The 91,467-nt window shown below is 58.3% G+C and carries 63 protein-coding genes and 1 tRNA gene; 19 read left to right on the forward strand and 45 right to left on the reverse strand.

Going from position 1 to position 91,467, the window contains the following annotated elements; all coding sequences use genetic code 11:
* The 25 genes from PLH32_14640 to PLH32_14760 all read right to left on the reverse strand — a co-directional run.
* Positions 1–940: hypothetical protein (locus tag PLH32_14640; protein HQJ65848.1), on the reverse strand; the 940-nt coding region annotated here is incomplete at its 3' end.
* Positions 937–1,734: a phosphoribosylaminoimidazolesuccinocarboxamide synthase gene (locus tag PLH32_14645; GenBank protein ID HQJ65849.1), complete on the reverse strand. Its 798-nt coding sequence runs from the start codon at positions 1,732–1,734 to the stop codon at positions 937–939. The genes PLH32_14645 and PLH32_14640, both read right to left, overlap by 4 nt.
* A 103-nt stretch (positions 1,735–1,837) precedes the next feature.
* Complete coding sequence (locus tag PLH32_14650) at positions 1,838–3,868, reverse strand: family 20 glycosylhydrolase (protein ID HQJ65850.1); 2,031 nt, start codon at positions 3,866–3,868, stop codon at positions 1,838–1,840.
* A gap of 15 nt (positions 3,869–3,883) precedes the next feature.
* Positions 3,884–5,215 carry an MFS transporter gene (locus tag PLH32_14655; GenBank protein HQJ65851.1) on the reverse strand — a complete coding sequence of 444 codons (1,332 nt, stop codon included), beginning with the start codon at positions 5,213–5,215 and terminating at the stop codon, positions 3,884–3,886.
* Complete coding sequence (locus PLH32_14660) at positions 5,212–6,618, reverse strand: GDSL-type esterase/lipase family protein (protein HQJ65852.1); 1,407 nt, start codon at positions 6,616–6,618, stop codon at positions 5,212–5,214. Before PLH32_14660 ends, PLH32_14655 begins: the two co-directional genes overlap by 4 nt.
* Positions 6,619–6,645: 27 nt before the next feature.
* Positions 6,646–9,918 (reverse strand): glycoside hydrolase family 38 C-terminal domain-containing protein, encoded by a 3,273-nt coding sequence (locus PLH32_14665; protein ID HQJ65853.1) that lies wholly within the window; start codon positions 9,916–9,918, stop codon positions 6,646–6,648.
* A 186-nt stretch (positions 9,919–10,104) separates the two neighbouring features.
* Positions 10,105–10,584 (reverse strand): ferritin family protein, encoded by a 480-nt coding sequence (locus PLH32_14670; GenBank protein ID HQJ65854.1) that lies wholly within the window; start codon positions 10,582–10,584, stop codon positions 10,105–10,107.
* A gap of 35 nt (positions 10,585–10,619) precedes the next feature.
* On the reverse strand, positions 10,620–10,961 hold the full coding sequence (locus PLH32_14675) for a DRTGG domain-containing protein (GenBank protein ID HQJ65855.1): 342 nt from the start codon (positions 10,959–10,961) through the stop codon (positions 10,620–10,622).
* A 39-nt stretch (positions 10,962–11,000) separates the two neighbouring features.
* A complete protein-coding gene (locus PLH32_14680) occupies positions 11,001–12,488 on the reverse strand; it encodes a response regulator (protein HQJ65856.1) in 1,488 nt (495 codons plus the stop codon).
* Complete coding sequence (locus tag PLH32_14685; protein ID HQJ65857.1) at positions 12,472–12,888, reverse strand: response regulator; 417 nt, start codon at positions 12,886–12,888, stop codon at positions 12,472–12,474. Before PLH32_14685 ends, PLH32_14680 begins: the two co-directional genes overlap by 17 nt.
* Positions 12,889–12,902: 14 nt before the next feature.
* Entirely contained in the window at positions 12,903–13,352 is a 450-nt protein-coding gene (locus tag PLH32_14690) for a response regulator (protein HQJ65858.1), read from the reverse strand.
* A 22-nt stretch (positions 13,353–13,374) separates the two neighbouring features.
* Positions 13,375–15,423 carry a [Fe-Fe] hydrogenase large subunit C-terminal domain-containing protein gene (locus PLH32_14695; protein ID HQJ65859.1) on the reverse strand — a complete coding sequence of 683 codons (2,049 nt, stop codon included), beginning with the start codon at positions 15,421–15,423 and terminating at the stop codon, positions 13,375–13,377.
* Between the two features lie 128 nt (positions 15,424–15,551).
* Positions 15,552–16,052 (reverse strand): NADH-quinone oxidoreductase subunit B family protein, encoded by a 501-nt coding sequence (locus PLH32_14700; GenBank protein ID HQJ65860.1) that lies wholly within the window; start codon positions 16,050–16,052, stop codon positions 15,552–15,554.
* Between the two features lie 88 nt (positions 16,053–16,140).
* Complete coding sequence (locus tag PLH32_14705) at positions 16,141–17,646, reverse strand: proton-conducting transporter membrane subunit (GenBank protein HQJ65861.1); 1,506 nt, start codon at positions 17,644–17,646, stop codon at positions 16,141–16,143.
* A gap of 10 nt (positions 17,647–17,656) precedes the next feature.
* Positions 17,657–18,325, reverse strand: a complete 669-nt coding sequence (locus PLH32_14710) for an NADH-quinone oxidoreductase subunit K (protein HQJ65862.1) — start codon at positions 18,323–18,325, stop codon at positions 17,657–17,659.
* Positions 18,322–18,813, reverse strand: coding sequence for a 4Fe-4S binding protein (locus tag PLH32_14715; GenBank protein HQJ65863.1), 492 nt, complete (start codon positions 18,811–18,813; stop codon positions 18,322–18,324). Before PLH32_14715 ends, PLH32_14710 begins: the two co-directional genes overlap by 4 nt.
* A gap of 27 nt (positions 18,814–18,840) precedes the next feature.
* A complete protein-coding gene (locus tag PLH32_14720; GenBank protein HQJ65864.1) occupies positions 18,841–19,743 on the reverse strand; it encodes an NADH-quinone oxidoreductase subunit H in 903 nt (300 codons plus the stop codon).
* A complete protein-coding gene (locus tag PLH32_14725; protein HQJ65865.1) occupies positions 19,740–20,573 on the reverse strand; it encodes a hypothetical protein in 834 nt (277 codons plus the stop codon). Before PLH32_14725 ends, PLH32_14720 begins: the two co-directional genes overlap by 4 nt.
* Positions 20,574–20,723: 150 nt before the next feature.
* Entirely contained in the window at positions 20,724–21,434 is a 711-nt protein-coding gene (locus PLH32_14730; protein ID HQJ65866.1) for an NADH-quinone oxidoreductase subunit C, read from the reverse strand.
* Between the two features lie 22 nt (positions 21,435–21,456).
* Positions 21,457–23,517 carry a proton-conducting transporter membrane subunit gene (locus tag PLH32_14735; GenBank protein ID HQJ65867.1) on the reverse strand — a complete coding sequence of 687 codons (2,061 nt, stop codon included), beginning with the start codon at positions 23,515–23,517 and terminating at the stop codon, positions 21,457–21,459.
* Positions 23,518–23,555: 38 nt separating this feature from the next.
* Positions 23,556–25,010, reverse strand: a complete 1,455-nt coding sequence (locus tag PLH32_14740; protein HQJ65868.1) for a hydrogenase 4 subunit D — start codon at positions 25,008–25,010, stop codon at positions 23,556–23,558.
* Complete coding sequence (locus PLH32_14745; GenBank protein ID HQJ65869.1) at positions 25,010–25,597, reverse strand: hydrogenase maturation protease; 588 nt, start codon at positions 25,595–25,597, stop codon at positions 25,010–25,012. Before PLH32_14745 ends, PLH32_14740 begins: the two co-directional genes overlap by 1 nt.
* Positions 25,594–26,418: an FAD/NAD(P)-binding protein gene (locus tag PLH32_14750; GenBank protein HQJ65870.1), complete on the reverse strand. Its 825-nt coding sequence runs from the start codon at positions 26,416–26,418 to the stop codon at positions 25,594–25,596. Before PLH32_14750 ends, PLH32_14745 begins: the two co-directional genes overlap by 4 nt.
* A gap of 4 nt (positions 26,419–26,422) precedes the next feature.
* Positions 26,423–27,475 carry a 4Fe-4S dicluster domain-containing protein gene (locus PLH32_14755; protein ID HQJ65871.1) on the reverse strand — a complete coding sequence of 351 codons (1,053 nt, stop codon included), beginning with the start codon at positions 27,473–27,475 and terminating at the stop codon, positions 26,423–26,425.
* The gene (locus tag PLH32_14760) at positions 27,475–29,547 is read right to left on the reverse strand and encodes a molybdopterin-dependent oxidoreductase (GenBank protein HQJ65872.1); all 2,073 of its coding nucleotides are present in this window, start codon (positions 29,545–29,547) and stop codon (positions 27,475–27,477) included. Before PLH32_14760 ends, PLH32_14755 begins: the two co-directional genes overlap by 1 nt.
* Before the next feature lie 8 nt (positions 29,548–29,555).
* Between PLH32_14760 and PLH32_14765 the strand changes: the two genes are divergently transcribed.
* Positions 29,556–29,807, forward strand: a complete 252-nt coding sequence (locus PLH32_14765; GenBank protein HQJ65873.1) for a hypothetical protein — start codon at positions 29,556–29,558, stop codon at positions 29,805–29,807.
* Between the two features lie 51 nt (positions 29,808–29,858).
* Complete coding sequence (locus tag PLH32_14770; GenBank protein HQJ65874.1) at positions 29,859–30,014, forward strand: hypothetical protein; 156 nt, start codon at positions 29,859–29,861, stop codon at positions 30,012–30,014.
* A 10-nt stretch (positions 30,015–30,024) separates the two neighbouring features.
* Here the strand turns inward: PLH32_14770 and PLH32_14775 are convergent, their stop codons facing one another.
* The 5 genes from PLH32_14775 to PLH32_14795 all read right to left on the reverse strand — a co-directional run bounded on the left by PLH32_14775 (position 30,025) and on the right by PLH32_14795 (position 35,542).
* Positions 30,025–30,804 carry a hypothetical protein gene (locus PLH32_14775; protein ID HQJ65875.1) on the reverse strand — a complete coding sequence of 260 codons (780 nt, stop codon included), beginning with the start codon at positions 30,802–30,804 and terminating at the stop codon, positions 30,025–30,027.
* Between the two features lie 187 nt (positions 30,805–30,991).
* Positions 30,992–32,980, reverse strand: a complete 1,989-nt coding sequence (locus tag PLH32_14780) for a heterodisulfide reductase-related iron-sulfur binding cluster (GenBank protein ID HQJ65876.1) — start codon at positions 32,978–32,980, stop codon at positions 30,992–30,994.
* 66 nt (positions 32,981–33,046) lie between these two features.
* Entirely contained in the window at positions 33,047–34,024 is a 978-nt protein-coding gene (locus PLH32_14785) for an electron transfer flavoprotein subunit alpha/FixB family protein (GenBank protein ID HQJ65877.1), read from the reverse strand.
* Between the two features lie 14 nt (positions 34,025–34,038).
* Positions 34,039–34,791 carry an electron transfer flavoprotein subunit beta/FixA family protein gene (locus PLH32_14790; GenBank protein ID HQJ65878.1) on the reverse strand — a complete coding sequence of 251 codons (753 nt, stop codon included), beginning with the start codon at positions 34,789–34,791 and terminating at the stop codon, positions 34,039–34,041.
* A gap of 169 nt (positions 34,792–34,960) precedes the next feature.
* The gene (locus PLH32_14795) at positions 34,961–35,542 is read right to left on the reverse strand and encodes a TetR/AcrR family transcriptional regulator (protein ID HQJ65879.1); all 582 of its coding nucleotides are present in this window, start codon (positions 35,540–35,542) and stop codon (positions 34,961–34,963) included.
* Between the two features lie 245 nt (positions 35,543–35,787).
* Between PLH32_14795 and PLH32_14800 the strand changes: the two genes are divergently transcribed.
* The 4 genes from PLH32_14800 to PLH32_14815 all read left to right on the forward strand — a co-directional run bounded on the left by PLH32_14800 (position 35,788) and on the right by PLH32_14815 (position 42,087).
* On the forward strand, positions 35,788–37,230 hold the full coding sequence (locus tag PLH32_14800) for an outer membrane protein transport protein (GenBank protein HQJ65880.1): 1,443 nt from the start codon (positions 35,788–35,790) through the stop codon (positions 37,228–37,230).
* Between the two features lie 163 nt (positions 37,231–37,393).
* Positions 37,394–38,233 (forward strand): hypothetical protein, encoded by an 840-nt coding sequence (locus PLH32_14805; GenBank protein ID HQJ65881.1) that lies wholly within the window; start codon positions 37,394–37,396, stop codon positions 38,231–38,233.
* Positions 38,234–38,244: 11 nt separating this feature from the next.
* Positions 38,245–40,401, forward strand: coding sequence for a TonB-dependent receptor (locus tag PLH32_14810; protein ID HQJ65882.1), 2,157 nt, complete (start codon positions 38,245–38,247; stop codon positions 40,399–40,401).
* A gap of 15 nt (positions 40,402–40,416) precedes the next feature.
* Positions 40,417–42,087, forward strand: coding sequence for a peptidase (locus tag PLH32_14815; protein ID HQJ65883.1), 1,671 nt, complete (start codon positions 40,417–40,419; stop codon positions 42,085–42,087).
* Positions 42,088–42,305: 218 nt separating this feature from the next.
* Here the strand turns inward: PLH32_14815 and PLH32_14820 are convergent, their stop codons facing one another.
* The 5 genes from PLH32_14820 to PLH32_14840 form a co-directional block, all read right to left on the reverse strand.
* Entirely contained in the window at positions 42,306–42,818 is a 513-nt protein-coding gene (locus PLH32_14820; protein HQJ65884.1) for an isoprenylcysteine carboxylmethyltransferase family protein, read from the reverse strand.
* A gap of 189 nt (positions 42,819–43,007) precedes the next feature.
* The gene (locus PLH32_14825; GenBank protein HQJ65885.1) at positions 43,008–44,390 is read right to left on the reverse strand and encodes an amino acid permease; all 1,383 of its coding nucleotides are present in this window, start codon (positions 44,388–44,390) and stop codon (positions 43,008–43,010) included.
* Positions 44,391–44,459: 69 nt separating this feature from the next.
* Complete coding sequence (locus tag PLH32_14830) at positions 44,460–47,792, reverse strand: UvrD-helicase domain-containing protein (protein ID HQJ65886.1); 3,333 nt, start codon at positions 47,790–47,792, stop codon at positions 44,460–44,462.
* A gap of 10 nt (positions 47,793–47,802) precedes the next feature.
* The gene (locus tag PLH32_14835) at positions 47,803–49,203 is read right to left on the reverse strand and encodes an amidophosphoribosyltransferase (GenBank protein HQJ65887.1); all 1,401 of its coding nucleotides are present in this window, start codon (positions 49,201–49,203) and stop codon (positions 47,803–47,805) included.
* Positions 49,204–49,260: 57 nt separating this feature from the next.
* A complete protein-coding gene (locus tag PLH32_14840) occupies positions 49,261–52,104 on the reverse strand; it encodes a PD-(D/E)XK nuclease family protein (GenBank protein ID HQJ65888.1) in 2,844 nt (947 codons plus the stop codon).
* A 134-nt stretch (positions 52,105–52,238) separates the two neighbouring features.
* Between PLH32_14840 and PLH32_14845 the strand changes: the two genes are divergently transcribed.
* The 5 genes from PLH32_14845 (at position 52,239) to PLH32_14865 (ending at position 60,810) form a co-directional block, all read left to right on the forward strand.
* Positions 52,239–53,378: a hypothetical protein gene (locus tag PLH32_14845; protein HQJ65889.1), complete on the forward strand. Its 1,140-nt coding sequence runs from the start codon at positions 52,239–52,241 to the stop codon at positions 53,376–53,378.
* A 39-nt stretch (positions 53,379–53,417) separates the two neighbouring features.
* Positions 53,418–55,967 carry a RyR domain-containing protein gene (locus PLH32_14850; protein HQJ65890.1) on the forward strand — a complete coding sequence of 850 codons (2,550 nt, stop codon included), beginning with the start codon at positions 53,418–53,420 and terminating at the stop codon, positions 55,965–55,967.
* Positions 55,968–55,979: 12 nt separating this feature from the next.
* Entirely contained in the window at positions 55,980–57,272 is a 1,293-nt protein-coding gene (locus PLH32_14855; protein HQJ65891.1) for an NAD-binding protein, read from the forward strand.
* Positions 57,269–57,955 carry a hypothetical protein gene (locus PLH32_14860; protein HQJ65892.1) on the forward strand — a complete coding sequence of 229 codons (687 nt, stop codon included), beginning with the start codon at positions 57,269–57,271 and terminating at the stop codon, positions 57,953–57,955. Before PLH32_14855 ends, PLH32_14860 begins: the two co-directional genes overlap by 4 nt.
* Positions 57,956–58,176: 221 nt before the next feature.
* Positions 58,177–60,810, forward strand: coding sequence for a DUF5916 domain-containing protein (locus PLH32_14865; GenBank protein ID HQJ65893.1), 2,634 nt, complete (start codon positions 58,177–58,179; stop codon positions 60,808–60,810).
* A gap of 78 nt (positions 60,811–60,888) precedes the next feature.
* On the opposite strand, the gene PLH32_14870 is transcribed toward PLH32_14865, so the two are convergent.
* The 9 genes from PLH32_14870 to PLH32_14910 all read right to left on the reverse strand — a co-directional run bounded on the left by PLH32_14870 (position 60,889) and on the right by PLH32_14910 (position 75,334).
* On the reverse strand, positions 60,889–61,539 hold the full coding sequence (locus tag PLH32_14870) for a hypothetical protein (GenBank protein ID HQJ65894.1): 651 nt from the start codon (positions 61,537–61,539) through the stop codon (positions 60,889–60,891).
* Positions 61,540–61,610: 71 nt separating this feature from the next.
* Positions 61,611–63,113: a hypothetical protein gene (locus tag PLH32_14875; GenBank protein ID HQJ65895.1), complete on the reverse strand. Its 1,503-nt coding sequence runs from the start codon at positions 63,111–63,113 to the stop codon at positions 61,611–61,613.
* A 97-nt stretch (positions 63,114–63,210) separates the two neighbouring features.
* Complete coding sequence (locus PLH32_14880) at positions 63,211–66,780, reverse strand: hypothetical protein (GenBank protein ID HQJ65896.1); 3,570 nt, start codon at positions 66,778–66,780, stop codon at positions 63,211–63,213.
* A 26-nt stretch (positions 66,781–66,806) separates the two neighbouring features.
* Positions 66,807–67,865, reverse strand: coding sequence for a PorV/PorQ family protein (locus PLH32_14885; protein ID HQJ65897.1), 1,059 nt, complete (start codon positions 67,863–67,865; stop codon positions 66,807–66,809).
* Positions 67,866–67,885: 20 nt separating this feature from the next.
* Positions 67,886–70,639 (reverse strand): TonB-dependent receptor, encoded by a 2,754-nt coding sequence (locus tag PLH32_14890; GenBank protein ID HQJ65898.1) that lies wholly within the window; start codon positions 70,637–70,639, stop codon positions 67,886–67,888.
* Positions 70,640–71,073: 434 nt separating this feature from the next.
* Positions 71,074–72,252: an alpha/beta hydrolase-fold protein gene (locus tag PLH32_14895; protein ID HQJ65899.1), complete on the reverse strand. Its 1,179-nt coding sequence runs from the start codon at positions 72,250–72,252 to the stop codon at positions 71,074–71,076.
* Between the two features lie 106 nt (positions 72,253–72,358).
* Positions 72,359–72,432, reverse strand: a tRNA-Arg gene (locus PLH32_14900).
* Positions 72,433–72,576: 144 nt separating this feature from the next.
* Positions 72,577–74,268, reverse strand: a complete 1,692-nt coding sequence (locus PLH32_14905) for a CotH kinase family protein (protein HQJ65900.1) — start codon at positions 74,266–74,268, stop codon at positions 72,577–72,579.
* A 40-nt stretch (positions 74,269–74,308) separates the two neighbouring features.
* A complete protein-coding gene (locus tag PLH32_14910; protein ID HQJ65901.1) occupies positions 74,309–75,334 on the reverse strand; it encodes a LacI family DNA-binding transcriptional regulator in 1,026 nt (341 codons plus the stop codon).
* Between the two features lie 282 nt (positions 75,335–75,616).
* On the opposite strand from PLH32_14910, the gene PLH32_14915 reads away from it, so the two are divergent.
* The 3 genes from PLH32_14915 (at position 75,617) to PLH32_14925 (ending at position 81,004) form a co-directional block, all read left to right on the forward strand.
* Entirely contained in the window at positions 75,617–76,849 is a 1,233-nt protein-coding gene (locus tag PLH32_14915) for a glycosyl hydrolase family 8 (GenBank protein HQJ65902.1), read from the forward strand.
* Between the two features lie 126 nt (positions 76,850–76,975).
* Complete coding sequence (locus PLH32_14920) at positions 76,976–79,951, forward strand: glycosyl hydrolase 115 family protein (GenBank protein HQJ65903.1); 2,976 nt, start codon at positions 76,976–76,978, stop codon at positions 79,949–79,951.
* Positions 79,952–79,981: 30 nt separating this feature from the next.
* Positions 79,982–81,004 (forward strand): uroporphyrinogen decarboxylase family protein, encoded by a 1,023-nt coding sequence (locus tag PLH32_14925; GenBank protein ID HQJ65904.1) that lies wholly within the window; start codon positions 79,982–79,984, stop codon positions 81,002–81,004.
* Between the two features lie 4 nt (positions 81,005–81,008).
* Here PLH32_14925 and PLH32_14930 read toward each other — a convergent pair whose 3' ends face one another.
* Complete coding sequence (locus PLH32_14930) at positions 81,009–81,458, reverse strand: hypothetical protein (GenBank protein HQJ65905.1); 450 nt, start codon at positions 81,456–81,458, stop codon at positions 81,009–81,011.
* Between the two features lie 61 nt (positions 81,459–81,519).
* On the opposite strand from PLH32_14930, the gene PLH32_14935 reads away from it, so the two are divergent.
* The 5 genes from PLH32_14935 to PLH32_14955 all read left to right on the forward strand — a co-directional run.
* Positions 81,520–83,856, forward strand: a complete 2,337-nt coding sequence (locus PLH32_14935) for a glycoside hydrolase family 3 N-terminal domain-containing protein (GenBank protein ID HQJ65906.1) — start codon at positions 81,520–81,522, stop codon at positions 83,854–83,856.
* Positions 83,857–83,916: 60 nt separating this feature from the next.
* Entirely contained in the window at positions 83,917–85,416 is a 1,500-nt protein-coding gene (locus PLH32_14940) for an MFS transporter (protein ID HQJ65907.1), read from the forward strand.
* Positions 85,417–85,810: 394 nt separating this feature from the next.
* Complete coding sequence (locus PLH32_14945) at positions 85,811–88,858, forward strand: carboxypeptidase-like regulatory domain-containing protein (GenBank protein ID HQJ65908.1); 3,048 nt, start codon at positions 85,811–85,813, stop codon at positions 88,856–88,858.
* 159 nt (positions 88,859–89,017) lie between these two features.
* Positions 89,018–90,907, forward strand: a complete 1,890-nt coding sequence (locus PLH32_14950; protein ID HQJ65909.1) for a T9SS type A sorting domain-containing protein — start codon at positions 89,018–89,020, stop codon at positions 90,905–90,907.
* A gap of 187 nt (positions 90,908–91,094) precedes the next feature.
* Positions 91,095–91,467: hypothetical protein (locus tag PLH32_14955; protein ID HQJ65910.1), on the forward strand; the 373-nt coding region annotated here is incomplete at its 3' end.

Here is a 91,467-nt window from a genome sequence, read left to right on the forward strand (position 1 = left end):
CTAAGTAGAGATGGCCATCCCGACCCGCGCCAATGTGATCCATGTGGGCGCCGAGGACGATATACTCCTCGCGCAGGACCGGGTCGGCGCCAGGCAGCAGAGCGACGACATTCTCGCCGCGTCCCGGCTCGATCCGCCTCATCCGCAATCGTAGCTGCAAGGTGCGCGGCAGGAGGAATGAATTGGCCCTTTGCGGTAGATCCCGGATGACGGCATCGAGGTCATGAAAGCTGCCGGCAAAGAGGTCGCGGGCGACCTTTTTAGAAATATTGAAGGCCGGCAGGTTGGCGAAATAGCCCTCCTCGTGGATGGTGCCGCCGCGGATGGGCCAGTCGCCGTGGTCGAGCATCAGCACTCCTGCTGCGCCGTGGGATGCGGCCACGCGCATCTTGTAGTCGCGCTCGTTGGTGAATTCCCAATCCTGGTCGCCGGCCGGCAAACCACGGTAAATCAGGAGAATCTTGCCGCGGGCGTCTATGCCGGCATAGTCATCGCGGCCCAGTGCGGGCTCGCTGATACCGAAGCCTATGAACAGAACCGGCGCAGTCACCTGCCCCGAGCCGGAATTCATATAAACCGTAAAATCATTCCCCTCCTGGTACACCACCGCACCATATTCACCATCCCGCAAAATCAGTTGAGCCCTTTCCAGCTGCTTCGTGACGATCATGGGATAGAATTGCAGCCAGTCGCGGTCATCGCCGGCCGGCGTCAAGCCCCAGGCGGCGAAACGACTGCCGATCCATTCGGCCGCTCGAGTCGCCGCGACGGTACCGGTGTAACGGCCGGCATAACCGGGCTGGCAAAGCTCCTGAATATAGCTCAGGGCCCTGGCACCGTCGAAGTGCGCCGTACTATCCTGGGAGGAAGCGGCGGACGCTGTGCTCCCAGCGCCCAAGGAGGATAGCACGATACTGATCACAAACGAGATCCGGCTCAAAACGGTAACTCCTTAAAACGCGATGTGATGGCGGCAATTTGCTGGAATTTGGCTAGGACGGTGTCGGTTGCGCCGCCCATACGATAAGTGTCCTTGTCGAGGCGTCCTGCCGGATCGAGTTCGCTCAGAACATTGGCCTTGTTGAGATCGGGGTGCTCCTTGGCATACGGCCACAACCGGAAAGAGCCTCCGGTGATCTCATCGATCAGATAGACGACGCCCCCGATCAAACCATATTCGAGTTTGAAGTCAATCAACTGGATTTTAAAATGGGCAAAGGCCTTTTCGAGATGGAGAAAAACCTGGGCATTGATCTCTTGCATTTGCCGGTATTCCGACGCCCCCTTGTCGTTGATCAGGTAATCGACATAGCCGGGATCGAGCATGGGGTCGTGAAGAGGATCATCCTTATAGTGGAATTGGGTGACGACCGGGTCAAAGCGGGTGCCCTGTGCAATCTTGCCCCATTGGACGATCGAGCCGGCGGCAACGCGGCGGCTGACCACCTCGAGATTGATCTTGAAATCGAGTTTTTTGACCAGTGCGACCTTTTCGCCGGGCGTAGCGAGATAATGGGTGCGGACTCCGCAACGATTGAGATACTCAAAAATATCGCGGTTGGTCTGCCAGTCGACCATCGCCTTGCCCGTGATGACATCATGCTTGACGCCGTCGCCGGCCGTGATGTCATCCTTGAAGAGCATGAAGACAGTGGCCGGGTCATCCGGATTGGCATAGATGATCTTGGTCTTGCCTTCATTGAGTTTTTGCAGTTTGGCAAAATCAGGGGACATGGTTTCTCCTTTCCGCTGGTCTCGTATTTTTCCGGGCATCTTCCACCCGGAGGAACCGGCTCTGCGGGCCCGGGCAGGAGCGAGTGCCCGGGCCGACTCCGATCTATTCTGCCGCCTGGATCAGCCGGGCGATGGGCGCGACGACCATCAACTCAACCTGGCCGCGTGACTTTTTGGCCCGGTCAACTACGATCTGCTTTGAAAAAGCCCAATCAGAACCGAGTTTCCGGCCCTCCTGGATCGCCTCGGCGGCCTGCAGGCCCAAAGCCGCCAGATCGGCGAGATCCTGGGAGAGACTCTCGATCTCGCGGATCGCCGGCGCCCTTTCCATGATCTGTAGCAGCCGCGCATGGTTTTCCTGCCAGACGGCGAGCTGATTCATCACAGTGTCCCCCTCCGGGCTTGAAGGCGTGGCGAGAAACGCGGCAACATGGCTCGCGAAGGCCCGGGCGGTCATCGATTCCGGCCGGGCTGCATCGACAACCCGGGTATAAGGGGAGTGCTGCAAATAGGTCACGCCCTGGCTGTGGCGCGCATAGAGCTTGAGCGGCTCGACCACATCCGTGAAGGTCCGCAATGCACTGGTCTCCTGCTGGTTAGTCAAGCGGCGCAGCATCATCTCATAATTTTTGATATGGGTCAGTCCCAGCTCCTCCATCCGGGGGGAGAGGATCTCCATCCGGCGGTACATGTCATCGACATCGCGCACCGAAGCGGGCGACCAGAGACGTTCGGCGATGACAGCGGTACGCGGCCAGATGCGCGAATCGACCGTTTCCGGGGTGACCAGCTCAGCCCAGCTGGTGGCTTCGCCGCCAAGAATGCGTGCCGCCTCGTCCGGAGTTAGAGCGGAATCAGCCGGCACCGGATCGTTGAGATAATGAAAAGAGGCCGGCTGGATGAGGTCGATGTAATAGCCATTCGAGAGAATGCCCTGATAGCCCTGACGGGCGGACTTGACTAGGAACTGCGGTCCACGCCAGGACTGGATGACGATCGTCTTGGGCATCTGCGGATGAAGGATTTCGTCCCAGCCGACCATCTTCTTGCCATGTCGGCTGAGAATCTTAAGCAAACGGCTGTTGAAATAGGCCTGCAGCGAATGGTTGTCCTTGATGCCGTTCCGCTTCATCCAGGCCTGAATGGCCGGACTGGCGTTCCACTGTTTGCCATTGTTCTCGTCGCCGCCGATATGCAGATAGGGGTCGGGGAAAAGCGACGCCATTTCGCCGAGGAAACGTTCGAGCAGCTTGTAGGTGCTCTCTTTGGTTGGATCCATGGTGGGATCGAAGACACCCCAGCGCCGTTCGATGGTGTAGGGGCCGGGAGCGCTGGCCAACTCGGGATGGCTGACAAACCAGGCGGTGGTGTGGCCGGGCATGTCGAATTCTGGAATCACACGGATGCCGCGTTCATCGGCATAATCAATGATCTCCTTCATCTGCGTCTGTGTGAAAAAAAAGCCATCCGAGCCCAGCCGTGTGAGTTCCGGGTAGAGTTTGCTCTCGATCCGGAATCCCTGATCTTCCGACAGATGGAGATGGAGCACATTCATTTTGACCGCTGCCATGCCGTCGAGATTGCGTTTGATCACCTCCAGGGGCAGCCAGTGACGGCAGACATCGATCATCAGACCGCGCCAGGGGAAGCGCGGCTTGTCCTGGATGGTGAGGGCCGGAAAGTAGAATCCCTGCGCATCAGCCTGCAACAGCTGCAGGAGAGTCTCGAGACCGCGCAGGCCGCCGAGATCGGTGACGCAATGCAGTTCGATCTTTTGCGGGGAGATGGTCAGGGAGTAGGATTCGTCTTCGCCGAGAGCGACCTTGCCGGGCCGCTGGCAGGTGATCGTCAGTGAGGGCTGCTCCACTCGCGTGCTGGCGGTGATGACATCCTGGGTCATGAAAAGACCGGTCCGTCCGGAAAGGCGGCGTAGCATGCGGGTCGCAGCGCTGTAGAGCCGCGGTTCAGCCGGCCCGGTTACCACGGTGGTGAAGGCGGCATCGAGGCGGAACTGGCCTTCGGCCAGGGTCACCCTTTCGGGCAGCGGCATGAGGTCCAGGGTTGCAGCAGCCGGAAGGATGGCGGGCAAGGAGAGGAAAAGGCCCACAATCCCGATCAGTACATGCTTTTTCATACATCTCCTCTTGTGCTATTTCTTTAACATAATGCGATCATACAACCATAGACCGGCCATGCAGACGATCCCCATCAAGGCCACAACGGTCCACATCAGCGGAGCGCGGGTGGCCAGCCCCTGGTCGGCGGGATTCCTGATCAGAGATTCAAACAGATAGCCGCCCAGCGGGGCGCCAACGATAGTCCCCAGAGCCATAGGAAGGTTGGCGTATCCTAGGTAGAGTCCCTCCTGCCCTCTCGGGGCAATGGCACCGATATACTGGTAGATACGCGGCGAGGCGAACATTTCGCCGACGGCCATCGAAGCAATGGAGATGAGAATGAAGAGGCCAGCCAGTGGCATTGCAAACGAGCCGATCGCTATGGGCTGCAGGGCACCGCCGCTCGTCAGGCTCGGAATGATATTGAGCAGCATGCCGACGACGGTGACACCGACACCCGCCATGATCGACTTGAGTGGGCTCCAGGCTTTGGAGAATCGCGTCAACAACAGCTGAAAGCAGACGATCATCACCGGATTCATCAGGGTGTAGAGCTCGACCGGAGCCTCCTTGTCGATAAAGCGCAGATAAAGCGGGATCAGATTATAGATCTGGACATAAATGAACCAGAAAAAGCTGATGACGACGAGAAAAAATACAAAACGCAGTTTGCCCAGGACGATGACCATCTCCTTGAGGGCTTCGCCGGCGCTTTTGGGTTTTTGAACCGCGGAAGCCGCCTGGGGCTGCTGATACAACGGCTCGCGGTAAATAAAGAGGACGATCAGCAGGCCGATGAGCGCAAAGGTGGTGGCCACTGAGGAAAAGATAGCCGGTATGCCATAATGGGTGCGCACGAAGTAGGAAACCGTGCGGCCGAGCATTGAGCCGATGTTGATCACCATGTAAAAAATGGCAAAGCCAAAGGTGGTATTGCTGCCAGAGGTTTTTTGCACCGTACCGGAGATGCAGGGTTTGACGATGCTGCCGCCGATGCCGATCAGGAGGATGCCAGCCACAGCCGGCAGGGTATAATCGATCCGGCTCGGGTCGCCGCCAATCAACGCCGGCCAAGTTCTTTGTAGAGAGCCCATGGTCAGGTAGCCCAAGGATATCAGCAGGAAAGCAAGCACCAGGGATTTTTTAAAGCCGAAGCGGTCAGCGAGCGTGCCGCTGAGAATCGGCAGAAAATAGATCAATCCCCAGAGCAGGGTACCGTTGAGAAAGGTCGATTTGGTCGGGGCCATGCCCAGGGTTTCGTTGAGATAGATGACAACGAACGAGGCCACGGCGTAGTAGGCGCCGCGTTCAAAGAGTTCGACGGTATTGGCGGTCCAGAATGTCGCCGGGAATTTGCTTTTCATAGTTCTCCAGGTTTAGGGGTGATTTGCCAGCTCTTGAGCGTGGTCGCCACCAGGGGCTTCCACAGGGTGTAACCCGCGGCATTACAGTGCATGCCGTCGTCGCTCAGTTCCCGGCGCAGCTTGCCGGTGCTGTCCGCCACGGTGGTGTAGAAATCAAGATACTGGTACCCCTCCCTTTCGCAGAGCATTTGAATCCAGCGGTTGAGCGCCTGGATTTGCCCGATGGGGTGGGTGGCCAAGGCGGCTTCCTTGCCGGAGAGGTAATCATTGACCGGCATGATCGCGCCGACCGCGACCTGAATGTTCTGGGAGGCCGCCATGCGGCAAAGGCGGGCGATATTGGCGCGGCTCTCGTCCAGGTTCATCCGCTTGTCCGGCCAGAGGTCGTTGAGGCTGCCACAAAAGAGGATCATGGCAGCCGGTTTGAGCTGGGCCACATCCTGGCGGTATCGCAGCCAGAATTGATGGGTGCTCTCGCCGCCGATGCCGCGGTTGAGGATAGGCACACCCGGGAAATCCTGGGCCAGATTCCAGTTATCGACCGAGGAGGAACCGTAAAACACCACCCGCTTTTCCGCCGGCCGCGGCAGTCCGGCCTCGGCATTGGTCTCCGCATAGCGAGCGAGGGATTGTTTGAGGGCTTCTTGTTCGGACCTCACGGCCGGTTCGATCAGCCCCTTGCCCTGATCGAGGCGGATGGCGGACACGCCGAAAGCCAGCAGGGCGGTTCGGGCCATGAGCCCATCCCCGGCGGGGAGCATATGGACGCCATCATAGGTCAGGATGCCGCGGTCACTCATTCCCGGTTTCTGCAGGGGCTGGAGTACCCTGCGGAATGCGGCATCCTGATCGACGAGCAGGCACTTTTCTTTTTTGGCGATCTCCCGCAAAGCCTGATTGTAAGGGACAAGTGCGCGGTTTTCTGGCGAATCGAGGTTTTCCTTGATCACCGTGGTGGTGAAGAGGGCGACCTTGATGTTTTGCGCCTGGGCGCGCCGCACCATCTCCACCACCTTCTCCTTGTACACCGCCAGTGGAACAGCGGAAAGCTGGGTCCAACCCCGCTCCCTGGCCAGAAAGCCATGCCAGACATCGTTGACGCCGACGCTGATGGTCACCCAGGCGGGTTTGAAATCGAGGACATCGCGCTGAAAGCGCTCCGCCATATCCGTCGATTTATGGCCGCTGATGCCGGCGTTGACCAGGTAGATCCGGCGCTCGGGATAGAGCACGGCCAGGCTCTTGCGCATCAGATTCACATACCCGGCGGGATTCTCGCCCAGTTCGGTGATGCTGTTGCCCAGGGTCACGACGACCTCCTGGTCCTGCAGGAGCAGATCCTGACCGAAGAGGAGGGTGGCACCCAGCAGCAGGGTTGCGATGATTCTTTTGCAGAAGTGCATGTGGTATTCTTTCACAAGATGAATCGTTTATTCAAACTCCACGCGCAGCGTGGCGATACGGTTCGGCGCGAGATGGATGCGCACCCTGTCACCGGTGGCGGTCAAGGCCGGGCCTTGCTCCTCCATAAAATTGGATAGGCAGGCGGTTTTAACTGTCCGGGGCAGGCGGATGACCGCGTCTGTGGGTTTGCCGGCGAATTCAAACAGGCGCAGAATCCAGATCTTGTCCGCCGCCGAATCGGGGCCGTCGATCGGCTCATGGCACTTGATGGTATGCAACATTACATTCGGGGCGTCGACGCTGGCGAAGGAGAGGGCAGCGGGAAGCTCGCCGGTGCCGCCGGAGACCACGCGCGCCAGCAGGGGATAATTGTACTCGTAGCCCTGGCGCATGCTGCCGCCCTCCCGCCAGCCGCCCCGGTGCGGCAGCAGAGCGTATTCGATGCGGTGCTTGCCGCGATCGGCGAGGGGATCCGGCCAGATCGGCGCGCGCAGCAGGGTCAGGCGCATGATATTGTCCCTGACATCACCACCGTATTTGGCGCGGTTAAGCAAGGTCACACCGTAGTCATTTGCCGGATCGGAGAGGTCAAACCATTTCTGCATATTGACCTCATGCCGCGCTTTTTCCCAGTCGGTGCGGCGCGTCGCCGGCCGGCGGATGGTACCGAAGGGAATCTCGAAGGTAGCGGCGGTATCGTCGGCATTGACGGCAAAAGCCACCTTGAGGGCGACGTGCTCCTCCCACCAGTCGGCTTGGGTGACGAAATCGATACGGTAGAGGCTGTCGTAAAGGATGATATCCTGGGTGAAATAGCTGTCAGGATTATCCGGCGTGGGCATCTCCTTGACCACCCCGGGCTTGAGAAAATCATGCTCGGCGCGCAAAACCATGCGCACCGGCCCGCTCTCGATAACCTTCATGCTACGGAACGCCGGGGCATAGCGCTCGCCCAAGGCGATCTCCCAGGCATCCCATTGCGCAGGGGTATCCTTGAAAAGCTGGAGCTCATTGCCAGCTCCGCGCAACACCTCGCGGCTCAGGGACTTGTCGTAGATTCGCTTGATAAAGCCGGTATGATCATCCATTTCGAGGAGATAACGGTTGCTCTCGAGGATGTGCTCCGCGGCCTTGAGCGAGGTGGCATAAGCGGCGGTGGCACGTGGCCGCAGGGTGAAGAGGGCGTAGCCGACGGCCGGGACATTCCGGGCGATGAAGATCAGGCGGCGCAGATAGCGTCCGGAGCCGGCCTGCTGGCCGGGGATCTCCTCCCCGGCGGGGATGAACTGCGAAGGGAGCTCGCTGCCGCGGGCATCAAAGACCGCTGGATTCTCCGGTGCCGAGGGCGGGAGATCCAGGGTCACTAGGTCGCTGCGCTCCCAGGCGAGGGGATTATAGACCAGGATGGTGTTCCGGGCGTCCGGCGCGGCTGCCTTGGCCGCGAAGAAATCGAGCGACTGTTCCAGGGTGTGCCGGCCGATCTCCTTGCAGGCGGCATAGAGTTCCGCCGCATCGCGGTAGACGCCGTGTATGCTCGAGCCCGGCAGGATATCGTGAAACTGGTTGAAGAGGAGTCCGCGCCAGCCCTCGCGCAGGTCGCGGCGCGGATAGCTTTGCCCCTGAAGGGCGGCGACCGCAGCGAGCTGTTCGGCCTCGCCGAAGAGGATCTCGCTCTCGCGGTTGTTCTTTTTGGTTGCCGCCTGTGTGGTGGCGGTGCCGCGGTGGTACTCCAGGTAGAGCTCGTCCTTCCAGACTGGCAATTGGCTGAGATCATGGCTGTACAACCAGTCGACGTAGGTTTGAGCGGTGCCATAAACCACCGTGGGGAAAATATCGAGCTTTTTAAAATACTCGGCCTGGTCCAGCATCTCGGGGGTGGGTCCCCCGCCGTGATCGCCGACACCGTAGAGGACGAGCATCCTTTTCAGGCCGGTGTTGGCGTCAAACTGGCGCAGCCAGTCGGCGAGCTGGTAGGCATCGGTCAGGGCGTTGGTGTAATCGTAGGGGAAATAGGTGAGCAGGCGGCTGCCATCCGGTCCTTCCCACCAGAAGAGCCGGTATGGAAACATATTGGTATCGTTCCAGCCGATTTTCTGGGTGATAAAAGCTTGGATCCCCGCCTCACGGTAGAACTGGGGCATATTCCAGTTATAGCCGAAGGAGTCGGGATTCCAGCCTGTGGTGACATCGACACCGAATTTCTTGCGGAAATAAGCTTTACCGTACAGGAGCTGGCGCGCCCAGGATTCGCCGGAGATCAGGTTGCAGTCGGGCTCGACCCACATCCCGCCGATGATCTCCCAGCGTTTCTCCTGCACCCGGGACTGAATGCGGGCGAAGAGGTCGGGATAGAGATTTTCCATCCACCAGAAGAGGTGGGCCTGGCTTTGGGTATAGGTGAAATCGGGGCGGGCGACCATCATGTCGAGGACGGAGGTAAAGGTATTGCGCGTCACCTGGATGGTCTCGGGATAGCGCCAGAGCCAGGCGCAGTCGATATGAGCGTTGGCGTCGAGGACGAGGGTAAACTCCTTGGCGAATTTCGCCACCGGCTGCAGGGCTTTGCGGGACTTTTGTAACGAGGCATTAAAATCAACGAAACGGCCGGCTTCGAGCGCGGCGGTATCGACCAGGCTTGCGGCCTGATCCAGCTGCTGTCGTAAAGTGGCGCGCCGTGCGGCCGGTGTAATGCTGTGGTCAATCCCCTCATCGCGGCGGGTGCGGCCGACCTGGAGGTAAGTGTCGCCGCTGACGAGCTTTTGGCCGATGCGCAGGCTGAGGATATAGTTCTCGATCGTCTGAGTGTATGGCGCCATCTCCTGGTAGTAGAGTCGGGCCGAGAGCAGCCGCATCGGGCCGCCGGTATTGATCGCCTTGATCGCCAGGCTGAAGCGCTGTCCGGAGGCTATATTCTCGCCAAGGGTGAATCGGCCGTTCCAGGTAAAACGTCCCTTGTTCTGGCCATCGACAAAGAAAACGCCCGCGTCATCGACCTCCAAGGCGATTTCAAGCTTGCCCCGGGGCGGCTGGCCCATGATCTGCGGGGGGACGGTATAAGTGGCGCGCATCCAGGCCGAATCGGCCGTCAAACGCTGGTTGAAGATGATGGCGGGCCAAGCGCTGTCGTCGCAGCCGGGCTGCATACCATCGGCGGTCACTTTTGGAATAAATTTCCAGTCTGCTACAGAAAACAGAGCGTGCTGCTCGAGCCGGGCGCAGAGCTGGTCAACCGGGGATTGGGCCGAACCGGCGAGAGTGCACAGCATCATGCCGAGCACAAGGCTGCGGAATGGTTTCATCAAGGCCTCCAGGGGGGGAAAGGTATGCAGACTGTCAGAGTGAAAGATAGGAAAAATTTGGCAAGGGGGCAAATCTTTTTCGCGGCCGCGGGAGGAATCCTGCAGGATCAATCTATTGGGCCGGATTCGAAAAGCCCGAGGCGGACTGGAGAGGTGTTCGCATCCAGGCCGCGTACAGCGCTGGCTTCAGGTCCGCAGCTGGTGGAGCACGAGACGGAGCTGGTCAATATGGCCTTCTTCCTCGGTGATGGTCTCCTGCACCACCTGTTGCTCCTTCGGATCGACGTGCTGGATGAGCTGGCGTAGCAAGGCCAGGGTGGCTTCTTCGGTCTGCATGGCGAACTCGACCGCAGTCAGATCATCAAAGTTAGCCGCGGTATCGATCGCGTCCTGCTCGTCGCTGAACATCTTGTGCTGCCAGAGCTGTTCGATATAGGCTTCATATTCTCCGGCGTAGCTTTCGGCCGCCGCCGGCGGTTCGAGGGTTTCGGCGAGGCGGGCAAAGCGCTCTTCGTGTACTTTTTCCTGCTGAGCGATGGCCGCGGCGGTGTTGCGCAGGGCCGGGCTTTCGGCACTCTGGGCAAGCGCGGCATAGAAGGCGGCGCCGTTGTGCTCCTCAGTTATATTCATGGTGATGATTTCATGGGCAAGGAAAAGATTGGCCATTCTCTTTTCTCCTTCAGGTTGCGGCTGCTTGTACCCTATTTGCCGCGCAAGCCGAGGGCATACAGTTTGCCTGCGGTATCAAAAGCGGTGGCGGAGGTGGAGAGCACAAGGATCTCCTTTTCTCGCGCCTTGGCAAGGACGGTGTCGTCGGGGATGAGATCGTCCGGCAAGATGACGCCTGCCAGGGTTTTAAAAAAGCAGATAGCGATGACATTCATATGCGTCTGGCTGGTGATCCAGAGCGAGCCCTTGACCGCCTTGGCCATCACATCGCTGAGCATATCTGAGATGCAGGCAGTGCTCACCTCAAGCGGCTGCCCGGGATCGCCGCTGAGTATTCTGCAATCCAGTTCCTGGATGATCTGGCTGAGCTGCATGGTTCTCTTCCTTCTGCAAAGGATCAGTCCGGCAAAAGCCTACTGACCGGATCGCGCCGGCAGGATGACGCTAAACGTGGAGCCTCTGTCGAGTTCACTCTCGACGGTGATCTGTCCGTGATGGTCATCGATAATCCGCCGGCAGATGGCCAATCCAAGGCCGGTGCCGGAGATCTTGCGCGCCAGAGCGTTTCGGCCGCGGAAAAACTCGCCAAAGATCTTTTGCAAATCCTCTTTGGACATGCCGATGCCGGTATCGGTGACCGCGATCTCGATATGGCCGTCTCGGTGGCGCCCGGACACCTTGACCTGTCCCTGCGGCGGTGTATACTTGATGGCGTTGCTGATGAGATTGGCGAAAAGCCGCGCCAGGTCATCCCGATTACCGACCACCTCCGGCAGCCCCTCCACGCCCTCAAGAGTGACCGTTAGTGATTTCGCTGTGGCCTCATTCTGATAGAACTGCAGGGTCTCCTCCAGAATGGGGCCAAGCTGAACCGGTTCCATGACCTTGGCGGCGGCGTGGCGCTCGGCCCGCGACATCTCCAAAAGGTCATTGATCAGCAGCAGCAGGCTCTCGGCTTTGTCGCGTGAGCGCGTAATAATCTCTTTCTCCTTCTCCGGATGGCCGGCGGTGAGGCCGTCGAGGATGAGATTGAGGTAACCAGCGATGGCCGCCACCGGGGACTTGAGCTCGTGGCTGACCAGGTTGACGAAATCGCTCTTGAGCTGCTCCAGTTTTTTATCTTCGGTAATGTCGACCAGCACGGTCACCGTGCCCCAGAGTTCGCCCTTGTCATCGTGCAGGGGGGCGGTATTGGCTTGCAGGAAACGTCCTTCGGCGGCAGCGAATTCGGCGCGGGTCATGGAGGCGGTGCGGGTCACCCTTTCCAGTTCGCCGGCTATGAGCTTTTCCAGTTCCGGATTCCCCAGCAAGCCCTCCACGGTCAGGCCCACGGAATTTTCCATGTTAAGGTTGAGAAGCTGCTGCGCGGCGGGATTCATCAAAACGATCTTTCCGGCACGATTGGTGGCAATCAGTCCTTCACTCATGCAGTTGATTAGGGTCATGGTGCGGGACTTTTCATTGGAGAGTTCGAGCAGGTTGCGGTCACGTTCCTGCCTCAAGGCCTCCGCTTCGAGCAGGAGCCAGCGTTTCTCCAGGCCACGCCGGATTTTGGTACGCAGCTCATCCGGCGAGAAAGGCTTGGGGAGGTAATCGTAGGCCCCTTTGCGCATGGCGTCGACAGCAGTCTCGATGGTGGCAAAACCGGTGATGATGATGGTGATGATCTGATCGTCATATCCCTGGACCTTTTCCAGCACCTCTAGACCGCCCATCTCGGGCATCATCAGATCGACCAAAATCATGTCGTAGGGGCTCTTCTGGATCATCTCCCAACCGATGCGGCCATTCTCCGCCAGATCGACCTTGAAATTGGGGCTTTGCAGGATGCGCTGGCAGCCGATGCGGATGATCTCCTCATCATCCACGACCAGAATACGGGCGTCACGGCTCTGGATCATGCGCGACGCCTTTCGTGATCAGTCTGCCGATACGCGCCACCAGATCGGCGGGTTTGAGCGGTTTGGAGGCGAAATCATCCACCTTCATCCACTCCTTATCCTCGCTGAACTGGAAACTGAAGCCGGTCTTCTCCTGGGCCGAGGTCAGCATCAGGATCGGTAGATGGCGCAGCCGTTCATCGTTGCGAACGGCATAGGTGAGGGTGAATCCCGAATCGCGCTCTTCCATCATCAGATCAATGACGAGGACGTCATAGTCCGCCTCATTGAGCATTTGCAATGCGCGAGCGACAGAATCGGCCGCATCGACCTCATACTCTGCCGCCTCGAGGATCATCCGGTTGATCTCGACAAAGTCGGGATCGTCATCGACCAGGAGTATGCGCTTTTTTTCTTTCATGCAGAGGGTCCCGGTTAGGATTCCTTTTTCAAGCCGATGCCCTTGTCATCAGCCGGCCGGGGGAGCTGGGGACGGGCTGCAGCGAGCAAGGCCTTGACCCGGGCGAGCAAAACCTCGCGCTTGATCGGCTTTTCGACGAATTCGTCCACCGGCAGATATTCGCCATCCTCGGTGGAGAACCGGAAGTCACTGTGCTGATGGATGGCGGTGATCATGATGATGGGGATGTGCGCGGTGGCCGGGTCGCGCCGCACCCGGTAGGCGAAATGGAAGCCCTCGGTGCCGGTGGGCATCATGACATCGAGGCAGATCAGATCCGGTTGCCAGCTTTTAATCTTCTCCCAGGCGCTCTCCGGATCCCGCGCCTCCTCGACCGTATAGCCATCGCTTTCGAGAATGGTTCGGTTGATCATATTAAAATCGGGATCATCGTCGACCAGTAATATTTTTCCCTGTTCCGCCATGACAGCTCTCTCCTTACCAGTTTCACGATTGCGTTATACCGGCCAGTTCCGCATCCGCCAGCACCATCTCCTCCCCCTCCGGCAGGACCAGCGTGAACTCACTGCCCTCCCCCGGAGCGCTCTGTACCAGAATATCCCCCTTGTGGCGTTGCATGATGCCGTAGGCGATCGAGAGCCCCAGCCCCGTCCCGACGCCGCGCGGCTTGGTGGTGAAAAAGGGCTCGAAGATTTTTTCGCGGACTTGGGGCGTCATTCCCGAGCCGGTATCGCGAATGCGCAGCAGAACCTGCTTCCTCTCCGCATCATGCAGGGTTTTGATGGTCAGGGTGCCACGATCCTGCATTGCCTCAACGGCGTTGAGGATGATATTGAGCAGCACCTGCTGGATCTGGCCGACGTCGACAAACACCTTGGGCAGAGAGGGATCAAGTTCCTTCTCAACCTTGATATTGTGAAAGATCGCTTGCTGGGTCACCAGTGCGAGGGTGCTGCCGAGGATCTGGTTGAGGTCGACGATAGCGGCCTCGATGCGCGTCTGCCGCGAAAAGTCGAGCAGGCCGCGGACGATCTTCTTGCAGCGCTCGGTCTCGGCGCGAATCAGTTCAAGGTCCTGGGTCTCCTGGGCATCCCGGGCGCTCTTCTCGAGCAGTAGGCTCGTATAGATGAGGATACCGCCGAGAGGATTGTTGAGCTCATGCGCCACACCCGCGGCAAGCTGGCCGACCGAGGCCATCTTTTCCGACTGAAGCAGCTGGGCCTGGGTCTTACGCAGGGTCTCGAGTGAATGTTTGAGCTCCACATTGGAGGCGGTCAGCTCGCTCTCGGTCTTTTGCAGCTGGTCGATCAGATAGGGGAGGCACATCCCCGCCTCGGCGATGCCTTGATAGACGGCGATGGCCTTTTCCCGGCAGCTTGGATAGCCGCAGGCGCCGCAGTTCAGTTCATCCTCCGGTGTAAGTTTGCCGGTGATCGCCAAAATTTCGGCCAGTTCCTCCTCCGAGGGCAGGGGCAGCGAGATCTCCTCCCAGGTGAAATCGCGGCTCAGATCGACGGGCTTGATCTTTTTGCTCCAGTGCTCGCGTTTTTCGAAGGGTTCATTCTCCTCCGAGTGATGGAGGAAGTGAACCACCCGGTCCTTGCGGATGAAGACCGAAAGCTCGTTGTCCATTTGCGGTCCGTTGATGCAGCCCTCGCAGAAGAGCAAGTCGAGAAACTGCGCTTCGATGTTCCCATCAGCGACCTTGCGGATCGCTTCGAGCACGCGATCGCGGCCTTCGGTGACGATGACCTTGTTCTGCAGGGTGCCACCGGGGATTCCGGCTGTATCCAGCAGGCCGCCGGAGATGGCAAAGGCCCGGCCAATACCCGCCTCCGGGCCATCCAGGGGGCTATCCGGCAGCTTGTTAAGCACGATTTGCCCGTCACGGAACAGCGCCGCCAGTTCCTGAAAGGTGAGGACCTCCTGGATGACGCCGCCGGTTTTGGGGTCCTCCATCTCGCGCTTTTTCGCGATGCAGGGGCCAATGAAGACGATGTGGGCATCAGGATGCCACTGGGTGCGGATGAGCCGCGCCAGGGCGATCATCGGCGAAACCACAGGCGCCAGGATCAGCAGCAGCTCGGGATAGTACTTTTCGATAAAATTAACGACTGCGGGGCAGGGCGAGGTGATGATGATGGGCATGATGCCGGTTTCCCTGAGGCGGGCATACTCGGCGCCCACCAGATCCGCCCCTAGCGCCACCTCATAAACCCGTGAAAAGCCGATCTGGCGCAAACCCGCCACCACCTGCAAAGGACGCCCATCGGTGAAGGCGGCGGGAAAGGAAGGCGCCAGCAGGGCGATGGTCTCGCGGCCGCTCGCCAAGAGTTCCCGTGTGTGCACTGTCCCATCGCGGATGCGCTTGGCCCCCTGCGGACAAACCCGCGCACAGTAGCCACAGGTGATGCAGCGTTCCGCCATCACCTTGGCCTGGCCATTTTCGACGCGGATGGCCTTGGCCGGACAGCGGCGAACGCACAAATAGCAGCGCTTGCAGCGGTTCTCTATGGTGGTTACGATGGGATCCATCGGGTACCCATGGTTGCGGTGCCGTAAACTCGTCCTGCCCTCTACGTCCACCGGATCGGGTATACTGGGTGTCCGCCAATCGCGAGTCTCTGCCGCTAAATTAACGAAAAAGAACAAGGAACGCAAACTTATTTGCGCAGGTCGAGCATCGGCGGGTTGAAATCCGCGGAATCGGGCAGATCGCTGCTCACCTTTTTCGCCACCTTTTTGGGTGCCAGTCCCAAGGCCACAGCGACGCCATAGAGTATCGCTTCAGGTCGTGGTGGGCAGCCCGAGACATAAAACTGGACCGGGATAACCTTGTCCACACCACCGTACATGTTGTAGCTGTCGTAAAAGACATCCCCCCCGCAGGCGCACGAACCTATGGCGAAGACCAGCTTGGGATCCGGCGTGGCTTCATACAGCCGCGTCAGCGCGGGAGCGACCTGCCGGGATACCCCGCCGGTCACCAACAGGACATCGGCGTGGCGTGGCGAGCCCACCAGCTTGATGCCGAAGCGTTCGGCGTCATAGTAGGGCGTGAGGACATTGATGATCTCGATATCACAGCCATTGCAGGCTGCACAGTTGGTGTGGTAGACCCACAACGCCCGGGGAAAAGCCTTGGCAGCCAGTTTTTTCAGCATGATACAACTCCCGTTTCAATTCATCCAGCCGGCCGGTACTGTTCTGGTGGCGCTGTCAAGCAACTCTGCCTATCTTGCGCTCACCCGGTCAATTTATCCAGACGGCCAGCACGGCTCTGGTGGCGCTGTCCAGAAGCGGGTAGAGCACGTTCGGAAAGAGGCCGATCAGCAGCGACAGTCCTGCTAGCACCGCCATGCTCACATACATCAGAAAGGGCACCTCATGCGCCGTAAGGCCCCCGGCCTCTTCCGGCAGAGCCGCCGGCGCCCAAAAGACCATATAAGCGGCGCGCACCAGGCACGCCAGGGTGAGCAAACCTGTCAGAATCGCGATGACCAGAGCCCACCAAAGTCGGGCCTCACCCAGGGCGATGAACAGCGTGAACTTGCTTAAAAAGGCGTTCAGCGGCGGCAAACCGCCCAGTGCCAGGGCGCCAAGGAAGAAGCAGAAGGAGGTCACCGGCATGGTCTTTGCCAGCCCGCCCAGCTGCGAGATACGCCGGACGCCGCCGGTTGCATACATCACCGCCCCGGTGCTCAGGAAGAGCAGAGCCTTGATCAAGGTGTGATTGACCAGATGAAAAAGCCCGCCGTAGATGCCCAGATAACTTCCCAACCCCAGTCCCATGAAGACATAACTGATCTGGCTGACGCTTGAAAAAGCGAGCATGCGTTTGAGATCGTCCTGCACCAGGGCCATGATGATGCCGATGAGCATACTGGCGGAAGCCAGAATGGCGATGAAAAGGGGAATCCCGTGCCATGCGGGTGCAAAGATCGTTACGGTGCGGGCGAGCGCATAAGCGCCCAGTTTGATGATCAGCCCGGAGAGCAGGGCACTGACCGGAGAGGGCGCTTCGGAATGGGCGTCCGGCAACCAGGCGTGGAAGGGTACCAGGCCTGCCTTGGTGGCGAAACCCACGGTCATGAAGGCCACTCCGAGCAGCGCTGCCTTCCGGGGAATAAGCCGCGCCACTTCGCCCATATGGTTCAGGAGCAAGGCTTTGCTCCCGAGCAGGGGCTGCGCCGCAGCAAAGAGGATCACCATGCCGAGCAGAGAAAAGGTCATTCCGACCATCACCAGCAGCACATATTTGTAGCCAGCCTCTAGGGAAGCCTTCTTGCGGTAAAAGGCGACCAGCAGAGCGGTCGCCAGGGTAGAAGCCTCCATGGCCACATAGAGCAGAATGAGATGGCTGGTGGTAACCGTCCAGTTCATCGCGCCTGCGAAAATGAGGATCAGGGCATAGTAGAGGCGCAATCGCCGCGGACTGGTGAAACCGTGCTCCTCCTCCTTTTGCATATAGCGCACCGACTGGATAAGGACCAGAAGGGTGATGCCGTTGATGAGCAGTCCCATCAAGGCGCTGAGCGCATCGACCCGCAGTCCGCTGCCCGCCGTTATGAGAAGGAGTCCACTGAATACAGACCAGCTTTGGGCGATGGCGGCTGCCAGCTGCACACCCATCACCGCGATGGCGATGCCCTCCCGGGTCAGCTGGCGTCTTTCCTGGCCGAACAACTGGATGAGGATCGCGCCGAATAACGGCCAGAGAATCAGAAACAGGGGAAGCAGGGATTCAGACTGGGCCATGATCACCTCATTATCGCTTGAGCTCGGAGAGCCGTGCAGAGTCGGTGGAGCCAAAAAGCCGGTAGATATCGGCGCTGAGGTAGAGCAGGATGAATATCGCCGCCACCACGTTGGTCAGGATCCCGATCATCGTGGTCTCCTTGAGCTGCGGCGCCAGAGCGAGCAGGATGAGATGGACGGCATTTTCCATCAACCCCAGGCCGATGACGGTCTTGATCACATCGCGGCGCGAGAGCAGGGTCCAGAGGCCAAGGCAAAAAACGACGCAGGCGCCGGCCAGCAGACTGCGCACTTGCGTTTCCAGGAGGGCCGGGACAGGCGCCATGATAAAGATGGTGCGGTAGAAAATCCGGTAAAGGGCGACCATCATCAGACCGAGCAGGATGACGGAAAGTGCGAAACCCAGCAAGGGTTTATGTTCGATCTGCGGCACCCGCTTGATATATCGCAGCAGCAGCCAGGGGATAATGATCCCCTTGGTCAACAGACAGGTCGCCGCCCAGAGATAGAGGCTCCCGTTCGCAGTCAGCCAGGCATAAGTGATCAGGAGCAGGCAGATCAGCAGGGACTGGGTCAGATAGGCCCATGCCGCGATTCGCAGCTTGCGGATTTCCACTGCCGCTACCGAGGCCATAAGAATGGCCATGGTCAAGGTGACCAGAGTCTGACCGGCGATCATGGGGCCTCCTTCCGCCCCGGGGCGCCATGCGGCATCGAGGTGCCAACATAATTACGCCCCTGGCGCATCCGCCGCGTCGGAATGCGGTCGATGGCATTCTCGGTTTCGAAACAGCGACCGCAGCGTTTGCAGGTGAGCATGAAGAGCTGCTGCTCGATGTAAAGATCGGTCTTGTCATCAGTGGCCGATTCAAAGAGCGGCGTCATGGTGATAGCTCCTTCGGGACAGACCTCCGCGCAACGGCCACAGTAGGTGCAACGGTCGAGGATAAACTCCATCCGCGTCTGATCGCCCTCATCATGACAACGGATCAGGCGCGAAGGGCAGACGTTGGCGCAGCCCCCGCAGCCGATACATCGGGAGGCGTCGACGTCGATCTTGCCGCGAAATCCCTCCCCGGTCTCGGCCCCTGGTCCGAACGGATAGGGCAGTGTTACGCGCAGATTGCCGAAGCAGATCTGGGCTTCCTTGATTTTGGATTTGAACATAGATGCTCTTCAATCCTTGATTTGATCCTAGGAGCCAGCCACCGCCAGAGCCAGACCCGCCAGTTCAATGACGATGAGGATGAGAAAGAAACGCACCGCCTGGTCGATACGCAGACGGGGATTGACGACATGAACCACCGCCACGATGATCAGCAGGACAACCATCTTGAGTAGCGTCAGGAGCAGATTCAGCGGCGCCGATGAAAATACCGGCCAGGGGAGAAACAGCGAAATCAGGACGGCAGCGAAGATGAACTGCTTGGCATAAAACATCCATTTGAAGAGGGCCAGCTTGGGGCCGCTTTGTTCAATGAAGGGGCCCTCCATGATCTCCTGATCCGCTTCGACGATATCAAACGGCAAACGCGCCAGCTGAGCAATGATGGCGATGAAGAGGGTGAGGCCGGCGAGCAGGGTTGAGAGCGCCGGTGGATGCGAAGCCTGCCAGGCCATGATATCGCTGAACTGGGTTGACTGCGCCTTGACCGCCATGCTGATCAAGGCAATCAGGATGACCGGCTCCACCGTGAGCAGCATCATTACCTCGCGCGATGCACCAATGGAGGCGTAGGGGCTGTCCGATGCCAGGCCGCTCACCACGACCATCACAGCTGCCAAGGTGATAAGGTATATGAAAACGACGAGATCGCCTGCATTTTGCAGGGGCGGCGGCATACCGACGGGGATGAGCACCGCCGCTGTCAGGATGGCCGCCAGTCCCAGCACAGCACTATAGCGATAGAGGGCATGCGGCGAGGTGACCAGTTCCTCCTTGCCCAGCAGTTTGAGAAGATCCAGATAGGGTTGATGCAGCGGCGGTCCGATGCGTGAATGGACCACCGCCACCAGTTTGCGCATTACCCCTTCGAACAAGGGAGCGAGCAGCAATACCAGCAGAACTTGAATCAAAGCCATCAGATAGAGATTCATAGCGGCTCCTTGACGCCATGCCGCAGACGGTACAGCGTCCGCAGTTCCTCCCTGCTCCAGGTCCGAACTTCGCCGCTGCGGATATCGACCGTTTCAAGCCGCTCCGTGCAGGAGAAGCAGGGATCCATGCTGCCGAGGCCGATGGGCACATCGGCGATGAATTCTCCCGTCACCATTACGGGTATTCCCTGAAGGTTCTGGAAGGTGGGCGCACGCGCCTTCCAGCGGTAGGGGCGCTGGTCCTCTCCGGTGATAACGAAATGGTGGGTCTCGCCGCGCGGGGCCTCTACTGAAGAAAGACCGATGCGGCCCGGGGGGATCGGCTCACGCATATCGGCGATAATCGGTCCTTCCGGCATCATGCGCAGGGCATCGCGGACGATGCGGATCGCTTCGAGCGTTTCCCGCAACCGCACAAGCACCCGCGACCAGATATCGCACCCCTCCTCGATCATCACCTCGCAGCCCAGCTCCGGATAGGCGGCGTAGGGATGGTCAACGCGGATGTCGATGCCGACGCCCGAGGCGCGTGCCGTCGGGCCTAGCAGGGAAAAGGCGATGACATCCCTGGCCTTTATGACGCCGACTCGCTCGCAGCGTGCTTTGAGTGTCGTATCGTCGGCAATCGCCTGCAGTACCCGAACGCTCTCCTTTTCCACGCGGGCGAGGATTTCGAGCAGTTCGGCATGGAGCGCATGCGGGATATCCCGGCGGACCCCGCCAATCAGATTCATCCCCAGCAGCTTGCGGTTGCCGGTGATCTTTTCACAGAGCCACATCACCGGCTCGCGGATCCGCCAGGCTTGCATCAGCACGGTGTCGAAACCGATGATGTGGCCGGCGATGCCGAGCCAGAGAAGATGGCTCTGGATGCGCTCCAGCTCGAGGAGGATGGTGCGGATGAAACGCCCGCGGGCCGGTACTTCAATTTCTGCTGCTTTTTCTACTGCTTGACAGTACGCCGTACTGTGAACCGACCCTCATATACCGCAGATCCGTTCCGCGAGGAACGGCACCTGGTTATAATTGAGCTGGCTGTCAGCGATCTTTTCCACACCGCGGTGGTTGTAAAAGCCGCGGTAATCGCCGCCCACTACCCGCTCCCCCTCAACGAAGAGACGGAATTGGGCCGGTTCTTCAAGCACAGGGAAAAAGGGGCCGATGGGCACCACGGTTGCCCCTGCCGGAGGCGTCGCGTAGGAAGGCGTTTGACCTTCCGCCTTGTCCGGGTAGGTCTGCAGCGGCATATCCCGGCGCAAAGGGTGCAGATCGGCCGGCCAGTCATCGGCCAGGACCAGACGGCGGGGATCAGGATGATTGCGCAGCGGAATACCCAGCAGGTCCTGCACCTCGCGCTCCGCCCAGTTGGCGGCCGGGATGTCCGCCTCCCCGGTGATCGCCTCAAGCCATAGATCCTTTTCCGGCAAGCTCAGCCGGAGGGTCACGAAAAGGTGGTGCGGTGCCAGCGAATAGACATAGTCTACCAGATATCCGCCGGTCCCTTCGCGATAATCGGTTCCCACAGCGACGACGAACCGCCCGGAGAGTTCGTGGAAAAGAAAGCGGTTGATCTCGACACTGTCGGTACGATCCACATGGAGCAGCACCATATCGGGGACGGGGGTTTCAGCGCGGCGAATCCTGCTGCCAAACTGTGTCTTGAGATGGCGGGTCATTTCGCTTGCGGTCATGGACAAAAGGGCCTCCTTATCGCTACATACCGGGTGAAAGCTTGAAAAGAATCAGCACCGCCAAGGCTACGCCCACGAGCAGCCAGAGCAGATAGACGTGGGGGATACCGCTGTGGCTCGCGCTGAAACGGAAAAACAGATCATTGATGCGCCGGGTCAACGGCCGGTACAACCAGCGGTCGAGGTCGGCCAAGCGGTTGAGCCCTGCACCCTTATCCAGCAGATTGCGGGGCCAGGTGAAGGTCGGATAGACGCCGGGCCTTTCATATTTACCGATACGGATGCGGAATACCTGTTTGAAAGGCAGATAGAAACTGTGGGCGCGGTAGCGGCTCTCCTCCTCCTCCATCTTCTCGCCGCAGTACCAGGTCTCGGTCTTGCGCTGCCTGGCTCCGCCGGCGCGGAAGAGCCCCCATGAGAGTAACGCGCAGAAACCAAAGACTATCACCATCAGCAGTGCATTCCATCCCGCGGCGCTGCCGGCGGCGTGTAAGGTCAATCCGCTGAAAAGGTCACTGCCGTAAAGCTGCGCGGCGGTCGGCACCGATCCGAGTGGAAAGAGAAAGGCAAGGCAGCGATAGACCCAACCCACCGGAAGCTGCGGCAGCACACCGAAAAGGATGCAGAGTACGGCGAGAAAGAGCTGGGGCAGGCGCATGGCCCAAGGCACATCCCCGGCCGCAGCCTTGCTGCCGTTATCGGCGTATTTGCCGAAAAAGATCCCGCCGAAGAACTTGACGAACGATGCCAAGGTAACCGCCGAGATGAAGAGGGCGACCAGGCCCAGGAGAATGAAGATGGGCGTGGTGAAGCCGCCGCGAAGAGTCGCCTGGTAAATTAGCCATTTGCTGGCAAAGCCGCTGAACGGCGGAATCCCGGCGATGGATAAAGAGGCGATGATCGTGGCCGCCGCCGTTAATGGCAGAATGCGCGCCAGGCCGCCGATGCAGTTGATGTCCCGGGTGCCCGTTTTGTAAAAAACCGCTCCGGCGTTGAAAAAGAGGCAAGCCTTGTAACTGACATGATTGATGAGATGAAAAATGCCGGCTCCCAGACCGATCATGCCGATGACCGGCTGGCTCTGGATGAAAAAGAGGCCGGTGCCAATGGCGAGGAACATATAGCCCATTTGACCGATGACATGGAAGGAGAGCAGCCGTTTGCTATCCTCCTGCACCAGGGCGGTCATGGTTCCGACAAAAATGGAAAGGGCGCCAAAGCAGGCGATGATGAGCCCCCAGATCCGGGTATGGCCGGAGAGGGGCAGCAAACCGCAAAAAATCCGTACCAGGCCGTAGATCCCCAGCTTGGTCATCGATCCGGCGAAGGCGGCGCTGGCGGGAGCGGGTGCAGCCGGATAGGCATCCGGAAGCCAGTCACCCATCGGCAAGATGCCGGCCTTGGTGGCGAAACCCAGGAAAAAACAGGCCAGAACAAAATGAAGCAGACCGGGATGGTTGAGCTGCATCTCCCCAAGGGCGATCCTGAGGAACGAAAAGGAGAAAGAGCCAGAGTAACGGTACAGCACTATGCCGCCGATAAAAAGGAAGGCCGTCGCCACGTGGGTAATGAGAAAATACTTGTAGCCTGCGCGCAGTCGGGTGCGGTCCTCGTTTCTGTAAATGACCAGCAGATAGGAGGTCAGCGTCATGATCTCCCAGAAGACGAAGAAGAAAAAGAGATCGGCCACCGCGACAACGCTCAGCACCGCCGCAAAGAACAACAGCAAAACGGCATAAAAGGTCCTGAGGGAATGGGCACTATAGCAGGCCAGCTGCATAAAGCGTTGGGCATAGAGTGTGACCAGGAGGCTGACGATGGAAATGATGGCGAGAAAAAGTGCACCGAGATAATCGATCTGGAAAATGAGGGCTGCGCCCAAACCCGGCACCTGCAGCAGCGGCAGGCTGCTAGAGAGCGGTCCGTCGCGAAAGACGGCGACGACCGTCTCGAGGATCAGCACAGTGGCCGCGGCAGCGGCACCGAAGGCCAACCACCCAGCGAGCTTGCGGTTTCCGCCCAGCAACAGGACTGCTACAGCCCCCAGCAAATAGATTCCTTGAGCGGAGAAGAAAACATTCATGAGACGGGTCCTCGCATTCGAGTACGGGACGGACGGGCTCAGAGCCCCATGGCTCCCATCAGCTGCATGGCCACCCAGGGAGCGATCAGGGTGAGAAGCATCAGAACGATCAGGGCAGCGGCCATGGGCCAGGGAAGACCACTCGCCGCCGTCGCCCGGCTGGAAGCCGGCCCGAAGAATACCTTATGACCGACGTGTAGGAACCAGGCAAAAGCAACGATGATTTCGAGCAGAAAAGGCACCAGCAGCAGCCAGCCCACAGCGCTCCCCAGCTTGATGGCTGCCACCAAAAGATAGAACTTGCTCCAGAATCCGGAAAAGGGCGGGATCCCGAGGATCGCCAGCATGCCGGCCATGAAGGCCAGCGCCACCAGCGGCTGCTGCCTGGCGATGCCGCTCAATTCGGAAATTTTACGGCTGCCTGTGGTGTAGCTGAGCACGCCAACGCAGAGAAACAAAAGCCCCTTGCCGACACTGTGGTTCATGATGTGCATGGCGCCTGCGTAACCACCCAGCCGGCTGCCCATGATGGCCAGCCCCACCCCGAGCAATACATAAGAGAGATGGGCGATGGTCGAATAGGCGAGCAGCTTTTTGAGATCATCCTGGAAGAAAAAGAGCCACAGCGCCAGGAGCATGGTCACCACCGCCATCACCGCGACGATCAGGCCGGCCAGCCCGGGCAGATCGGGATTGGCCAGGGCAAGACGGACGAGGAGAAAAACGCCCGCCTTGACCATCGCCGCGGCATGCAGAAACATGCTCACCGTGGTCGGGGCCGCCATGGCATCGGGAAGCCAGGTGAAAAAGGGAAATTGGGCCGATTTAGCCCAGGCGGCTACGGCGAAACAGAGAAAGACCCAGAGCCGCATACCGGGCGCGAGATCCGAGAGCGCATCGAAATCAAAGCTGCCGGTATGGACATAGAGCAGAATCAATCCCAGGGCGAAAAAGAGCCCGCCGGAGAAGGTCATCAGCAGCGCCTTGAAGCCCGCTCGCAGCGATTCGGGATTACGGTAGTGCGAAATCAAAGCCCAGGAACAAAGGGTCGTCATCTCCCAGAAAAAATAGAGCTGAAGCAGATTCGGAGAGAGCGCGACCCCGATCATGGCGGCAATGAAGAGCAGCAGCCAGGCATGATGCCGCATCTTGCCCTCTACCCCGGCATGCTCCCGGTTACCGGGGCTGATATAGGCGGTGCCGTACAGGACGACCAGAAAGCCGAGCACCACGACGATCAGCAGAAGCAGCAAGGCGAGGGGATCCAGCAGGAAACCGAATACACCGCTGTTCAGCCAGGGTTCGAGCCATCGCCAGTGAAGGGGCATGACATTCCAGACTCCCGCCGGACGGACGAGCAGTAACCCGATCAGGCTGAGCAGCATGCCGCTGACCGCAACCACTGCAATCCTGTCTGCATGTTTCTTGGGCAGGAGCGCGCAAAATATGGCGCCGAGAAGCGGCATCAGAAACAAGAGGATCACACAGGGCATTAGGCTTTTTCCTTCTCTGATGGAGCGGCCAGGGGGTTTCCGTCCAGAGCGGCCGCCGCGCCAGCGGCCTGGGATTCCGCAGAGTTCGCGAGGCGTGCGGCCGTTGCGAGCAAGGCGGCCAGATGGCTGAGACTTTCATGCACTTCCGGGCTGATCGGTGCATGCAGAGCCCGATTCTTAGGCTGGATGCCGATCAGGGCCGTTTTTGCGCCCGTCTCAGATTCAAGATAACGCATCAACAGGCCGAGATCCGGCTTGTGCGTATTGAAACGGTCGCTACGTAACTCCTGCCGGCGCAAATAGATCAAATCTCCGGGAGGTGCGAAAAAATCGACCGCATCGACCAGAAGGATTCTCCCGGGATAGCACGCCTTGACCTCGAGGGTGTAATTCTCCGGCATTTCATTGCAAATCAGGGCATACGGCGCACCCAGCACTTGCAGCAGCCTGGCAGTCTCGCAGCCAAGGGCGTCGTCGCCATAGTGCGGATTGCCGATGCCTAGGACTACCATCGGCCCGTCTCCGGCTTCAAAGATCAGGTTCCGAAGTGCCCGCAAGGCGTCGCGGTTGTGCCGCAGCGGCTTCATCGTTCGGGCAACCGTTTGATCTGACGCCATGAAAAGACAGGGCCATCCACGCAAATGTACTTGTGACCAATAGCACAATGTCCGCACTTGCCCACGCCGCATTTCATATAGCGCTCGAGGGTCGAGATGATGCGGTCTTCGGCAAATCCCTTGGCTAAAAGCTCCTGAATGACGAAGCGGATCATCACCGGCGGCCCGCAGGTGAAGGCGACCGTCCGGTTGACATCCAGATGGATTTTCTCAAAAAGAGTTGTGACTACACCGACCGGGCCGTTCCATCCCGGATCGGGTGTATCGACCGTCTGCAGGAAGGTGATATCCTGCCTTTCGCTCCACGCCTGCAGCAAGGGCTTGTAGACCCGATCCGCGGGGGTGCGCGCGCCGTAAAGAATGAAGAACTGGCCGAACTCTTTACGACAGTCGAGCATCGGCTCGATCAGCGACTTGAGCGGCGGCAAGCCGATGCCGCCAGCAACGAAGAGAATGTCCTGTCCCTTTACCTCTTCGAGGGGGAAGCAGTTCCCGAGCGGGCCGCGGATGCCCAGATAGGCGCCTGGCGTGAGCTGATGCATGGCCCGGGTTACGGCGCCAATAGCGCGCACGGTGATGTCGAACTGCTGCGGCCGATTGGGATTTGAGGCAAAGCCGAAGGGGGCTTCCCCCGCCCCAAAGATGGAAGCCTCGACAAATTGGCCCGGTTTGAAGCTGAAAGAATGTTTCAGCGTCCGGGAGGCGAAGGAAAGGGTAAAGGTCTTGATGTCGCTGGTCTCATCGGTGATTTTGTCGACAACAGCGAGATCTGGCAGATAGATATTTTCCATAGTCTTACTGTCCATCCCTTCGCAGCCGTTTCACCACCGCACTGATATCGAGGAGGCCGAAAGCCTCGCAGACGGTGATACAGCGGCCGCAGCCGACACAACCAGGGTGACCATCCTGTTGAATGTAAGGGTAGCTCAGTTTGTGGTAAAAACGGCGTTTGACCCGTTCCTTGGCCCGGAGACGGGGATTATGCCCCGATGCCTCCCGGGTGAAACCGGCATATTGGCACGAATCCCAGCAGCGGATGCGCGTGCCCTGTCGGGCATTCTGTGGGCAATCCACGACATCGAAGCAGGTGCAGCATGGACAGACGTGGGTACATCCGCCGCAGCTGAAACACTCAGCGCCCATCTCTTCCCACAGCTCCTCGCGAACGCGGTTGTTGGTGATCTGGATGCAGGCCTTGGCGAGATAGGCTGTGGGCAGCATCTGCCGGTCGCAGGCCTCCATCAGCTCCCGTCGCCGGTCCTCATGCCGTCTTTGCGCTTTGCTGGCAGGCATCGCCCACTCCTGGAGGAAGCTGCGGCCAGCCGGAGAGCCGATATCGATGAAAAACTCGCTGCCCAGATCGGTCAGCTGCAGGTCAAACCCGCTCTCCAACCAGGGGCCGCCGTTGCAGCAAATGCAGAAACAGCTCTCGTTCGGCTGGTTGCAGGCCAGGCTGATGATCAGAGTGTTCTGGCGCCGTGCACTGTAAAGGGTATCGTCAAAAGCCCCGCGGAAGAAGCCGTCCATGTGGGCCAGCCCCTGCACGTCGCAGGAGCGGATGCCGAATAGAATGCGCGGCTTGACGGCCGGTGGCGGCATCAGGCGCGGTTTGTCATCGGTGAGGTCGTAAGCGAAGAGTTCCTCACGCTGGGGCATGAAGAATCGTTTGAGGGGATCCAGGTCATTGACGTAGTCGAAGGTCAACTTCCTGAGTGAGCGCAACGGTTCGAACGTCACGCTGCCATCGGCTAATTTGGTCGGGCCGATGACGGTCTTTTTTTTCATGCATTGCGAAAGGATTTCGAGAAAGGCTTGTTTGCTGACGACTACCCGGGTTCCATCCTGCATCAAACCATCTCCAATTTTGCGGCGCATAACTTCATCTGCGGAATACCGGATTCCGGTTCCAGCGTGGAAGGCATCAGGGATTGGGTCAGACCATCCTTGTGGTGAATCGGCAAAAAGAGCGTGTGGCGCGGCACGTCGCGGGTGACGACGACACTGCGGCGCACCTCACCGCGGCGGGTTTTAATTCGCACAGTCCAGCCGCTGCGCAATTTAAAGTCCTTGGCATCATCCGTGTTCACTTCCACCGTCGCTACTGGATCCTCCTTGTCCAGGGTGAAGCTGCGGGTGACGAGAGTGCCGCTGCGGCGGTGGAAGAGTGGGCGCCCGGTGAAGAGAGTGAAGGGAAAGTCGTCATCGGGTTCTTCCCCGAAGGGTGCGCCGGCGGTTACTTCGGTGAAGGCGCCCTGCCGTTCGCCCAGCAATTTGCGATAGAGCCGGCAGTTTTCATCGTCCTTGTGCGCCGGCCAGATGAGACCCCCGGGTTGGCCAAGTGCGTTCCAGGAGATGCCTCCGTAGCAGGGAATGAGCGTCTGCATCTCCATAAACACCTCTTCCGGAGTCTGGACCGGCCAGGTAGCGCCCAGGGCGTCAGCCAGCATCTGGGTGATCTCCAGATCGGTTCGGGAGTTGCCCAGCGGGGCGATGGCCGGACGAACCCGCTGAATGCGCCGTTCAAGGCTCGTATAGGTGCCCTCCTGTTCGGCGAAGGTGGCGGCTGGTAGCACGACATCCGCCTGGGCGGCGGTTTCGGTCAGGAAACAATCCTGCACCATAAGAAAATCGAGCTTGTCTAAAGCGGCTGCGGCAGCGTGACTGTCGGGTGCGCTCCATAAAAGGTTCTCGCCGGTCACATAGAGACCGCGGATCGCTCCGCCGGCATGATTCAGCATCTCTTGGAGCGTCAGCCCCGGCCCGGTGGGCAGCGGGGCACCCCAGGCGGATTCGAGCGCTCGCCGGGCGGCCGGCTCCCGCAGATCCCGTTGACCTGGTCCCCACTCGCTCATCAGACCGCTATCAACTGCACCCTGGCTGTTGTTACTGCCCAGAAGCGGCAGGATTCCACCCCCTTCACGGCCAAGGCTGCCGGTCAGGAGAGCGAGGTTCCAGAGGGCGCGGATGTTGGCTGTGCCGTTGGCCTGCTGCGTAATGCCGCTGCCGAAGAGGATCAGCAGCGAAGACGCTTTCCCGATCACTGCAGCGGCCTCCATCACTTTGTCGTGGGGGATACCGCAGACGCTCTCGACATAGTCCGGTGTGAATCGCTCGAGGCCGTCCTCGCGAAGCCGGGCCAATCCGGTGATACCGGGGGCTTGCCAACCCTCCGCGAGGATGACGCGGATCACTCCATTGATGAGCGCGAGGTCGGTACCCGGGTGCAGCTGGAGGTAAAGGCGGAAAAACCGGCTGTGCTCGTGGCGGCGTGGATCGATCTCCACTACGGGAACGCCGCGTTTTGCCGCCTGCAGCAACAGGGAGCCGGCACGCGCCTGCTGCGCCTTAGCATCGGCGCCAATCACCAGGATTGCCCCCGCCTTGTCGATGTCGGCCAGCGCTGCGGTGGCACAGCCATAGCCGCTTTGCTCTTTCAGGACGCGCAAGGAAGGCGCATGATCGTACCGTACCGGGATATCCAGATGGGGGGTCTGCAATACCGAGCGGGCCAACCTGCCCAGCAGATAGGCGGCTTCATTGGTCGTCTTGACTGATCCCACCACGCCCAGGCTCGCACGACCGTGCGTATCCTGGAGCGCAGCGATCTTTTGGACTGCGAAAGCGAGGGCTTTTTTCCAGGAGACCGGTGCGAGCCTGCCGTTGTTCTTGATCAGGGGTTGGGTGAGACGTCGGGGGTGATGGATGATTTGGTGACCGTTCCACCCTTTAATGCATAGGGTTCCACGGCTGACAGGATGGGACTTTTGCGGCGCAGAGGCGAGAACCACGCCTTGATTAACTTCCAGGAGCATTCCACAACCACATCCGCAAAAGGGGCACGTCGTTTGAACTTTCAACAGCCAGCTCCTCTTCAAAGGATCGCCAGGTCCATTCAAACCAGAGATGTGGGGATGATTCATTTTAAAGAATGCAGATGATTATATCAAGTACTTTTTCTTTTTTTTCGCCGAATCTTATTGGCGGGACGAGAAAAGAAGGTAAAACTACTTGCTTAAGAGAGGTTTTTTCGTTAAAATTAAACGATTATCCCGTAAATAGTGACGAAATGAGAGAGAAGCAGGAAATGGTTAGACTCACTGAGCAAGCTGAGAAGGCGATGGGCAAACTAACAGCGGAGAAGCCGCGTCTTTATCAGCTTATCATCGGAGGCTTTGGTTGAGGTGGTCCGAAACTCAGCCTGGTCGAGGTTGAAAAGAAAAAAGAGGGCGCCGTGAATGAGCTGCGGGTGGCTGAGGCGACCATCACCTGGGATGACCGCATCGCCCAGATCGCCCGCATGTATGGATCGATCGTAATCGATTACGCCCATTATCTATTCGAAGAACGCTTCATCGTCGGATTTGAAAACGGCCGCGGAGGTTGTTGACTCCTCCCTCCTAAATTGGCACGCCCGCGAGTGGCTGCACCCTGACACGGAGCGGCGCCGCGGGCGGCATCGTATCCGGTTCCTCCCCCTTCTCATAGACGCGCAAATCAAAATACCAGGGGTCGACCTGCGCGCAGTATCCGTAAATGAGATTATCTCTTCCCAGCAGAATATAGTTAAAGGGTTCGATCTGCCCTGAAAAGTTCAGGGTGGTCAGCCAGGCATTGTCGAGGGCTACATAGACCTTCGAGCGCGTCCATGCGATGCGAAACTCATAGATGCGTCCCAGCTTCCAGATGTAGTCCTCGAGGCAAGTGAATTCATTACGGGAGCTGATACCGCGCGCCGCCGCGAGCACCTTGAAACCGGCCATGCCGCTGCCGGCCGAATAGCCGCTGCCGGTGCGAATCTGGATCCAGGCACCGTCGGTGTCAAAAATGTCTTTGTTGTTGGGATAGAGGCGGGAATAAAGGTTGATGACATGCAGTTTCAAGTCATCCACCCACTGGATCGCCGGGTTAAAATTGGTCACCTTTACCGCCAGGGTGCCCTCGAGGGGAAGGGATTGAGAGAGCAGGATCTGCAACTGACTGGTCGTTTGCGTTGCATGCCAGCCGCGTTCCGCATCGAACACACCGTCCAGATTGCGGATCGTCTCTTTGTCGCGCGGCGTCGCTGAAGTGAGGGGATGCGCATAGAACAGGCGGTGATGATCGGCGGGCTGGGCTTGCAGCCCGCTCACGGCGGTAATGAGACAAAGGTAAGCAAGCTGGCAGGCCAAGGACTTCATAAGCTCCTCTCTGGTGTGGCAGCGGTGCCACAGGATGGGGCGCGGGGCTCCTGTTTCCGCGCCGGATGATAAGATTTGCCGCAGCCGGCTAGGCCGTCAGCAGGATTGTGGTGGAAAGCGTGCAAAAAACAGGCCATCCATAACAAAAGGGCTGCCTCAAGCGACAGCCCTTTTCGGGTTCTCCGGTTTAATCAGCTAGGCGTTCAGCCACCAGCTGGGCGAGATCACGCGCCAGCAGTTTTTCAGTCCATCCCTTCTCCTTGATCCCGTCATCCAGCATCGCCAGGCAGAAGGGGCAGCCGCTCGCGACGATAGCGGCGCCGTTTTCAGCGGCCTCCCCAATACGGTGGTGGTTGATGCGCGTCCCTTCGCTCTCCTCCATGAACATCCGCGCACCACCGCCGCCGCAGCAAAAACTCTGCGCTCGGCTGTGCGCCATCTCCACGGGCGGCGCCCCGTTCAGCCGGGCCAAGACCGCACGCGGCGCGTCGTATAGGGCATGATAGCGGCCGAGGTAGCACGAGTCATGCCAGGTAACGGACTGGCCGCTTTCCCCATTCAAGCGGATTCTACCCTCCGTCAGCAGCTGCTGGATGAGGGTGGTGTGGTGCACCACCTCATACCGCGCGCCCAGCCGGGCATACTCCTCGCCAAAAAGATGCATCCCATGCGGACAGGAGGTCAGAAGGATCTTGAATTGGTACTGCTGCAAGATCTGAATGTTCTCCATGGCCATGGTCTGGAAGAGATACTCATTACCAGCGCGCCGGGCCGGATCACCGCAGCATTTTTCCTCCAGGCCGAGCACCCCATAACGGACGCCGGCATGGTTCAGAACGGCTGCCAAGCTGCGCGAAACCGCCCTGGCCCGCTCATCGAAGGCACCGGCGCAGCCGACAAACCAGAGATAGTCGACCTCCCCCGCGGCGGCCATCACCGGCACATTCAATCCCTCGGCCCACTCCATGCGGCTGCCGCTTCCGGCGTTCCAGGGATTACCGTTGGTTTCGAGGCCGCGGAAGGCCGTCTGCAACTCTTGGGGAAAGGTGCTTTCCATCATCACCCGGTTGCGGCGAAGATCGACAAGGGCGGGGATGTGTTCGTTGCGCACCGGGCAGACCTCCATGCAGGCCCCGCACGTGGTACAGGCCCAGATCTCCGCATCGCTGAGTGCGCTCCCCAGTATCGGTGCGGAGGGCTCCACGCCTGCCAGCAAGCGCTGCGCCTCGGTGAGGGCGTATTTTCGCTGGCTCATCATCACCACCTTTGGTGAGAGCGCCTTTCCAGTGGCAAAAGCCGGGCAGACATCCTGGCAGCGGCCGCAGTCGATGCAGGAGAAAAAGTCGCTGATGTTCTTCCAGGGATAGTGCGGCAGGGTTGCAGCACCGAATTGTTCGCTCTTTTCGAAATCGATGGGCTGCAGGGTGCCGATTGGCTCACGGCTGCGGAAAAAGAGGTTGACCGGTCCGGAGAGGAGGTGTAGATGCTTGGACCCCGGGATGAAGACCAGAAAGCCGAGCACCATAAGGAGGTGCGACCACCACAAAAGGCTGTTCCACACGCCAAGGGCGTCGGCCGACAAGCCGGCGAACAGGGGGGCTAATCGGGTGGAAACCGGCATCCAGGCAAAAGGGGGTGCCCCGTTGAGGAGCTGCTCGGCGGCCTGATTAAGCAGGTAAGTGATCATCAGCCCCGCGATCAGGGAGAGAACGATGGCGCTATGCGGGGAACGCGAGATCGGTTGGGGCAGGGTGATGCCGGCGGGCCGGAGCAGATAACGGCGAACCGCCAGCCCCAGGACACCCGCCAGGGTGAGGAGGGCGGCAAGGTCCACACCAAGAAACCACGCGTCGGCAAACCAGTTGTGGCCGAGGATCGAAAAACCGGGAGTGAAGGCCTGGCCGACATGATTGATGGTAGCCACGGTGAAAAAGAGGAATCCCCAGAAAATCAGCGCGTGCAGCACGCCCGTCAAGGGGCGATCCTTGACCGCGCAGATTTGCACCACCACCCGTCCAGCCATCCACAACAGCCGCTCGAGGGGGTGGTCCCAGCGCACCGGCTCCCGGCGGCCGAGACGGACCAGACGAATCCTCAGCGCAATTTGCCACAGGAACCAGGCCAGCGCCGCCAGAATGAGGAGGACCAACGCGATTCTGCCGCTCCAGTTGAGCACGATTACCTCCCACGCGTAGAATGCCGAAAAGTGCAACCCCCCAGCCATGAGCGTACCGCTGCCGCCTCAGCCGCGCAGCCGGGCGAGTTCTTCCTTTAAAAGGGGAAGGATCTCGAAAAGATCCCCGACGACGCTGTAATCGGCGCGCTGCATGATCGGGGCATTGGGATCCTTGTTGATGGCGACGATGCATTTTGAACCGGACATTCCCGCCCAGTGCTGGATCGAACCGGAAGCGCCGCACATAAGATACAGATCAGGCGAGACCACCTTACCGGTCTGCCCCACCTGTTCACTGTGAGGCCGCCAACCTGCATCGACCACCGCGCGCGTGGCCCCAACCGCCCCATCCAGCATGCCGGCGATCTCTTCGAGGATTTTGAAATGCTCAGGGCCGCGCATACCGCGTCCCCCGGTCAGAACGATCGCCGCATCGCTGACATCCAGGCGGCTGGTGTCGCGCTTGCGCACCTCCTGAAGGGCCACCGGGCTGGACCAGTCTGGCAGGACGAGCGGCACCACAACGGCGCTCTGCCCGGGACGAACTTCCTGCGCCGGAAAGAGGTTGGGGCGCAGCGTGACCATCTGGAGCGGCCCAGAAAGCGCCATCTCCGCGATAACCTTGCCGGCATAGAGCGGTTTTTGCACCTCGACGCCACCCTCCTGCCATGCCAGTCCAGTGCAGTCACTCGCCAGGGCCGCGCCTGTAGCGGCAGCGACCCGCGGCGAGAGATCGCGTCCGATCGAGGTGGCAGGAAAGAGTACCACCGCCGCAGAAGTCTGCTTGATCGCCGCCACCACGAGGTTGCGGTATATCGTTCCGTTATAGGCTTCCAGCCGCTCTTCCTCTGCCAGCAGCACCTGGTCGGCGCCGAAGCTGCCCAGGGTGGCAGCCTCTCCGGCAGCCCCAGGGGCGGCAATCACCAGGGCGGTTACCTTACCCTTTGCAGCGTCTGCGAGCAGCCGCGCCTGGGTGACAACCTCGCGGCTCACCTTGCGCAGATGCCCCTCCTGTATTTCAGCTACGGCTAAAATCATCGACATCGTGAGGCTCCCGTTTAAAGTACCTTGGCTTCGGAATGGAGCAGGCGGACCAGCTCCGGCACGACGGCAGGGCCTTCGCCAACCTTTTTCCCTCCGGAACGCACCGGCGGCTGAAGCAGACGGGTGATGCGTATCTGGCCGGATTCCAGCGTAATTGATCGTTCGGGTATCACCATTTTCATGGCGGCCATCTTGCCGCGGATCGAGGGGTAACGGGGTTCGTTCAGCCCCTTTTGGCAGGTGATCACCGCAGGCAAAGGTGCCTGAAAGACCATGGTTCCCGTGTCGGCTTCACACTCGGCGGTCAGCATGCCGCCCGTCAGGGTTAACCGCGTGACTACGGTAAGACAAGGAAGGTTGAGGAGTTCGGCCACCATCGGGCCGACCTGCATGTTTCCGTCATCGATGGCCTCCTTGCCCGTCAGGATCAGATCAGGGGAATGACTGGCCAGTGCGGTTGCGAGCGCCCGGGCGGTGGCCAGGCCATCGGAGGGCACACTGTCCGCCTTGAGGAGCAGCACCTCGTCGGCACCCATGGCGGCAGCGCTGCGCAAGGCCTCGGCGCTGCGGGCGGGTCCAAGGGTGACTGCAAGCACCGTGGTGCCGGGATAAGCCTCCTTGATGCGCAGGGCCTCTTCCAGGGCGTATTCGTCATAGGGATTGAGGATATACTTGATGCCGGTCTCGGCAATACTTTTGCCATCGGCGGCGGGTTTGATCAGGGCTTCGGTATCCGGCACCTGCTTGATGAGCACCAGGATCTTCACCTTCTGCTTCTCCTTTCGTCATGGCCCGGTACGCCCTGATGCACTCTGCAGCGGGCGCTTGGGTCAACGGGCACATATAAAAAACGACCGGCGTTGTGCCGGTCGGTCCCTTCACGCCTTATTAATTTAGAAAAAGGCGGGACAAATGCAACAGATTTTTGAATCATATTCATTTTTTGCGGATGCCGTTGAGGAACACCGCCGTAATCTCTTCGGCATGACTGGAAAGGCGGAACCCCTTGCTCCGTGAAATGGTATAGGCCGTGGCCATCTGATCGACAGCCCCGAAGACCAGCTGCTTGAAAACCGTTGGGTGAATCGCCGGATCGAACTCCCCGGTGATTTGCCCTTCGACCAGGGCAGCCGCAATGAGATCGAGATATTCCTTGAAACTGCTGCCCTGATACCCGAGGATAAACTTGCTGCAGAAACGCACCTCCACCTCCAGCAGATGGGCCATGTCGGGATTGCGCTCAACGAACTGGAGATGGGACCGGATGAAGGCGGCCAGTTTTTCTGTCGCGGTCGACTGGGCGGCCATGGCCTCCCGCATGCGCTTGATGATCGGGGCCATCTCCTCTTCGAAGATCGAGATCATCAAGTCATCCTTGTTCTCAAAATAGAGGTAGGTTGTGCCCACCGCCACGCCGGCCGCGCGGGCGATATCCTCCATTTTAGCGTTATAAAAACCGCGCTCGGCGAAAACGCTGATAGCGGCCTGCAGGATTCTTTCTCGTTTACCCGTGTTCATCTCTGACCTCACTTCAGCCCCGGCCCAGCCGTGGCAGAGCCATTTGATAAATTCATTTAATATAGATAAAAAAGCCTGCAAAATCAATCAGATTATTGCGCTTTGCGAATAAAGTGAATGATATTCACTTTTCTATTGACAATATTTCTTTTTTTAAGTAAACTATATGAAGTAAATTCATTTTTCGTCTGCAAATCCGTCGAATGACACCGATTCGAACCGTCAACTTTCCTGAGGAGGGAAGCATGAAAAGAGTATGTACCGTGATCGTCACCCTGATGCTTGTTGCCAGCAGCCTTTTTGCCGCCGGTGTGGATCTGACCGGCGTCGGTGTGCGCAGCACCAGCATGGGCGGCAATTACCGCGCAATCAGCAACGACTGGAGCGGCATGTTCTGGAATCCGGCCGGACTGGTCTGGAGCAAAGGCCTCAAGGCTGGCGTCAGCCTCGAGTTCATCAAACCGTTATCGGGTTACACTTCCACAGCCATCAACGGCGCTCTGTTCAGCGGCATGTCCGCTTCTGAGGTCAACAACGAGGACAAGACCTTTGTGATGCCGGCCTTTGGCATTTACAGCAGCAACGAGAAGATGGCCTATGGCATCGGGTTCTGGGCTCCCTTCGGTCTCGGGGCCAAATGGGATCTGCTCAACACCAGCGTTTACAACAACAACTATCCCACCTTCGAGTGGGAAGATAACCTCAAGGTGCTGGCACTGCAGCCGACTTTCGCCTACAAACTGAGCGATCAGCTCTCCGCTGGCATCGGTCTGACCCTGCTCTATGCAGACATCTCGATCCGCAAGCCCAATTTCACCCCCAATCCGGTCACCTACAACCCGGCCTACGCCGCCCTGAAGGCTGCCCTTGGCACCTCCGCCGCCGCCCCCTTCGACCAGTTCCTTTCCGAAGGTCTGCTTGAAGGCAATGGTATGGGCGTTGGCGCCGCTCTCGGTGTGCAGTTCAAGCCGGTGGAGACCTTGACCCTGGGCGCCTCGATGAAATGGTACAATGACATCAGTCTGGATGGCACCCTCAGCGCCGATACGTATTACGCCAAGGATCCGGGTAATGTCAAACCCACCCTGGACTTCCTCCTTTCCAAGAGCATGATCACCACCGCCCAGTACCAGCAGTTGCTCGGCGCCTACTCGGGCGTCAAGGCGACCGCGATCCCCAAGACGGATGTCAAGGCGGATCTGCCCCTGCCGTTGAATGCGGGTATCGGCTTTGCCTGGACCGGCGTCAAGAATCTGCTCGTCTCCGGCGACATCGCCCTGACCCAGTGGTCCTCCTGGGATGTCATCGAAATCAAGGATACCAAGGGCAACAAGGTTAATGAGCTGAAAGAGAACTGGAAAGACGGCATCCGCGCCGGTCTGGCCCTCGAATACACCGTGCTTCCCCCGGCCAACGCCAAGGTGCGCGCCGCCTTCTACAGCGAGCCCCGCGCGGCGGTGCCCGAGACCATGAATCCCACCATCCCCGATATCAATCGCCGCAATGTGATCATTCTGGGCTTCGGCCTGCCGATCGGCCCCTTCGAAGCCGGTTTGATGTATGAGCACATGTTCATCAAGGACGTAACTGTCGAGTGGAATCCTGCGGCTCCGCCCTATGAGAACATCGGTGGCGTCTATTCCATGAAGGTCAACAACCTGATGGTCGGTCTGGATTATAATTTCTAGAGCCGGCTGCACCCCGCGTTCGACTGAAAGCGACGCTGGCCGCTCCGATAATCGGGAGACTCTCGCAAGAGAGTCTCCTTTTTTTTGAAATAAAAGCCCGCGACTCCCTGGTTATACGAGTGTTATCCTGCAGTTAAGCCTACTTTCTAAGACGGGATCCGTTATGAAACCCGCTTACCTTCTGGCCCTGATGGGCCTGGTTCTTTTCGCCTGTGACGATGACAGCGGCATCAAGCCCCCCACCCAGCTCAGCGGTTTCTCCGGTACCATCACCTTCAAGGGGGCCTGGCCGGAGGATACCGATCAGATCCGCCTGGCCGCTGCACTCAAGTTCCCGCCCTCAACCATCGCGGACGTCCTGCTGGGTGACGCCCTACCAGTCGGCGGCGACTCCATCCGCTACACCTTTTACACCAATCCGGTAGCCCTACAGGCCGTCGGTGTGGTCTGGAAAGAGAAAGGGCAGGCCTGGGATGCCACCAACATCATCGGCTACTACTTCCCGACAGAGAATCATCTCGCGCCGGGCACCGTCACCGTGACCCGCAAGGATGAGATCGTCCCGAATATCGATATTGAATGTGATCTGACCAAAGTCAAGCGCGCTGTCAACAGCGCCATCGGCGGGATGCTGCGCGTGCAGGGTGCCTGGCCGGCGGGTGCATCCAAGGTGGTCGTGGCTGCCTCCACGGCTCCGGTATTGCCGTCCAGCTTGCTCGATCTCACCTTCTCTTTTCCGATGGATGCAGGATTTGATTCCACCCGCTATATCATCGCGGTTCAGCCGGGAACCTACAAGCTCGTGGCAGCCTTGGTCATTGAAAATGGCAAAAGCATCGGTATGGAAAGCATCAAGGGTGCTTATTACAGCTTTGGCGGCATCAAGATCAAAAACGCCGAGACCCGCGTGTTGGATGTCGATCTGACGCTCATCTTTCCCCCGGGCAGCCTGCGCGCTGCTCCGGCTGACAAGCCTTCTCCCTATACCAAGCCTCTCAAGTGATTGGACCGCCTATGCACAGAGCCCATCGACTCTTACTGGCCCTTCCCTTTCTGTTTGCCATCGGGCCCCAGCCGCTGCCGGCGCAGAGCAGTGGCCGAATCAGCGGCCGCGTGGCCGATGCCAAGACCGGCGAGGCCATCCCTGGCGCCAATGTCATGATCGCCGGGACTGTGCTCGGCGCCAACAGCGATCCGGAAGGCCGCTTCAGCATCAACTCGCTGGCGCCGGGCAGCTATGATCTGCGCGTGTCAGCTGTCGGCTACCGCCCCTTTTTACGCAGATCGATTGCCGTTGCCGCGGGGGCACAAGTCCAGCTCGCGGTTGCGCTCGAGCAGACCCTGATCGAAACCGGCGAGGTGGTGGTCACCGCGTCCAAACGCCGCCAGAGCATCGAGGATTCTCCCACCAGCGTCGGCGTCATGAGCAACCGGGAACTCGAACAGAAGAATCAGGTTTATCTGGACAAGGCCCTGGAGAATGCCGCAGGCGTCAATTTTGTCGGCGGACAGATCAACATCCGCGGCTCTTCCGGCTATAACTATGGTGCCGGCAGTCGCGTTCTGTTGCTGATCGACGGTGTACCGGTGATGCCCGGCGACAGCGGCGACATCAAATGGAGCATGGTGCCCGCCAGCCAGGTGGATCATGTCGAGATCGTCAAAGGCGCCGGATCGGCCCTCTATGGCTCAAGCGCCCTCGGCGGCGTCGTCAACGTCATCACTAAAAACGCCGCCGTCAAACCGTTAACCCACATGCGGTTATCGGCGGGTTTCTATGACAAGCCCATGTACGCCGAATGGAAATGGACCGATCGCCTGCTTCACTTCGACGACATCGACATCGACCACTCGCAGCGCATCGGCAAATCCAACCTCATGCTGGCACTCGGACGCCACCAATCCACCGGCTATGCCCAAAACGGCTGGTATCAACGGGTGAACGGGCTTTTCAAATGGCAGCGCCAGCTCACCCCCAAAGCTACCCTGACCCTCTCCAGCCATTATGAGACCAATAACAACGGCACCAGCCTGATGTGGCGCAGCCAGAGCGAAGCCCTCTCGGTGGCCAAGGAGGCGCTTGGAGACCGGGTTAAATCGGACAAATTCGGTCTTAATTTGTTTCATCGCTGGGCCGCCAATGAAAAATTCGCCCTCAACACCCGCGTCTCCTATTTCCGCAATTTCTGGAAGAATTATTTTCACGACAATCTCAACGCTTCGCAGGCCAACCGTATCGGAGTGGAGTTGCAGGGGGATTATCAGTTCTCTAATAGCAATGCCCTCACCTTCGGCACAGAGGAGGCCTGGGACATCGTAGAATCCGGCCTGGTCGGTAATCATGAGCAGTACGTTCTCTCCGGTTATATTCAGAATGAGCGCAAGCTTATCAGCGCCCTCGCGCTGACGCTGGGCGCGCGTTATGACCTGCAAAAGGTAGACACAGGCTTCAAGGATGAAAATCTGAGTCCGAAAGTGGGGCTGGTGTGGCACGCGCTCCCCTGGATGACGCTGCGCGGCTCCTCCGGCAGCGGTTTCCGCGCCGCCTCGATGTCGGAACGTTTTTCCAATTCCGTCTATTCGGGATTGCAGCTGGTCCCCAATCCCACTCTTAAATCCGAGACCGCCTGGTCGCACGAGATCGGTGCCAGCGTGCTTCTCCTCCCTCTGCTGTCGCTGGATCTCAGCGCATTCCGCAGTGATTATTATGATCTGATCGAGCCAGAACCTACGGTCACGCAGGAGATCCGCTTCGTCAACATCACCCGCGCGCGCATCAGCGGACTCGAGACCTCGGTGCAGCTGCAACCGGGGATACCCGGGCTTTCGCTCACAACCGCTTGGACCTGGATGGATCCGCGCGATCTCGATCTCGACGCGACTCTGGCTTACCGGCCGCGTCGAATCTCCCAGACGACCCTGATCTACCGCATTGGCCCCGTGGAAATGAGCGCCGACTACCGTTACATCGCGCGGCTGGACCAGGTCAAGCTCTACCCCCTTGAGGACCGGGTGGCGCAAAAGACACTCGACCTGCACCTGACCTGGCACTACCGGCAATGGTCGCTTGGCGGCCATCTCAACAACGCCCGCAACCACAACCATACCCAGATGGAGCGCACCTTGTTGCCCATCCGCAATTATATGCTCACCTTGAGTGGGACGATCTGATTTGCAGGAGCACCTATGCGATTATTTATTTTTTGGGGCGTGCTGATGACCTTTTTCCTGACGTTGACGGGTTGCAAGCAAACGGGGGATTTTCCCAAAAAGCTCCCCGCTGCTGAGGTTAAGGCCGAGCTTGACAAGCTCGCCCCGGTCGCTCTGGACTGCGACCTTTCCCGGCTTTTACCCGCAGACAAATCGGCCCTAGCGGAGATCCTCCGCGCCGCCAAAATTATCGACCAGCTCTATCGCTTGCAGGTCAGCCCCGAAAATCCCGCGCTTCTGAAAAAGCTGCAAGACGACAGATCGCCGGCCAGTCAGCCCTATCTGGAGATGTTCCTGGTGATGGCAGGTCCCTGGAACCGGCTGCAACATGATGCCCCCTTCCTGACCGGTACAGCTAAGCCCGCTGGTGCCGGGTTCTACCCAATAGACATAACCCGGGAAGAGTTTGAAGCCTGGATTGCTGCCCATCCGGAACAGAAAGCCTCCTTTGAATCCAATTTCACCGTCATCCAACGCCACGGTCGCGAACTCGTAGCGGTGCCGTATCACACCGTTTGGCATCCCCTGATCGAGTCCCTCACCAGCCATCTCGAGGCGGCTGCCAAATCGACCACCGATCCGACGCTGGCCCATTTCCTGCGCCTGCGCGCCGATGGCCTACGCAAGGACGATTATTACGAGAGCGATATGGCCTGGATGGATTTGACAGGCGATCTGGAGGTGGTGATCGGCCCCTATGAGGTTTACGAGGATGGACTGTATAACTACAAGGCCTCGTACGAGGCCTTCGTATGCCTCGTCGACCATGCGGAGAGCCGCAAGCTGGAGGCGGTCGGCGCCCATCTCAACGAACTTGAGGCCAATCTGCCCATCCCTGACCGTTACAAGAATTTCAAACGCGGCGGCGCGTCACCAGTCAAGGTGGTCGAGGAGATCTATTCTGCCGGCCAATCGGGTGTGCAGACTACTGCATTCAACCTGCCCAACGACGAGCGCGTGCGCGAAGCCAAGGGATCCAAAAAGGTAATGCTCAAAAACATTGCCAAAGCCAAATATGAATCCTGCTGGATGCCGATTGTTCAGACCGTCCTGGCACCCAAACCCCTCACCGCTGTCTCATTCGAAGCCTATTTCAACCACGTTTTGATGCACGAAGTGAGCCATGGGTTGGGACCCGGCATGATAACCTTGTCCAGCGGCGAACGCGTCGATGTCGCTAAAACCCTGAAGGAGCTTTATTCAACGATCGAGGAGTGCAAGGCCGACGTACTGGGGATTCTCAATATGAAACGATTGATGGAGAAGGGGATTTTTCCGGCAGAAATGGAGTATCCCATGTACGCCAGCTATCTTGGCGGGATGCTGCGCTCGATCCGGTTCGGGATCAACGAAGCTCATGGCGGCGGTGTTGCCATTCAGTGGAATTACTGCTTCGACAAGGGCGCCTTCCTTCAGGATGAAAACGGCAAGCTGACCCTGGATGAGACCAAAATGCTGCCGGTGCTGACCAGCCTTGCACACGAACTGCTGATGTTCCAGGCTATCGGCGATTATGAGGGTGCGAAAAAGTTTATCGAAATGTACCGAAAAATGACGCCGGTGATGCAGCAGATGGTGGAAGCCCTGAAGGAGGTGCCTGTGGACATCCGGCCCTCCTATCCGGTACTCGCACAGTTCGGCCTGTAAAAGCCTCCTTTACTCCTCCAGCTCTCGTGCCCACCCGGAGGCGCCGATGAACATGCCCCGGTGCCTCCGCTGGCTCTCGCACCTCTCAGCGTACCATGTTCTCCCACCCACCTCCTTTTGCCAGCCTGCACACGATGTTCCCTGCCTGGCGTACCGCTGTTCGCCCGAATCCTTCTGTAGGCTTTATGGGAGGTTAACTTCACACTCCTCTGAACAGATTAAAAAACAAAGGGCAAAAAACGTTTGCTCCTTTTCATATACTCGGTGTATTCCGCCCCGAAAAATTGAATGCATTCAGCCTCATCCGCCTTGGCAGTGAAATAGAGAAAGAAGCTCGCGGCAAGGGACAGAAAAAAGCCGATCCAGCCGGGTTGCTTGAAAAAGATACCCCAGCTCAGCCAAAAAAGCGAGCTGTAGAGCGGATGACGGATATAGCGGTAAATTCCGCTTTCAACCAGCTGCGAGGTTCTTTCAAATTCAAACAGATGCGTTTCGTCTTCGCGGCCCTTCCCAGGTTTACCCCGCCGGATCAAACCCTCGGCGCCCATCATGAGTACTATCAAGGAGAGAGACAAAAGCAGCCAGGAGATCAACTGATGCCAGGCCAACGGCGTGTTGAACCACTCCTTCACGTTAAGCAGCAACAATATGAGCATACACTCCCATGCAAAGAAGCGGTAAAAACCATGAGAGCCCACAACCCTCAGCGAAAACCGCGAAAGGTAGGCCATGAAAAGGCTGGCGATTACAAAGACTATTAATTTTATCATGTCGGAACCTGTTTGTCTTAATCCTGATAGACAGGAAACGGTGAAGTGTCTGCTGACACATTTGGGTCGGCGCGAGACGGGGCGGGTTGGCGCGGGAGCCGTCGGCAGCGCCGGCACCTGCCCGCTGGTACATCCGGGTCGGTGCGAGAATTAGCGGCCGCGCCGGCGCCTATAGTAATAGATCAGTCCTGTGCAAGTCAATCCCACCCCGGCCAGAGACGGCCAGAAAGCAGTGATCAGGGTAGTGATCATAAACCAGACCTGGATGATCAGCACCAGGATCAGGGTGACCGGATAGCCCCAGGCCTTGTAATATCGCGGAGCCTCAGGGTATTTCCGGCGCAGGATGTAGACCGCCGCGAAGGTCGAGATATTAAAAATCGACGAGGTAAAAGAGAAAAAGTCGATGATGGTCTCATAGGCACGGGCGGCGAAGCCGGCGGCAAAAAGCAGCACGGTCGCCCAAATGCCCTGGACGATGAGCGCACGGTTGGGGGTTTTATAGCGGGGATGGACCTCGCTAAGCCAGCAGAAAAAGAGTCCATCACGCGCCATAGCATAGACCCCGCGCGCCTTGACCAGCACCTGCGAACTGACGCTGCCAAAGGTGCTAAGCATCACCGCCAGGCTGACGAGGATGCCGCCGATACCGCCCACAGCCGCCTCGACGGCATCTACCGCCACCCCTTTGGAGTTGGCGATGCCGGCAGCAGGGAGCTGGAAGAGGTAGGCGGAGTTGGCGGCCAGGTATATCAGCATCACCCCGGTGAGGCCGAGGATGAGCGAGAGCGGCAGATTGCGGCGTGGGTTCTTGACCTCCTCGGCGACATAGGTCGCCCCCTCCCAGCCGCTGAAGGCGAAAAAGGCGTAGCGCATAGCCGCCCCCATGGCGAGCAGGGAACCCCAGGTGAATTTGTCCGGCCAGAAGGGCTCGCTGAAATGGGCGCTGCTGCCCCCGCTGGCGAAGCAGATTCCGATGACCATGCCGAGGGCGAGCAGCTTGAGCAGGCTAAGCACATTCTGCACCGTGCCGCCGAGGGCGACGCCAAAGCAGTTCACCAGCGTTAGCAGCCAGATGATGCCGAGGGCGATCAACACCTCAACGCCGCGTCCGAAAGCGATACCGGTGATCAGGCGATATAAAGAATTGCCATACTCAGCAAAGACGATCGAGACGGCGGCAATGGCCCCAGTCTCGGAGACGAAGAACATGGCCCAGCCGCGCAAAAATGCCCAAACCGGGGGATAGGCGGCGCGCAGGAAGGCATAGGGGCCGCCCGATTTGGGCATCATGGCCGCCATTTCGGCATAGACGAAGGCCCCGAGCAGGGTGGCGATGCCGCCAAGGAGCCATACCCCGTAGAACATCGAGACGCTGCCGACCAGGATCATAATCGAAGCGGGGGTCCGGAAGATGCCCGAGCCGATGATGCGGCCGATGAGGATGGAAAAGGCCTCGGTCAGGCCAAGTCGGCGTTCAAGGGTGCTTTTTTCGCTGAACCACTCTTCAGGAACCATTGGCCGTGCTGGCACACTCTCCTCCTGGCCGGTCGTCCAGCGCCGGCGGTTTGTGGTTTGTGCTGGAAGTATCCTTCCTCGATGCTACCCCCCGGTCTGGCCGATCTCCACCTCCAGAAAGATCCCGCGCACCGTATACCCGGTGCGACGAACATGGGAGATGCTGGAGACGCTTTTTATGTACTCCTCAAGTTGGGCCTGATCGTGGCTCTCTCCGGTTTTGAAATCGATGATAAGAATCTCCCGCCGTTCATCGCTTACCAGCATGCGGTCGATGCGCTGTTCACGGCCGTCCGGGGCGAAAAGGGTCTGCTCGGTGAAGACGCGCGCCCACGTCGCAGCGGAGAAATAATCGGCATGAGCGTCGATGAACGCCTCCACCCTGTCGATGAGCACGAGGATATCGGCGGCGGGCAAGAGACTGCCGTAATCTGCGAGCGCCCTCCGGGCGGCGCGCTGCCGGGCGTCGGGAGAATCAAAGGTGATGAACGAGAGGTAGTGATGGACGAGGTTGCCGCGGTCGACGCGGCGCTTGTTGAGGTAGACGCTTCTGTAGTCGAGGAAGGGCTCCTTCTCGAAGCGTTCACGGTCGGGGCGGTACCAGGCGGAGCGGTCCGGGTCGAGATATTCACTCAGAGTTCCGGCGCTTACTCCCTCCGGTCGACGCCCAGCCGTCTCGTTCCTCTGCCACTCCCCCCAGCGCGCCTCCGCCGCCTCCGCCCCCAGCAGCCGCAGCCGGCCCTGCGCCGCGAGCATCTCGTGCAGGGCGGTGATAATCAGCTCCGCCGCCGCAGGCTTTTCTGCGTCGGCTGCGGCTGCGAGCAACCCCTCCAGTCCCTCCTTGTGCTTCCCCACCAGATAGATAGCCAGATTGCTCCTGGCACGCGTCACGGCCACGTAAAAGGCGTTCAGCTCCTCGATGCGATCCCGGTTCACCTCTCGTTCCACCAGCGTTCCGGCGCTCGAGGCGGCGAGCACGCTCTCGAGATTGTACGTGAGGGCATGCTCCTCGATGCGCTGAAACTGGTCATCATAACGGACGTAGCAGGTCAGGCCGCCGTGATCGTCCCGTCGGTTGGCCAGGGGCCAGAAGAGAAAAACGCTATCAAACTCGAGCCCCTTGGCCTTGTGAATGGTGAGCAGCCGGACGGCCTCGACCTCCTCCAGCCCGAGCTGCTGCCAGCCTTCATCCTCTTCATGCTGTTCGCAGTAGCGCATGAAGCCGGCCGGAGAAGGTTCGTACTCGCGCTGATTGTGGCAGAAATCAGCGACAATCTGTAGAAAGAAGGCAATGTTTTTACTATCGTTCTCCTGCTCGAAGATGCGGGGGACAGAGAAATCCTCGAAAATGCGCTTGCACAGCACCAGGAGATCCTTTCCGGCGGCCGCTCTCAAAAAAGCAGCGCAACGCTGCACGGCCGCGACACCGGGCAGAAGGCCGGCCAACTTTTGCCAGAGCGGGCGCGGGACAGGGTCGGCCGTAGCGTCGCGATAGGCGAGCAGGATGGCCTTCAGTTCCGCTCCACCGCAGAGGAGATAGTCGGAACGAAAAAACTTGAGCAGCTCCTCGAAATCGAGGGTAGCCAGATAGCGCAGGAGGTGGATCGCCGGTTTGATGGCACGGTGCTCGAGGATGGAATGGGAGCTTTCGAGCACATAGTCGATCTTTTGCTCATCGAGGATATCGGCGATGGCGTGCAGGCTGGAATTTTCACGCGCGAGGATGGCGGTCTCGTTGGGACGGAGCGTCCCCTCCTGCAACCGCGGCACGATCTCCTTCAGGACCATTTCGGCACTGGCATCGCGTTGACTGGTCAGGTCACCGGACTCATCGCCGTCACGGTAGGTACGGAAGGCGACGAGGAGGCTGCCGGGCTGCTCCAGCCGGGCGGTTTTGCAGAGCTCATACGGCCAGTCAAGACCGAGGGCAGTCAGCCGCTGCTGCAACGGAGCGCCGCCGAAAAAATCGTTGACGAAATCGATGATAACCGGGCTGCTGCGAAAGGAGGTGTCGAGGCGGATAGGCTCGCGCTCATCGAGGCGATGCTGCATCGCCCTGAGTAGGTCGCGTTCCCCCCCGCGCCAGCCGTAAATCGACTGCTTCTCGTCACCGACGACGATCACCCCGCCATAGGGCCGGACGCCCTCACCGCTGGTCACCTCGCGGATGAGCGGCCGCAGGATATTGAACTGGATCAGACTGGTATCCTGAAATTCATCGATGAGGAGAAAGCGCACCCGGCTGGTAAGGATTTCGTAAAAGGCGTTGGTGACCGAATCCTCCTCGACCAGGGAAAGCTCGGGATCGTAGAGATAGCGGTAGGTATACCAGGCGATGTCGTCGTAGCCGAAGATTTGGTCACGGAAGCGGAGTTCGTCATACTTGCGCAGGAGCATGGCGGCGATCGCCTCCAGTTCCGCCTCCTCCTGCAGAAAATCGCTGTAATAGAGGTAATCGGCCAGCTCGCGCACGGCCTCCTCAAGGCTTGCCCTTAGCTCGGCGGCGAGTTCCCTGTCATCCTTTTTGCGCAACAGCGAACTGCCGTTCCAGAACCTGGGCGCCTTGATAATCTCCTTGAAGTTCTGGCGCAGAAAGGCGGGATCGATTATGCGGCTGCGCAGCTGTCCCAGCCAGACGCTCCCGGCTTCGCCCTCGCCGAAGATCAGGTCATACCAGCTCCCCAGCAGGGCTTCATGGGCGCCGATGCCCGGCTTTTCCCTGACGAGATAGGCCTCGAAGCGGTCGAGAAGGGTATTGATCAAGGCCTGAAAGGCGGCCAGATGGACGGCGGCGGTCACGGGCTGGGGCATGTGGCTGGCGTCGTCGCGGTGAATGCAGTGGAAGAGATAGCGTGCGTCGAGTAGGCCGCGGATCAGCTTTTCATACTCCGTAAGGGTCCGTTTCCGCGATCGTTCGAAGAGGCTCTTGATGATGCCGAGGTTCTCCGGCTCCAGGGCATACGCGTAGAGAGAGGCATAATAGCGCGGATCCACGCGGCTGTTGATCGCATAACTGCCGAGCCCGATAAAGGGCGAGATGATCGATTTGAAGAGGCGGTTTATAAAGGCGTCAATGGTGCTGATCTGCACCTGACTCTTGTTGGTGAGCATCTCCTCGCGCACCTGCAGCAGCCATTCGCGGTCGGCCTCCTGCCAGGGCCGGCCGAGGAGGGGCTCCAGATCGGCGCGCAAGCCGGCCGCACTCTGATCCCCGCAGCTGAGGCTTTGCATTTGTGAAAAGATACGGTCGCGGATCTCCGCCGTGGCCTTGCGGGTGAACGTGATGACCAGGATTTCGTCAAAACGGATCCCATCGTTGCGGCAGCGCAGCAGCAGGGCGATATACTCCAGAGAAAGCCGGTAGGTTTTGCCGGTGCCGGCGCTGGCGCGTATCACCTTTTGAATCCGTGTTCTCATTTCCGCCCTTTCACTCCGAACCAGTCCAGCAAAAGGTGCACAACTTTTCGCAGGGCAGGCCGATGGCCTTGATCATATCGGGCATGGTCTGGTATTTCAGTGTCGTCAATCCGAGTCGTTTGCGGATGATCCCGGTCATGGCAGCATATTCGTCTGAAGAGGGATCGAGGAACGGCGCCAGCTCCTCCGGAAAGCTGCCGAGGAGTTCGATGACGGCGCGACGGGCGGCGAGGTCCATCAGTGAGCGCGACCGGGAGAAATTGAGATAGGGGCAGCCGTAAAGGAGGGGCGGACAGGCGACGCGCATATGTACTTCGGCTCCGCCGAAGGCGTAGAGCCTGGCGACAAAGTCGCGTAGTTGCGTACCGCGCACGATCGAATCCTCGCAAAGAAGCATGCGTTTGCCCGCGATCAGGTCGCTGATCGGGATCAGCTTCATATTGGCGATGAGATCGCGCATCTCCTGGTGTTGTGGCATGAAGCTGCGCGGCCAAGTGGGGGTATACTTGACGAAGGGGCGGTTATAGGGGAGGCGGGCCTCAACCGCATAGCCGATGGCGTGGGCGATGCCCGAGTCGGGGATCCCGGAGACCATATCGACTTCGACCCCGTCTGCGCATGCCAGGGCTGCGCCGCAACGATAGCGCACCTGTTCGACATTGATGCCCTCATAGCTGCTTGCCGGATAGCCGTAATAGATCCACAGAAAGGAGCAGATCTTGAGTTTCTCGCCGGGTTGGACGAGGGTCTGATAGCCGTCTCGGCTGACGAAACCGACCTCGCCCGGACCGAGATAGGCGGCGGTCTCGAAACCGAGATTGGGAAAGGCGCTGCTTTCGAATGCCACGGCGGTGGCGTCGGTGCGGCGGCCGATGATCAGCGGGGTACGTCCGAGGCGATCGCGGGCAGCGTAGATCCCCTCTGCGGTCAGGATGAGAATCGAACAGGAGCCCTTGATCACCTCCTGAGCCTTACTGAGGCCCGCCGCGAAAGACTCTTCCTGATTGATCAGGGAAGCCACCAGCTCGGTGGGATTGATGGCGTTGAGATTCATCTCGGTAAAGTGGCCGTGCCGGCTCTTGAGCTCGAGAGCGGTGAGTTCCGCCAGGTTGGCAACGGCTCCGACGGTGGCGATCGCGTAATTGCCCAGATGCGAGGCGATCAGCAGCGGCTGGTCCTCATAATCGCTGATCACGCCGATGCCCATCGTGCCCTTGAATTTGGCCAGGTCGTCGGCGAACTTGGAACGAAACTGCGCGGTTTCGATGCTGTGTATCGATTTCTTGAAGCCATCCGGCTGGACTACCGCCATGCCCCCGCGCCGAGTGCCGAGATGGCTATGATAATCGGTGCCGTAAAACAGGTCATTGACGCAGTCGTTTTGGGATACAATTCCGAAAAAACCGCCCATCGTTCGTCCTGACTCCTCTCTCCTTTGGTTGAATACTCGGCCTGACGCGTTCTCCGGTCACCGGGGATGAAAGATCTCCATCCGGATGATATCGTCCACATCCTTCTCTTTCCAGCTGCGTCTGCGCGCGGGCTGGTACCCCTCCGTGCAGATCTCGAGAAGAGTATGGGCGATATCGCTGCGGAATTTGGCCAGGAAATCCGCTTTGCCCAGTTTTTTCGTCGATTTATGTAATTTATCGAACCGCTGATCGAGGATGCGGTAAAAGCAGGAGTGCACCCGCTCCATCATGGTCGGATTGTCGAGGAGATAATAAAAGAGTTCATAGAACCAGAGCTGGTCATCTTTATAATCCGTGCCGGTCTTGTAATCGATGAGAAAGGCCGACATCGGCTCGCCGTACTCGATGCGCAGATCAGCGCAGCCGGTCAGGAGCACATCCAGCGGCAAACCACTCTCCGCGGCGGCGAGCAGGAGCTTGGGGGTGGTCTCCCTGGCACTGGTGAACTCTTTTTCCGGATAGACGCGTGGATTTTCGCGGTCGAGTTGGAAGCGCGTGTGGAGCTGCTGATAGAAAAAGGCGCAGGAACTACGGATGCGCGGCAGGACAAATTCACGGAAGTAAGCGAGTCCGTGGTTCTTCGGCAGTTTGAAATAGAGATCAGCTTGATCGTTGAAAAGGGAAGCGATCGCCTTTTCACCATAGCGATCGAAGATGCGTTCGAAGGTGCTGAAGGGCAGGGCATCCTGTTTGAAGTGGTACCAGCAGAGGTCAAAGACCTCCTGGGCGACTTTGCCGAGCAGCTTCTGGGTCCACTCCGCCTGCCATCGGCTCGGCCAGTCCGGCACGCCGGCAACTGTGCGCAGGGCATATTCGAAGGGGTTCCTTTTCAGCTGTTCCCATGTATAGAAGGCGAGGCGCCACTCTCCGGCGGGAAAATCAGCGGTGGCATCGAAGGGCAGGGTAAAAAAATCCTCTTGTTCCCGCACCGGCAACGGCGGACGCTGATGCCCCCTATCCCGGAAAAGCTGTCGGCCAAAGTCCCGATAGTCGAGGTCGGGGTGGGTGATGGAGTGGAAATGGTCTGAAAAGGCCAGTCCCAGTTCCTCCACAAAAGAGCTGGGCTGGATGTTTTTACCGATATTTTCGATGGTGAAAAGATCGAGTTCGCGGGTCGAAAGGGCAAGCCGGAAAAAGGCATATTTTTCGCGCAAGCGGATGTCATCGCTGGTTGCCAGGCCGAGGAGGGCCCGCTGCTGTTCGGTGAGCAGCCAGGGCACGGAGCGCGTACGGGGAAGCTGCCCCTCCACTACCTGCAGCAGCGCCAGCCGCTCGAAGGTGAGGTCCCGTGCCTCGGCGAAACTGATGAATTCGATCTGATTCCTGCGGTCGCCACCCCACTCGAAGCGCACGCGCATCGATTTGATATACTCGAGGAAAAGGCGGAGAAGGCCGCGTGCCGTCGTGGTCCTGCTTTCACCCGGGAAGAGCGTGTTCCATTTTGCGATGAGGCCCAGCTCACCCAGGGCGCTGAAATCGGCGAGGCTTTGGTAAAAGAGTTCGACCAGGGTTGTGCAGCAGCGCTCCTTCTCCGGAACGATGCGGCGGACCGGCACCTCTTCGGGGTCGCTGATGAGGCGGACAAAGCTGGCTGGATCCTGCACCGCGAGGAGTTTTTCGAGCAGCCGCAGCACCGGCCTGACCAGGGATTCCAGCTCTCGCCGCTCGCGGGATGCGGAATCGAAAAAGCGGCCTTGCAGGTCAAGGTAAAGATAGTCCTGTTCCTGTAGCTTGTGGAGCAGGGCGATGAGCCGCTCCTGCTCGGCCGCTCGCTCCTCCGGATCGTCGCTGTCGAGCAGGGGCTGATAAAACGCCGGTGCAAGTACGGCATCGAGCAGGGCGGGCAGCGGCAGCAGCAAGCAGCCGGCCTGGCTCTCCCAGATCAGCTCTTCAAACAAGGCTCCGAGCGTGGCAAAAAAGTGGTAGAGGGTGGTTTCGCTCATCGGGAAAGAGGCTGGCAGCCGGAACCTGGCGGGTGAAAGCAGATGATGAAATGCGGGGGGCTGCAGCGAGACATCGACGGCATGAGGGATGTGGTTCTGCGCGGCGGTTTCGATGAAACGGGCGTAGAGGGCGAACTCATTACAGCACTTGTGCAAAGTGATTTTCCGGAAGGCAGCCGGCCCCAGATCGGCAGCCATGAACGGACGCACCTGGAGCGCCGCCTCGTCCATCAGATGAGGCGGCAGCTGGCAGATGAAGGTGATCGCGATCCCCCTGCCGGCGAGCAGTCGGAGAACTGAATTGATCAGCGGCGTGATATGAAAGGGATTGACCAGGACGATCTCTGTGAAGGGATCGCAAAAGGCGTAGTCGATATTCTCCTCGCGCCGGATGAAGATGCGGTCGCTGAAGCCATGCCGGCTGATGAAGGCGAGATAGAGCTCGCGGATGTGGAGGAGCATGCGCAGGCTCTTTTCCTGCCAGGGGAGCAGCTCAGCCCCGGCCGCTGCGAGGTCTCGAGGCACCGCTTCGATATCCATCAGGGCTTCGCCGGCCTCCTCGCAGAACGAGAAAAAGCGGTTGGCGGGCTCAATACTCTGGAAATAGGAGGAAATGCGGAAATGGTCCCGGGCGCCGGCATCGAGGCTGGCGTAGAAAGCGAGCGTCCGTTTTTCCTCCTTGAGCAATGGAGAAGGGGCAATGAAGAGCAGTTCCTCGAACTCCTCTAAAGTGAGCAGACGCAGTCCGTTCAGTTCCCAACCTGTTTGCAGAATGCGCCTGGCCGCGTTACGTCCGGCCTCGCCTGTAAAGAGCAGGAGGGCATCACGGCCGGTCCATTCCTCAGGGGAGAGCAGGGGTTCTTCAAAGCTGAGATAACGGAATCGAAACGGAGGCATGCGTAAGGGGACCTCGTTATGGACGCACCAGTTGCGGTCAATTTACGCACATAAAATCAACGACGCAATTAAAAAAACGTCTTTACATAATCAATGGAAACACTTACTTTATTATGTATTAACATGGAGTCCGTATGCCCTTTCCCCGTCTCGAACCAGAGCGTATTCGCGTCCACCCGCTGGGTGAGCGGATGAGCAAGACCGCCATCCGGGAGGTGGCCGTGGATCCGGAGCAGGAACCGCAGGAGGCTCCGGAGATCGCCGTCCTGGCCCGTGAGACTGCTGAACGCGTCCTTTCGGCGCGCGCTCGCGGCGCCAGTGTGATCCTGGCTTTCGGGGCCCATTTGATCAAGAATGGCGCTGCCCCGCTGGTGATCCGGATGATGGAAGAGGGCTGGATCACCCACCTGGCCACCAACGGCGCCGGCGCCATTCACGACTGGGAATTCGCCTATCAGGGCCGTTCGGAGGAGGATGTCCGCGCCAACGTTGCCCAGGGACGATTCGGCACCTGGGATGAGACCGGCCGCTGGCTCAATCTCGCAGTTCAAGTCAATCTCCTGCGTGGCATGGGCTATGGCGAGGCCATCGCAGCGATGATTGCTGAGGAGGGCCTGCTGCTCCCCGAAACGGCGGTCCTCGAGAAGGAGCTGCAGGAGAATCTGCGCGAAAACCATCCCCTCGCTCCCGCCCGGGCCGAATTGCTCACCACCATGCGCTCGGCCGGTCTTCACGGCGGCCCTGTCCCCATCGCCCACCCCCACAAGGAGTACTCCCTCTTCGGGCAGGCCTTCCATTTCCAGCTGCCGGTCACCGTGCACTGCGGCATCGGCTACGATATCATCTACAATCATCCTCTGGCCAATGGAGCCGCCCTGGGCCGCGCCAGCCATCAGGATTTCCAGATTTTCGCCCACGCCGTCGCCGGGCTGGAGGACGGCCTTTTCCTCTCCATCGGTTCGGCGATCATGGCTCCGCAGATTTTCGAGAAGGCCCTTTCCGCTGTCAACAATCTGCGTCTGCAGGAGCGCCAGCCCATCCTCACCCGGCACCTCATGGTCATCAACGATCTCCAGGAGAGCCACTGGGACTGGTCCCGGGGAGAGCCGCCGAAGAACTCGCCCGATTATTATCTGCGCTTTCTCAAATCCTTTCATCGGATGGGTGGAAGCGTACGCTATATCGCAGCCGACAACCGGCTGCTGCTGCACCACCTCTATGCCGCACTGCGAGCGAGTCGTCCGCTTTCAGCAACGCCAGAGAAATCACACTGAGAGTTCCTGAGCTTCATGGACCTTTGGGAAGGAGAAGCTATGGCAAAAGCAAAACCTCTGGCCGTTGTGGCTGGAGACGCCCTGGTCGACTGGTTTGAAGCCAGCAGTACGGGCGGACAGGCGCGCATGGACGCCGGAGCCACTGCGTTGCACTGGGCCAGCCAGCCCCGGGTTGAGCAGTGGGTGCAGCCGGGAGGGTCGCTGCTGGTGGCCGATTTCTTGAAGGCGGCGGAGACACGCCGGATCATAAGTCCAGCCGTACGCGGCTTGCGGCAGATCCCCTGCAGCAGAATCATCCACTCCTACGCCGACGTCGAGCTTTTTCCGCTTGGCAGTGGCGACCTCGAGCGCGATGAAAAAAGCTACCGTGTCAAGGCTTTCAACGGCTATAGCGGCCCCAGACAGGATGAGCCAGCCCAGCTGCCAATCCAGGGCGACGAGTCCAACGCCGATCTGGTCGTTCTGGATGATAATAACAACGGCTTCCGGAACCACCCCGATGCTTGGCCGCTGGCTGTCACCCGGAAAAAGGCTGCGACGATCATCCTCAAGACCTGCTCGCCCATCGCCCGGGGTCCGCTTTGGGACCACCTCATCGCCCATTTCGCCGACAGGCTGATTACCATCGTCAAGGCGGATGATCTGCGGCTCGAAGGGGTGCACATCTCCCGGCGTCTTTCCTGGGAACGCACGGTCAAGGATCTGATGTGGCAGTATCAGAATCATCCCGCTTTTCGCGCCCTGAAGCAGAGCGCTTTTCTGATCGTCCGTTTCGGCGTGGAAGGCGTCGTCCTGCTCTGCAACGGCGGGACGGAATGGCGGGGCTACCTCTACTTCGATCCCAGCATCGGCGAGGAGAGTTTTCGACAGCTCTACAAGGGATTCATGCCGGGCATGGGCAGTGCCTTCACCGCCGCCCTGGCTGCTTGCGTCAGCCATGCCGGAGAGGCGGAGATTCGTCGGGGGATCCATCACGGACTCTTGTGCGCCCGCGAGATCTGGAAAAAGGGATTTGGCCCTGATGAACGTCGCTTCGGGTATGCTCGCGATGTCTTCGCCCCTACCCCGCTCCGAGAGACGGCCATCGAAGAGGTCCCGATCCCCGGCTTCCTCTGCCAGGAGGGCCTGCAGGCCGAGTCCTGGTCGCTTCTCCACGATCTGGCCACCCGGGGCCTCGAACAGGCGGCGCATTTTTATGTGGTACACGGCCGGGACACCGCTCTCAACCGGGTGCCCGCTGCGAGATACCGGGACCTGTACAGCATCGACCGCTCCGAGATCGAGAGCTATCGCAGCATCCATAACCTCATCCATGAATACCTGAATTCGGAAAAGAAGAGCAAGCCGCTCGCTGTGGCGGTCTTCGGCGCTCCCGGCTCCGGCAAGTCTTTTGGCATTGGCGAGATCGCTGAGAGCGTCGCACCCGGCCGAATCCTGAAGATCGAATTCAATCTTTCCCAGTTCACCTCCGTGCAGGATTTGATCTCCGCATTTCACAAGATCAGGGATATTGCCCTGGGCGGCCGCATTCCTCTGGTCTTCTTCGACGAGTTCGATTCTGAATTCGGGGGCGCCAACGGCTGGCTCAAGTTCTTCCTCAGTCCCATCCAGGACGGTTCCTTTCGCGAGGGTGAGACGGTGCATCCTCTCCCCAAGTCCATCTTCGTCTTTGCCGGCGGCATCCATCACACCTTCGCTGACTTTGCCGCGGGGGGTAAAGCGGCAGGAAGCGACGACGGCGCGGCATTCAGCGCGGCGGAAAAGGCGGCCAAGCTGCCCGATTTCATCAGCCGGTTGCGCGGCTTCATCGACATCAAGGGGCCCAATCCGACCGGAGCAGATGATCCTTATTACATCATCCGTCGGGCGCTGCTCTGGCGTTTCCTCATCAGCAGCAACGCCAGGCATCTGCTCGGTCCCGATAAAAAGCTCGCCATCGATCGCGGCGTGCTGCGCGCCCTGTTGAGCGTGCCCTGTTACAAGCACGGCGTCCGCTCCATGCTCGCCATCCTGGAGATGAGCATGCTGGCCAACCGCAGATCCTTCGAGCCGGCCGCCCTTCCCTCCAGAACGCAGCTGAGCCTGCATGTCGATGCCGATGCCTTTTATGATCTCGTCCTGCAAGATACCCTGCTCTGCAGCCAGATCGAAAAAATGGCGCTGGCAATCCATGAACAGTATCGGACTTCTCAGGCGGGACGCAAATCCGCCTCGGATCCGGCCATGCAGTCCTGGGAAAAACTCACCCCCGACCTGATCCAATCCAATCTCGACGCGGCCGCGGATATCCCGCTCAAACTGGAGGCGCTGGGCTATACCATTGTGCCGGAACGGGGCGTGATCAAGCCCATCGAATTCAACGCGGCTGAGGTTGAACGGCTCGCCATCATGGAACACGAGCGCTGGAACCGGCAGCGAATTGCGGCCGGATGGACCCTGGGCGAGCGCAATCACGCAGAACATACCACCCCCTATCTGGTGCCGTGGGAGCAGCTACCCGAGGAGGTCAAGGTGTGGGACCGCGAGGCGGTGCAGGGCATACCCAAAGCCCTGGCCGACGCCGGGTTCAGGATCGAAAAGAAGAAATAGCCGGATCATACGATGCGCCGACTGGGCCCATACTGGAAACCCGTGATGATCTCCCTGGTCTTTCTCCTCGGATTTGCCGCCTTTCTGCACAGCGGCATGGCCGCAGGGGATCCTCCTCACCGTGTGCTCAAGGCTCTTTACTACGCCCTCTCCCTTTTCATTCTCGGCGGCCTCGATATCGGGCTGCCCGGCGCGCCCTCCACCCCAGTGAGGATCCTGCTTTGGATCCTCTACTTCCTCGCCCCGATGCTCACAGCGGGCTTCGTTTATGACTTCATCCAGAAAAAACTCCTCGGCCGCATCCCCCGCGGTCTCAAAGGGCATACCATCCTCTGCGGACTGGGGCGCAACGGCCACCTCATCTACGAGCTGATCCGGGAGACCTTGCCTAAAGGTCACAAACTGGTTGTCATCGAGAAGAACGAGAGCAATCCCTATCTCGCTGCCGTCCGCAAGGATCCCTATGCCTGGCTGGTCCAGAATGATTTTTCGCGTTTGCCGGTGCTCGAGTCCGCGCGCATCAGAAGAGCTCGGCATATCATCTTCTCCACCAATTTGGATCTCGACAACCTCAACGCCCTCATGGAGCTGCAGTCTAGCGGATTGGCCGTCCCGGGCCAAACCATCCATTGCCATCTTGGCGATCTGGAGATGCTGGACAACCTGCAGCAGACCCTCTTCAAGGAGGAGGCCTACAAAAGGGTTCATGTCTTCAACGGCTATCAGTGCGCGACCCGTCAGCTCTACCAGATGCTGCACACCGGCCCCTTCTTCGGCGCGCAGGGGACGGTGTTTATCCTCTTCGGCTACGGCCGGTTCGCGCACATGCTCTTCTGCCATATCAGCGGGGATGCCCGCGGTGGAGCAGCCGACGAGGTCATCATCGTCACGCAGCGAATGGCGCCCGAATACGAGATCGAGCACATGATTTCCGGCCGCGCACGGCAAGATCAATCCCCGCCCTGCACGGTTCACCCTCCCCTTATCATGGACATGCATCATCCCGCCGCCTGGGCGAAGGTGGATCAACTACTGGGGGGGAATATGCGTCCGGTGCTGGTCTTCCTCTGCCGCGATAATGACATCGCCAACCTCGACCTCGCCATTTCTATCAAGCTGAAAGGGCCCGAGAGCCTCAAGAAGGCCACCTTCATCTGCCGGATGTACGCCGAGACGGTCAGGGAATTGAACGATATGCTTGATCATCGCCTCACCCTCAGCCAGAGCCGGGATGTCATCCTTTTTCCGCTTCAGGCCGAACTGAAAAGAGCCTTTGCCAGAGACATTTTCGGAGGGACGCCATGAAGCCGGAGGACGCCATTCCCCTCCGCATCGGCGTCACCGGCCACAGAACCATCGCAGATCCGGATGCTATCGCGCTAGAGGTGGAGGATTTCATCAACAACAGCCTGCCCGAGCTTTTTGATGATCCCGCGGCCGTAAAAGCCCACCTGGAGGACCCCGCCCGCCGGGCAGAAATCGCTTTCACCATCATCACGCCCCTCGCCGAGGGCGCCGACCGACTGGTCACCCGCTCCATCCTGCGCATCGCGCCATCAAGTCGCCTGTGTGTGATGCTCCCCTTTGCGAAACCGGAGTATCTCAAGGACTTTTCCTCGGAAGCCTCGCGTAGGGAGTTTGAATCTCTCTATCAAATGGATCCCGAACCCTTACCGCCGCTGAGCGCTATCTCCTTCGAGGGCATGAATGATAAAAAACGGGAGCAGGAGCGCAGCAAGGCCTATCGAGCCGCAGGGGTGCTGGTGGTCGAGAAGTGCGACCTCCTGATTGCAGTCTGGGACGGTCAGAAAGCCCGTGGCATCGGCGGGACCGCTGAGATTATCGCTTATGCCGAGAAGCGCGGCAGGCCCCTGGTCAAGATCTTCACCAACGGGAAAAGGAGCATCATCAGCAGGGGGGCGGGGCTCAAATGGCCATCCCTCAACCGGATGGAAGAATCCAACACTAACCCCATCCGCCCTGGATAAGTTAAAAGCTCCCCTGATCCTGCCGCCGTTTCCCCAACTCCCTCCATCATTCCGGCGGCAGCGTGCGCTATCTCGTTACTGTCAGCCGACCTCTCCTGCTCCAATGGCGCAAGACACCCAATGATCAGAAAACCATGTAACATTTACGGCGGTAATCCGTTTTCAATAATACAATCAGACGGCGGGGCTCCCCTTCTTCTCTCTTCCAGGAGCGTTTATCCATGCAGCGCGCTATTCTTCTGCTCCTCCTTTGCGGCCTTTCACTGGCAGGGGCTGCTGAGGATTCCGCATACAAAATTTATACAACTGTACCCTGTACATCGGATCTCCCCTTCATTGATGGCCACGGCGATGATCCCGCCTGGCTCAACGCCCCTGTCGGAGACGCTTTTTCTCAGTTTGAACCCCACAACGGGGAATCAGCCAGCGAGCCGACAGAATTTCGCATACTCTATAACCCGGATAACCTTTTCGTCCTCATCCGGGCACACGATGCCCACGCGGAGAAGCGGCTTTCGCGGCTGGCTCGTCGTGATTCCGGGGATGAAAGCGAACAGGTGGGCGTTGTCATCGACAGTTATCACGACCGTCGCACGGCCTTTCAGTTTGGTGTTACCCTCGCTGGTGTAAAGCAGGATCTTGTTTTCAGCAATGACGGTGATAACGAGGACAATAGCTGGGATCCGGTTTGGGAAGTCAAGACATCCGCCGATGATTCAGGATGGACCGCAGAGATGCGCATCCCCTTGAGCCAGTTGCGTTTTGGGAAAGCCCCTGAGCAGATCTGGGGTCTGGAAGTCTATCGTCAGCTCTCACGTAATGACGAATTGAGCCTCTGGCAGCCGATCCCCAAAGATGCCTCAGGCCTTGTACATTTTTTCGGCGAGTTGCATGGATTGTCCGGTCTTCGCCAACCCAGCCGGATCGAGCTTTTGCCCTACAGCTCGGCCGACCTGACCACTGCACGGCCCGAGAAGGGCAATCCTTTCATGACAGGCCGCGCCAGCCATTTCAAAAACGGCCTGGATGGCAAAATCGGTCTCTCCAGCAATCTCACCATGGATTTTACGGTCAATCCCGATTTCGGGCAGGTGGAGGCGGATCCCTCCGAAGTCAATCTCTCGGCCTTCGAAACCTTCTTCCAGGAAAAGCGGCCCTTCTTCATCGAAGGGCAGAACATCTTTGAGTACAAACTCGCTATGGGCGACGGCGACCTGACTATGGATCGCCTCTTCTATTCCCGCCGGATCGGCCGGCCGCCGCAGTATGAGGTTGAAACCGCCGATGGCGAATATCTCAAGGCACCCCAATTCACTTCTATCCTCGGCGCTTTCAAAATCAGCGGCAAGACCGCGCGCGGGCTCTCCATCGGTTTGCTCGATGCCATCACCGAGCGCGAACAGGCGGAGATCCGCTCCGGCACGGTCCGGCGTCATAAAGTTACCGAGCCGCTCAGCAATTATTTCGTCGGCCGGCTGCAGAAGGATTACCATAGCGGCCGCACTTCACTGGGCACGATGGTCACCGCAACCCACCGCAGGATCGAGGCGGCGCATCTCGAATTCCTTGACCGTGCCGCCTACTCCGGCGGCCTCGATTTCCGCCACAGTTGGGACAATCAGAACTGGATCCTGGATGTGCGCACCGCCTTCAGCCACGTCCGTGGCAGCCACGATGCCCTGCTCGAAATCCAGACGGCCCCAGCTCACTACTTCCAGCGCCCGGATGCCCCAGGCCTCGGTGTCGACTCCAGCGCCAGTTCCCTCTCCGGCACCGGCGGCGCCCTATCCTTCGGCAAGATTGGCGGCGGACACTGGCGATTCCTCTCGATGACCCTCTGGCGCAGCCCGGGCCTGGAGCTGAACGACCTCGGCTTCATGCGCCAGGCGGATCAAGCCATCCAGGTCTTCTGGGGAGCCTGGCGCCAGCTCAAGCCATGGCACAGCATCCGCGAATCGCAATTCAACGTCAATTACTGGAATTTTGCCACCTGCACCCGGGAACATCTCGGCTATGGCGGGAACATCAATGGCTATATCGGCTTTGCCAACAACTGGAGCCTGAACGGCGGAATCAACCACGAAAGTGAATGGCTCGGCATCTCGACCCTTCGCGGCGGCCCCGCCCTGCTCGGACCGGCCGGCACCAATCTCTGGTTCTATCTCTCCACCGATTCAAGAAAAAAAATTACGGCAGGGATCGAACATTCTCGCTACCAGACCAGCTGCAGCAGCTCCCGCTCCCGCCATTGGGGCGTGAAGCTGGATTGGCGCCCCTCGCCATCCCTGAGTTTTGCCTTCCAGCCGGAGTGGAATACAGGCACATCCAACCTGCAATATGTAGAAACGGTAGAAACCCCCGCCGGCCCGAGGTATGTCATGGGCCGGCTCGAGCAAAAGAATCTGGTGATCGTTATGCGGCTCAATTACAGTCTGACGCCCGAGTTGTCGATCCAGTACTACGGTCAGCCCTTCGTCGCTGCCGGCGCCTACAGCCAGTTCAAAGCCATCACCCAGGCGAGAGCAGCGCGCTATGAGGATCGCTTTCATCGCTTTGCCGCCGATGAGATCCGCTACGATCAGGAGAATGAACAGTACATTGTCAGAGAAAGCAACAGCCCGGCAGGTCTGTACCGATTCGACAAGCCCGACTTTAATTTCAGGCAGTTCCGTTCAAATCTGGTGGTGCGATGGGAGTATCGCCCGGGCTCAACGCTATACTTTGTCTGGTCCCAGGGGCGGACCGGTGAAATGGGGGAGGGAAGCTTTGCAGGGCGCCGGGACATGCATGCCCTCTTCAGGGTCTACCCGGAGAATGTCTTTCTGGTGAAATGCAACTACTGGTTCTTGCTCTGATACGGACCGATGCGGCGATGCCCGCGCTTGGCCTGGGAGGTAAAACCATTGCCTTTCCGCAGGATACGAAGAGCCGGTCTATTCCCGGCCCAACCGGTACCGGCTGCGCAGGGCTTCGAGTGTCCTGTAGCCGAACGAGCCCAAGGAGGTGATTTGCTCGTTTTCGGCGACCTGCTGATTATAATCCTTCTGGAAAGCGACCAGGGCGTCATAGGTCGCCTTTTGTTCGCCGTTCAGCACGCCTGAATAGAATCCCACCTCGCTGAGCACACCCTGGATCATGCGGTAGGCTGCGGTACGGCTGGCATCCTGAATGCGGGTCGAAATAAAACCGCCAAATCGATGCAGCTGCTGTTCCAGCTCAAAGAGCCGGTAATTAAAATTGTTGCGCCATTCAGCGGCCTCGCCGGCGAACTTGACCAGGGCGCGTAGCGTGTCCACAACCTGAGGATGCGCCAGCGGCTTGCCGATGATCTCCTGCAGCTGTGAGAGCGGCAGTGACTGGGCCAGTTCCTGCTGGCAGCGGGCCAGCTCCTCCTGACATTCCCTGGAGGGTTGGGAGATCTTGATCCCGAAAAGGTCTACATCCTTGTCCTGGAACACAGCAATCCCGATGATGATCGCCAGCAACAGCATCCCCATGGCGACCAGCAAGCCGAGAACCTTCGGCGTGAGCTTGTTGATGATCACATCAATAATGCTCCCCAGCCCTGCCCCGGTTTTATTCATACCACCCCTCCCTTTAAAAATCCGGCTGATAAAATATAAAGGGATTCAAGGCCAATGTCAAGCGCTATTGCTTACTCCATCTTCCTGCCGTAATCCAGCCGGAAACTGGTGGTCACCTGGGGGAACGCAGGGACCACCTTGGGATAGGGCACGTTCTCCTGTGCGACGGTCATCGGGATGGCGGTCAGTCTGACAGCGTCGAAGGCCTGCATATCGATGGCGATGCGGTCGCTGTATTTCCGCTGCAGCGAATCAACCTTGGCGTTGAGATGGCGCTCGATCGCCTGCAGGGAGCGGGGATTATCGGCGATGCTGTCGCCTATCGCCCGCAGGTAAGCGTCGCGATAAAAGAGCGCATTGTAATAATCCCGCCACATGGCAACCTCGCGTTCAACGCCCTCCAGCCGATCATAACCTCGCTTGTAGGCGCGCTGGGTCAGATACCGGTCTCGGACCATGTCTATGATCGCCAACTGCAGTTGCCGTCCAAACTCGCGGTTCTGCATACGTTTTTCGCGAAAGACCAGGGGATGGCTTTGCATCTCATGAAAGAAGCGTTCGACGTTCCAGACTTCGCCATCGACAGTAAAGAGCGGCTCGCCGGCCATAGCCTTGACCTGGCTGAGATAATCATCCCAATTGACATCCTTTTGCGGCTGGTCCCAGTACCGCTGTTCAAATGAGGCTCTCTCCTCTTCCCGGCTGCGCAGATAGAGCGGCCCCAAGAGGTCGGTCAATTTGAAAAAGACCGCCCGGTTGAATTCAATACGCCGGCCTTTCATAACCGAAAGAATATAACGGTCCCAATTCTCTCGGGCCTCCTTGTCGATGAGGCGTTCCTTCACCGAGTTCCAGAGTTCGCGAAGTTTTTCGTTGGTGACAACCGGCTCCGGGATAATCTCAAGCACCTGCATGAAGAGATATTGGCCGGGCGCGGTCTGGACCGGGCCGATCAAGTCGCCCACCTCGCGGCGGGTGATAAAGAGCGAGTCGATGACGGCGTCATTCTCCGATTTAGCCCAGCTCACTTCGCGTTGCGGCAGGGTGTCGAGGGGGGCGAAGGAGCGCATCGCGATCAGCATCGGCTCGTGCTGAATGCGCATGCGTTCGTTGAGCAGATGCGCGGTCGCGCTGTCGGTGGCATTGAAATAGGCGATATGGTAACGTCGTGCGGCGTTGACGACGCTCTTTTTCAGCAGGGTCGTGTCGATTTCAACTCCGGAGTAGCCCTCCTTGATGAAGAGGTACTCGCGCATGGCCTGCTCTTTGCGGCCCTTGAGAAAGTTCTTTACTTTGGGCGAGGTAATCAGGGCATTTTTCTCGCCCGCTTCAAGTGCAAAGAGCTTCTCACCGATCAAGGAATTGAGGATGATCTTTTTATGGGTATAGCTCGCGCCGCTACACCAGGCCGGCCGCGGAGTATATTCGGCACGGCGGATGAATTCATTGACCGTGATGGTCTTGCCGTCCACCCTGGCCAGAATCGCTTGCGGCGGCTGGAGGTCCCGGTTGCGATGGCAGCCCGATGCGATGATCAGGCCAGACACAACCAGGGATAAAACCAGTTTTTTCATGACATTTCCTAATAAAATGGAGATGGGCCTGACTTTCGCAGCCGGGCCCATTCCATGACATTCTGGGGACGGTCGTGTGCAGTACCGTCCTCTCGAGTCATTTGATGATGGCAAATTTACCCATCTTGACGTCGCCGGTGAGATTCGATTCAACGCGGTAGAGGTAATATCCCGCGGCGATATCGAGTCCCTCCTTGCTGCGCAAATCCCAGAACGCGGTGCCATTGGATTCACTGTTGGAATCAAAGGCGGAAGTGCGCGCATTCACGGCATTGTTGACCACGATCTCATCGACCAGCAGGCCGCTGACCGTGAAAATCTTGATCGAACACTGCGCTGGAACGTTAGTGAACATGATCCGTCTGGGCTGATTGCGCTCCCAGTTGCCGATCGCCGGTTCCATCACATTCGTGACCACATAAGGATTGGGGACCACCATGATTTTTTTCATATCCTCCTTGATCCGGCTTTTCTCAACCATCTGTTCACCGACCGTGCTGAACGTCAGCGAGTCGCTGGGCAGGTATCCGCGATCATAGGCGATGTGAAAGATGTCGCCGGCCTTGGGAAGCTGGCTTTCGGTAGTGGCCTGCTGGAAATCGATGATGAAGGCAAGGCCGGCCCAGAGGTTACGGCGGTTGGCTGCGCCCTGATCTGTCACGAAGCCTACCAGGACCCGGTCGACCAACCAGTTGAACACGCCATCGCGATCGATATCGTGCACCACCAGATCGGCCTTGAGATTCGCTCCAGTGGAATCCTTGAGATTGGGCGTCTCCACGTAAAAATTGAAATTGTGTTTGAGGAGGAGCTCCTTGGGATCCAGCCGGCCAAAGTTCTCGTCCTTCATCGTCGCCGCCTTGGCCTTGCCGGTATAGGCGGCGGGATTATCCGTCCAGACGATGTTGTAATCGTAGGGGAAAACCCGGGTGGTTGAATCGGAGGGCTCGGTGAGCCGGATCGGAGCGCTGCCCTTGATCCAGCCCGATTCGACGTAATTGATCTCCGGCTCGCGCGCCGGCAGCCGGAAGGTCAGGGTCAGGCCGTCGAACTCCGCCGTGCTGAGATCATCATCGATACGGAAACGGTAACCCTCCTTGTATTCTCCGAACTGGGTATCGAGGCGCCAGAACTCAAAATTATCGCCGGCAAAATTGCTGTCGTTTTCGGTGTAGATCAGCTTACCGCCGCCGGTGACATCGTAGATACTGATGCTGTTATTGACATAGCAGAGGCCATGGCTGGTATTGGCCGGCCGCTTGAGGGTGATTGCGGAACCGAATTTCACCTTGTAGGCGTTGTCTGGTTTGACAAAAGGTGGGAAGACCACATTCGGAATGATGACATTCTTGCCAAAGGCGTTGTTGGCACTGACATCCTTGATCGACGGGGAGGCATAGCCCGCAGCATTCTGGTGCGGGGTGACGATCGCCACGTTTTTGGAGACCTCTTCCACCGTTTCGTCGCGGCCGACGTTGAGGGTATAGGTATTGAAAGAGGGGCCGACCTTGACGTCTCCGGTCTTGATGCCGTAATCATAGGCGACCAAAACGTAATAGTAGGTTTGGCCATTGATGACATCGGTATCGGTGAAATAATTGGTGATGCCCTTGTCCGAGCCCAGGTAATAGCCGGCGCCATTGACCAGTCCAAAATCGGTAAAGTTCTTTTTGCCATCCACGACGTCGCATTCGAAGACCGGCTTGATCAGCATCGGGGTGCCGAAGCCGTCGGTGATGATCTTGTCGTCCGACATATAGGGATCGGTCGACTTGTAGAGCTTGTAGCCTTCAAAGTCGTTGACGTTGTTCAGAAGCGGCTCATAGGTATATTTCTGGGCGATATCATCCCAGGAAAGGAAGACCTTGCCGTCACCGGGGAGGGCTTTGAGCGTCGGCATCAGCGGCGGCTGAGCAAATTGATAGTCGGTCTCGTAGATGAACTGGACGACCTCCTTCAGCTTGAAAAGGGCTGGCGCGTCATAGGGTGGGGCGCTCTGTTCGTGCAGGCGCTCCATAGCGTGCAGCTCGGACATGGAGATGCGTTCGGTACGTCCCTGGTAGAGGGTGAAAACACCGGTGGCGAACTGTTCGCAAAAGTTGGTCGGCGTGGTTTGGGCTTCATCGAAGATGCCCTGGGTGAGGAAGTCCCATTCCGCTTTATCGTTGCGCAAAAGGTAGATGGACCAATTCATATTATAGCGGAAACTGGTCAAGCCGAGCATGTCCGATTCGCCGACGTCGGTGAAGCCAAAGTTGGGTTCACTGCCCAGGCCTTCGATGAGGTCGGGGCGGTGGTTGCATTCGGTGCCATTGGCATCAGGGCCGGGATAGTCGAGATCAAAGGGGCCGGAACCATCGGTGCCGACATCATCACCCGGGAACTCGTTCTTCTGGTAGATGCCATCGCCATTGGTATCCACACCGTCGCGCCAATCGCCGTCCTCATCGGCGTCCCAGTGCTCATGGAAATCATAGGTCAGGACGCCGTCACCATCTTCATCGCTGCCGAAAAAGGCGATGAAATCGTTGATGTTGGCAATCCCTTCACGCGGACCGATAAGGCGGGTGGCGACATTGTCGCGCTGCTCATCGATCAGACCGTCGCTATCATTGTCCTTGCCGTCGGTCGAAACGCCCGGGCTTTCGAGGAAGGCGATGCCCATGCAGCCGGGGACGCCGCCGCCGCCAACCATCTCGCCGTCATAGTCCCAGGTGAAGGCCATGTCCAGATCGGTGTTGTAGTAGGCAACATCGTCGGCCGGCTCGGACTCTTCGCCGCCGACCGCCATATCAATATGATAGCCAAAGTACATCTCGGGCAGGTCATAATTCGAAGTATTGGCGATGGTATATTCCCAAAAGATACAATCAGCGGCCTCAGGATTCTTCCACTGGAATCCGCGGACCTCGACCCTCAGGCCGATGCCGCCCCAGGGCAGGCCATACTGGATGGAGGGCATGGGCCCCTTGTCGCCGATCCAGCGGCCTGGCCGGGGATAATATCGGACCTTGTCCTCCGGGCCAAGATATTCCTGATCCTGTGCATCATTGGCGACAAAGTAGCTTTCCAGATCGGCTTTCATGATGCCCAGACCAAAGCGGCCGTTCCAGACACCGGGCCACTTGAGCTTATCGCCACTCGCCGGCCAACCGGCAGGTGGCCAGGAGTTGGGCTTGTTGCTCATGGCCGGATTGGGATTGTCTTCCGAGATATTGAAATAACCGAAGACCGGATAGAGGCCCCATTCGACGTTGCCGTCGGGACTCGTATCCATGTATTCGCGGTAACTGCCCTGGCAGAAATAGAGGGTGTCGAGATCCTTACGGGTGCGGATCTGGTTGATGTCCGTCACCGGGATGGAGTCCTTTTCCACATAAACCCGGGCGCCAAAGAGGCAGCAGATGCCATCGGTCATCTTGGAGCCGCTGTAATCGTTGGGCCAGTGCGAAACCCAATAGCCAAGGTTGCAGCAATCCGAGAGCTCCGTTGTATTGCGGAAAAAGAGGAGCACATTATTGCCGTTCATTATGCCGGTTCTTTCCGCTTCCTTGTCGCCGGCCGGATCATCAGGACCCTCATATTGCTTGCCATATTGGGCCCATACGCCGCTTGCCAAGCCTGCCAGCAGGACGATAATAAAAAGCAGAGATACGATCCGTCTCATGCCATACTCTCCACGATAGTGACCGGTTAAAAGAGAAAACTCAGGGTATAGGTATGCATCCCGCCGAGGAGATCGACATTGCGGAAAGCATAATCGATCATCAAGCTCTGATTGCGCAGGTAGTCCAGGCGCATTCCGCCGCCAGCGGTCAGCCCGTAGTGTGAATCTGTCATAAAGGCCCCCTTGTAGCCGCCGCGAAGATAGAATTCACCGACGGCAGGGATAGCCAGGCTGTACTGGGCGCCGACATTCATGGATTCCGAATTGTTGTTGGCGTGCAGGAAATCCACCGCCACGGTCAGGCGATGACCGCCGCTGATCAGAGGATTAATGGAAGCGCCGATGCGCGCCACCAGGGGCAGTTCCCAGCCTTCGGTCTCGAACCGGGTCGGGATATAGGCGTAATTGCCGTTCTCGTCGGGATTGATGTCCACCGTCTCCTTGAGATCGATGCCATTGTAGGACATCTTCGTGCCGTAATTGCTGATGCTCATGCCGATATTCAATCCGTCACCGGGCTTGTCCGACCAGGCAAAAAAGGGCGTATTGACGATCGCGCCCAGATCCAACGCTACGGCGCCAGCACGCTCGTGCCAGATCCGCGAGGTGACATATTTGGCCGAGGCGCCGAAGGAGAACCACTGCGCCAGCTTGCGTCCGTAGGTCGCGCTGACCGCAATATCCTGACCGTCGAAGGTTTCGCCTGTGCCGGTCTGCATATCGGTGTTGGTCACCTTCTCCTCGCCATAGGAGGTCTGATAGAGGGTCAAGGCGATAGCACCCAGGCGATCGTTGGCAAAGGCCGCACTCACCGCGGAGGTATTGATGTCGAGGATCCAGGGCTGGTAGTTGAGGATGACCTGATTGCGCTCCATGTAGCCCAGGCCAGCCGGATTCCAGTAGACCGAGCTGAGATCACGCCCCATGCTGACATAGGCGTCTCCCATAGCATTGCCGGCGCCGCCGAAGCCCATTTCGAGGAAATTGGCGGCCGTGGTGCCCACGCGCGAGTCGGATTGGGCATACAAAGGCGCAGCCAGCAGCAACAGGATCAAGGCAAATAAGGGGATATTTCGGCTGATCATGACTATTCTCCGCATAAGGTTTAGAACATGAACCCGACGCCCAGCTTGACCTCGCGCGGGGCGGAGTACATCGCCGGATTTTGATACTGGTCTTCGATCGTGTTGAAATTGGAACGGAACGAGAGGTACTGGGCCGGGTAGATGATCGTCTCATAGGCATGGCCGGTGTAGCCGTATACATACATCTCGTTGCGGGTATCGAAGAGATTGCGAACATAGGCAAAAAGACGCAGCTTGGCGGAGCCCTGGAGCAGGATGTCATACTGCCCCTGCAGATCGAAATTCACGTTGGCCGGCTTCTTGCCGTTGTTGGGAAGCAGACTCTGCCGCGCCAACCGGCTGGTCGGAATTGGCGTGTAATCATAGGGGAATCCCGAATTGAAGGCACCCGTCACACTGACCGAGAGGTTGCGCCGGTTGAGGCCGATGGTTGTGTTGAGGGTATGGCGCTGATCCCAGCTCATGGGGATCAGCTTCGGGACGGGGTCGATGTTGACCGCCAGGCGGCTGTAGGTGGAGCTGGGATTGTCCGCATTGCCACGCGTATATTGCAGCGTATAGTTGAGATTGGCGAATAGCGGCCCTGACTGGTAGTCGAACTTGAGCTCCAGGCCCTTGGTGTTGCCGTAATCCTTGTTGTCGTAAACGCCGTAACGGGTCTCGTTGTAGGTGGTCCAGACCACGGCGCTCTGCAAATCGTAGATATCGCTGTAGTAGACCGAAACATCCATCCCCAGTCCAGGCATCAGTTGCTGCCAGAGGCCCATCTCATACTTGACCGTCTTCTGGGCTTTCATCAGGGGATTGCCATGAGTCGTGCCAAAATCGGTGGTCGGTACGATGAACCGATAGTTGGTATAGAGCGAGTACATCGGCGGCATCTGGAAAAAGTGGCCGTAACTGAAATGCAGTACGGCCGCGCTGCCCAGGGTGTAGGAGAGCCCGAAACGCGGGCTGAGCTGGGTTTGCGCCGGTGCCTTGATCATATGCGACATCATGTTTGGATCTTCATAGAGCCCCTGGTTCGAGGGATTACGGCGGTTGGAGGGGTAGAAGGTGTTGGAATTAAAGTAATCATAACGCAAGCCGAAGTTCATCACCAGGCTCTCGTATTCCATCTTGTCCTGGATGTAAAGCGAATAGTCCCAGGGCTGCTTGATATAGCGGTCCATGGAGATGGACTCGTTGGGCACATACTCCGCTTCATAGGGATAGAACTGCATGCGCTGCTTGACAGGATCATACCAGCGCGCCTGAAGCAGGGGCGAATCCCATTTGACATCGCGAGTCGGTACCGGCCAGTTCTTGATGTACTGCTGGGTATACTGGACGCCGCTTTTAAGGCTGTGGTGCTTGGTCGCCTGCCAGGTCAGGTCGTACTTGGTCGTCATAAGATGGGTGAAATATTCGGAGTGGCTGCGATCCTGCCCACCGGCAGAAAAGCCGCCGACACTGCCGCCATACTGGGTGCTGACGTAACGCGGATCGAAGGGATCCTTGTAAAGATAATAGCCGTTCCAGTTATCGGTATAGGAAAATTTGAGTTCCTGAAAGGCGCTGCGGCTGATGGCGTGGTTGATCTTGAAGGAGTACATCGCGTTGCGGTTGTGGCTCTTGCCATAGGCGTCGGGATTGTATTTGTAGCTGTGCCTGTAGCCCTGGCCCTCGGACTTTTCCAGGGTGTAGGTGGCCGCCATGCGCATATTTTTAATCAGATTGAAGGAGAGCTTGCCAAAGAGGGAGTAGTTCTCGCTTTCGCTCATCGGAACGACGGCGCTGTCGCCGGTGTGCTCGGAGTAAAAGCGCACGCCGTTGATCCAGACGTCCCAGGGCGTGATATCGGCGCCGGCAATGTTACTCTCGGCCATATTGCTGTAGTTGGTCACATCGAATCGGCGGATACCATTGAGATAACCCTGATCGTTCTGATAGCGGAGGTTGGCAAGGAAGTTGATCTTGCCTCTCCACACCGGTCCCTCGAGCTGGGCCTTGTAATCCTGAATCCGGTTTACTTCGGAGGCTTTGAGGCCGATATAGACGCCATCGGACTTGGGCAAGTAGTTGCCGAGGTTGGCGCTGACCGAACCGTGGAACTGGTCGGCACCGTCCTTGGTGACCATGTTGACGATACCACTCATGGCCTTGCCATACTCGGCGTTGAAGGTGCCGGTGATGACCTCGAGGTCCTGGACCACTTCCTTTTCCAACTGGATGGTGCTGCCTTCACCATAGAGGGTCTCATCGACCTGCATGCCGTCGATGAGATAGGAAACTTCATTGGAGCGGCCACCGCGGAAATGGCCGCCGACGACGCCGGCCTGCAGTTCGATGACCTGGGAGACCTCCTGGACCGGCATCATGGAGATCTGGTCCGAGGAGACATTCTTGATCGAGCTGGTCTGGTCTTTCTTGATCGAAATCTTGGAGGCTGTGACCACCACCTCCTGCCCCTGGATCACGGTTTCGTGCAGGCGGATGGGGACATCAAAGGTGCGGTTTGTCGAGACCTGGGCTTCGACGCGTGCCGATTCATAGCCCACCATACGCACAAGCATGGTGTATTTGCCCGGGCTGACGTTGATGATATAGAAATCGCCATTGAGGTCGCTCACTGCGCCAAGGCTGGTGCCTTCGAGGATGATGTTGGCGCCATAGAGGGGCTCACCCTTGACCGCGTCGGTTATGCGGCCGGTTATTTTGCCGGTTGTTTGTGTCCAGGCGGACGTCGTGATGAGCAGAAGGAGCAGGAGCAGCGGGAATTTGCGGAAACCCATGACCTTACCTCACATTCGGGTGAACAAGGAGTGGGAACTGGATTTTCACAGGCATGCGATACACGCTCTCGGGGGAGAGGGCGGCCTATGCAGGGTGCCGGCGCGGGGGAGGAACAGCTGCGGTCAGGGCATCCCGGCGGGCTGGACCGGCCGCGCTTGGTTTTTTTTGTATAAAAACTTACCGGGGTTAAGCTAAGGATTATTTGCGGAAAAATCAACAGGAAAATCGTTTATTTTAGATCCTTCAAGGCGGATGGGGAAAACATCGAGGCGTTTATAGCCGTCAGGGCTGGCAGTTGTCTCTGCCATACATAAAAACTGGACAAGACCTTGCACGCGCCATCCCGCGCCCGGGCGGGTGCACCTGATAGAAAAAAATCCCACCCCGCCAAAATGCGGGATGGGATACTCTGATCGTCACCCTGATCTTTGGTCTACTTGAGCAAGATCATGTTACCGTGCTGGACCCAGTCGGGCGTGATGATGCGGAAGAAATAGTTGCCCGAAGGCAAATCCTTGGCATCAAATCGCACAAAATGACGCCCCGCCTCCTGCCGCCCCGAGGCCAGTTGTACAATTTTTTGCCCCGCCAGATTAAGGATATCGATCGCGACCAGCGTCGATTTTTTCAGCGAGTACTCGATCGTTGTCGAGGGGTTGAAGGGATTGGGGTAATTGAAGGCGATTTCCATGATATCGATCTGCGGCACCTTGGGCTGGATTACCTCGACGGTTCGTTTCTGAGCGAAGAGCCATTTCGCCAGTTGGGGCAGAGCCAGGCTCTGTGACCAGATGGCATGTCCCTTGCCGGCATACTCGGTATAGAGCAGCGGGGCGTTGAGGTTGACCTTGTCGGTGAGCACGCTGTCCGTCATACGGGCATTGGTTCCGTAACGGTAATTGAATTCGGTGAAAACGCAGGCGCGATCGGAGTGGATCAGGGCCTCGACCATCTCTCGAGAGGCGCGCACCGGCACCGTGGCATCCTCGCTGCCATGAAAGATCCACAGGGGCATGTTGCGCAGGGCGCAGGCACATGAGGAATCGGCCCCGCCGCACATCGGCACCGCTGCCGCAAAACGGGCGGGATATCGCGAGATCAGATCCCAGGTCCCGTAACCGCCCATAGAGAGACCGATTACATAGAGACGGTCGGTATTGATGGGGAACTCGCGCGTCAGCGAGTCGAGCAGATTGCTCACCGTCAGCAGTTCATCGCTGATGCCGACGGCTCCGATACTGTAGCTACCCTTGCTCCAGTCGGTATTCACCCACTGGCGGTCGGCGGGACACTGCGGCACAACGATAAAACAGGGATTCCGGGCCTGCAGGGCGCTATCGGCCCAAACTGTTCCCAAGGCGTTGGCCTTGAGCTGAAGCTCATTATCCTTGCCGCGTTCGCCGGCGCCATGCAGCGCCAGGATCAGCGGATAGGTCCTGCTCGCATCGTACCGCTCCGGAATGAACAGCCGGTACGGGAGCGTAGTCTTGTACGTATGGGAACGTTTGAGGAATTTCGCAGCGAGAGCGGATTCACTTGCAGCAAAACCAGCAGAAACACCACAGACCAGCCCCACCGCCACAACCACCCACCACAGTCTGAATCGTACCATCAATCTTCCTTCACGCTATACCCTGGAGAGTTCGCTACTTTGAAGCCGGGCTGATGAAGTCTTGGCAGAATGGGTCTCTTACATGCGCCGTGCCGAAGACCCTGGGCACGCCCAGAGCGATTCGAACGCTCGACCTACGGATTAGAAGTCCGTTGCTCTATCCAGCTGAGCTATGGGCGCATATACTGTTAATAATTTAGTCATTCCAGCGCAACAAGACAAGCTTTTTTTTGCTATTCCGGCAAATATAGATGTTTTTTATGAAGCAGATCACAATAGATAGAAATGCGGGGGCCTTGTTCAACTATTGAACAAAAAACAGCCTCAGCGCAGCAGGATGAGGCGCCGTGTCTCCACCCGCCGCTCCCATTCGAGCCGGTAGAAATAGACGCCACTGGCCATCCCAGCGCCATCCAGGGCGACACGATATTCGCCCGCTGGCTGCAAGCCTTCAGCCAGCGTCGCCACCTCCTGACCGGCTAAATTGAAGAGCCGCAGCCAGACTCGTCCCCGCCCGGGCAAGCAGTACCGGATCGAAGTGCCCTGGTTGAAGGGATTGGGGTAATTCTGGCAAAGGACGAATTCGAGGCCCTTCTCCACTGCTTCCGCCCCGTCGACCGCTGCGAGGTTCCAGAGGTGGTTATTGATCCAGAGTGTGCGACCGCGAATCCAGGATTTGATCCGGCTCAGTTCCTCGGCATAGCTGTGGTCCATCGAGGGTTCGGGCCAGCGTTTTAGATCCCGGGCGCGGGCCTCAGCCAGCGTGTCGGCGATCAGATCGATCCGCCGGTCAAGCGTATCCGGATGTAGAACAGTGCGACTTAGCGCCGCCCAGCGGATCTTGACCTTTTCGGCGAAATAGCGGTCATGGCCAAGAAGATTCCACCAGAATGGCACCTTAGGCCAATCGCCCGGGTGATAGGCATCGTGATCGATCTCCCATTCATCGACGCGGCCGGCGTCCTCCGCATACCATGCCTTGCCGAGGGTAAGATTGAAATCCCAGATCGGCCCGGCGTTGAGTTTGCCGCCCTTGCTGTCCCGATCCTTATACATAAAGGTGCTGATGCGATAGGCATCGACATTCTTGAAGAATTCACTGAGAATAAAATGATCGACAAAGGAAGAAATATCGATGTAACGGGGATAACCAAACGAGGTATCACCACGTGTAGGCATCAGCATCACCGATTCGAAGACATTCATCCAGCCCTTGAGGTAGCCTTTCTGGGCGGCCACCAGATCATCGGCTTTGGGATCATGATACTGATAAAAGAGACCCTGCATCGAGGTCCAGCCCGCGGTCTGCTCGCCCTCCTCCTTATCAAACTTCCAGATATAACCGCCGGTCAGGGCATCGCCGGTCACATCCGCTGTGCTCATCTCGGTGATGGCAACCCGGTTTTTATCTTGCTTGATCTTTTCCATGAAAACATAGACACCGCGGTAGTTGTTGTTGAGCACCAGTTCGCAGTATTGGACACGGGGCGCATAACGGCCGATTTCATTGGAGATGCGATAGGCGAGAACATTGCGCATCAGCGATTGATCATCATAAGAGGCATATAGGATCCAGTCGTTCTCTTTCGGCATGCCCAGGAGGGATACATTGCGATTATTGCCGCTGGCGTCGACGGTCTCGAGCCGGTAGCCCTTTTTGGGATAGGCCATGGAGGAGCTGCCGCGCAATTCGATATCGATGAGGCCGTCGTATTGGTTGGCAGGATCGGTGATGGCGTTACGCTTGCTTTTGCCGTTGTAAGTAATCTTCATCGTGGCTCGGATACGGGTCAGATCGGGAATCTCCTTGCCGCCGGTGTCGATCCGGATGATGGGAAGGTTGGAACTGGTGAATGCCACCCCGGTCGTCTGGGCGCTGAGGGACGAAAAAGTCAGAAGGGCAAGGCCTGTCACCCAAACCCAGGCAGATCCGCCGCCGGTTGCGATCAAACGGCGAATCACCCTGCAAGCGCCCCTGCGGATGGAGGGGCTGGACTCCTTGCGCATGCTGAACATAACGGAATTCCTGTTTTGGTAGCGCTGACGCCTGCGGATTCTAGAGGGTTTTTGAAGACTCCCGGACGACCAACTCCGTTGGCAGCAGAATCTGCTCGGGCGGCAGCAGGGCCGGGGATTCGATGTTGCGGATGAGGATCTCTGCAGCACGACGGCCGATCTCCTTCTGCGGCGCCCGGATGGTCGTCAGCGGTACCGGATAGAGTTTGGCATAATCGATGTCATCGTTGCCAATAATGGAGATATCATCAGGTACCCGAATGCCGAGCTCACGCAGGGCCGACAGCACGGCCATGGCCTGTTGATCGTTGAAGCAAACAATCGCCGTCGGGTACTCCTCCCGGCGCAATTTTTTGAACCAGACGAGGGTATTGTGAAAGCTCTCCTCATGCCGGGAACCGATGGAAACAATCATTGCCGGATTGAAGGCCAGCGTAGTCTCGCTGAAGGCATAGCGGAAACCCTCGATGCGCTCCTGGGTGTGAGCGGATTGGGGGGGACCAGCAAAATGGACGATCCGGCGATGACCGCCCTCAATCAGGTAGCTGACCGCCTGGCGTATCGCCTTTATGTTGTCGATCATCACTGCATTGGCTTGGATCCCCTTGACCTCCTCGAGCAGGACAAAGGGATAATTGATCATCTTGAGCTTGAAGAGGTGTTCGATCTCCGCCTCACCCTCGACAATGGGGGCGATGATGGCGCCCTTGATATCCTTGGTGGAAAAGAGGTGGGTGAAGCGTTTCTCGCACTCGTGATCGTTCTCGGAGCTGGTGATCAGGACTTGGTAACCCCGGTTGATGGCGTATTCGCGCACGCCGGTGGCAATGGAGGTATAGAAGGGATAATTCAAATCCTTGATGATGACGCCGATGGTACGGTCCTCGCTGCCGTTCTTGAGGATTCGCGCCATCCCGCGCGGGCGGAAATTGAGTTCCTTCATTACCTCAAGGATGCGTTCGCGCGTGCGCGGTTTGACCGAGTTTTTGCCATTGAGGACCGCAGAGACGGTGCCCTTCGAGACTCCAGCGCGCGTGGCAACATCCTCGATAGTAATTCTCTTCATCTTTTCTCCGGCGTTTCCCGCTGATACAGATGCAAGCTCATAAATTGAAACGGTTCGATTTTTATTCGCAAATATACTTTTTTTTGCACGTAAAATCAACTAAATTCTTATCACAGGGCATTTTCTCCACCAGCGCTCCCCGTGCCTCTCGCTCCCACCCGTCGGGGCTCGCGTCGCGTCTGGATACGCCCCGGATGGAGTTTTCCCTTGACTTTTTTCACCCCCTTCTGTATATTTGAATCGGTTCAAAACCATAATCACCCTTTAGCGACGAGGGCGCCGATGATACGATCGAGCCGCTGTCTCAGGATTACCCTCCTGATCAGCCTTCTTCTTTGCCTCCTGGCCTGCCATACCCCAGCCATCCGCCCCCGGCCTGTGACGTACCCCAATCTCTTCACCGATTTGCTCCGGATCGAACCCGCCCAGGTGCAGGCGCGCATCGACGCCGCCTTCAACCAGCTCTTCTATGGCGACGACAGCACGCAACGCGTCTATTATCCGGCCGGTCCCGATAAGGCCTATATCGAGGATATCCTCAATAATGATGTGCGCACCGAAGGCATCTCGTACGGCATGATGATCGCTGTCCAGCTCGACAAGAAAAAAGAGTTTGATTGTCTGTGGAACTGGGCCAGGACCTACATGCAGCACCACAACGGTCCCGGCGCAGGTCTCTTCGCCTGGCACTGTCGCACCAATGGCGAAAAGCTCAGCTACAGCTCGGCATCGGACGGTGAGGAGTGGATTGTCACCGCCCTGCTCTTCGCCCATAACCGTTGGGGCAGCGGTGAGAGCCCCTACAATTATCGGCAACAGGCCCAGTTCATTCTCGATGCCATGCTCAATAAAACGGCCAAGTCCGATGAACAGCGCGTGATCACCAACATGTTCAATCGCGATCACAAGATGGTTGTCTTTGTACCCAACGGTGAGGCGGACGATTTCACCGATCCCTCCTACCATTTGCCGCACTATTATGAGCTGTGGGCGATGTGGGCCGATAAAGAGAAGGACTTCTGGCGGGCAGCCGCGGACAGCAGCCGAGCCTTCCTCAAACGGGCTGTCCACCCTCGAACCGGCCTGGCCCCGGATTATGCCCGCTTTGACGGGAGCGCTATGGATGCCCCGTGGGGTGGCGGCCACGCCGATTTCCGCTATGATGCCTGGCGCACGGCGGCCAACATCGCGGTCGACTGGATCTGGTTCGGCCGGGATGGCTGGGCGGTGACTCAATCCAACCGGCTGCTCGAATTCTTTCATGGGGAAGGGATGAAATCCTACGGCGGCCTTTACACCCTGGAGGGCCGCAAGCTCGCCGACGAGCAAAATCCCGGTCTGGTGGCCATGAATGGCACTGCAGCCCTGGCTGCGACGACCCCGCTGAGAGGCGACTTTGTCGGGGCGGTCTGGGAGATGCCGATCCCCTCCGGCCCCGGCCGCTATTATGACGGCCTGCTCTATTTGCTCGCGCTCCTCCAGATCAGCGGTCACTTCCGCGTTCTCGCACCCTGATCCGTGGACACAAAGCGATAGCCCACCTGCTGCGGCACGGGCGCAGCGCGCACATTTTTCCCTTGTTCCGGCACGTCGGGTGCCGACAGCCTGCACCAACCACACGATTGACTCATCGAGGAGACCATGATCGATTCGCTTGCTCGCTGTATCAAATCTCTGGCTGCCCTCCTGCTTTTCCTCTCCTGCACCTGCGCCCTAGCGTCGGATCCGAAGTATGTCCGCTTTGACAAAGGGCCCGGCGATTTCACGCTCGTGGAAGCCGGCAAATGCACCCCGTTTTTTGCCAGCAGCGCGGAGTATCCTGGTGTTTTGAGGGTGATGTCCAGCCTCCAGGAGGATTTGCGCAAGGTGACCGGCGCAGCGCCGGAGATCGTCCTCGACGAGGTGCCGCACTCCGGGACTCCGATTCTGATTGGCACGCTGGGCAAAAGCCCGCTCATCGACCGGATAGTGGCGGAGAAGCGACTGGATCCCACCGGGCTGGCGGGGAAATGGGAGACCTTTGTCACCCAGATTATCGAAAATCCTCTCCCTGGAATCAGTCGCGCCCTGGTGATCGCCGGAAGCGACAAGCGCGGCACGATCTACGGGCTGTACGACCTCTCCAACCAGATCGGCGTCTCGGCCTGGCATTTCTGGAGCGACGTGACTCCCCGGCATCGCGACGCCCTCTACGTGACCCCGGGCCTCCACACCCTCGGCGAGCCCAAAGTCAAATACCGCGGCATTTTTATCAATGATGAAGCCCCCGCTCTCAGCGGCTGGGCCTTTGAGAAGTTCGGCGGCTTCAACAGCCGGATGTATGAGCACGTCTTCGATCTCATTCTGCGCATGAAGGGTAACTATCTCTGGCCGGCGATGTGGGGACGCATGTTCTGTGTTGAAGATACCTTGAATCCCACCCAGGCGGACGAGTATGGTGTGGTCATCGCCACCTCCCATCATGAACCGATGATGCGTGCACACGCCGAGTGGGCGCGTTACGGCACCGGGCCGTGGAACTATGAGTCCAATGCGATGGCCCTACAGCAATTCTGGCGCGAGGGTATCCGGCGGATGGGCCGGCACGAGAGCGTGGTGACCATCGGCATGCGCGGCGATGGCGATGAGCCGATGAGCGAAGCGGCCAACATCGCCCTACTTGAGCGCATCGTCGCCGACCAGCGCCGCATCATTGCAGAAGAGACAGGCAGGCCGGCGGAAGAGACGCCGCAGGTCTGGGCGTTGTACAAAGAGGTTCAAGAGTATTACGACAAGGGGATGAAGGTGCCGGAGGATGTCACCCTACTGCTCTGCGATGACAATTGGGGCAATATCCGCAAGTTGCCGCGGCCGGGCGATCCGCCGCGCCGCGGCGGCTATGGCGTCTACTACCATTTCGACTACGTCGGTGGTCCGCGCAACTACAAGTGGCTCAATACCAATCAGGTTTCCCGCATCTGGGAACAGATGCACCTGGCCTATGAGATGGGAGCCCGGCAGATCTGGATCGTCAATGTCGGTGACATCAAACCGATGGAACTGCCCACCGAGTTCTTCTTGGACTATGCCTGGAATCCCGAGGCCTGGCCGATTGAACGTCTACCGCACTACACCCTGGATTGGGCCGCCCGCCAGTTCGGTCCCGAATACAGCACCGAAATCGCCGCGCTCCTTGAGGCTTACACCCGTTTCAACAGCCGCCGCAAGCCCGAGCTGCTCGAGCCGGGCACCTATAGTCTGAGCAACTATCAGGAATGGGAGCGTGTGGTGGCCGAGTACACCGCGCTGGCCGACAAGGCGCAAAAGTTGTACGACGGGCTTGCGCCGGAACAGCGTGACGCCTTTTATCAGATCGTCCTCCACCCTGTCACCGCTTGTGCCAACCTTAACGCGCTCTATTTCACCGTCGCCAGAAATCGCCTCTACGCGGCGCAGGGCCGCGCCCTGACCAATGCTTTGGCGGACCGCGCCGAAGTGCTCTTCGCGGAGGATGCCCGGATCTCCCGCTACTACAACACCGAACTGGCCGGTGGTAAGTGGAGCCATATGATGGACCAGACGCACATCGGCTACACGTACTGGCAGCAGCCCGACGCGAACATCATGCCGGCCGTGCAGCGGATTAGCCTTCCAGTGGCAGCGGAGATGGGAGTGGCCGTTGAGGGCTCGACGCAATGGTGGCCGCATGCTTCAGAGGCCGCTGTGCTCCCCGAACTCGATCCTCACATCAAACCTTACAGCTATATCGAACTATTCAACCGCGGGGAAGCGCCCTTCAAATACACCATCAAGCCCGGCAAAAAGTGGCTGAAGCTCGATGCCCCGCGCGGATCCGTCACCGAGGAAATGCGGATCCTGGTCTCGGCCGACTGGCGCAAGGTCCCCCCCGGACACCACCGCATCCCCCTCACCATTACAGCCCCTGACGGCCGCCGCGTGACCATCACCGTACCCTTCCACCAACCAGCCGCATCTGCAAGCGACCTGCGCAACTGCTTCATCGAGAGCGATGGCTGCGTTTCCATGGAGGCCGGGCACTATAGCCACGCTGTAAATTCAGCCGAAATGTACTGGAGTGAAATCCCCGGTCTGGGGCGCACCCTTTCTGGGATGACCCCTTTCCCGGTCACCGCCCGGTCGATGGCAGCGGACCTGCTGCGGAATGGCGCCGTTCTCATCGACGGCAAGGGCGCACTGCGGGCGCTTGAGCCCGAGACCCTGCAACCGCGGACGATTCCTCTGGATTCCCTGCCCCATCTGGAGTATCACCTTCACCTCTTCAGCGCGGGCCTGGCCAAAGTCAAAGTCTATCTTTCGCCCACCCTGGATTTTCACAACAGCGGCGGATTGCGCTATGCGGTTTCCTTCAATGATGAACCACCGCAAATCGTCAACATGCACGACCAGATGGCGTGGGAAGAATGGGTGAGCAATGCGGTCGCCGTTCAAGCCACCTCCCACACCCTAGTAGACACGGGGGCGCAGGTGCTCAAATTCTGGGCCGTCGATCCCGGCGTGGTGCTGCAACGCCTGGTGGTCGAGACCAGCGGCGCCAGGCCCAGCTATCTCGGCCCGCCCGAAACTCGCTATATTCCCGACCGCTCCGAGCACCGGTGATGACTCTTATCCAAGCGAAAGGCAATACGCATGACCGATCCGCAATGGGAACTTTTGCTGAAGGTGATCCGGGGCGAAATCATCGAACCCCTTCCCGCCGGTTTCATCATCGATTCTCCGTGGCTGCCGAACTGGTACGGCATCTCCATTCTGGATTACTTCAGCAATGACCGGCTCTGGCTCGATGCCAATCTCAAGGCGATGCAGGATTTCCCCGAGATACTCTTCCTCCCGGGTTTCTGGTCCGAGTATGGCATGTGCACCGAGCCCTCGGCCTTCGGAGTGCGCACCTATTTCCCGGCCAACGAGTTTCCACATGCACACCGGCTCCTCCATTCGACCGCCGAAATTGATGAATTGCTGCTCCCCGATCCCTCCACCGACGGCTTACTGCCCTTCGTCCTTAACCGGCTCAAGCTCGCACAACCGGAGATCGAAGCGGCAGGGCACAAGATCCGTTTCGCGGTGGCGCGCGGCCCGCTCAACATCGCCAGCTACCTCATGGGATCCACCGAATTTCTCATGGCGATGATGCTCGAGCCCGAGAAGGTCGAGCTGCTGCTGCAAAAAATCACCCGTTTTTTGCAGTCCTGGTTGCAGCTGCAGATGGCCACCTTTCCGACCATCGACGGCATTTTTCTGCTCGATGACATCATCGGCTTCATCGGCGAAAACGAGTTCAAGACCTTCGGGCTCCCCTGCTTCAAGGCGCTCTACAGTCTGCCGGTTACCGTCAAATTCCTCCACAACGACGCGGCTTGCCGGGTTTCTGCTCCCTACCTGCCGGAAATGGGGGTCAATCTTTTCAACATGGGATTCGACATCCCCCTGAATGAACTTAAAAGTCTGACGCAGAACCAGGTCACCCTGCTCGGCAATCTGCCGCCGCGGGATGTCCTGGCGGCCGGGACCCCCGAGGCCGTCGAAGCGGCCACCCGTGACCTGGTTGCGGCCCTGACCGATCGCCGGCACGTCATCCTCTCTTGCGGCGGCGGCATGCCCCCAGGGGTTCGCTCGGCTAATATTGCCGCCTTTTTGCGCGGGCGTGTTTGATCGCTTAGCCTAACGGGAGTGGTAGCGTGCAAAAAACCGCCTCTATACAGCCGGCTTTACCGACGATCACGATGCGCCGGGCTTTCATCTGCGGCCCGACGGAAAATACCGGACCGTCTATGCCGAGCACTTTGATGAATACAACGCCGCGACGCCGATACCCTTCTCGCTGGATCGCGGCGGTATGAATCCGCTCCGGATTTTTGATATCCGCGGGCACTGCGTCGATACCCTTTTCCATCAGCGTTTCGAGGCCGGTGGACACCGCATCCTCTGGCAAACCTTCGCGTTTCCCTCCGGAATCCATATCGGCCGACTCGAGTCCGGCAGTGTTTACCGGATACAGCGGCTGACCCTGCTCAAATGAACGGATGGGCCGGTTTAAAATGATAGATAATTTCTTTTTTTTTCCTTGATTTTGAAAGAGGTACTCTTTATATTTGAAACGGTTCAATAGAATCAAAACTCTTAACATTGTCCACAACTCGCTCTTCACCCTGCAACGAGGCCTCCCCATGGACAGTCCCAAAACGGGAACAGCCGCCGCGGCTGCCCCCATTGATTCAAACCCGCTACCTGATTATAAAAATGCCCGGCTCCCGATCGAGAAGCGGGTGGCCGACCTCCTGGGACGGATGACTCTGGAGGAGAAGGTCGCGCAGATGCTCTCCCTTTGGAAGCTGCGGGAAAAGATACTGATCCCGGGCTCCACGCAACTGAATCCCCAGGGGATCGAGGAGCTGTGCGGCAGGGGCATGGGTCAAATCACCCGGCCGAGCGACCTGAATGGCGGCCTCTCCCCCGAAGCGACCGCAGAGCTGACTAATACCCTGCAAAAATGGTTCATTGAAAACACCCGTCTCGGCATCCCGGTCATTTTCCACGAAGAGTGCCTCCACGGACTTGCCGCCAAGGAAGCGACCAGCTATCCCCAGCCGATCGGCCTCGCTTCCACATTTAATCCCCATCTGGTTGAAGAGATCTACAGCGCCACTGCCGAAGCTGCGCGCAGCCGGGGCATTCATTTGGCCCTGACGCCGGTTGTCGATGTCATGCGCGAGCCGCGCTGGGGGCGTGTCGAGGAGACCTACGGCGAAGATCCCTACTTGGCAGCCCAGCTCGGCACGGCAGCGGTCAAAGGCTTTCAGGGGGATGGTGAGTTCAAGGACAAAAAGCATGTGCTGGCCACTCTCAAGCATTTCACCGGTCATGGCGAGCCGGAATCGGGTTCGAACATTGGCCCGGCGAACATCTCCGAACGCGTCCTGCGTGATATCTTTTTCTATCCCTTCCGACAGGTGATCAAAAAGGCGCAGCCCGCGGCCATCATGCCCTCTTACAACGAAATCGACGGTCTGCCCTCCCATGCCAATGTCTGGCTACTGCAACAGGTGCTGCGCGAGGAATGGGGCTATACCGGGATGCTGGTGTCCGATTATTTCGCGATCACCGAGCTCTATATGAATCCCATCAGCGTCAGCCACGGGGTCGCCGAGAACAAGACGGAGGCGGCTTTGTTGGCAGCCAGAGCCGGTGTCAATATCGAGCTGCCGGACATGGACTGTTACCCCCATCTCGTCGAGCTTGTGCACTCCGGCCGGCTCGCCGAAAAAGAAATTGATACCCTCGTCCGCCCCCTGCTCTATTACAAATTCAAGCTGGGTCTTTTCGAGGATCCCTATGTCGATCCGGCGCAGATTCGCAACGAAGAGCGTCTGCTGCGGGAGCGGAGCCTGGCGCTGCGCGCCGCCCGCGAAACCATCATCCTGTTAAAAAATGAGGGCGATTTCTTGCCACTCGATTCTACCAGGGCGACCACCCTGGCGGTGATCGGGCCCAATGCGGACCGCAAGTTGCTGGGCGGATACAGTGGCGAGCCCAAGTATTACCGCTCGGTGCTCGAGGGCATTATCGAAAAAGCCGGCAAGACCACCCGCATTCTCTACAGCGAAGGCTGCAAGATCACCGTGGGTGGCTCCTGGAACCAGGATGAAATCGTCCTGCCCGATCCCGAGGAGAACCGCAAGGCAATCGCAGAGGCTGCCCGGGTAGCGCAGCAGGCGGATTTGGTGATCATGGCCCTTGGCGGCAACGAACAGACTTCGCGCGAGGCCTGGGCGACCAATCATCTCGGCGACCGGACCAGCCTCGACCTTATTGGCCAGCAGAACGACCTGGTGAAAGCAATTCAAGCCACTGGCAAACCGATCGTGTTGCTGCTTTTCAACGGCCGGCCCAATTCCATCACGGCAATTGCGGCAGCCAAAGAGATCCCGGCCATCCTCGAATGCTGGTATCTGGGGCAGGAGACCGGATATGCCGTAGCCGATGTGCTCTTCGGTGACTATAATCCTGGCGGCAAGCTGCCGGTATCCATCCCGCGTTCGGTCGGCCATATCCCCTGTTTCTACAACCACAAGCCCTCCGCCCGCCGCGGCTACGTCTTTGATGATATCTCGCCCCTCTACCCCTTCGGATTTGGCAAAAGCTATACCACCTTTGCCTTCAGCAATATCCGCCTCGAAAAACCGGTGATCCAGGTGGGAGAAAGCACGACCCTACATGTCGATATCCGGAATACCGGGAAGCGGACGGGAACTGAAGTGGTGCAGATGTACATCCGTGATCTCTTCAGCTCAGTCACCCGTCCGGTCAAGGAATTACGAGGATTCTGCAAACTGGAACTGGCGCCGGGAGAGTCCAGGTCGGTTGCCCTGCCAATCACCCCTGACGATCTCGCGTTCACGGCAGTCGACAAAGTACACAAGGTGGAACCGGGCGAATTCGAGATTATGGTGGGCAGTTCCTCCCGCGATGAGGATTTGACGAGGGTAAAACTGACCGTAAAATAAAAAGGCCGCCCTGGAACCCGGCGACGGCCAGACATTCGCAAGCTGTTGGGAGAAAACAAGATGAAGAATGACCAGATCGGCAAACTGCCCTTGCTCGAAAAAATCGGCTACGGTTTTTCCGACGCCTCAGCCAATTTCGTGTTCCAGATCATGGTGATGTTTCAGGTGGGGTTCTATACCGATGTTTTCGGTATTACGGCTGCCGCGGCGGGGACTCTGCTGCTGGTCGGCCGCTTCTGGGATGCCATCTTCGATCCCATCATGGGCTCGCTCGCCGATCGCACCAATACCCGCTGGGGAAAATTCCGGCCCTGGTTGCTCTGGACCGCAGTTCCCTTTGCGCTGATGTTCTTCCTTACCTTCTACACCCCCAATTTCTCCCCGTCCGGCAAACTGGTCTACGCTTATCTCACTTATATCCTGCTGATGACGGTCTATTCAATGAACAATACACCCTACTCAGCCCTCAACGGGGTGATGACCGGGGATGTCAACGAGCGTACCAGCCTTTCCTCCTGGCGATTCATCTTCGCTCAGAGTGCCACGATCCTTGTGCAAGGCTTTTTGCTGCTGATGGTCGCTTCCCTGGGCAGGGGGAATGCCCAGGCGGGCTGGGCCCGGAGCATCGGCCTTCTTTCTGTGCTGTGCATCGTCTTTTTCATCATCACGTTCCTGAGCGTCAAGGAACGTATCAAACCCAATCCCGAGCAGAAGGCTTCGTTGAAGGAGGATATCTCCGGCCTAGCGAAAAATGGCCCCTGGCTGGCGATGTTCGGCCTCACGCTCTTTGTCTTCATCACGTTGGCCCTATGGGGCAGCGCGATGTACTATTATTTCAACTACTTCATCAGCAAAGCCCACCTCTTCACCTTCCTGCAGTGGCTGGGCATGGCGGCCACTCCCGCAGCAGACGGCAGCTTAGTCTTGAGCGGCGGACAAAAGATTCTGGATGCCATGGGCCTCCTGGCCAAACCGGATCTCAGCAATACTGCGATTATCGGCTTCAGCCTTTTTAATATGATTGGCACGATCCTCAGCCTGATTGGCATCGTGCTCTCCAAGCGGCTGACCATTCGCTTCAGCAAGAAAAGCGTCTTTATGACCGGTTTGCTACTGACGGTCCTTTTCACAGCCCTATTCTTCGTGCTATCGCCAACCGCAATCGGCGCCACTTTCGTCCTGAATATTCTCAAATCCCTTGCCTACAGCTTCACCATCCCGCTGCTCTGGGCGATGATGGCCGATGTGGCGGACTATTCCGAATGGAAGACGGCCCGTCGATCGACGGGATTCATCTTTGCCGGTATTGTATTCGCTTTGAAGGCTGGTTTGGGATTTGGCGGAGCCATCTGCGGCTGGCTGCTCTCCCTTTATGGTTATGTGCCCAACGCCGCCCAGAACAGTCATGCCCTATTCGGCATCAAGATGACCGCGAGTATTTACCCGGCGATCACTTTTGCCATCGGCGCCGTCGCGCTCTCCTTCTACAGCATCAGCAAAAAGCTGAGCCTGCAGATTCAGGATGAGCTGGTGGAACGGCGTAAAAGCTATCAATACTAAAGCTATCAGTACTAATATACTGCGCTCAGCGAGAGCCACTTCCTTGGTGCCATGCTTTTTGCTTGACAATTGCGGCGATTTTATGTAATATTGAATTGATTCAATTTTTCATTGAATCAATCTTCTCAGCAAAATCAATCGATTTGGTTTAACCGTTTACTTGAGAAGATTAGGATGATATCTCGCCGTCCAAAAGCGCTCTCCAAGGATGGTCTTTCACCCCGGATGACGGGGTCCATCATTGGAGATGCGCTTTTCTTAATAATCCCCCGCCCTCTCTGTAACATGCTCTGTTCGCAGCTCGAAGACAATCACCGGGCAGACCGCGATCCCGGGTCCTTACATCCTGGTGCGGAATCTGCCACCTCACCCTCGAAGAAGGAAGGAAGCGCCTATGAAACATGGTATGGTTCCCAAGGGCAAGGCTCAATCCGCCCTGCCATCGCGCGGCTGTAGGCCTCTTCTTGCGGCAGCCACTCTATTCCTATTGATACCCGGCCTGCTCCTGGCGGGGACCGGCGTTATCAAAGGCAAGGTTTTTGACAAGGACACCAAGGAGGGGCTGCCCTCTGCCAACATCATCATCAAGGGTACCCGGATCGGAACCACCGCGGACCTGAACGGCAACTTTTCGATCCCTAACGCGCCGAGCGGCGAATTGACCCTGACGGTCAGCTATATCGGTTATGGCTCGGTGAGCGTGCCCCTGACAGTCAAGGAAGATGTTGTCACCAAGCGCGATTTTGCCCTCAAGGCCGAGGCCATCAAAGGCAAGGAGTATATCATCACCGCGCAGGCCATGGGCCAGGTTCAGGCTATCAACCAGCAGTTGGCGGAGACGAGGATCTCCAGTGTCGTCTCGGAGGCCAAGATCCAGGAACTGCCCGATTTCAACGCCGCCGCCGCCATAAGCAGGCTGCCCGGCGTTTCCAGCCTCGAAAGCTCGGGAGAGGCCAACAAGATTGTCATCCGCGGCCTGGCGCCCCAGTTCAATATGGTCTCCGTTGAAGGAGTCAAGCTGGCATCGACCGGCAGCTCCCAGATCGGCGTATCCGCACTGGGCAACACCTCCGGTTCCATCAACAATGATCGCAGTGTTGACCTCTCGATGGTCTCCCCCTATATGATCAAATCGATCTCGGTCTACAAGGCGCTGACCCCGGACCTCGACGCTAATGCGATCGGCGGAACCGTGAATATGGAACTGCGCGAGGCCCCCGCCGAACTTCACTACGATCTGCTCTGGCAGCAGGGTTACACGGCCAAGACCAAGAACAGCGCTAATTACCGCGGCGTGGCCTCGATCAGCCGGCGTTTCTTCAACGAAAAACTCGGCGTCTATGCGCTGGCCAATGTTGAGCAGTACGACCGCGACGCCGACAACATGAATGCCAACTATTACACAACGAGCACGAAGCTCAACGCCTCAGGGGTCTATCGACCGGTCAAGGTCAGGAATGTCCAGCTGCTGCGGCATATCGAAACCCGGCAGCGGTTCGGCGGCAACCTCATCCTCGATTACAAACTGCCCTTCGGTTCGATCAAATCGGTGAACATGTTTACCCGCCTGAGCTCAGATTATCAGGACAACACCACCATCCTCAACTATTTCGATAAACAGCTGAACTTCCAATACCGCGAGGGCGTCAACAATACCGACCTGACCGTGAATTCGTTGGAATGGAAGAACGATTTCCAGTGGGTGCAATTCGGCCTCAAACTCGCCAGTACCACGTCGAAAAACAATCTACCCAAATCCCCGTTTGTCACGCTCAAAACCGGCCAGGTGACCACCGGTCCGGTCACCGATGATACCATCCCCGACAGCCTGAAAAAACTGTGGGCGTATCCTGGCGCCAACCAGGTTTATCTCGACGATATCAGCCTTTTCAGCTCCATCTACAAGGAAAGCAACAAGACGGTCACACCGTTTATCAATTTTCCGTTCCGTCTTGGCTCCTCATTCACCGGCTTTCTCAAACTTGGCGGTGTCTACCGGTATCAAAAGAACAGCAACGACCAGAAGACCCCTTACGCCAGCATCCGTTCGAGCGGCGCCTTTCAGACGGCAATGGTCAACGCACTGTCGAACCGGTTCCACATCGCGGTCGATCCCGCAACGGCCAAATTTGCAGCATCGAACTTCACTGGCAGTTCGACTCTCACCCGTTCCTTCCTCGATGATCAGTTCGGCCAGATCTACTGGGCTTGTGACCCCTCCCTTCTGATCGGCATGGCCAATTATCTGACCGCTGCACCCGAGTGGCGCGGCAAAGCCACTGGCGGTGCGGATCAGACCGGCGGCTGGTACAATGGCATGTTTCAGACCCTGGCCAATAGCTACGATTACTCTGAAGATTATTACGCCTCCTATGTCATGTCCGAGATCAATTTCAGGAGCTTAATGGTAACCGGTGGCGTCCGCTATGAGGATTCGGAATCCAAATTCACTGCGTACAATATGTTCGACATGCGTAATCCGGATTCGCAAAATTGCGACACCGTGATTGCCCGACCGAAGAGTGATTTCTGGCTGCCGATGGTTCAGGCCAAATTCACGCCGCTGCGCTGGATGGATCTCCGTTATGCCTATACCCAGACCCTAGCCCGCCCGGATTATCATCAAATGTCGCCGAAAATAACCTATGACAGTCCCAGGATGAACATCCGCGCCGGCAATCCCGATCTCAAGCCCGCACAGGCCTATAACCACGATGTAACCTTGACCTTCCATGGCAACAAGCTGGGTCTCTTCTCCGTGGGAGGTTTCCACAAAAAAATCGATGGTTTCACCTATTACACCACCTATACCCTGCACAAGACCTCCCCCTCGAAGGAAATCAAAACGATCAATGATTTTGATATTATGGGGACCAAACCGGCGGATGGGGCAACCCTTTATACCTACATCAACAGCTCCCATCCCGCCTATGTCAAGGGGTTGGAGGTCGACTTTCAGACCCGTCTCTGGTATCTGCCCTGGCGGTTGAACGGTATCGTGCTTGGTATCAACTATACCAAGATCAAATCCGAAGCGGTTTACCCCCTGCGCGACAACGTGACCAACTACACCACCCGGCCACCGGTGACCACGACCTACGACAGCACCCGCGCCGGCCGTCTGATCTACCAGCCGAACGATCTGGTGAACGCCTACGTTGGCTACGACTTTAAGGGCTTCTCGGCACGCGTCTCCTTCCTCTTCCAGGGCAATTCCGTCAGCTATATCGGCGCTTTCCCGGAGCAGGATGGCTATACCCGGGATTACTTCCGGGTTGACGCTTCCGTCCGTCAGACCCTGCCGATCCGCGGCATGGAAATTTTCCTCGATCTTAATAATCTTAACGACGAGCAGAACGCTTCCGCACAACGATCCATCGACGGCTTCACCAACGTCAAAAACTATGGCATGACCGCCAACGTCGGCATCCGGTTCCGGTAATTCGCAGCGGGAGACTGCGCCGGGGCCTTTCCCGGCAATCCAGCCTCCCACTCATCCACACGACGCTCCCCGGCCGGCCCTGCCAAGCGCCGGGGAGTGTGACCAGATTAGCGATAATTCACCCGCGTCATAACTCATTTCTTTGAGGAGGAGCGCATCATGAAACGGTTGGTAATTTGTTTGATCTGTGTGCTGCTTTTGTCGGTCTCCCTGTATGCACAGAAAAAAGACACGACGTACGTCAACGGCCTCTACAGCGGCGGTGCTGAAGGCGGCCTCAATGAAGCCATCAAAGCGGTCGCCGATGCCGGCAAGCTTTCTCAGACCGTCTTCAAATTGAACCTCTACGACTGGTACGTCATCAACGGCACCATCGAGGTTCCCAAAGGCCAAATCCTCGAGATTGTAGCCCCGAATCCTGGCGCTACCCAGCAAGGGGCGCCGCCGCAGATTCTCTGGACGGCCAGCAGCAGTGTGACCAAGAATTTTCTCATCGCGGTTTATGGCGATCTGATCATGAAGAATATCTGGGTTCGATTTGCCGATGCGGCTGGAGTGCAGACCGGCACCCCGATCGTCTTCGAAGGCAACGATGAGAGCGGGCCGGGCGAGAAAGGCGATTTCGGCACTTTCGAAAACTGCATCTTTGAGTTCATGCCCTGCCCGGCACAGACCGCTTCCGGCTCCATTTGTGTCCGTTCCAAATTTTTCCATGGCTCTTTCAAGAATTGCTATTTCCGCAATTGCGTCGACAGACATTACATGTATTACGGCCGAGCCGTCTCCTTTCCCTATGACGTTCCCGGCTACCACACGGAAGAGGTTACTTTCGAGAACTGCACCTTCGCCAACATGGGCTATGTACTGATGCAGGAAGGTACCAACTACTCCGACAAAGTCTCTTTCAACCACTGCACTTTTTATAACACCGTGCAATTTACTCTGGAATCAGGCTGGTGGTGGAGACTGAATGTCAACAACTGCCTCTTTGTCAATGCCTGGATGATGGGCTATATTCCGCAGCAGGGCGCCAGCAGCGCCACCGTTACCATTCAGCCGGCGGACTCGATCGCATTCACTGTTCCCTTCACCGACCAGGATCGCCACATTCTCTTCACGCACAGCGCCTATTACATTGACAACTGGCTGATCGACTGGATGCGTGGCGGATGGGATAAGAACTATAGCAACACCGCCTGGCGCCCCAATCCCAGAATCACTTCGGTCGGCAATCCTTTCAGCGTGGCTCAATACAAAGCCCGGTTGTTCAACGCCATCCCCTACCCGCGGCCGATGATTGACAGCACTTCGCTGGTTTATTTTGACTCGATGTACACGGATGGCAACGGCAAACAGGTCAAACTCTATCCCTACATCAACCGCGCCGAGCTCTATGAGGTTGAAACCCTGAGAGAGAAAGTCAATCCCCGCTTCATCAACCCTCCGCTCAACGTCGATCCACTCAAGTATTTCCTCTATCAAAAATGGGATGCCAACAAGGATACGATGTGGGCCTATATGCCGGAGGCTGGACAAAACCAGCAGTGGCCGCTGCCCGAGAATCTCGCGTATGCCAACGATACCCTCAAGACACTGGGCATGGGCGGTTTCCCGCTTGGCGATCTCTACAACTGGTGGAATCCGGCGGTAAGGGAAGGTGCGACCGATCGCTATTCAGCCTGGCGGGCGCAAGCCGATGCGGAGCACGCCCGGATCGCCTCCTGGCTTGAGACCGGCAAGGATCCGTTGACCGGCATCGAGCGTGTGCCTGTGGCAGCCATGCCAGCCCAATATGCGCTCGGACAGAATTACCCGAATCCCTTCAACCCGACCACAAGAATACAATTTTCCATTCCACAGAGCGGTCCTGTGACCCTGAAGGTCTACAACAGCCTTGGGCAGGAGGTGGCGACCTTGCTGGAGGGGATGCAACCAGCCGGCGTAGGCATTGTCACCTTCAATGCCGCCAGACTGAGCGGGGGGGTCTACTTCTACAGGCTACAGGCTGGCAATGTATCGATTACCAGAAAACTTGTCTTGATGAAATAATCCTGTAACGTGAAACTTGCCCCGGCAGCGAAAAAAACCGACCATCGCCGTCGGGGCAAACCAGCTTTTTCCAGAGCCAAATAAAGAGGAGGAGGTGGTTCATTCATCTATCGTTTGGTTCCAGAACAATCTGTACGGGAATAATTCAACTTCATTAAGGCGAACCATTCACAGGAGAAGGAGAATTATGAGAAAAAAGATATCCACGTTTTGGGTAATCGCAACTGCCTTTGTGCTTTTGGGCGCCGTTGCGATTCAGGCCCAAGTTCCTATCAATGTAGTAGATTGGGGCAAGACCAGCAACGGCAAGGCCTGGCCAATTCTCAATACCACCAACACTCCGGCTGGCTCTGCAGGCATCGGCAACGGCGCCAGGCCCACCGGCTGGGCGACCATCCGCGGCGGCTTCAGCCCGATCGAAGCGACCCTGGACAAAGCGCTGGTGATCAGCGGCCAAATTGAATTCGTCGGCGGCGGCGGCGCCAGCGCCTACACCCACCTCCGCTATGCCCTGACCTATCTCGACAGCGCCACGCTCAGCTCGCAGTATACCGATTCGG

The sequence above is a fragment of the bacterium genome, assembly GCA_035419245.1.
Classification (GTDB): domain Bacteria; phylum Zhuqueibacterota; class Zhuqueibacteria; order Residuimicrobiales; family Residuimicrobiaceae; genus JAKPUX01.

Coding starts and splice junctions, on each gene's coding strand:
- PLH32_14645 (HQJ65849.1), bottom strand. CDS start 1,734: ATGTCCCCTGATTTTGCCAAACTGCAAAAACTCAATGAAGGCAAGACC.
- PLH32_14650 (HQJ65850.1), bottom strand. CDS start 3,868: ATGAAAAAGCATGTACTGATCGGGATTGTGGGCCTTTTCCTCTCCTTG.
- PLH32_14655 (HQJ65851.1), bottom strand. CDS start 5,215: ATGAAAAGCAAATTCCCGGCGACATTCTGGACCGCCAATACCGTCGAA.
- PLH32_14660 (HQJ65852.1), bottom strand. CDS start 6,618: ATGCACTTCTGCAAAAGAATCATCGCAACCCTGCTGCTGGGTGCCACC.
- PLH32_14665 (HQJ65853.1), bottom strand. CDS start 9,918: ATGAAACCATTCCGCAGCCTTGTGCTCGGCATGATGCTGTGCACTCTC.
- PLH32_14670 (HQJ65854.1), bottom strand. CDS start 10,584: ATGGCCAATCTTTTCCTTGCCCATGAAATCATCACCATGAATATAACT.
- PLH32_14675 (HQJ65855.1), bottom strand. CDS start 10,961: ATGCAGCTCAGCCAGATCATCCAGGAACTGGATTGCAGAATACTCAGC.
- PLH32_14680 (HQJ65856.1), bottom strand. CDS start 12,488: ATGATCCAGAGCCGTGACGCCCGTATTCTGGTCGTGGATGATGAGGAG.
- PLH32_14685 (HQJ65857.1), bottom strand. CDS start 12,888: ATGAAAGAAAAAAAGCGCATACTCCTGGTCGATGACGATCCCGACTTT.
- PLH32_14690 (HQJ65858.1), bottom strand. CDS start 13,352: ATGGCGGAACAGGGAAAAATATTACTGGTCGACGATGATCCCGATTTT.
- PLH32_14695 (HQJ65859.1), bottom strand. CDS start 15,423: ATGGATCCCATCGTAACCACCATAGAGAACCGCTGCAAGCGCTGCTAT.
- PLH32_14700 (HQJ65860.1), bottom strand. CDS start 16,052: ATGCTGAAAAAACTGGCTGCCAAGGCTTTTCCCCGGGCGTTGTGGGTC.
- PLH32_14705 (HQJ65861.1), bottom strand. CDS start 17,646: ATGGCCCAGTCTGAATCCCTGCTTCCCCTGTTTCTGATTCTCTGGCCG.
- PLH32_14710 (HQJ65862.1), bottom strand. CDS start 18,325: ATGATCGCCGGTCAGACTCTGGTCACCTTGACCATGGCCATTCTTATG.
- PLH32_14715 (HQJ65863.1), bottom strand. CDS start 18,813: ATGTTCAAATCCAAAATCAAGGAAGCCCAGATCTGCTTCGGCAATCTG.
- PLH32_14720 (HQJ65864.1), bottom strand. CDS start 19,743: ATGAATCTCTATCTGATGGCTTTGATTCAAGTTCTGCTGGTATTGCTG.
- PLH32_14730 (HQJ65866.1), bottom strand. CDS start 21,434: ATGACCGCAAGCGAAATGACCCGCCATCTCAAGACACAGTTTGGCAGC.
- PLH32_14735 (HQJ65867.1), bottom strand. CDS start 23,517: ATGAATGTTTTCTTCTCCGCTCAAGGAATCTATTTGCTGGGGGCTGTA.
- PLH32_14740 (HQJ65868.1), bottom strand. CDS start 25,010: ATGCCCTGTGTGATCCTCTTGTTTCTGATGCCGCTTCTCGGCGCCATA.
- PLH32_14745 (HQJ65869.1), bottom strand. CDS start 25,597: ATGAAGCCGCTGCGGCACAACCGCGACGCCTTGCGGGCACTTCGGAAC.
- PLH32_14750 (HQJ65870.1), bottom strand. CDS start 26,418: ATGGAAAATATCTATCTGCCAGATCTCGCTGTTGTCGACAAAATCACC.
- PLH32_14755 (HQJ65871.1), bottom strand. CDS start 27,475: ATGCAGGATGGAACCCGGGTAGTCGTCAGCAAACAAGCCTTTCTCGAA.
- PLH32_14760 (HQJ65872.1), bottom strand. CDS start 29,547: ATGAATCATCCCCACATCTCTGGTTTGAATGGACCTGGCGATCCTTTG.
- PLH32_14765 (HQJ65873.1), top strand. CDS start 29,556: ATGCAGATGATTATATCAAGTACTTTTTCTTTTTTTTCGCCGAATCTT.
- PLH32_14775 (HQJ65875.1), bottom strand. CDS start 30,804: ATGAAGTCCTTGGCCTGCCAGCTTGCTTACCTTTGTCTCATTACCGCC.
- PLH32_14785 (HQJ65877.1), bottom strand. CDS start 34,024: ATGTCGATGATTTTAGCCGTAGCTGAAATACAGGAGGGGCATCTGCGC.
- PLH32_14795 (HQJ65879.1), bottom strand. CDS start 35,542: ATGAACACGGGTAAACGAGAAAGAATCCTGCAGGCCGCTATCAGCGTT.
- PLH32_14800 (HQJ65880.1), top strand. CDS start 35,788: ATGAAAAGAGTATGTACCGTGATCGTCACCCTGATGCTTGTTGCCAGC.
- PLH32_14805 (HQJ65881.1), top strand. CDS start 37,394: ATGAAACCCGCTTACCTTCTGGCCCTGATGGGCCTGGTTCTTTTCGCC.
- PLH32_14810 (HQJ65882.1), top strand. CDS start 38,245: ATGCACAGAGCCCATCGACTCTTACTGGCCCTTCCCTTTCTGTTTGCC.
- PLH32_14815 (HQJ65883.1), top strand. CDS start 40,417: ATGCGATTATTTATTTTTTGGGGCGTGCTGATGACCTTTTTCCTGACG.
- PLH32_14820 (HQJ65884.1), bottom strand. CDS start 42,818: ATGGCCTACCTTTCGCGGTTTTCGCTGAGGGTTGTGGGCTCTCATGGT.
- PLH32_14830 (HQJ65886.1), bottom strand. CDS start 47,792: ATGAGAACACGGATTCAAAAGGTGATACGCGCCAGCGCCGGCACCGGC.
- PLH32_14835 (HQJ65887.1), bottom strand. CDS start 49,203: ATGGGCGGTTTTTTCGGAATTGTATCCCAAAACGACTGCGTCAATGAC.
- PLH32_14840 (HQJ65888.1), bottom strand. CDS start 52,104: ATGCCTCCGTTTCGATTCCGTTATCTCAGCTTTGAAGAACCCCTGCTC.
- PLH32_14845 (HQJ65889.1), top strand. CDS start 52,239: ATGCCCTTTCCCCGTCTCGAACCAGAGCGTATTCGCGTCCACCCGCTG.
- PLH32_14850 (HQJ65890.1), top strand. CDS start 53,418: ATGGCAAAAGCAAAACCTCTGGCCGTTGTGGCTGGAGACGCCCTGGTC.
- PLH32_14855 (HQJ65891.1), top strand. CDS start 55,980: ATGCGCCGACTGGGCCCATACTGGAAACCCGTGATGATCTCCCTGGTC.
- PLH32_14860 (HQJ65892.1), top strand. CDS start 57,269: ATGAAGCCGGAGGACGCCATTCCCCTCCGCATCGGCGTCACCGGCCAC.
- PLH32_14865 (HQJ65893.1), top strand. CDS start 58,177: ATGCAGCGCGCTATTCTTCTGCTCCTCCTTTGCGGCCTTTCACTGGCA.
- PLH32_14870 (HQJ65894.1), bottom strand. CDS start 61,539: ATGAATAAAACCGGGGCAGGGCTGGGGAGCATTATTGATGTGATCATC.
- PLH32_14875 (HQJ65895.1), bottom strand. CDS start 63,113: ATGAAAAAACTGGTTTTATCCCTGGTTGTGTCTGGCCTGATCATCGCA.
- PLH32_14880 (HQJ65896.1), bottom strand. CDS start 66,780: ATGAGACGGATCGTATCTCTGCTTTTTATTATCGTCCTGCTGGCAGGC.
- PLH32_14885 (HQJ65897.1), bottom strand. CDS start 67,865: ATGATCAGCCGAAATATCCCCTTATTTGCCTTGATCCTGTTGCTGCTG.
- PLH32_14890 (HQJ65898.1), bottom strand. CDS start 70,639: ATGGGTTTCCGCAAATTCCCGCTGCTCCTGCTCCTTCTGCTCATCACG.
- PLH32_14895 (HQJ65899.1), bottom strand. CDS start 72,252: ATGGTACGATTCAGACTGTGGTGGGTGGTTGTGGCGGTGGGGCTGGTC.
- PLH32_14905 (HQJ65900.1), bottom strand. CDS start 74,268: ATGTTCAGCATGCGCAAGGAGTCCAGCCCCTCCATCCGCAGGGGCGCT.
- PLH32_14910 (HQJ65901.1), bottom strand. CDS start 75,334: ATGAAGAGAATTACTATCGAGGATGTTGCCACGCGCGCTGGAGTCTCG.
- PLH32_14915 (HQJ65902.1), top strand. CDS start 75,617: ATGATACGATCGAGCCGCTGTCTCAGGATTACCCTCCTGATCAGCCTT.
- PLH32_14920 (HQJ65903.1), top strand. CDS start 76,976: ATGATCGATTCGCTTGCTCGCTGTATCAAATCTCTGGCTGCCCTCCTG.
- PLH32_14925 (HQJ65904.1), top strand. CDS start 79,982: ATGACCGATCCGCAATGGGAACTTTTGCTGAAGGTGATCCGGGGCGAA.
- PLH32_14935 (HQJ65906.1), top strand. CDS start 81,520: ATGGACAGTCCCAAAACGGGAACAGCCGCCGCGGCTGCCCCCATTGAT.
- PLH32_14940 (HQJ65907.1), top strand. CDS start 83,917: ATGAAGAATGACCAGATCGGCAAACTGCCCTTGCTCGAAAAAATCGGC.
- PLH32_14945 (HQJ65908.1), top strand. CDS start 85,811: ATGAAACATGGTATGGTTCCCAAGGGCAAGGCTCAATCCGCCCTGCCA.
- PLH32_14950 (HQJ65909.1), top strand. CDS start 89,018: ATGAAACGGTTGGTAATTTGTTTGATCTGTGTGCTGCTTTTGTCGGTC.